This window comes from Pseudomonas entomophila (assembly GCF_023277925.1).
GTDB classification, from domain to species: domain Bacteria; phylum Pseudomonadota; class Gammaproteobacteria; order Pseudomonadales; family Pseudomonadaceae; genus Aquipseudomonas; species Aquipseudomonas entomophila_D.
The window spans coordinates 2,079,574-2,192,126 of record NZ_CP063832.1; the positions used below are offsets into that span (position 1 = coordinate 2,079,574).

A 112,553-nucleotide genomic window follows, 5' to 3' on the forward strand; every position below is an offset into this window, starting at 1 on the left:
CGGGCGCGGCAGCTCGCCCTGCCAGGCGAAACCGCTGCGCAGGATGGCGTGGGCGTCCACCGCCTGCTGCCAGGCCTGGCGCAGGCGTTGCGGTTGCAGGCCGTCGACGTCGACACGCATCTGGTTGATGTAGTCGCCACCGGCGGTTTCGTAGAGCCCGTGGAACAGCATGCCCTGCTGCATCGGCGACAGCGGGTAGAGGTCTTCCAGCTGGGTGACCGGCAGCGGCAACCCGGCCAGGCCTGCGCTGTCGAGGCCGGCCAGCGGGAAGTCCGAGGCACTGGCCTGGCCCGGCGCCTGGGCGCAGCAGTGCGCCACCAGGGCGCGCAGTTCGGCGCTGAAATCGTCGGCCAGGGCCTGGATACGCGCCGGCGCGAACATCTCGCAGCTGAAGCCCCAGCGCAGGGCCAGCTCGCCGCCGTACACCTGCCCTTCCACCGTCAGCCAGTTGGCCAGCGGCGCCCGTGGGTCCTGGGCCTGGCCGCCACTGGCGGTGGCGGGCCGCAACAGCGCCTGCTCGTCGAACTGGCGGTCGAACTGGCCCAGGTAGTTGAAGGTGACCCGAGGCTGCGGCAGTGCGGCCAGGGCCTGGCGCGTCGCGGCATCGCCCAGGTGGCGCAGCAGGCCGTGGCCGAGGCCCTTGTCCGGCACCGCGCGCAACTGCTCCTTGACCGCGATGATCGCCGCGCCCGGCTCATCACCCGGCACCAGCAGCAAGGGGTGCAGGCTGGTGAACCAGCCGATGCTGCGCGACAGGTCGAGGCCGTCGAACAGCTCCTCGCGGCCATGCCCCTCCAGCTCGATCAGCGCGCCGGGTGCTGCTGTCCAACGGCACAGCACGCGGGCCAGGGCGGTCAGCAGCAGGTCATTGACTTGAGTCCGGTAGGCCGCCGGGGCCACCTGCAGCAGTTCACGGGTGAGCTGCGCGTCAAAGCGGCTTTCGATCTTCTGTTCGTGGCGGTTTTCCAAGGCGCCGGCGCGGTTGTCGCAAGGCAGCTCGGCCACTGGCGCCGCCTGCAACTGTGCCTGCCACCACGGCAGTTGGCCGCTGAAGCGGGGCACTGCCTCGTGCAACTGGCGGGCCCAGGCCTGGTAGCTGCTGCCGCGCAGCGGCAGGTGCGCCGGCTGGCCGGCCAGCAACTGGCGGTACAGCTGCTGCAAGTCATCGAGCAGCACGCGCCAGGACACGCCATCGACCACCAGGTGGTGCAGCACCAGCAGCAATTGCTGGCGGCCCTCGGGCAGGGTCAGCAACATCACCCGCAACAGCGGGCCGGCAGCCAGATCGAGGCTGCGCTGGGCCGCTTCGCAGTGGGCCAGGGCTTCGGCGTCATGCTGTGCCTGGCGCAGCCAGAGCACCTCGCCGGCCTGTTCGGCGTAGTGCTGGCGCCAGCCTTGCGCGCCTTCGACGAAGCGCAGGCGCAGGCTGTCATGGTGCGCCAGCAGGTGCGCCAGCGCCGTGGCCAGCAGGCCGGCGTCCAGCGGCGCCTGGGCGTCGAGCAGCAGCGACTGGTTCCAGTGCCCACGGGCCGGAATCGCCTGGTCGAAGAACCAGTGCTGGATCGGCGTCAACGGCACCTCGCCGCTGGCCGGCCCCTGCGCCACCAGTGTGTGCGCCTGCCCGGCGACCTGGGCCAGGCCACGGATGGTCTGGAACTGGAAGATATCCTTGGGGGTCAGCGCCAGGCCCGCCTCGCGGGCGCGGCTGACCACCTGCATGGAGACGATCGAATCGCCCCCCAGCTCGAAGAAATTGTCCAGCGCCCCCACCTGCTCCAGCCCCAGCAGCGCCTGCCAGATCTGCGCCAGGGCCTGCTCACGCGCACCACTGGGCGGCACGTGCTCACGCTGCGCCTGCACCGCGTCCGGCGCCGGCAGGGCCTTGCGGTCGAGCTTGCCGTTGGGGGTCAGCGGCAGGCGCGCGAGGAACAGCATCGCGGCCGGCACCATGTAGTCGGGCAAGTGCTCGCCCAGGGCGGCGCGCAGGGTGCCACGCAGGGTGTCCTGCGCGGCGGCATTCTCGACCAGCTGGGCGTCGACCGGCACCACATAGGCCACCAACTGGCGACCACTGGGCCCGTCCGGGGCCAGCACCGCCACTTCATGAACACTGGCCTGCGCCTGCAAGCGCGCCTCGATCTCGCCCAGCTCGATACGGAAACCGCGCACCTTGACCTGGTGGTCGATGCGGCCGATGTACTCCAGCTCGCCGCCTTCGCGGTAGCGCACCAGGTCGCCGGTGCGGTACAGGCGGCCACCGTCGCCGGCGAAGGGGTCGGGCACGAAGCGCTCGGCGGTCAGCGCCGGGCGCCCCAGGTAGCCCCGGGTGATGCCGGCGCCGGCCAGGTACAGCTCGGCGCCGCAACCCTGGGGCAGCGGCTGCAGCTGGCTGTCCAGCAGGTAGGCGGCGGTGTGCGGCAGTGGCCGGCCGATACTGGCGCGGCCACCGGCCTGGCGGCGGGTCCAGGTCGAATAGGTGGTGTCCTCGGAGGGGCCGTACAGGTCGTAGACATGTTCGAGCCCCGGCAGTGCGTACAGCTCATCGACCAGGCGCTGCTTGAGCGGCTCGCCGGCCAGGTTGACGATGCGCACGCCGGCAGGCAGTTGCCCGCCGCGCAGCAGCGCGGCGATCGCCGACGGCACGCTGTTGACCAGGCGCACCAGGTCGCGCGCCGGCAGCTCGGGCAGCTCCAGGGCGTTGCGCGCCAGAACGATGTAGCCACCGGCCGCCAAGGTGACGAACAGCTCCCACACCGACAGGTCGAAGCAGATCGAGGTGGAGGCCAACACCCCTTGGATATCCTCGTCGCGGTAGACCTGGCGCGACCAGTGCAGCAGGGCCAGGACGTTGCGGTGGGTGATAGCCACGCCTTTCGGGCGGCCGGTGGAGCCGGAGGTGTAGATCACGTAGGCCAGGTTCTGCGCCGAGGCGCGGTTGGCCGGTGGCTCGGCCGGCCAGGCCGCCAGGGCCTGCTCGTCGGCGTCCACCACCAGCACCTCGCAACCGTCGTGCAACCCCAGGCGCTCGGCGACCTCGCCGTCGCTGAGCAGCAGGCGCGCAGCACTGTCTTCAAGCATGTAGGCCACCCGCTCGGCCGGGTAGTCCGGGTCCAGCGGCACATAGGCGCCACCGGCCTTGAACACCGCCAGCAGCGCCACCACCAGTTGCGGCGTGCGCGGCAGCGCCACCCCGACCCGCACCTCCGGCCCCACGCCCGCGGCGACCAGGCGCTGGGCCAGGCGGTTGGCCCAGCGGTCGAGCTCGGCATGACTGTAGCGGCGCTCGCCGTGCACCAGCGCCAAGGCCTCGGGCCGTACCTCGGCCTGCCGGGTGATGCACTGGTCGATGCGCGACAGGCTGTCGTAGCCGCCACCTGCCGGGTTCCACGCATGCAACTGACGCTCAAGCTCCACCTCGCCCAGCATCGGCAGCCGCGCAACGGCCTGGCTCGGGTCGGCGACCATCGCCCGCAGCAGGTTGAGCCAGTGCTCGGCCATGCGCGCGATGGTCTCGGGGGTGAACAGTTCGTCGGCGTAAGTCAACGCCGCGTGCAGCCGGCCGCCCTTCTCCCAGGTGTCCAGGCTCAGGTCGAACTGGGTGGTGCGCCCTTCCCACTCGATCACCCCGAAACGAATGCCGGATTCGGTCTGCAGGGCCGTCAGGTCGGTGACCAGCGGCTGGTGGTTGTACATCACCTGGAACAGCGGGTTGTGCGCCAGGCTGCGCTCAAGCTTCAGCGCCTCGACCAGGCGTTCGAACGGCAGCTCCTGATGCGCCTGGGCGCCCAGGGCGGTGTCACGCACCTGGGCGATCAGTTGCGCGACGCTGGTCTCCGCGTCCACCTGGCAGCGCAGCACCTGGGTATTGACGAAGAAACCAATCAGCCCTTCGACCTCGGCGCGGTTGCGGTTGGCGATGGGCACGCCGACGCGCAGGTCGGCCTGGCCGCTGTAGCGATAGAGCAAGGCGTTGAACGCCGCCAGCAGGACCATGAACAGGCTGGCCTGGTGCTGCTGGGCGAAGCTGCGCAGCTGCTCGGCCAGCGCCGCGTCGATGGCGAAGCCATGGCGCGTGCCACGATGGCTGGGTGTGGCCGGGCGCGGGAAATCGATAGGCAGCTCCAGCACCGGGTGCTCGTCACCCAGGGCGGCCTGCCAGTAGTCAAGCTGGCGCGCCTGCTCGCCGGCCTCGAGCCAGGCACGCTGCCACAACGCGTAGTCGGCGTACTGCAACGGCAAGGGCGCCAGTGGCATGGCCTGGCCACGGGCGAAGGCGTCGTAGCAGCGAATGAACTCGTCGATCAGCACATTCATCGACCAGCCATCGGAGACGATGTGGTGCAGGGTCAGCAGCAGCACGTGGCGCTGCGCCTCCAGTTGCAGCAGGCGCACCCGCCACAGCGGCCCCTGCCGCAGGTCGAACGGCTCGCGCGCCTGGGCCTGGGCCCGCTCGCGCACGGTGGCCTCGCGGGCTGCCGGGTCGAGCGCGCGCAAGTCCTCGAACACCACCTGCATTGGCTGCGCCGCCGGCACCTGCTGCAACCCGCGCTCGCCATCCAGATGGAACGCGCTAGACAGCGTCTGGTGGCGCTCGCCCAGGCACGCCAGGGCCTGTTCCATGGCCGCGCGGTCCAACGGCCCGTCCAGCGCCACCGCGCCGGGCAGGTTGTAGGCCGCGCCCTCGGGCTCCAACTGCCAGAGGAACCACATGCGCTGCTGGGCATAGGACGGCAGGCCGCGCTCGGGCGCCTGCACATCGGCGACAAGGGGGAACTGGGCGAAATCGACCTGCTCCCGGGCCAATGCCTGCAAGAAGATCCTGCGCTTTTGCGGCGGCAATTCAAGGAATCGGCGGGCAAGGTTGCGGGCGTCTTGTGCATTCATCGGCGGTCATCCGTAAAGAGGGGCAACGAGCGGGACAGCTCGGTCGTCCATGGGAAACGGATGGCAAAGGGGGAAAATTAACCCGCGCCGGCACGGCCCGCCGGTCGCCTTGAAACATTTTCTTTCATTTAAACAGACGGGTTTCTCATTCTCATCCGTCCTATCTAATGCAGCCCTCCAGGTTGAGCCGTGACTCGACCCCAATATTTCCAGTAGAACGACCGATGGCCCGACAACCGAAAAAATCCAAGTCCAAACTGTGGTTCCTGGTGCACAGCTGGCTTGCCCTGCCGATCTGGTTCTTCGTCCTGATCGTCTGCTTCACCGGCATGCTCGCGGTGGTCAGCCAGGAGATCGTCTGGCTCGCCAACCCCGACGTGCGCGCCAGCAAGCCCGACGACACCGCCGAACGCCTGAGCTTCCAGCAGGTACTCGACGCCCTGCACCAGGCCGAGCCGGACATGGCCGTGCGCTTTCTCAACCAGCCCGACGGCTCGCACTTCGCCCTCAACGCCGGGGTAACCTTCCCCGACGGCAGCTCGCCGACCCTGTACGTCAACCCCTACACCGGCGCCATCCAGGGCAAGAGCCCGGACTTCAACTTCGAGGCTTTCACCCGCGCCCTGCACGGCTGGTGGCTGGTGCCCTTCACCAACGGCTACAGCTGGGGCTGGTACCTGGTCTCGCTGCTGGGCCTGCCGATGCTGGCCTCGCTGGTGACCGGGCTGGTGGTGTACAAGAAGTTCTGGAAGGGCTTCTTCAAGCTGCCCCGGCGCAACCATGGCCCGCGCATTTTCTGGGGCGACCTGCACCGCCTGGTGGGCGTGTGGTCGATCTGGTTCGTCGCCACCATCTCGATCACCGGCACCTGGTTCCTGATCCAGGCGGTGCTGGGTGACAACCACATCAGCATTACCACCGAGCCCGTGGTGCCGGTCATCGTCCGCGAACAGGTGCCGCTCACCGCGGACGGCTCGCCGGCCCCGCGTATCGACCTGGACGAGGCCACGCGCATTGCCCAGGCCAGCATCCCGGGCCTGGACGTGAGCTTCATCTCGGTACCCGCCACCGCCTACAGCCATGTCAGCCTGGGTGGGCGCAGCTGGTACCCGCTGATGATCCAGACCGCCGCGGTCAACCCCTACACCCGCGCCGTCGACAGCCAGTTCCTGCTCGGCGACCGCTCGCCCCTGGAGTTCGTCACCGAGTCCATGCGCCCGCTGCACACCGGCGACTTCGGTGGCCTGCCGATCAAGCTGATCTGGGCGTTCTTCGGTTTGCTGCTGTCGCTGATGGTGTTCAGCGGCCTGCTGATCTGGACCAAGCGTACCGCCCAGGCCACCGCGGCGGCGCTCAAGCGTGAGGAGCGCCCGCGCAAGGCGCATGCGGCCAGCGTATTGGAGGCCAAGCCATGAACCAGGCCCAGGCATTACCGCACGGCCCGCTCAAGCGCTTGTGGCTGAAATGGCGCTTCCACCTGAACATCCTGCTGCTGCTCATCCCGCTGGGGTTCATGCCCAAGTACTTCGCCGACGCCAGGCTGATCCGCGGCGACAGCGGCCTGGGCGCGAACCCGATCAGCGCCATCCAGGTCGGCCCCTACAGCCTGGACCTGGCCGAGCTGCGCGACGAGGCCCCGCGCGCCGATGGCCCGGCCGGTTACTTCAAGGTGTTCAACGCGGCCTTGTGCAAGGCCTGCATCGGCCCGGTCAAGGCCGTCTACCTGCGCATCGGCAAGCCGCGCAGCCTGCGCGCCGCCGGCACGCTGTTCTTCGGCGCGCCGTATCGCATGGGCACCTCGCTGCCGATTCCGCCGCGCACCCCCGCCGACGCGCAGATCTGGATCACCATCGAAGGCTGGGACGGCAGCATGCACCAAGGCTCGGTGGCCTTGGCCAAGGCATCGCCGGCCACCGCGGCCTGGCTCGCGAAACAAGGAGGCAAACCATGAAACACCTGATGCGCAGGCTCGCCCTGCCGCTGCTGCTGGGCAGCGCCCTGCCAGCCCTGGCGCACAACCCGATGTGCGAGTGCACCGAAACCGGCGAGCAGATCACCTGCAAAGGCGGTTTCTCCGACGGCAGCGGCGCGCCCGGGGTGACCCTGGACGTGATCGGCTACGACGAGCAGGTGCTGGTGGCCAGCAAGCTCGGTGACGACTCCACCCTGACCTTCAAGCGCCCCGACGGTGAGTTCTACGTGCTGTTCGACGCCGGCCCCGGCCACGTGGTGGAAGTCGACCATGCCGATATCGGTGCGCCATGAGCCGCGCCCAGGTGGTGCGCCCGGCCGGCGCCGGGCATGAAACCCTGTATGTGCTGCTGGCCGCCGTGCTGATCCTGATGGTCGCCGCGACGGTGGTGAGCCTGCGTGGCGCGCGCGAGGACGAAGTGACCATCGCCGCCCACCAGCTCGACGCCCGGCGCGACCTCAACGCCGCCGAGCAAGGTATCCACACCGACCTGTGGGTGGCCGTCGAAGAGATCCGCCTGTTAAGCGAGGAAACCGGCGCCGCGCCCGCCGTCGAGGCCCTGGCCGAGGAAGGCCTGCCGCCCTTCGTTATCGATGCCAGCCAGCAAAGCCGTGGCCAGCACCAGTGGTCGAAGCTCGCCAGCGGCGCCTACCTCGGCCGCAGCCAGGACGCCCAGGTGGCCGGCAGCTTCCTGCTGATCCCGCCCCAGGCCGAAGGCGCGCAGCCCGATATCTGGCTACGCCGCGACAGCAGCGCCCTGGCCCCCGACGACCTGGGCCGCGACGCGCTGATCGCCGCCGGCTGGCAACAGGTGGTCACCCACTACGACGCCGGGGTCACCCGCCAACACCGTCACTGAACCGAAGGACTCGCCCATGCTCCGCTTCGCCCACCGCGCCCTGGCGCTGCTGCTGGCCTGCACCCTGCCGGCCCTGGCCCTTGCCGACAACGGCAAGCCCCTGCGCATCGGCATCACCCTGCACCCCTACTACAGCTACGTGAGCAATATCGTCGGCGACAAGGCCGAGGTGGTGCCGCTGATCCCGGCCGGCTTCAACCCCCACGCCTACGAGCCGCGCGCCGAAGACATCAAGCGCATCGGCAGCCTGGATGTGATCGTACTCAACGGCGTCGGCCACGACGACTTCGCCGACCGCATGATCGCCGCCAGCGAAAAACCCGACATCAAGACCATCGAGTCCAACGCCAACGTGCCGCTGCTGGCCGCCACCGGCATCGCCGCGCGCGGTGCTGGCAAGGTGGTCAACCCGCACACCTTCCTGTCGATCAGCGCCACCATCGCCCAGGTCAACAACATCGCCCGCGAGCTGGGCAAGCTCGACCCGGACAACGCCAAGTTCTACACCCAGAACGCCCGGGCCTACGCCAAGCGCCTGCGTGCCCTGCGCGCCGAGGCCCTGGCCAAGGTCACCCAGGCGCCGGACACGACCTTGCGCGTCGCCACCATCCACGCCGCCTACGACTACCTGGTGCGCGACTTCGGCCTAGAGGTCACGGCGGTGGTGGAGCCGGCCCACGGTATCGAACCCAGCCCGGCGCAGTTGAAGAAGACCATCGACCAGCTCAAGGCCCTGGACGTAAAAGTGATCTTCTCGGAGATGGACTTCCCGTCCGCCTACGTCGACACCATCCACCGTGAGTCCGGCGTGCGCATCTACCCGCTCACGCACATCTCCTACGGCGAATACACCCAGGAGAAGTACGAGGTGGAGATGAAGCGCAACCTCGACACCGTGGTCCAGGCCATCCAGGAGAACCGCGCGTGACCGCCGCCGCCAACCTCACTGCCGCCAGCGGGCCGCGCATCGACTTCGACGGCATCGACCTCACCCTCGGCCGCACGCGCATTCTCGAACAGGTGCGTTTCAGCGTCGCCCCCGGTAGCGTGCACGCCATCGTCGGCCCCAACGGCGGCGGCAAGAGTTCGTTGATCAAGACCCTGCTCGGGCAGATGCCGCACCAGGGCCAGCTGACCCTGCACTGGCCAGGCGAGCGCGAGGTGATCGGCTACGTGCCCCAGGCCCTGGAGTTCGACCGTGGCCTGCCGATGACCGTCGATGACTTCATGGCCGCCATGTGCCAGCGGCGCCCGGCGTTCCTCGGCCTGGCCCGGCGCGCGCGGCCGGCCATCGACGCGGCGCTGGCGCGGGTGGGCATGCTCGACAAGCGCAAGCGGCGCATGGGCGCCCTGTCCGGCGGCGAGCGCCAGCGGGTGCTGCTGGCCCAGGGGCTGATCCCCGAGCCGCAACTGCTGGTGCTCGACGAGCCGATGTCGGCCCTCGACGAGGCCGGCATCCAGGTGTTCGAGCACCTGCTGCACGGCTGGCGCCAGGCCGGCACCACCGTGCTGTGGATCGAGCACGACCTGGAAGCGGTGCTGCGCCTGGCCGACCGGGTCACCGGGCTGAACCGCCAGGTGCTGTTCGACGCCCCACCGGCCCAGGCCCTGACGCCCGAGCGCCTGCTCGGGCTGTTCTCCGTCCACCCGCGCAGCGAGGGCCTTGCCCAATGAGTTTCGACACCTTCCGCGAAACGGTCCAGGCATGGGCCAGCGCAGGCTACCTGCCGGAGGCGCTGGCCTATGGCTTCGTGGTCAACGCCCTGCTCGCCGGCCTGATGATCGGCCCGGTGCTGGGCGGGCTGGGCACCCTGGTGGTGGTCAAGCGCTTCGCCTTCTTCTCCGAAGCGGTGGGCCATGCCGCGCTCACCGGCGTGGCCATCGGCATCCTGCTCGGTGAGCCCTACACCGGCCCCTATGGCAGCCTGTTCGGCTACTGCCTGTTGTTCGGCATCCTGCTCAACTTCCTGCGCAACCGCACTGGGCTGTCACCAGACACGCTGATCGGCGTGTTCCTCTCGGTGTCCCTGGCGCTGGGCGCGAGCCTGCTGCTTATGCTGGCTGGCAAGATCAACGTGCACATCCTCGAGAACGTGCTGTTCGGCTCGGTGCTCACCGTCAGCGGCCACGACCTGCTGGTGCTGGGCATCGTCGCGGTGCTGGTGCTGGCCCTGGCCCTGCCGCTGTACAACCGCATCATGCTGGCCAGCTTCAACCCGCAGCTGGCGGCGGTGCGCGGGGTGGCGGTGAAGACCCTGGACTACCTGTTCGTGGTGCTGGTGACCCTGGTGACCGTGGCCTCGGTGAAGGTCATCGGGGCGATCCTGGTGGGTGCCCTGCTGGTGATCCCGGCCGCCGCGGCGCGGTTGGTGAGCCAGTCGCTGAAGGGGTTCTTCTTCATCTCGGTGCTGATCGCCACCCTGAGCACCCTGTTGGGGATCCTGCTGCCGATCGTGTTTGACCTGCCAGTGCCTTCAGGTGCGGCGATCATCCTGGTGGCCGGTATCTGCTTCGCCCTCGCCGCCCTGGCCCGCGCCCTCGTCCCCCGCCTGCAAGGAAACCCGGCATGACCCTCAAGCACCTGACCCTGGCCGCGCTCCTGGCCGGCCTGCCCACCCTGTCCAGCGCCACCCAGGTGCTGACCACCCTGCCGGTGACCCACAGCCTGGCGCTCGGCCTGCTCGACGGCACTGCCGTCAAGCTCGAGCGCGCGGCGCCGGCCAACCTGCCCGCCAGCCGCCAACCGTCGTACTTCAGCGGCCGTGGCGGCGCCAGCCTGCACAAGGCCGCGCAGCAGGCCGACGCAGTGATCGGCGTGCGCTCGATCTGGCGCGACGACCCGCTCTACCCCATGGCCCGACGCAGCAATATCCGCATCGTCGAGATCGACGCGGCGCGGCCGGTGGATGGCGCGCTGCCCGGAATCGCGGTCAAGGGCGAGGAAGCGTTCGGCGCCTACCCCTGGCTCAACCCGACCAACCTCGGGCGCATGGCCGACGTGGTGGCCAACGACCTGGAGCGCCTGGCGCCCACTGAAAAGGCGAAGATCCAGGCCAACCTGGCCGGCCTCAAGCGGCAGATGCTGGAACTGACCGCCAGCAGCCAGGCGCGCCTGGCCGAGGTGGACAACCTCAGCGTGGTCAGCCTGTCCGAACGGCTGGGCTACCTGGCCAGTGGGTTGAACCTCGATGTGGTCGAGCAGCCGTTGCCAGCCGATGACCGCTGGGATGATGCGGCGCTCAAGGCGTTGCGTGACAATCTGAAGGCCCAGGATGTGGCGCTGGTGCTGCACCATCGCCAGCCGGACGCCAAGGTGGCCGAGGCGATCCAGGCGGCCGGGGTGAAGCTGGTGGTGGTCGAAAGCGATCCGGAGGATACCGTGGCGGGGCTCAAGGCCAGTGTCGAGCAGGTGATCCAGGCGCTGGTGCAGGGTTGATTGCACCGCCCATTCGCCGGCAAGGCCGGCTCCTACCGCGATCCAGGTAGGAGCCGGCTTGCCGGCGAACCGACCTACCGCCGACTAAAGGCCAGGCGCACCGCAAACAACACGAACACCACCCCAGTCACCCGATCCATCCACTTCACCACCCGCCCCTGACGCAGCACTGCGGCCAGCGGTTGGGTCGCGGCGATCAGCGCCACCGCCCAGAGCAACCCGAGCAGCACATGGATGCCGACCAGGCCGAAGGTCCACGGCACCAGCGCCTGCCCCTGGGGGATGAACTGCGGCAGGAACGACACGTAGAAGATCCCCACCTTGGGGTTGAGCAGGTTGCCCAGCAGGCCCTTGACGAACCAGTTGGCTCCCGGCTTGCCCTGGGCGTCGGCGCTGGCCACCGACTGGCGTGGGCGCAGCAGCATGTTCAGGCCCAGGTATGCCAGGTAGGCAGCGCCGCAGTACTTGAGTACGTCATAGGCCAGCGTCGACACCGCGATCAGCGCCCCCAGCCCGAAGGCCACCGCCGCGCCCCATAGCAGGCAGCCGGCGTTGATGCCCAACGCCGCGCGCATGGCTTGTCGGCGGTTCTCCACCGCGGCGGTGCGCAGGATCAGCGCGGTGTCCAGGCCTGGGGTGATAGTGAGCAGGGTCGCGGCCAAGGTGAAGGCGATCAGGTTGTCGGCGAAGGGCATGGCGGGGTGGCCTCGGCAGGGGAATGACGAACGTTAGCAGGGCGGCGGCCTTTCCCTCAACGCGTCTGATGGGGGCAACGGGCAATCAGCTCACGCAACCAGCGGTGCCCCGGATCACGATGCACCCGCTCCGGCCAAAGCATCAGCATCTCGAACCCGGCGACCGCCAGCCAGCACCGAAGCCAGCAGCATGAAGTGCGGCACCGACAGCACCACCTTGCGCGCCAGCCCCTGCTCGGCCAGCGCCGCATCGGTCGGCCCAGCGAAACCCCCGCCATCGGGCGAGACGATCACCTGTTCCAGTGCGCAGAACTGCGCCAGGCTCGGCCGGCGCTTCAAGCGCGGGTGGTCGACACGCCCGACCAACACATAACGCTCATGGAACAGCGAACGCTGGCGCAACCCGGCCGGCGCCTGCTCGGCGATATGGAAGGCCAGGTCGATCTCGCCCTGCTCGGCCTGGCGCGACAACGTGCCGGGCACCAGGTCGAGCACCGCCAGGCGCGTGCCCGGCGCCTCGCTGCGCAAGGTGGCCAGCGCCGGTTGCAGCAAGGTCGAGGCGGTGCTCGACGCCGCCGACAACACCGCCATGCCGCCGCCTGCGCGGCACTGGAGCAGCGCCTGGACGGTTTGTGGCACGACGCCCCGATCCCCTTCCGCCGGCAGAATGGCGGCGATTACCTGATCCCGGCGCTGACCCTGCGCGAAGACCTCGCCCCCGGCGAGCAAGGGCTCGGTATCCACCTGCAAAGCTGATAGCCTTGGGCGGTCCCTGCCGCTTCGGACCGCCCATGGCCAACCACAAGATCGAGATCCGCCGCCGCAACATCGAGAAGATCCTGCTCGCCGCCGAGCAGGTATTCGCCGAGAAAGGCTACGGCGGCACATCGATGGGCGATATCGCCGAACTGGCGCAACTGCCGCGCTCCAACCTGCACTACTACTTCAGCACCAAGGATGAGCTGTACCGCGCGGTGCTGCAGGACCTGCTGGATGTCTGGAAACAGGACGCGCTGTGCTTCGAGCGCTTCGACGACCCTCGCGTGGTGCTGACCAGCTATATCCGCGCCAAGATGGGCCACTCGCGCTCGCGGCCACTGGGCTCGAAGATCTGGGCCGAGGAGATGCTGCACGGCGCGCCGCTGCTGGGAGCAAGCCTGGATGAGTCGCTGGTGCCCTGGGCCAAGCTCAAGGAATCGAAGATCCGTGCCTGGGTTGAAGACCAGCGCATCCTGCCGATCGAGCCTTCGGCGTTGCTCTACATGATCTGGGCCTCGACCCAGCACTATGCCGACTTCGGCTACCAGGTGACGTTGCTCAACGGCGGCGAAGCGCTGTCGGATGCGGCGTTCGAAAGCGCGGTGCAGACAGTGACCGGTGTCATCCTGCGCGGGATCGGGCTGGAGCCCTGAACCGCACGCTCAGCGGCCCAGGTGCTCGCAGAGAAAATCGATGAACACCCGCGTGCGCTGCGGCACATGGCTGCCGTTCGGGTACACCACGCTGATCGGCTGCTTCGGCAGGCTGTAGTCGGGCAGCACCCGCTGCAAGCTGCCATTGGCCAGGTCCTGCTCGATCAACCAGGCCGGCAGCACGGCGACACCCAGGGAGGCCAAGGCCATTGCCCGGACTCCCTGCGCGGCGTTGGACTGGTAGGCCGCAACGCCCCCCACACTCACGTTTTCGCCGCCGGCCGACAGCAGCGTCCAGCGCGTCGGGCTGTGCAGGTTGCTGTTGGCAATCCAGGGCACACCCGCCAGGTCATCGGGTTTGCCGAGCGCGTGCCTGCCGAGAAAGTCCGGCGAGGCGACCAGCACGATGGCGTATTCATCCAGCGTGCGACTGCGCAGGTTCGAGTCCGGCAGCGTGCCGAGGCGCACTACCAGGTCGAGGCGTTCGGCGATCAGGTCGCTGAGGGAAGAGTCGGTTTCATAGCTGAGCGACAGCGCCGGGTAGCGCGCGGCGAATGCCGGCAGCAGCGGCAGGATGAAGCGCTCGCCATATTCGGCCGTGGTGCTGATGCGCAGGCGCCCCGCCACGCCGTTGTGCCGTTGCATGACATTGTCGAAGGCGCTTTCGACATCGCTGACGATCACCTTGAAGTCGTCGTAGAACGCCTGGCCGGCTTCGGTCAGGGCGATGGCGCGGGTGCTGCGCAGCAGCAGGGTCACCGCCAGCGCTTCTTCCAATGCCTTGATGTGCTGGCTGACCATGGCCTTGCTGATGCCCAGGGTGTCGGCGGCCTTGGTGAACGAGCCGGCATCGACCACGGCGAGGAAGGTCTGCACCCGGTTGAGCTGGGTGTGAAGGGCCGTGCGCGGCATTGTTCAGTTCCATCAAACAGAGTTTCAAGGGTAGCGACATCGACACGGAGCGTCCATGCCACCTAGGCTGCGCGCCGAACAAGGAGTGCCGATGACCTACCGATACCGCGTGGCGACTGTTTTCCTGATGGGGTTCTTCATCGACTGCATCAATATCTTCATGCCGGCTGTGGCCCTGCCACGGATCACGGCTGAATTCGCCATCGCCAGTGCCAGCAGTGCCTGGGTGGGCAACGCCTACATCCTCGGGCTGACACTGGTGATGCCGGTCAGCACCTGGCTGGCGGGGCGTTGCGGCACGAGATGGCTGTTGGCGCTGTCGATGCTGGCGTTCGCCGTGGCCGCCTGGGGCTGTGGCCAGGCCGATTCGTTCTCGGCGTTGGTCGCCTGGCGCTTCGTCCAGGGCCTGGCGGGCGGCCTGCTGATCCCCGTGGGCCAGGCGCTGACCTTCAACCTGTTCCAGGGCCCGCAGCGTGCCCGTGTCTCGACGCTGGTGATGGCCGTGGCGCTGATCGCCCCGGCGCTGTCGCCTACCTTGGGTGGGCTGATCGTCGATGGCGGCAACTGGCCCTGGGTGTTCCAGGCGAATATCCCCCTCGCGTTGCTGACGGCCGGGTTGGCCTGGTGGTGGATTCGCGAGGCGCCCGGCACGGCAGTACCCCCCGGACTTCAAAGGGCTGCTGCTGGTCAGCGGCACCCTCGCCTGCCTGCTGCTGGGCCTGTCGCTTTACGGCGCCGGTCACCCGGCCTGGTTGGCACTGGCGTGCCTGGCAATGGGTTTGACATGCGCGCTGCTGTATCAGCGTCACTACCCGCGTTCGCGGCACGGCATCGTCGAGCTGAAGCTGCTGGCCAACCCACGGTTGCAGGTGTCGATGCTGGTCTACCACGCGATCCCGGGCGTGTTCACCGGGGTGAACCTGCTGAACATCTTCTATTTGCAGGAAGTGTTGAGCCTGAGTGCCCGGGCCACCGGGATGTTCATGATCGTCTATGCCGTTGGCGCCTTCGCCGCCATGCTGCTGGTCGGTCGGGTCTACAACCAGGTCGGGGCGCGGCGCTTGTTGCTGCTTGGGATGCTCCTGCACAGCTTGGGTATCGCCCTGCTGGTGCTGGTCGACAGCGCCACCGATACCGCCCTGCTGATCGCCGCCTATGGCCTGATGGGCATCGGTGGTGGCCTTGGCGCCAACACCGCGCAGGCCACCGCGCTGATCGATTTCGCCGGCGAGCAGACCCACCAGGCCAGTGTGCTGTGGAACCTCAACCGGCAGATGGCGTTCAGCTTCGGCGCGGCGCTGTTGCTGATGATCTGCGACCTGCTGCCGCCTGCAAATGCCTATCACCTGACCTTCGCCCTGGCGGCACTGCTCGGGCTGCTACCCCTCACACAACTACGCACACTGCCCCAGGAGAACCGCCACGATGCTCGATAACACCCAAGCCCACGCAGCACACAGCATCCATCACGTCCATGTATTGATCCAGAAGGTCTTCACCCGCCCAGCCGCCGAGACCCAGGCAACGCTCGTGGAATTGATGGCGGTGTTCGCCGACGACTTCAGCATGGTTGGCACGGCCGGCAGCGTATTCGATCGTCAGCAGGTAGAGCAGTTGTTCCACCGCGCGGCCGGAGCCCGGCCGGGGCTCGAGATCGTCGTCAGCGATGTGCGGGTGGTCTGGCAGGCGGGGGAAAATGTGGCCGTGCGCTACAAGGAGACACATTGGTTGCAGGAGGTGGAGCAGGCCCGCTGGTCATTGGCGATCATCGAGTGCAGCGACCAGGCCGTGACATGGCACTGCCTGCATGAAACAGCAATACCACAGTGACCTGGCTCCTCCTGTAGGAGCCGGCTTTGCCGGCGAACACCGGCAAGGCCGGTGCCACCCACCGCGCAGCCTTCGCCCTGAAGGTCAGTCTCGAACCAGGTCGGCCAGGCGAAGGTACAACCACATTGCAGCGTCTTTGGGCGTTCCCTTCAGCGCCCCCCAACCGCGCCTCTTGATGTCGTCCTCATAGCTACAACTGACGGCCAGGGCCTCGGCCTTATCGTGGTCGCCGCACGTCGCCTGCTGATGAAGCGTCCAAAGCAATACCCGAACTTCCAACGGTGGGCTGGTGCGAAGCTGCTTCAGCCTGCGCTCGGTCTCCAGGAATCTTGCCTCCAGATCGTCGCGCATCATGACGCTCCTCACCTATCGCCGATTGCCGAAGGAGCGCGTCACCTGCGAGGTAGCTGAGATCGGAGCCACCAGATCCGCGGATATGAAAAGACGACGCCCCAATGCAAGCAGACTGCTTGCATTCCCATGGAGCGTCTACTGACAGAATTGCCAGGTAGCGATCACCACCGTGCCCTACTCAACCCACCTCACGATAGGGATTGCGCGGATCCTGGGTCCAGTTCAGGTACGGCTTGCCGGTGTCCTGCGCGACCATCTCGATACAGCTTTCCACCGGGCAGGTGATCTGGCACAGGTTGCAGCCCACGCACGCCTCCTCGATCACGCTGTAGGTGTGGGTGCCGTCGGCCTTGAGGGTGCTGGCGATGGCCTGGTGCGAGGTGTCCTCGCAGGCGATGTGGCAACGCCCGCAACCGATGCACGCGGCCTGGTCGATCTGCGCCACCGACTTGTAGTTGATGTCCAGGTACTTCCAGTCGGTGGTATGGCCCACGGCCAGGCCACGGAACGCGTCGAGGTTGGCGTGCCCATGCTGGTCCATCCAGCGTGCCAGGCCGTCCTTCATGTCGTCGACGATGCGAAAACCATGCAACATCGCCGCCGTGCACACCTGCACCGCGCCACTGCCCAGGGCGACGAACTCCGCCGCGTCGCGCCAGGTGCCGATGCCGCCGATGCCGCAGATGGGCAGGCCGAGGGTCTCGGGGTCGCGGGCAATCTCGGCGACCATGTTCAGGGCAATGGGCTTGACCGCCGACCCGCAGTAGCCGCCGTGGGTGCTCTGGTCGCCGACGATGGGGTGGGCAACCATGCGGTCCAGGTCGACGCTGGTGATCGAGTTGATGGTGTTGATCAGCGACACCGCGTCGGCCCCGCCGCGATAGGCGGCGCGCGCCGACTGGCGGATATCGGTGATGTTGGGGGTGAGCTTGACGATCACCGGCAGCGAACAGTGGGTCTTGCACCAGCGGGTGACCCGCTCCACGTACTCCGGTACCTGGCCGACCGCGGCGCCCATGCCGCGCTCGGGCATGCCGTGGGGGCAGCCGAAGTTGAGCTCGATGCCGTCGGCGCCGGTGGCCTCCACCAGCGGCAGGATGAACTTCCATGCGTCTTCCACGCACGGCACCATCAGCGACACGACCAGCGCGCGGTCGGGCCAGTCCTTCTTCACCTGGGTGATTTCGCGCAGGTTGATCTCCAGCGAACGGTCGGTGATCAGCTCGATGTTGTTGATGCCCTGCACCTGGCGGTTTATGCCGTAGTGCGCCGAGTAGCGCGACGACACGTTGACCGCCGCCGGGTCCTCCCCCAGGGTCTTCCACACCACCCCGCCCCACCCGGCCTCGAAGGCGCGGACCACGTTGTAGGCCTTGTCGGTGGGCGGCGCGGAGGCCAGCCAGAACGGATTGGGCGCCTTGATGCCGGCGAACACGATGGACAGGTCGGCCATTTACGCAGCCTCCACGTTGAGCATGAGTTGGGCATGGATGGCTTCGGCGGCCAGCTTGCCATGTTGCACGGCCTGAACGGTGAGGTCCTGGCCCAGGGCGGTGCAGTCGCCACCGGCGTAGATGCCCGGCAGGTTGGTGCGCATCTGTTCATCGACGCGGATGCGCTCGCCGTCGCGGGCCAGTTGCGCGGCCAGCGGGTCGCCGAGGCTTGCGTCGTCGAAACGTTGGCCGATGGCCTTGAAGATCGCGTCGGCGGCCAGTTCGAAGGTTTCGCCGGTATCGTTCAGGCGACCATCGACCCGTTGCGTGCGCGCGAAGCGCATGCCGCGCACGCGGCCCAAGTCATCGAGCAGCACGGCATCGGGCCGCGCCCAGGTGTGCAGGCGCACCTGGTTCTGCTTGGCGATTGCCTGTTCGTGGCCGGTGGCGCCCATGTCGGCCTCGCCACGGCGGTACACCAGGTTGACGTCGCGGGCGCCCAGGCGGCTCATCTGCACGGCCATGTCGATGGCGGTGTTGCCGGCGCCGATCACCAGGCAACGGTCGGCCAATGGCAGCTGGCTCAGGTCGTCAGCCTGGCGCAGTTCACGGATGTAGTCGGTGGCGGCCAGCAGGCCGGGCGCCTCCTCATCCGGCAAGCTCAATTGCCGCACGGCGTTCAGGCCCAAGCCGAGGAACACCGCGTCGTACTGGCTGTGCAGCTCGCCCAGCGCGAGGTTGCCACCCAGGCGCTGGCCGTGACGGATCTCGATGCCGCCGATGCCCAGCAGGAACGCCACTTCGCGCTGGGCGTAGTCGTCCACCAGCTTGTAGCGGGCAATGCCGTATTCGTTGAGGCCACCGGCCTTGTCCCGCGCCTCGAACACCACCACGTCGTGGCCGTGCATGGCCAGGCGGTGGGCGCAGGACAGCCCTGCCGGCCCCGCGCCGACCACGGCGATGCGCTTGCCGGTGGCAGGCGCGCGCTTGAACGGGTGTTCGCTGAACTGCGCGTTGTCCAGGGCGTAGCGTTGCAGCTGGCCGATCAGCACCGGCGCGCACTCCTGGGCATTGTTGCGCACGCAGGCCTGCTGGCAGAGGATCTCGGTCGGGCACACCCGGGCGCAACTGCCACCGAGGATGTTGGCCGAAAGAATGCGCTCGGCGGCGCCTTGCAGGTTCTCGTCGCTGATGCGGTGGATGAACGAGGGGATGTCGATGTCGCTGGGGCAGGCATTGACGCAGGGCGCGTCGTAGCAGTACAGGCAGCGCGCGCTCTCGAGGGCGGCCTGGCGGGCGGTGAGCGGGGGCGCAAGGTCGGTGAAGCTCTCGGCCAGCTGGTCGGCGCCGGCCCGGGGGCGCGGCAAGTGGTTCAGGGCGTCGATCACGGTGGGTAGCCTCTCTGTTTTTTTATGGGCTCAGGTGGCGGTCATGGGCCTGGCCTTTCGGGCGCTGTTCGCCGGCAAGCCTGCCCCTACACGTGCGAGGTAGGGGCAGGCTTGCCGGCGAACCCGATTCAGCGCTGGACCGGCGTCGGCCGCTGGTGCTCGGCCCGGCGCTCCAGCACCTCGTACACCGAGGGATACGCCGGCCGCTCCACATAGCGCCCCGCCCCCGGCTCGGCGCGCAGGTCGCCGTCGGCCCAGAGCACCTTGCCCTGGCTGATGGTGTGGCTGGGGATACCGCGCACGGTGCGGCCTTCGAAGATGTTGAAGTCGACCTGCTGATGGTGGGTTCGCGCCGAGATGGTCCGCGTGCCCTGCGGGTCCCACAGCACCAGGTCGGCGTCGGCGCCGACACGGATGGCGCCCTTGCGCGGGAACAGGTTGAAGATCTTCGCGGTGTTGGTGGAGGTCAGCGCGACGAATTCGTGCATCGACAGGCGCCCGCTGTTCACCCCGGCGTCCCACAGCACCGCCATGCGGTCCTCGATGCCGGCGGTGCCGTTGGGGATGCGGCTGAAGTCATCGCGGCCCATGGCTTTCTGCTCGGCGCAGAAGCAGCAGTGGTCGGTGGCGGTGGTGTGCAGGTTGCCCGACTGCAAGCCGCGCCACAGCGCCTCCTGGTGCTCGCGCGGGCGGAATGGCGGGCTCATCACGTAGCCGGCGGCAGTGGCCCAGTCCGGGTCGCGGTAGACGCTGTCGTCGAGCAGCAGGTGGCCGGGCAGCACCTCGCCGTAGACCGGCTGGCCCTTGGCCCGGGCATAGCTGATCTCGTCCAGCGCCTCGCGGCTGGACACATGCACCAGGTACAGCGGCGTGCCCAGCGTCTCGGCGATACGGATGGCGCGGCTGGCGGCCTCGCCTTCGACCTGCGAGGGCCGCGACAGCGGGTGCGCCTCCGGCCCGGTCAGCCCCTGGGCCAGCAGCTTGCGCTGAAGGTGATAGACCAGCTCGCCGTTCTCGGCGTGCACGGTGGGCACCGCGCCCAGTTGCAGGCAGCGCTCGAAACTGGCGACCAGGGTGTCGTCGGCGGCCATGATCGCGTTCTTGTAGGCCATGAAGTGCTTGAAGCTGTTCACCCCATGCTTGGCCACCAGCTCACCCATCTCTTCGGCTACCTGCTCGCTCCACCAGGTGATGGCAACGTGAAAGCCATAGTCGCTGGCGCTCTTCTGTGCCCAGCCGCGCCAGGTGTGGAAGGCGTCGAGCAGCGATTGCTGCGGGTTGGGGATGACGAAGTCGATGATCGAGGTGGTGCCCCCGGCCAGGCCGGCGGCGGTGCCGCTGAAGAAGTCTTCGCTGGCCACGGTGCCCATGAACGGCAGCTGCATGTGGGTGTGCGGGTCGATGCCGCCGGGCATCAGGTAGCGGCCGCTGCCGTCGAGGATCTCGCAACCGGTGGGGGCTTCGAGGTTTTTACCGATGGCGCGGATCAGGCCATCGGCACACAGGACATCGGCGGGGTAATGCTCTTCGTGGGTGACCACGGTGGCGCCACGGATCAACAGGGACATGCCGTTTACCTCGCAGGCTGACCGGTCTTCTGGCCGGTTCTTGGAATTTTTTGGGCCAGTGCCTGCGGGCTTGGGTCAATCCTGTCAGGCCTGACAAGAATCGAGGCTAGTTGCGGTTCGAATATTCATCAAGAAAAAATATGCAAATACTTAAAATTTTAACTTATTGATTTATATGCATTTATTTGACGTTTCACCAAAAGGGAGCAGCCTTTCACCATTTTGACGCACTTGACAGGATGCAAATCTGGTCAAGATTTTCTACGCAAATTCAGCTGTTTGAAACGGCTGGAAAGGCGCAGGCAGCACAGCGGATCTGCCGGGCCGCACCGCTTTGAATCACGGTGCGGGGCTTGTGTCGGCGCTGCGATTGATCGCACGCCCCGGCAGCTGTCAGGAATGCTTTTGCAAGTCAGTAGGTTACCTGCGGTCACCGGCGATCACCGGGAGCGAACCGACTCGACCCGGCACGGTTGTTGTAACCCCGGCCACTACCGCCATGGCCGGACCGCAGGTGCAGTACTGGTGGTGTGTGTACTCCGGCCATCGCATTAGCCCGATGAGCGAACAACAAGAAGAATCCCTGGAGAAGGCCCCATGCAACAGAGCAGATCGCAAGTGGTCGAGCAGCACGGCCTGTACGAGCTCGACGCCGGCAGCGACGTCCTCGACAGCCCTCGCTACAACCATGACATCGCCCCCACCAAGGTGCACCAGCGCACCTGGAACAAGTGGCACATCACCGCGCTGTGGGTGGGCATGTCCATCTGCGTGCCCACCTACACCCTGGGCGGCGTACTCACCGCCTACTTTGGCCTGAGCGTGGGCGAGGCGCTGCTGGCGATCCTGCTGGCCAACCTGATCGTGCTCATTCCGCTGACCCTCAACGCCTTCCCCGGCACAAAGTACGGCATCCCCTTCCCGGTGCTGCTGCGTTCATCGTTCGGCATCTTCGGCTCCAACGTGCCGTGCCTGATCCGCGCCGTGGTGGCGTGCGGCTGGTTCGGTATCCAGACGATGTTCGGCGGCCTGGCCATCCACCTGTTCCTCGGCTCGCTGTTCCCCGAGTGGAAGGCCCTGGGCGGCACCGGCGAGGTGATCGGCTTCATGCTGTTCTGGTCGCTGAACCTGTGGGTGGTGTTGCGCGGGGCGGAGTCGATCAAATGGCTGGAGACGCTGTCGGCGCCGCTGCTGGTGGCGGTCGGGGTCGGCCTGCTGTTCTGGGCGCTGCCGCACATGTCGATGACCGAGCTGCTGGCGCAACCACCGAAACGCCCCGAGGGCGCCAGCGTGGCCAGCTACTTCTGCGCCGGGCTCACGGCCATGGTCGGGTTCTGGGCCACCCTGTCGCTGAACATCCCCGACTTCAGCCGCTACGCGAAAAGCCAGAAAGACCAGATTCTCGGGCAGATTTTCGGCCTGCCGCTGACCATGTTCCTGTTCGCCGCGCTGGGGGTGGTCATGACCGCCGCCTCGGCCTCGCTGGTGGGCCAGACCGTGTCCGACCCGGTGAACCTGATCGGCCATATCCAGAGCCCGGGCTGGGTGGCCCTGGCCATGGCGCTGATCATCATCGCCACCTTGTCGACCAACACCGCGGCGAACATCGTCTCGCCGACCAACGACTTCCAGAACATCGCCCCGCGCCTGATCGGCCGCAGCCGGGCGGTGTGGCTGACCGGGTTCATCGGCTTGGCGCTGATGGGCCATGAGCTGCTCAAGAAGCTGGGCTGGATCGTTTCCGATCTGAGCCTTGAGAGTGTCTATTCCAACTGGCTACTGGGCTACTCCAGCCTGCTCGGGCCGATCGCCGGGATCATGGTGGTGGACTACTTCCTGGTGCGCCGCCAGCAGCTGGACCTGGCCGGGCTGTACCGCGACGACGTGTACCCGGCGTGGAACTGGGCGGGGTTCGCCGCCTTCGCCGTGCCGGTGGCACTGACCGTGATGGCCATCGGCAACAGCAGCTTCAGCTGGTTCTACGACTACGGCTGGTTCACCGGCTCGCTGCTCGGTGGCGGGCTCTACTACGCCCTGGGCGGCCTGGCGCTGCGCGGGCCGGCGCGCCTCGACCAAAACCTGACCCATTGACCTGACACGACGTCCGTAGGAGCGGCTTCAGCCGCGATCACCCGCGCAGTGGGTGCCAGCCACCACGGTGCCAGCATCGCGGCTGAAGCCGCTCCTACCGAACGACAAAGCCCTGAGGAGACACCCATGACCACCCTCGCCAAGGAAGTCCTGCAATCCACCGAACACCACGTCGACAGCGCCCGCCTCTGGCAATCGCTGATGGACCTCGCCCGCCTCGGCGCCACCCAGAAAGGCGGCGTCTGCCGCCTGGCCCTGACCGACCTCGACCGCCAGGCCCGCGACCTGTTCGTGCAATGGACCCAGGCCGCCGGTTGCAGCGTCAGCATCGACGCGGTCGGCAATATCTTCGCCCGCCGCCCAGGGCGCAACGACAACCTGCCACCGGTAATGACCGGCAGCCATATCGACACCCAACCCACCGGCGGCAAATTCGACGGCTGCTTCGGGGTCATGGCCGGCCTGGAAGTGCTCCGCACCCTCAACGACCTGGGCTTGGAAACCGAAGCGCCGCTGGAAGTGGTGGTGTGGACCAACGAGGAAGGCTCGCGCTTCGCCCCGTGCATGATGGGTTCGGGGGTGTTCGCCGGCAAGTTCACCCTCGAAGAGACCCTGGCCAAGCGCGACGCCCAGGGCGTGAGCGTCGGCGAGGCGCTGAACGCCATCGGCTACGCCGGCCCGCGCGCGGTGCTCGGCCACCCGGTGGGCGCCTACTTCGAGGCGCATATCGAGCAAGGCCCGATCCTCGAGGACCAGCGCAAGACCATCGGCGTGGTGCTCGGAGCCCTGGGCCAGAAGTGGTTCGACCTCACCCTGCGCGGCGTCGAGGCCCACGCCGGCCCCACCCCCATGCACCTGCGCAAGGACGCCCTGGTCGGCGCCGCCGCCGTGGTCGAGGCGGTCAACCGCGCCGCCCTCGCCCACCAGCCCCATGCCTGCGGCACGGTCGGCTGCCTGCAAGCCTACCCAGGCTCGCGCAACGTGATCCCTGGCGAAGTGCGCATGACCCTGGATTTCCGTCACCTGGAAGGCGAGCAGTTGCATGCGATGATCCAAGAGGTACGCGCGGTGATCGACGCCACCTGCGCCAAGCACGGCCTGAGTTTCGAGCTGACCCCGACCGCCGACTTCCCGGCGCTGTACTTCGACCGTGGCTGCGTCGATGCCGTGCGCGATTCGGCGCGCACCCTGGGTTTGCCGCACATGGATATCGTCAGCGGTGCCGGGCATGACGCGATCTTCCTCGCCGAGCTGGGGCCGGCGGGGATGATCTTCGTACCGTGTGAAGGTGGGATCAGCCACAACGAGATCGAAAATGCCACACCGCAGGACCTGGCGGCCGGCTGCGCGGTGTTGCTGCGGGCGATGCTGGCGGCGTCGGAGGCTATTGCCAGTGGGCGGTTGGCGGCTTGAGACGTAGGGCTTTGGAGGTGTTCGACGGGGGGCCTGCGGCGTTTATGCAATAGAGCGCCGCTCGCGCGGCGCATCGCGGATGAATCCGCTCCTACAAGCAAATTCGGGTATGGCCTGTCAGGCAGGGTCACGGTGCAACGAAGGTAGGAGCGGATTCATCCGCGAGCGGTGCTCGATCTCGAGAGCACCGCAAGACCATCGCCCTTGACCACCCCAGGCAACCCCTCGACAAAAGCCGCCACCTCCCGCGCACTCCCGAGGTGCACCACCGGCACCTGCGCCCCTATCGCCAGCCGCATCGCCTCGATCCCCAACCGGCTGACCCGGTCGAAATGCCAGACGAACTTGAGAAATTCGAGAAAATCCTTGTTCGGCTTCTCATTGCACCCCTGCGGCAGGTCAGGCCGCGCAGGCTTGAGCAACGAGCGCTGGATGACCCGCCTCAGGCAGGTAAGCCGCGGCGTGTCCAGCCAGATCACCAGGTCGGCGTGGGGCAGGCGCAGGTCGAAGGTGCGCCGCGAATAATTGCCATCGGTCACCCAACTGCCACCCGCAAGCGCCTGCACCACCCGCTCGCGAAACACCTCGTCGTCCGCCTCCTCCCAGCCGGGCTCCCAGAACAACCGGTCCAGGTGAACCACCGGCAGCCCCAGCCGTGCGCCAATCGCCCTGGCCAGGGTCGACTTGCCACTGCCCGCGTTGCCCAGAATCACGATCCGTTGCATGAGCGCCCCTTCGCTGCGGCGTATCCAGCGTGTTCGAACCAGGACGAACGCCCTCCACGAGGCGCTCGGCGCTATACTCGGCGCCCTTCGTACCTGGATCGGGAAAAATCAATGCGGCAAGTACTGCTCATCGTAGACGTGCAATCCACCTTCAGCCCGTCCGAGCGACTGGTGGACGGCATTCGCCGGCTGTCGGCGACCATCCCCACCGTTGCCTCCATCGAACTGCACGACGAGCAGGCCACCCCGTTCCAGCGCCAGCTCGGCTGGCACCCGGCCGCCGAGGACGTGGCCCTGGTCGAGGCCGACAAGGTGTTCGTCAAGCACGGCTACGGGCAGACCGCCGAAACCCTCGCCTACATCAAGGGCCTGAACGTCGAGCGCGTGCTGGTGTGCGGCCTGCAGACCGAAACCTGCGTGCTGGCGGCGGGGTTTGCCCTGTTCGACGCCGGGCTCAACCCGACCCTGGTGACCGACCTCACCTCGGGCTCCTCGCTGGACCGCTCAGGGCAACTGGGCATCGACCTGTGGAAGCACCACTTCGGCCAGGTGACCACCGCCGCGCAAGTGCTGGCCGACCTCTGAGTACAGGCGCCGCCCGTGAGGGCGGCGCCGGCACAGGGTCACACTTCCTTGAACGTGGCGGCTGCGCCACCCACGCCGCCACCCAAGGTGAGGCACTCGACGGAAATCTGCGGGCGATTGCCGTCTCGCAAGGTGTAGCGGTCGCCGACGACGAGCGTCTGCCCAGCCGCATTCACACAGTTGGGTACCGCATAGTTCTGGTTACCCCCTGTGTAGGCATTACCGGTTGCAACCACTTTGTTCAGCGCGGCGCTATAAACATCAGTCATGTTGGTTTCCTTCCCTGTCTCATTGATGGATGCAGGTGACGGTGCTGGATGTACCGCTACCCACGCCCTGACAGTACTTCGCCCACCCCACCTGAGTAAGTATCGATACCGTAACCCCGGCCACTCAGGATTGCGGGGGGTAGTTCCCCGCCACGAAAGCATTGATCGACACATCGAAATAGACGCTTTGCGGGCTCGATGCGCTCAAGGTCACCACCGTGTAACGGCCAATCTGCAACGTCGCGTTGGCCGACAGCTGCGCCGACTTGCTCATCGTCTGGGGCGCCACCGGCCGCAGCATGCTCACGGGCAGTACCGTGCCCGACGGGACATTGCTGGCCACGAACACCCAGACCGTCGGCGCGAGGACCTGGGTGTAACGTGTCTGGAAAGGGTTGAGGCTGTTGTAATTGACGGGTGAAGGGCTATCGGGCTTCTCGTCACCGTTCTGGTAGATGAAACTCGCCGCGCCCGTGACCACGGGCTGGGCATTCGGCGGCGCGTCGTAATACATGCCGATGTACCCCGCCAAGCCAGTGCCATCGCCGTTCACCTGCACGCCATCGAAGCTGTAGGTATTACCTGCCAGCGCCTCGGACCAGGGCCCCAGCGTCAGTGTGCCTGGGTACGCCACCGCGCCATGGGACACATAGGCCACGCGGGTGGTGTCGAACAACAGCGTGGTCTGGTCGGCAATCGGTTGCAGGGTGTAGGCCGCCACGACATTGCCGCCCTCGGAGGCAGGGTCAGGCAGCACCACGACGATGTACTGGTTGTTGTCGACCAGGAACTTCCTGGCGTCGTAGTCGACATTCAGGTTCAACTGCAGCGTCCCTGCGCGGCATGGCGGCGGCGCAAGCATACCCAGCAGCCAGGCGAAGGTCAGACACATCAATCCGGATCGATTCATTGGTTTCTCCCAAGAAAAACACCCGTATCCACCAAGGGCGGATACGGGTGTCATGGCATCAAGCGATGTGCTTTCAGCTGCCTGAGTTGACGATGGTGCCGATCGTCGAACCGGAGCTCACCGGCTGTACTGCTGGGGTATTGGGCAGGTTGGTGATCGCGAAGGTACTGGCCAGAACCTGCAGATCGTATTCGATGGTGCTGGCGTTGAAGGAGAACGTGCAGCCAGGCGCCGAAACGCTGGCCTGGACGTTACCCGACTGCAGGCTCTGTTGCGCCGCCACCATCAGGATGGTGTCCAGTGGCTTCATCATGATCGAACCTTGTGGGTTCAGGGTGAAGGCGCAGAACGGCAGGTACTGGCTACCGTTCGGTGTGTTGACCAGGCCAGCAAGGCCTACGGTCAAGGGTGGGGTCCCGGACGGCCGGTTGTTGAACAACCCCAGGCTGTCGGCAGGCACGCCCGACACGCCGCCCGACACGAAGCTGCCGTCGGGGTTGAAGGTCTGCGCGCTGCCCAGCGACAACTCAGCGGAAATGGACTGCATCTGGATCGTGGTGTTGGCCGCGATGTTGCCTTGCGTGGTGACGTAGATCTTGTATTGCGGGGTGTACTCGATGTCGACCAGCCCGAACATCGAGCCGAACGGCACGGAGAACCAAGTAGGCACACCGGCGGTGAGCTGGTTTGGCCCTACCGCGCCCTTGTAGGCCATCAGGCTGTAGCCTTGGTTTTGCAATGCGCTGAGCACCGCCTTCTGGTCGGCCGAAGTAAAATCAAAATCCATGGAGAACGTGGTCATGGTGTCACCTGTCATTCCTTAACGCCTTGATGTATGTCAGCCGTTTATGTTCCCGGCTAACGACCTGAGTCACCGAAGAGCAACTTTCTATCCTTGGCTTTCCTTGTGACTCAGGGTGGAGCGTAAATATAATCTGGCCATTCAATAAGTAGCGTTACCGTAACTAAAAGCCCCCCTTAGTTACATGTTCAAGCACATCCGCTCCTGCTGCGAAGCACCGAGAAATGCCTGTAGCGCCTGGCAGATGGAGGACGCCAAGGCTTCCTGGTGGGTGATTTCCAGGTAAGCCTCGCCGTTGAACTGCTCCGACCAGGTCACGCAACCGGTGGCCGTTTCGATCAAACGGACGCTGGTGCGGATGCGTTGCGCATCGACATGCACGCTGCCCTCCAGGCGATGCCCGCCGGCCATGGGTTGCGGTGCCATACCAACAGGCTCGACGATGATGCGCCGGCCCAGGTTCTTGTACAGCAGGTGCGTCAGCTCCTCATGCAGCCCCAAGGCGAAACACTCCCACTCGGCGGCTTGCGCCACGCATTTGAAAGGGCAGATGGAAAAGGCACTGCCTTGCTCAAAACCACAGGTAACCGGGCGCAGGCGCCGAAACACAGGCATGTAGCAACCCAGCGGCACGACGATCTCGAGCGCGGCGGTGTTGTTCCCCACGGCGTAGTAGTGCTTGAGCTTGGCCCGCAACCGCCCCACCTGGACACGGACCACCGGATCCTCTCCCGGGCTGTAGTTCTGGGGGTCGCGGTCGAACACCCCGATACCAATGGCGTACTCGCTGGTGTCGCGGGCGCATTCCTTGAGTGCCTGCTCCACCAGGTAATCCAACAGCCGGCTCATGCGTGGCGACTTTCTGAAAGTCGCGCTCGCCAACAGCGCGTCCTTCGCGGACCTGACTTCATCTACCGCCACAAGGTCCCGACCTTCTTGTTTGCCCTGCACTTCAGCCATGGCATGAATTTCCTTTGCGTCCTTACATGGAAAAGTTGCCTGTATGCCGAGTGGCTTTGTTCGATACATCCCTGGGCAGCACTGCACTCGCCACACAGCATTATTTAGAAACATCGGCTCCGTTTTTATATTCGAGAAGTTCCGACAACCGCGGAAGCCGCACAACTTCCAGCGGTGCCTGACAGGCTAACGGTGCGCGCAGTAACCTATAAGTATCGTTACCGTAGCGCGGAAGTTGCCTGGCCTGGCGCCCGCGGCGGGTGGCGCATTTTTATCCAGGCCGCTGTGGTGGCCCGGGCACCACCCTGTGTATGCTGTCCCCCGCGCGGCGAACGGAATCCCGGGCTGGCCTGCAGGAGCGCTCAAGCCACCCCACGCGATCGGGCCATGATCGAGCACTTTGTGACGGACGCCCCGCCCTATGCCCGTTGACTTGCAAGCGCTCTACCCCAAGCTGATCCACCTGATGCTGGATACCGTGTTCGTGGTCGACCGGCACGACACCATCGTGTTCGTCAGCAATGCCTGCGAGGCGCTGCTCGGCTACCAGGCCGACGAGCTGACCGGTACCCCGATTACCCGCTACATGCACCCCGACGACCTGGAGGCCACCCGCGCCTCGATCGTCAAGGTCATGGGCGGCACGCCCCACTTCGATTTTCGCAACCGCTATGTGCGCAAGGATGGCGGCATCGTGCATATCCTCTGGGCGGCGTTCTGGTCCGAAGAGGTGGGCGCGCGCATTGGCGTCGCGCGCAACATCACCGCCCTCGCCCAGGCCGAGCACGAACTGCGCTTCCTCGCCCACCACGACCCGCTGACCCAACTGACCAACCGCTCGCTGTTCAATGACCGGCTGGCCTCGGCCCTGCGCGTGGCACATCGCCACCAGCGCAGATTGGCGCTGCTGTTCCTGGATATCAATGACTTCAAAGGCATAAATGATGGCCATGGACACGCGGCGGGCGATCGCGTGCTCTGCATGATCGCCCACCGCTTGCAGGCCTGTGTGCGCGAGGCGGACACGGTGGCGCGGATGGGTGGGGACGAGTTCATCGTGTTGTTGACGGATATCCCGTCAGATGCCGCCGTGCACGAGAAAGTGGAGCAGATTGCCTCGGCCATGGCCGAGCCGCTGGGTACTGAGTTCGGTGAGGTCAGAATGCCGTCCTGCAGTATCGGCTTGGCCTTCTACCCCGAGGATGGCGAGGACGCTGACACCTTGCTCAGCCATGCGGACAGCGACATGTACCGCAAGAAACGACACCGCGCCCGGGTGGGTTGAAGCGCCCGGCTCACCAGCGCAACAGGCGCGGCCCCAACGCAGCGCCGAGCAGCGTGGGCACCAGCATGCCCAGCAGGTACCACAGGCCCCAGAACGGCACGCCCATCTCCGGGCAATGCAGGCAGTACGCCAATGCCGCGGTGGCGCCGGCGAGCAACCCGCCCGCGGCGCCGGCCTGGCGCAGACGGGTCGGGGCGAGGCCACGCAACGCCCAGAACACGGCGATGAACACGGGTGTCGAAAGCAAGCTGATGTTCAGCGCGCAGGTACGCCAGGTGCGGCCAAAGATCAGGTCAGCCCGTGCCTCAGGTGGGGCGCCCTGCAAGCTGATGGCGGCGCCCAACCAGACCAGCAGCAGCGGCACCCCCAGCAGCCCCCAGAGTGCGCCCCCTCTGACACCCGGCCGGGCCAATCGCTGCGTCAACCCCAGCCCCAGCAGCGCCAGGCTGGTGGGCAAGGCCACCTTGGCCCAGAACAATGGCGTGCGCGCCACCTCGGCCAGGTCGCTACGTACCCCGTAGAGCGCCACGGTCAGCAACAGCGCGCCCAGCATGCCGGCGAGCAGCGCCAACCCCAAGCCCCGCGCCAGTGCATGGCGGTCTACCGGCCCCTGCGCGGTGGCCAGCAGGCTGATCAGTTCATTGGTCTTCATCTTTGCCTTTACCTCGAATCAACCTGCCCAAAGCCTTGAGGCCCCGGTGGATGCCCACCTTCACCGCCGAACTGGAAAGCCCGGTGATCCGTGCGGCCTCCTCCACCGACAGGCCCTCCAGCTTGACGTGCACGATGGGCAAGCGCTGACGATCCGGCAGTTGCCCGAGCAGTTTGCCCAGGTCCCGGCTGGCCTGGGCGGGTTCTTCGTCACTGACGGCGAACAGTTCGCTGTCATCCTCCAGCGCATCGTGCCGCGCCTCATGGCGGGCGTGGCTGCGCAGGTGGTCGGCCAGCTTGTAGCGGGCGATCGCCTGCACCCAGGCGGTGAGCGGCTGCTGCGCCTGGTAGGTGTGGCGCGCATTGTGCACCGCCAGCAGCACCTCCTGCAGCAAGTCCTCGACCTCGGCCGGGTGCTGAGGCAGGCGCCGCCGCAAGAAACCGCGCACATGGGCTGCCAATGCCGTAAGGAACTGGCGATAGGCAAGCGCATCGCCGGCCAGCCCTTGCAGCAGCAGAGCCTGCAAGTGCGATTCGCGAGTGCTGAGCACGTCCTGTGAATTAGTTCGTTGCATCGTCCGCCTGGGTTACAGCGTCGGTAGGATTCTTTTCATCCAAGCATCGCCACCGTACCGGGCGCAAGTGCCGGATGAACGGTGAAGCCGTCCAGATGCCCGCCTCAGGTTATGTGCGGGTACGCAGATCGCGCGCCGCGCGGGGCGCGCTCGACCTGATGGGCGCAGAAGATTTCAAGGCAATCGACCAAGAACAAAAAAATTTCCTGGCCCTGTAACCCGACCCGCCTCCACCACGAACTACTCCATGAGCCGCCGGTAAACCGCCTCGGCCACTTCCCCTGGAGCGCACTCTCATGAAAACCCTCGCCCTCGCCTCTGCCGCCCTCGCCCTCGCCGCCCTTGCAGGCACCGTCATGGCCGACGACACCAAACCCGCCGGCACCGGCGCCACCATGGAGAAATGCTACGGCGTCGCCATGGCTGGCAAGAACGATTGCAAGGCCGGTGCCGGCACCACCTGCGCCGGCAGCGCCAAGAAAGACTACGACGGCATGCACTGGAAAAACGTCCCGACCGGCACCTGCACGTCGATCCAGACCCCCAACGGCATGGGCTCGCTCACCCCGATCAAGTCCTGAACAGAGGCCACCGACCATGAACGGGATCCCGACGATGGGTGCCGGGCTCGGGCTCAAGCCAGAGCACTATGCCCAGGCCTGGGCCTGCTGCGCCGACGGGCTGTGGTTCGAGGTGCATCCGGAAAACTACATGGTCGGCGGCCCACGCCTTGCCTGGCTGCGGCGGATGGCCGAGCGCCATCCGCTGTCGCTGCACGGTGTCGCGCTGTCACTGGCGGCGGACGCCGAACCGGATATAGAGCACCTGCGCCGCCTGCGTCTGCTGGTCGAACAGGTGCGCCCGGCACTGGTGTCGGAACACCTGGCCTGGTCGACCTGGGGTGACCAGTATCACCCCGACCTGCTGCCCTTTCCCCGCAGTCACGAAGCGCTGGCCCGGATCAGCGCGAACATCCAGCGCACCCAGGAGGCATTGGGGCGCCCCATTTCCATCGAGAACCCCAGCCACTATCTACACCTGGACGGCCACGACTGGGACGAGATCGACTTTCTCGGCGAACTGGTTCACCGCACCGGTTGCGGCCTGCTGCTGGACGTCAACAACGTGCACGTCAGTGCCCACAACCTCGGTTTCAGCGCGCCGGACTACCTCGCACGCTTTCCCGCCCAGGCCATCACCGAGGTACACCTGGCCGGCCACAGCCATGACGACCAGGCCGCTCTGCTGATCGACTCCCACGACGCCCGCATCGCCGAGCCGGTGTGGGCGTTGTACCGGCAACTGATCCAGCGGATCGGCCCTCGGCCGACCCTGATCGAACGCGACGGCAACATTCCCGCCTTCAACGAATTGCTGGCCGAGCGCGCCATCGCCCAGGCGACCCTCGACCGCGCCGGAGACCTGCCATGAACCTCAGCCTTGGCCAGTTCCAGGCCGCGTTCGTCGACGCCCTGTACCTGCGCCCTGCCCCACAACTGGCCGCACTCACCGGGCAAGCGGCGTTCACGGTATACCGCAACACCGTGCTGGCCGGCTGCGTCGACGCATTGCGGGCCAACTTCCCCAGCGTCGAGACCCTGGTGGGGCCTGAATGGATGCACGCCGCCGCCACGGCCTACGCCCAGCAGTCGCCGCCCTGTGATCCTCGCCTGATCCGCTATGGCGCGGCGTTCCCGGCCTTTCTCGATGACCATCTGGCCCATCATGGCCTGGTTTACCTGGCAGATGTCGCGCGCCTGGACGTTGCCTGGACTGAAGCCTTCAGTGCGCCCGACGATCCTTGCCTGCAACTGGCCGAGCTGTCGGGCATGACTGCCAGTGACCTTGTTCTCAGCCACCTGCGCCCGCGGGCCAGCGTGCGCTGGCAGTGGTTCGATACGCACCCGGCCTACAGCCTCTGGCGCCACAGCCGCGAACACCTGCCCTGGCCAGCGGATCACCCCTGGGCCGCCGAAGGCGCTCTGTTCAGCGGTGATTGCGAGGGCGTCACCCACCAGGCGCTCAGCCTCGGCGGTTGCGCCTTCCTCGATGCCTGTGCCGCCGGGCAGCCGCTGGAGCAGGCTTCGCTGCACGCCGAACAGACCCAACCCAATCTGGACTTCAACGACCTGCTCGGGCGGTTGTTGCAAGCCCGGGTCTTTCGCCCACTCACCTTCGCTTGAGGGAGCCGTCATGGACATCACCCACGCCAGCGCGTCGCCCCGTGGCTTGCGCCAACACTGGAACCGCCTCGCCGACCGCCTGCAAGGGTTGTTGAGCGATAGCCTGTTGTGCCTGGTCGCTCGCCTGGGCATCGCCTCGATCTTCTTTCTGTCCGGGCGCACCAAGGTCGAAGGGCTGCTGACCATCACCCCCGGCACCTACGAGCTGTTCCAGAGTGACTACGCCCTGCCGCTGGTGTCGCCCTGGCTCGCAGCGCACCTGGCGACCTATGCCGAGCACCTGTTCCCGCTGCTGCTGGTGCTGGGCCTGTTCACCCGCCTGTCGGCGCTGGCCTTGCTGGGCATGACCACGGTGATCGAGGTCTTCGTCTACCCCGATGCCTGGCCTACCCACCTGTCGTGGGCCGGCCTGCTCCTTCTGCTGATTGCCCGGGGCGGTGGGGCGTTGTCGCTGGATCGAGTGTTGCGGTTGCGCTGAAGGGCCTGATCAGCTTTGTGGGCAGGGGGGCTGCCACGCAATCTTCATCGTCCGTGAGATCGAGCGCCGCCCGTGCGGCGTATCGCGGATGAATCCGCTCCTACCAAGGCGATCCCCGGTACCTTCCCAGACATGGCTGGCCGGAAACAAACGTGTAGGAGCGGATTCATCCGCGATGCGCCGCGCGGGCGGCGCTGGATGTGTACACCACCACAAGACCTGAGACGAACACCGGGCAGCCGTCAGTCGCCAATCTGACACAATTATTTTCACTATGTTGATTTATGAAATTATTCATGTCATTTTCTGACTCGCCTGATCCATCACCCGCAACGGGCCATGGCAGGCACCGCCCTACCCACCGGAGTCAAGAATATGAACAAGACCGGACTTCTCGGCGCATTGACACTCTGTGCCTGCAGCGCACTCACACAAGCCGACGAAGGCAGCCTGCGCATCGGTATCGAAGCCGCCTACCCGCCGTTCTCCTACCGCACCCCCGCAGGTGAGCTGGCCGGGTTCGACTACGACATCGGCAACGCCCTGTGCGCGCAGATGCAGGTGAAATGCCAGTGGGTCATCCAGGAATTCGACGGGATGATTCCGTCATTGAAGGTGCGCAAGATCGACGCTGTGCTGTCGTCCATGTCGATCACCGAGGACCGCCTGAAATCGGTCGATTTCACCGACAAGTACTACCACACCCCCGGCAAGTTCGCGATGAAGGCCGGCAGCACCCTCAACGACCCGGCCGCCGACCTCAAGGGCCGCAAGCTCGGCGTGCAACGCGCCTCCACCTACGACCGCTATGCCACCGAGCAACTGGAGCCCGCCGGCGTCGAAGTGGTGCGCTACGCCTCGCAGAATGAAGCTTTCCTGGACCTGGTGGCCGGCCGCCTGGACGCCACCCTCGCCGATATCGTCAACACCGAGGAAAGCTTCATCAAGACCCCGGCGGGCCAAGGCTTCGCCCTGGTCGGCCCGGATATCAGCGACCCGCAGTACTTCGGCCGTGGCGCCGGCATCGCCGTGCGCAAGGGCGATAGCGCCAACCTGGCCCGGCTCAACGCCGCCATCGCCGCCATCCGCGCCAACGGCACCTACCAGCAGGTGCAGAGCAAGTACTTCCCGTTCGACATCTACGGCCAGTAACCCCGGCCGACGAGGACTCTCATCATGCTTTACGGCTACGGCTCGAGCATTCTCGAGGGCGCCTGGCTGAGCGTCAGCCTGGCCCTGCTGGCGATGGCCCTGGCCATCACCCTGGGCCTGATTGGCGCGGCCTGCCGCCTGTCACCGCTGAGATGGCTGGCGACCCTGGGTGATGTCTACACCACGGTGGTGCGCGGCATTCCCGACCTGGTGCTGATCCTGCTGGTGTTCTACGGCGGCCAAGACCTGGTCAACCGGCTGGCGATGGCGCTGGGTTACGAGCAGTACATCGACATCAACCCGTTCATCGCCGGGGTCTGCACCATGGGTTTCATTTTCGGCGCCTACCTGTCGGAAACCTTTCGCGGCGCCTTCCTGGCCATCCCTCGCGGGCAGGCCGAAGCGGGCGCGGCCTACGGCATGAGCGGCCTGCAGGTGTTCTGGCGGATCAGCGTGCCGCAAATGGTGCGCCTGGCCCTGCCGGGCTTCACCAACAACTGGCTGGTGCTGACCAAGTCCACCGCGCTGATTTCGGTGATCGGCCTGCAAGACATGATGTTCAAGGCCAAGAACGCCGCCGACGCCACCCACCAACCCTTCACCTTCTTCCTCGCCGTGGCCGGGCTGTACCTGCTGCTGACCAGCGTGTCACTGGTGCTGTTGCGCGGTGTGGAGAAGCGCTATTCGGTCGGTTTCAAAGCCGCCGAGCTGTGAGAGGACGCCTTCGATGATGCTCGACTATCAATTGATCTGGCAGAACCTGCCGCTGTATCTGGGCGGCATCGCGCTGACCCTGAAAGTGCTGCTGATGTCCCTGGCCTGCGGCCTGGCGCTGGCGATCCCACTGGCGCTGATGCGGGTCTCGCGCGCCTGCCTGCTGCGCGTGCCGGCCTGGCTCTACACCTATGTGATCCGCGGCACGCCGATGCTGGTGCAACTGTTCCTGATCTACTACGGCCTGGCGCAGTTCGAGGCGGTGCGCCAAAGCCCGCTGTGGCCGTACCTGTCCAGCGCCACCTTCTGCACCTGCCTGGCGTTCGCCATCAACACCAGCGCCTACAGCGCCGAGCTGCTGGCCGGCAGCCTCAGGGCCACGCCCCGGGGCGAGCTGGAGGCCGCCCGCGCCATGGGCATGTCGCGCCTGACCCTGTACCGCCGCATCCTGCTGCCGTCGGCCCTGCGCCGGGCGCTGCCGCAGTACAGCAACGAGGTGCTGATGATGCTGCAGACCACCAGCCTGGCCTCGATCGTCACCCTGGTCGACATCACCGGCGCGGCCAAGACCTTCAACGCCCGCTACTACCTGCCCTTCGAGGCGTACATCACCGCCGGGCTGATCTACCTGGCCCTGACCTTCATGCTGGTGCGCCTGTTCAAGCTGGCCGAACGCCGCTGGCTGGCCTACCTGGCCCCGCGCAAGCACTAAGGAGCTTCCCATGCAGCACATTGACCACACTCTGCCCTGGAGCACCTGCGGCACCCAGCGCAGCCTGCGCGTGTTGCGCTTCGGCAACGGCCCGCGCAAGGCCTATATCCAGGCCTCGCTGCATGCCGATGAACTGCCGGGCATGCGCGTGGCGGTCGAGCTCAAACGCCGGCTGCTCGAGCTCGAAGCCCAGGGCCGGCTCAGCGGGGTGATCGAACTGGTGCCGCTGGCCAACCCGATCGGCATCGGCCAGATGTTCCAGGCCACCCACCAGGGCCGTTTCGAGTTCGACAGCGGCAAGAACTTCAACCGCGATTTCCCGGCGTTGACCGAAGCACTGGCGGCGCACCTGCAGGGCCGGCTGGGTGGCGATGGCGACGCCAACGTGGCGACCATCCGCCAGGCCATGCTCGACCTGCTCGCCGACCTGCCGCCGGCCAGGTCCGAGCTCGACGGCCTGCGCCGCCTGCTGCTGCAACACGCCTGCGACGCCGACCTGGTGCTGGATCTGCACTGCGATTTCGAGTCGGTGATGCTGCTCTACGCCATGCCCCAGCACTGGCCGCGATTGCACTCGCTGGCCGCGCGCCTGGGCGCCGAAACGGCGCTGCTGGCCGAAGGCGCCGGTGGCGATGCGTTCGATGAAGCCTGCGCGGCGCCCTGGCTGCACCTGCGCGAGTACTTCCCCGAAGCCGAGATCCCCCTGGCCTGCGTGGCCACCACCATCGAGTTGCGCGGCATGGCCGACACCGGCCGCGAACAATGCCAGGCCAGCGCCGAGCAGATTCTCGGCTACCTCGCCGACCAGGGCCTGATCGACGGCCCGTGGCCCGCCGCGCCCGATCACCACTGCCCGGCCACGCCGTTCGCCGGTGCCCAGTACGCCTACGCCGAACACCCAGGCGTGGTCAGTTTCCTGCAACCGCTGGGGGCCAAGGTGAGGGTCGGTGATCCGCTGTTCGAAGTGATTGACCCACTCAGCGACCGCCACAGCGTGGTCCACGCCAGCACCGACGGCATCCTCTATGCCCGCGAACGCCTGCGTTTCGCCCAGCCCGGCCTGTGGCTGGCCAAGGTCGCCGGCAGCACACCCATCCGCCAGGGTCGCTTGCTCAGCGACTGACACCACGGGGAATCGACACATGAACAAACTGGACATCCAGCAACTGCACAAAAGCTACGGCGACCACCAGGTGCTGCGCGGCGTCTCGCTGCAGGCCAACGCCGGCGATGTGATCAGCATCATCGGCTCCAGCGGCTCGGGCAAGAGCACGTTCCTGCGCTGCATCAACCTGCTCGAACAGCCCAACGCCGGGCAGATCCTGGTCAACGGCGAGCAGCTGAAACTGCGCAATTGCCCGCGTGGCGGGCTGCGCGCCGCCGACCCGCGCCAGCTGCAACGGCTGCGCGCACGGTTGAGCATGGTCTTCCAGCATTTCAACCTGTGGTCGCACATGAGCGCACTGGAGAACGTCATGGAGGCCCCGGTGCAGGTGCTGGGCATGGGCCGCAAGGAAGCGCGTGAAAAAGCCGAGCACTACCTGCACAAGGTCGGCGTCAGCCACCGGCGCGACGCCTACCCGGCGCACATGTCCGGCGGCGAGCAGCAACGGGTGGCCATCGCCCGGGCGCTGGCCATGGAGCCTGAGGTGATGCTGTTCGACGAGCCCACCTCGGCGCTCGACCCGGAGCTGGTGGGCGAGGTGTTGAAGGTCATGCAGGACCTGGCCCAGGAAGGCCGGACCATGGTCGTGGTCACCCATGAGATGGGCTTCGCCCGCGAGGTGTCCAACCAGCTGCTGTTCCTGCACAAGGGCCTGGCCGAAGAATGTGGCGACCCACGCGAGGTGCTGGCCCGGCCACGGTCCGAGCGCCTGCGCCAGTTCCTCGCCGGCAGCCTCAAGTAACCCCCTGACGCTTCCCGGCGCCGCGCCGGGAAGTGCCTTGGGATACACTACGGCCACGCTTACAGGAGCCTCGCCGCGGATGACCAGCCACTCGAAGAACACCACCGTCTACGCCTCGCCGGTCATGCGCAAGCTGTCGCAGGGCCTGGCCGAACTGCCGCCCTCGCTGCGCAAGGTCGCCGACTACATCCTGCGCCATCCGCTGAAGGCCGCGACCCTGACCATCGAGGAAATGGCCCAGGCCACCGCGACCTCGCCAGCGGCGGTCAATCGCCTGGCCAAGGCCCTCGACCTCGGCGGCTACAGCGGCATGAAGACCGAACTGGTGGCGACCTTGCAACAGATGGTCTCGCCGGTGGACAAGCTGCGCAACGAACTGGCCCAGCGCCCAGGCGGCGACTTTGGCCTGCATGAGCAGATCCAGAGCGCCACCAGCAACCTGGCGACCACCGCCAGCAACAACCAGGCCGAAGCGTTCGAAGCCTTCATCAGCAGCCTGGTCGGCGCGCGCAAGGTGTACGTGCTCGGTTTCGGCAATAGCGTGTACCTGGCGGGGCTGGCAGCTTCGACCCTGGTGCCGTTCTGCAAGGATGCCTGCGCCATCAGCATGGAAGGCGGCAACGAGAACGCCGCCTACCGCCTGGCCGCGATCACCGAGCAGGACGTGCTGCTGGCGATCGCCCTGCCCCGCTATTCCCAGGACACCCTGCAGCTGTCGCGCTTCGCCCATGAGCGCAACGCCACGGTGTTGGCGATCACCGATTCGCCCGCTTCGCCCCTGGCACCGATCGCCCGCCATGTGCTGTACGCCCCCGCCGACCACCCGGTGCTGACCAGCTCCAACATTGCCGTGCTGGCGCTGATCGAAGGGTTGGTGGCCGGGGTCATGGCGCGTAACAAGGAAGCGGTGAAGCTGGCGACCGAGTTGACCGAGAGTGTGATGTCGTACCTGCATGTGCCCGGCGGCAAAGCGACCAGGAAATAGTGGCGAATCCTTCGCGGATCACCACCGCACCTGTAGCAGCCCGCCTTGCTGGCGAACAGCCCCCGCACGGATCCAAGGCCAGCGTTGAACCCGGTTCGCCAGCAAGGCTGGCTCCTACAGGGGGTCTATGCTGTTTCCGGCGACCTGCCATCCTCAAGGAGCTGCACATGCCTCTGGTACGCATCGACATCCGCCGCCACCCCGACCGCATGCACCTGCAGAAGCTCGGGCAGGTGGTGTTCGCGGCCATGAAACGCACCATCAATGTGCCGGAGCACGACAACTTCCAGGTGCTGACCGAGCACGACGACGACCGCTTGGTGAACGACCGCGAGTACCTGGGCATCCCGCGCACGGACCGCCAGGTGTTCATCCAGCTCACCATCAGCGAGGGGCGTACGGTCGAGCAGAAGAAAGCGCTCTTCCAGGCCATCGCCGAGGGGTTGGAAGCAGAGGCGGACGTGCGCCCGGAGGATGTGTTCATCAACCTGGTCGAAGTGCGCAAGGAGAACTGGTCGTTCGGCCACGGCATTGCCCAGTACGCGACCTAGGTGATGGTTTTTCTACTGGCATGGGTTCCTTTACCCAGGCATCGAGGCTAGTCTCGGCACACACGTTCCCGCCCATAGAACAGCCATCGCCATGCCCGCCGGTTTCCCCGCTTTGCCATCGCTCAATGCCCTTCGCATGTTCGAAGTCGTGGCCCGTCACCTGAACTTCCGCCTGGCCGCCGAGGAACTGGGGCTGACCCAGGCGGCGGTGGCCCAGCAGATTCGTGGGCTGGAGGCCAGCCTCGGGATCCGCCTGTTCGAGCGCCTGCCACGGGGCCTGGGGCTGACCGACGCGGGGCTGGCCTACAGTGCCAGCGTGCGCGACGCCCTGGCGATGATCGATGAGGCTACCCGCCTGCTCAGGCCAGCGCCGACACACCTGACGGTCAGTGTCACCCCCACCTTCGCCTCGAAATGGCTGATTCCCCGGCTGGGGGCGTTCGCCGAGGATAACCCGCAGATCGACCTGCGCCTGCTGGCCACCGACCGGCTGTCGCACTTCCACACCGACGGGGTGGACCTTGCCGTGCGCCAAGGCCAGCCGCCGTTCGGCGCCGGGCTGAACGCCGAACCGCTCCTTGAGCAGCGCATCGTCGCCGTGGCGAGCCCACGGTTGATTGCCGACAAGGGCCTGCCAGACAGCTTCGAGGCCCTGCAGGGCTTCGTCTGGCTGCACGACGCCCACGGCTTCTGGCCCCAGTTCACCGCCACGCTGTACCCCGGGCACGCGCCGGCCAGCGCCAGGCACATGCGCTTCAACCAGACCGCCCTGGCCATCGAGGCCGCCGTCAACGGCCAGGGCATCTGCCTGGCCAGCCATGCCTTCGTCGCGGCCGACCTCGTCGCGGGCAGGTTGGTCCAGGTGTTCGCCGAGCAACTGCGCCTGGACAAGGCGTTCTACCTGGTGTGGCCACGCAAGCCCCGGCAGCCGGCGACCTTGCAGCGGGTCAAGGCCTGGCTGCTGCAACAGGTAGCCGATAGCTGAGCTACTGGCTTGACAAAGCCAGACTGCCTCCCTCACCGCGCACCGTACTGCTAGGGTTACACCCTCAGTCAAGGCATTTACCTGGAGGCAGCATGTCAGTCGAAAAAGTAGCGATCATCACCGCCGGTGGCAGTGGCATGGGCGCGGCCGCAGCGCGGCGGCTGGCCGCCGACGGCTACAAGGTCGGGGTCCTGTCGTCGTCGGGCAAGGGCGAGGCCCTGGCCGAGGAACTGGGTGGCGTGGGCATCACCGGCAGCAACCAGTCGGTAGATGACTTGCAACGCCTGGTCGATACGGTCATGGCCAAGTGGGGGCGCATCGACGTGCTGGTCAACAGCGCCGGCCACGGCCCGCGCGCGCCGATCCTCGAGATCAGCGACGAAGACTGGCACAAGGGCATGGACACCTACCTGCTCAATGTCATCCGCCCGGCCCGCCTGGTAACACCGATCATGCAGCGGCAGAAGGCTGGGGTGATCATCAACATCTCCACCGCCTGGGCCTTCGAACCCAGCGCCCTGTTCCCCACTTCCGCCGTGTTCCGTTCGGGGCTGGCCGCATTCACCAAGATCTTCGCCGACGAGTTCGCCGGCGACAACGTGCGCATCAACAATGTGCTGCCCGGCTGGATCGACAGCCTGCCGGCCACCGAGCAGCGCCGCGACAGCGTACCGCTCAAGCGCTACGGCACCAGCGACGAGATTGCCGCCACCATCGCCTTCCTGGCCAGCGACGGCGCCGCCTACATCACCGGGCAGAACATCAAGGTCGATGGCGGGCTGACACGCAGCGTGTGAGGCGGCTCAGCCCTTGTCACTGTCCTCGCCGGGGGCCCGGGCAGGTGCCGAGAACCACTGGTCCCGTGGCACCCACTTCTCTTGCGCCGGGTCGCCCAGGTAATGCGGCGACATGATCTGCACGCCGTACTCGTTGAATACATCCTGGATGTTGGCGTGCAGCAGGCTCAGCAGCTCCGCGCGTGGCCTCGGCTCGCTGGGGATCGCCTGGGCCACCAGGCGGTACTCGGGGTAGAAATCCGAAAGCCCGGTCTGGAACACTTGCGGCCTGGGCGTGGTGACGATCCCCTCGGTGCGCGTCGCGGCCTCGATCAGCATGGCCTCGACCTGGCGCCAGGGTGTGTCGTAGCCGATGGTCACCACGGTGTCGACGATGTAGCCCTGGCCCTGGACCACCCGCGAATAGTTGCGCGTCACGGAGCCGGTGATCATCGAGTTGGGCAAGGTCAGCACCTCGCCAAGCCCAGTGCGGATCGTGGTGTTGAACATGCCCACTTCGGTCACCGTGCCCTCGTTGTCGCCCACGCGCACGTACTCCCCGGCCTTTAGCGTGCGTGAGTAGGTGAGAATGAGCCCGGCCGCCGCCTGCCCCACCACGCTGGAAGCGCCCAGGGAAATCATCAGGCCCAGCAGCACCGACAACCCCTTGAAGGCATCGGTCCCCGAACCCGGCAGGTAGGGGTAGGCCATCACCAGGGCGAACAGCCAGATCGCCAGCGACGTCAGGCGCGTGGTCGGTTGCAGTGTCTCCTCGGTCAACCAGTTGAGCGTGCCAGGGCGCGCCATGCGCTCGAGCAGACGACGGCTGAACGCACTGATGCCACGGGCGATGAAGAAAATCAGCACGGCCACGGCGATACCAGGGATCGCTTGCAATATGCCGTCGAGCAGGTAGCGCAGCAGGTCGAGCAGGTGCACGTTGAGGCTTTCGCCCCAGGGCCGGGTATAGGGGAACTGCGACAGCACGAAGCTCAGCCACTGGTAGCTCAGCAGCAGCACCACGCCCCAGTACAGCAGGCGCAGCAGGCGGTCGATCAACCAGTACACATACTGCATGTCGAACAAAGGCAACTGCCCGACCCGCAATTGGTAGGCGCGCTGGCGCATCAGTTGCGGCAGGCTGCCGCGCAACTTGCTCCGGGCCAGGTTGGCGGCCTTGATCAGCGCCAGGTAGATCAGCGTGGCCAGCGCCGAATAGCCCAGCGCCTTGAGCAGGAAATGCAGGTTGCGCGCCTCGCCTGTCTCCTGGACCACCTGGCGCAGGACCGCCGCGGCCTGTTCGGCGGCCGCCCGGGTATCGCCACCGACCTCGAGGTCATGGGGCGACACGATGAACGCTCGCCGTCCGCCCAGCAGGACCAGGTGGCTGTGCTGGATGGGGTCGATGCTGACCGTGAGCTCGTCGGTGCTGCGCAAGGCGTCATCGATCACCAGCGTGGCACGCTGCGCCCGCGCGGCGGGTGTCTCACCCAGCAAGGTGGCATGAAAGGTGAAGATGTCGCGGTTGGCGATACGCAGCTCGGCAGGTTTGCCGGCCACACCGTCGGTGGCGCTGTCTGCCGCTTCGTTGGCCTTCCCCACGACGGGGAGCAAGGTGAACAACATAATCAACACGTAGATCAGGCGATTCATCACAAGCTCCCAGGCCTCCATGTGCAACCTTGTAGTGATAGCACAGCCTCGGCGATTGCCTTGCAGCGTTCTCAAAAATGAAAAAGGGCCGCAAAGCGGCCCTCTTCACATCCCCGATCAGCTCAAGGGCATACGCAGGTGGATGGCCCGAACACCGGCCCCGCGCAAGGATCCTCGGACGGCCCGAACACCGGGCAGGACGCCTGGGCGGTCAGCGCGACGCCCCAGGTCAACAGCACAGCCAGCAACGCTTTTTTCATGGGTAACTTCCTTGTCATCAGAAAAAGGGTATCAACGCTCGCACACGCAAACCGTTGGCCCAAGCACCGCGCCCGCGCACGGGTCTTCCCACGGGCCCAGCACCGCGCAGTCCGCCTGTGCATTCAGCGAGAACATCCACAGCAGCGCCGACGCTGCCAGCAGTTTTCTTTTCACCTTGACCTCCTTGGTCGAAACATCGACAACGATCCGTGTTACGCACGGTGACGTGGGCGTCAGCATGTGACTTTAGGGTCGGTCTGGCAAGCGTGGCGCAGTGTCGCGCTCATTTGGATGGTTTTGATCGCGTGATGGCGAACAGCGGCCTTGCAGTGCTCTGGTGATCGAGCGCCGCCTGCGCGGCGCATCGCGGATAAATCCGCTCCTACACCAGCCGGGAAACCTTGTCCCGCCCAGGCATGATTGGCCTTGTAGGTGCGGATTTTATCCGCGATGCGCCGCGGGGGCGGCGCTCGATCTCAAAGGCGCTGCAGCACTACCGCCGAACACCTTGAAACAACCAACTCCCTCAAACCAACCCCGCCGCGCGAGCCCGCGCCGCGTGCAGCTTCTTGTAGCTCTCGACCAGCCGCAGGTGCCGGTCCAACCCTTCCAGCTTCATGCTGGTCGGCGTCAACCCATGGAAGCGCACACTGCCATCCACCGAGCCCAGCACCGCGTCCATCCGCTCGTTGCCGAACATGCGGCGGAAGTTGGGCTCGTAGTCGGCCATTTCCAGCTCATCGTCCAGCACCACCTCCAGCACCACGTTGAGCGCCTGGTAGAACAGCCCGCGTTCGACGGTGTTGTCGTTGAACTGCAGGAACATCTCGACCAGTTCCTTGGCATCCTCGAAACGCTGCAGCACCAGGTGGACCAGCAGCTTCAGCTCGAGGATGGTGAGCTGGCCCCACACCGTGTTGTCATCGAACTCGACGCCGATCAGCGTGGTGATGGTGGTGTAATCGTCCACCTCGGCATTGTCCAGGCGCTTGAGCAGCAGCTTCAGCGAGCGGTTGTCGAGTTGGTGCAGGTTGAGGATGTCGGAACGGAAACCCAGCGCTCGGTTGGTGTTGTCCCAGATCAGGTCCTCGACCGGGTAGATCTCCGAGTAACCCGGCACCAGGATGCGGCAGGCGGTAGCGCCGAGGTCGTCGTACACGGCCATGTACACCTCCTTGCCCAGGCCCTCGAGGATGCCGAACAGGGTCTGCGCCTCTTGCACGTTGGAGTCTTCGCCATGGCCGCTGAAGTCCCACTCGACGAACTCGAAGTCGGCCTTGGCGCTGAAGAAGCGCCACGACACCACGCCGCTGGAGTCGATGAAGTGCTCGACGAAGTTGTTCGGTTCGGTCAGCGCGTGGCTTTCGAAGGTGGGTTGCGGCAGGTCGTTCAGGCCCTCGAAGCTGCGGCCCTGCAGCAGTTCGGTAAGGCTGCGCTCCAGCGCCACCTCGAAGCTTGGGTGGGCGCCGAACGAGGCGAACACGCCACCGGTGCGCGGGTTCATCAGGGTCACGCACATCACCGGGAACTCACCACCGAGCGATGCGTCCTTGACCAGCACCGGGAAGCCCTGCTCCTCCAGGCCCTGGATGCCGGCGACGATACCCGGGTACTTGGTCAGCACCGCTTGCGGCACGTCCGGCAGGCACAGCTCGCCTTCGAGGATTTCGCGCTTGACCGCCCGCTCGAAAATTTCCGACAGGCACTGCACCTGCGCCTCGGCGAGGGTATTGCCGGCGCTCATGCCGTTGCTCAGGTACAGGTTCTCGATCAGGTTGGATGGGAAGTACACCGTCTCACCGTCCGATTGGCGCACGAATGGCAGCGAGCAGATGCCGCGCTCCTTGTTGCCCGAGTTGGTGTCGTACAGGTGCGAGCCGCGCAGTTCGCCGTCCGGGTTGAAGACTTCCAGGCAGTACTCATCGAGGATCTCGGCCGGCAGCGCGTCCTTGGGCCCGGGCTTGAACCACTGCTCGTTGGGGTAGTGCACGAACGGCGCGTTGGCGATGTCCTCGCCCCAGAACTGGTCGTTGTAGAAGAAGTTGCAGTTCAGCCGCTCGATGAACTCGCCCAGCGCCGAGGCCAGCGCGGCTTCCTTGGTGGCGCCCTTGCCGTTGGTGAAGCACATCGGCGACTGCGCGTCACGCACATGCAGCGACCAGACATTGGGCACGATGTTGCGCCACGAGGCGATCTCGATCTTCATCCCCAGCCCCGCCAGGATCGCCGACATGTTGGCGATGGTCTGCTCCAGCGGCAGGTCCTTGCCCGGAATGTAGGTGGTGCTGTCCGATACCGGCATCAGCAGCGCCTGGGCGTCGGCGTCGAGGTTGTCGACTTCTTCGATGATGAACTCGGGGCCGGTCTGCACCACCTTTTTCACGGTGCAGCGGTCGATGGAGCGCAGGATGCCCTGGCGGTCCTTCTCGGAGATATCCTCGGGCAACTCGACTTGGATCTTGAAGATCTGGTTGTAGCGGTTCTCGGGGTCGACGATGTTGTTCTGCGACAGGCGGATGTTCTCCGTCGGGATGTCGCGGGTCTGGCAGTACAGCTTGACGAAGTACGCCGCGCACAGGGCCGACGACGCCAGGAAGTAGTCGAACGGCCCCGGGGCCGAACCGTCGCCCTTGTAGCGGATCGGCTGGTCGGCGATCACCGTGAAGTCGTCGAACTTGGCTTCGAGACGGAGGTTGTCGAGAAAATTGACCTTGATTTCCATGCGCGGGGGTACCAGAAAGCGGGCGGGAACAAATGAATGGCGGGCATTATCCGGGATTTTTGCCGGGAAGTGTTGGCTACGCGCGGCCATCCGACAGCGGTCAGTGATTCACTTGTAGGGGCCAGCCTTGCTGGCGGTGCCCGGCAAGGCCGGGCCAATACGCTTCCACGACCACCCACCCTGGTCCATGGTTTCCTTCGATCACTACGCCGCCGGCCCTGCGGCGGCAACCTGCAAGCACGACGTACCGGTCAAGCTGGTGTTCATGCCCAAGACGCCGCCAAACGTGAACCGCTTATTTCCGAGACAGGACACTAGGCCGCGCGGAAGCTCCAGACAATCTCCACCACCCGCGAGGCCAGGATCAGGTACAGCAGGCACAGCAGCACCTGCAGCAAGGTGTGGTAGGGCAGCTTGGCCAAGCGGTGCAAGGTGTCGCTGACGTTGAGCAGCAACAGCAACGCCGACACCAGGATCAGCCCCCAGCCGCTGGTGCTCGACACCCACAGCCCCAGCAGGATCTGGTGGTCGCCATGAATGGCTTCGGTGCCCGCGGCGAACAGCAAGGCGCACACCAGCAGGTTCTTGAAGTTGTCGAAGACCTTGGTGCTCAGGTCCGCTTCCAGCAGGTCGAGGTACTTTCGCCACAGTCTGCGCATGCGCCGCTCCCCCAGTGGGTTTCCGTCATCAGCGCAAGTCTAGAAGCGATTGGTGTTTCCTGGCTTCACTCGCAAAAGCACGCTCCAGTCACTACCATTGCCCGGCACACGGATGACAAGGATTTCCAAGCACGATGAACGAACGCGAACGGCTGCACCGAGACGGCTATGCCCTGCTTCGCGGAGCGATTCCAGCTGCCTGGCTGGAAGGTTTGCGCGCCGTGTTCGATGCCGGGGTGAAACCCTCGGCGCAATGGCCAGTGCCACGTGGCCAGGACTGGCGTCATTCGCAGTTGGACTGCGACCCGCTGATCCAGGCGGTGTGCCGGCTACCGTGCGTGCTGGCGACGGCTGGCGAGCTGATCGGAGAGCGTTTCTTCCTCGCCCAGGTGGAGGGGCGCGAACCCCTCGTTGGCGGCGGTCATCAGCAACTGCACCGCGACCTGAGCGCGCAACGCCCGGGCGATATGGTGGGTGCCCTGGTTTACCTGGATGATTATGGCCCCGCCAACGGCGCGACCCGCATCGTCCCGGGCAGCCATCGCCCGGTGCCGGGCGCGCCGCCCTTCGACTTCGGCGACGAGTCCCGCGCCGTGCATGTGTCCGGCCTGGCCGGTGACATCCTGGTGTTCGATGTCGACCTGGTGCACGCGGCCAGCCTCAACACCAGTGGCGCACGCCGCCGCTCACTGCTGGTCAACTACAGCGCGCAGGGCCTGTACGCGTCCCATCTGCAAACACTGAAGCTGCGTGATATTCGCATGGCCACCCATGACAGGTTCGAGCCGTCCGGCTTCCCCCTCAGTGCGCCGTGACCTGCCCGGCCTGGCGCTTGGCATTTTTCTTGACGATGGCCTTCATCCGCGTGGCGGCCCGCTGCACGGTCGCCATCTTCTCCGGGCGCTTCATGCCCCGCCACTTGCGGATCTCGTCCCGAGTCCGGCCGCAGCTCACGCACAGCTCACTGTTGAGCTGGCACAGCGAGACGCAGGGGTTGTCGATGTCTTTGGCCATGGGGTTGTTCCGTTGAGGGGCGCGCATCTTACCGGCAACACCCGTGGGAACCAACAGCACGCGCTTCAGGCAACGGGCTCGGCCGCCTCCACACGCCGCTTTGCGCGCCCCTTGCCCAAGCGTGTCATCACCCAACGTACCAGGCTGTTCCAGCAATACCCCACCACCACGCCCCCCACCAGGCAGAGCACCAAGGCAAACACCGGCTGGTCGAAAATACGTTGCGCGACGGACTTGAATTGATAGTGGGTCAGGTAAATGAACAGGGTCGACGAGGCGATCAGCGTCCCGACCCGCGCCAACAGCGCCGGCACCGGCACGGCGCGTACCCAGATCAGCGCGAGCACCGCCGGCAGGGCGATATCGATGGGCATCCTGACCATCGCGGCCGCCCACCCGTAGCCGGACAGGGTGAACAGATCGAGCTCACCGATCACCAGCACCGCCAGGGCACTGGCCACCCACTTGCGCGCCGTCGAATCGGCGTAGTGCACCGCCATGCCCAGCACGGTGATGGCCAGGTAATGCTGCGGCACCCGGTTGTACAACGGGCTGGCGTCGTAGACGAACAGCGTGATCAACACATCGGCCACCAGCAACGCACAGGCCGCCAGCGCCAGGCTACGGAACGGGTCGGCCAGGAGCGCCCTGCGCACCCGCCCGATCGACAGCACCAGGCCGATGAGCAGGATCATCTGCACCAGCACTTCGATGTACCAATAGTTGAAAAGACCGACCTGTTCAGGGGCAAACCAGTTGGACACCAGCAGCAGCGACTGCCAGTGCAGGCGGTCGAACACGCATTGGATCAGCACGGTGTACAGCACGGTTGGTACCGCGATGGCGGCGACCGACCGGAGCAAGGCGCGAGCATCGCCCCGTTCCTCGATGGCCTGGAGCTGAAACCGCGCCAGGCCAAGGCCGGAAATCAGGAACAGTGTCGCCGTGTCGCCGGTCACCATCCAGCCGCCGAACAGCCCGAAATGCCCGGCGACGATCAGGAGGATCGCCAGCATGCGCAACAGGACCGGTACTTCCATGGCCCGCGTTGCCCGGCGCGCAACCCCGGGCGCAACCGCCTGCGTCGCCAGCTCCCGCACCGGGATCAGTTCCCAGCGCTCCGGCAACTGGCCGATCAGCTTCTGCAGGGTCATCGAGGCCTGGACGAAGGTCAGCGAATCACCGCCCAGCTCGACGAAGGTGAGATTGCTGTCGATGCTCGGTACCTGAAGTATGCGTGCCCAGGCTTCGCTCAATTGCTGTGCCAGGGGTGTCAACGGTTGGGTGGGCGCTGCTCCCGCAGTGTCGACGAGCCTGGTCAGCGCGCGCCGGTCGACCTTACCATTGGGCGTGAGCGGCACCGACTCCAAGAACAACCACTGCGCCGGCACCATGTAGTCCGGCAATTGGCCGCCCAGCGCATCGCGCAACTCAGCGCTCGACACTGCCTGGCGCGCCACGCAACAAGCCACCAGCTTTGTCGCGCCATGTTCATTCAAGGCCAACACCACGCACTGGCAAATCCGCGGGTGCCGCGCGATGGTGTTCTCGATCTCGGCCAGCTCGACGCGGTGACCGCGGATCTTCACCTGGCTGTCGGCACGTCCGAGATAATCGACACTACCATCGGGCAGGTAGGTGCCCAGATCGCCGGTGCAATAGCAAATATCCTTGGCATCACCGGTAAACGGGTTGACCACGAACTTTTCGCCGGTCAGCGCCGCGTCCCCCCAGTAGCCCAGCGACAGGTAGGGGCTGCGGATCAGGATCTCCCCCACTTCGCCCTCGCCCGCCAACTGCCCGGCCTCGTTGAGCACCAGCAACTGTGCGCCATCGATGCCTTTGCCTAACGGTATCCGTCCCGTGACGGCCTGCGCATCAACGGGGTGGAAGGCCATGGCCTGCGGGGTCTCGGTGGTCCCGTAGAAATTGACGCAGCCAGCCTGGGGGGCGACGGCTCGTATCCGCTGGTGCAGCGCGGGGCTGAGCGCATCACCGCCCCAGAACAGATAGCGCAGGCGCTCGAACACCACCCCCGTGAGCGTGGCGCCGGCCTCGATCAACCTGCCGAGCGGCGGCGTGAGGTGCATGACCGTGATCCCTTCGCGGTGTATCCAGGTCGCCAGGGCCTGGGGGTCGGTCAGGGTTGCCTGGACTGGGCAGACGATCCGCGCGCCAATCGACAAAGGGGTAAACACATCGCGGTATACCGGATCATGGCCCAGCCCCGATACCATGGAAAAATGCTCATCGCAGGTAAAACCGTGGCGTTCGACATGCCATTCGACAAAGTGCACCAACGGCGCATGGTGGGTGACGATCCCTTTGGGTACACCGGTGCTGCCAGAGGTGAAGGTGATATAGGCCGAGCGTGCCGGGTCGACCGGGGACAGGTCGTCCCCCTCGACGCTCGCGAATCGCGCCAGTGCTGCCTTCGGGTCTTCCGGAACCCTGACCACCCGTGGGCCTGGCGGAACCAGCGCACTATCCACGTCACCACACAGCAGCACGAAAGCGGGCCCGAGCAGGCCAATGATCTGATCGATACGGCCACGAGGATAGGCGGCGTCGGCCACGGTGAAGGTCAGCCCGGCGCGCGAGGCACCCAACATCGCATAGACCAGCCCTGCGCAACGACTTGAGACGATCACGACCCGGTCGGCTATGCCGCCCCCCTGGGCCAACAGGTATTCAGCGATGCCGTGGCTGACGCGTTCGAGCTGCCGGTAGCTGCAGGTTACCTCGTGGCCACAGATGGCCGTAGCCTCGGGGCAGTCCCGCGCTTGCCCCATGAAGGCATGGAAAATCGGGGTGTCGGCCTGATACGCCAGGCGACTCGTCGGGTCAGGCAGTGACTTTGGCATGACGGGTGTTGACCCTCGCGGCGACGGTGGGTGACTGACATCCCTGGCCGGCAGCCCAGCGCGGTAGTGGCCGAAGGCTATAACCCTGAACGCTAGTGCACGCCTCGCCGGCTCGCCAGCAACCGAGGGGGTACTCCCGCTCGCCAGAAGACATTCCCGACCAACTGTCGATGCCGACCCGCCGACCTGTACGGCAGCGAGCATCATTCGCACATACCGAACCGACGATCACTCAACCGTTATAACAACTTTTGAATAGTACGAAGTTCCATCCCTGAACCTTACGAGTGGTCCCATGCCATCCATTTGAACGTCTACGCTGTGCTCCTGCTTGTGCACAGAGCATGAGCAGACTGCCACTACCCAACTAAAAATAGGGACATCATCATGGAACACGTCGACCTGCCGACGGGACTCGTCAAATTTTCCAGCAATCACCATCTGCAATTGCTGCGCGACACCGCCGACCTCAGTGAATCAGTGCTTCCGGGCGTAGAGGCCATTGGCTTGGGATACAACCCATTCCTCGGCTACGCCGGTGTGGGAAGCGGCACCGTCCAGCTTTTCGACTGGAACAACGCAAAAAAGAAAAAAGTGTCATTCAAACCCGAGTTCGTCGTGCCGGAGATCGTCGACGTCCAGCAGAATGACAGCGCCAGCTACACCAACATCAGTGGCAACACCGTCACCGAGTATCAACGCAGCCTGGCCGTCAGCGTGGCCATCGAAGGCAAATACAACTTCTTCAGTGGTTCGCTTTCAACCGACTACGACGAAAACTCGCTGCGTAATGCCGAGAACGAGTTCACCCGTATCCAGCAATCGATCAACCTCTGGTCGCTGCGCCTGCCTTCGGTCAAATCACTGCGCGACCTGATGCTGCCGCACATGCGTGAGCAACTGGATGAGCTGGACGTGAAAAACCCGAGTGCCATCAGCCGGTTCTTCGACCGGGTGGGCAGCCACTTCCTCACCGGCATCGTGATGGGCGGCCGAGCCATACTCGCCGCCTCGACCAACAAACTGAAGGTCAAGCGCGACTACTCCGTGTCGGTCATCGCCAAGGCGAGCTACGAAGGCTTGACCGGCCAGCTGAGCGCCGAGGCCAGGACCAAGTACGGCGAATCCATGAGCAGTTTCACCCAGTACTCCAGCACCCACCAGGAAGTCCGTGGCGGCGATGGCACCAAGGCCCATGGTGTGTTCGAGGGCAAGGCCGGGTTCCAGGCCTGGGTCGACAGCGTGGGGACCTCGCCCGATTTCGTCGACTTCGTGCCCACCATCCCGATGCTGGAGATCTGGAGCCTGTGCAAGACCGATTCACAGGCTGAAGCCATGAAGCGCCATTTCGACACGGTCTGGGCCCGCGAACAATCGGACAAGTACCGGATAAAGGCGAACTACATCGATCAGCTGGTGGTAATCACCGGTGACAGTTCGACCATCGAACCTCCGGCTGGCTATACCAAGATTCCCTACGACCTCAATGCCGGGGCCAAGGGCGACTTCATCTATTTGTGCTACCACGAACAAGCGTGGTATCCCGACAACACCAAACCTGCCGTCACCGCGATCAAGATCATCTACGACCGGGAACCGGTACCCACCGGGTATATCAAGCTGCCGCAAGACCTCAACAAAGGCGCAGGTGGCGCGGACATCTACCTTTGCTACAAGCTCGAGAGCTACAACACCGATACCGCGATCAACAAGATCACCGTGATCAGCGGGAACAACCCCGACATTAACGCCCCCTATGGCTATGAGAAAGTGCCGGGCGACCTGAACAAGGGCGCAAAAGGCAACTTCATCTATGCCTGCACTTTCGTCGGCAAGTAACCGGCGACCCTGGCTTCCCCGCCCCGGCGGGGAAGCACTCACCACGGGGCGCCCACGTCCCTGGCATTCCTGGCGACAGCGCGCAACGCGTTGAGTTCGCTCACTATTTTTGTAGCAATCCGCTCGAACTTTTTCCGCTTTGCAGGTCTATGTGGGTAAGCCCGATACCGCAGGTGCCGTGCTCCCAGATGGCCACGTTCCCTTGTCATTCAGAGGTTGTCTTCCCCCATGAAACTACACGCCCCACGGATGCTGCTCATCGGCTTGTTCGCGCTCGCGGCGGCGGGCTCGGCGGCGGCCGCGCAGATGAAGGCCCCAGCCCCTGTTTTCATATCCGAAGTCGCGGCCGCTCGAGCACCGGGCCACATCAATGACAACCCGTGGCAGGCCACGGCCAACTTCGCCGGTACGCAAAACGAACCGTTGCTGGCCCATGACGACCGGGGCTGGCGCGACGGGCGTGGCTATGACCGCCGCGACGACTGGCGCAGGGAGCAGTGGCGCCGTGACCAGTGGCGCCGGGAGCAGTACCGCCGGGAAATGGAACGCCAACGCTACTGGGAACGCCATCACGATCGCGCCATGCGCCATCGCTACGAGGACGACCATCGCTATTACCGCCGCTGAAGGTCGTTGACAGACTTCGCGAAACCCGCAGAATCGCCGTCCTTTTAATTTCGCGACAGGACGTCTTCCATGCAACGGATCGTGATTCTGGGCAATTCTGGCAGCGGCAAATCCACGTTGGCCCGTGACCTGGGCGCCCGACTCGGCCTGCCGGTGGTGCATCTGGACACACTGTTCTGGGAGCCCGGCTGGGTCGAACCCGACGCCGGGCAATTCCGTGACCGGGTGCGCGAAGCCATCGCCCCTCAGGCCTGGGTCTGCGAGGGCAACTATGCCCGCCGCACATTCGATTTGCGCCTGCCCCGCGCAGACCTGGTCATCTGGCTCGATACTCCCCGCCTGACGTGCCTGGGCCGGGTGATCCTGCGCAGCCTGATGAACCGTCCCCGGCCCGACCTGCCCTCCGGTTGCAGCGAGAAACTCGACAAGGCATTCCTGGGCTTTCTCAAGTTCGTCTGGCAATTCGACCATGGCTACCGCCAAGGTATCGAGGATGTACGTCTGAAAACGGCCCCGCAGGTGCCCATCGTGCACCTGCGCGGTGAACGGCAGGTCGAAGCCTTTCTCGCCAGGTTGCCCAACGCCCACCCATGCGCGCCACCACACTTGTAAGCGGCTTTAGCCGCGATGCAGGCAGCACGGTTCATGGCATCCGCTTTGCGGATGATCGCGGCTGAAGCCGCTCCTACAGGGGGCGTGCCTGAGCAATGGGGCAGCTAGCCAAACACATCGCGACAGCCCCTTGCACAATAAATATGGAAATCCGTATATTCGAATTTCCATATCAAGAATCACCACCATGCTCACGCCGCCTGATGTCTTCAAGTGCCTCGCCGACGAAACCCGCGTCCGCGCCACCCTGCTCATCGCCCAACTCGGTGAGCTGTGCGTGTGCGAGCTGATGTGCGCCCTCGACGACAGCCAACCCAAGGTCAGCCGTCACCTCGCCCAACTGCGCAATTGTGGCCTGCTCAAGGACCGCCGCCAGGGCCAGTGGGTCTATTACCACCTCGACCCGCAGCTCCCCGGCTGGGTGCACGACCTGCTGCAACTGACCCTCCAGGCCAACCAGGCCTGGCTGCACGAAAATACCACCCGCCTGCAGCACATGGACGGCCGCCCGGTGCGTGCCGCCAGTTGCTGCTGACCCACCTGGAACGTCTTTCATGCTGATCGCAATCGCGGTATTCGTTTTCACCCTGGTGCTGGTGATCTGGCAGCCAAAGGGCCTGGGCGTGGGCTGGAGCGCAGCCCTTGGCGCACTGATCGCCCTGGCCGTCGGCGCAGTGTCCCTGCAAGATATCCCGACCGTCTGGGCCATCGTCTGGAACGCCACGGCCACCTTCATCGCGGTGATCATCATCAGCCTGCTGCTGGACGAAGCCGGTTTCTTCGAATGGGCGGCCCTGCATGTGGCGCGCTGGGCCAATGGCAGTGGCTACCGTCTGTTCGCCTTCTGTGTGCTGCTGGGCGCGGCGGTGTCGGCGCTGTTCGCCAACGACGGCGCCGCGCTGATCCTCACCCCCATCGTCATGTCGATGCTGCTGGCCCTGCGCTTCTCCCCCGCCGCCACCCTGGCCTTCGTCATGGCTGCCGGCTTCATCGCCGACACCGCCAGCCTGCCGCTGGTGGTCTCCAACCTGGTGAACATCGTCTCGGCGGACTATTTCGGCCTGGGCTTTGCCGAGTACGCCTCGGTGATGGTGCCGGTGAACCTGGCCAGCGTCGCGGCCACCCTGGTGGTGCTGTTTCTGTTCTTCCGCCGCGACCTACCCCGGCACTACGCGCTCGATGCATTGAAGGCCCCCGAAGCGGCGATCCATGATCGCGCCACCTTCGTGGTGGGCGGCTGGAGCCTGCTGGTGCTGCTGGTCGGGCTGTTCGCCCTGGAGCCACTGGGCATCCCGGTGAGCGCGGTGGCGGCGGTGTGCGCGGCAATGCTGTTCGCGGTCGCCGCCCGCGGCCATCGCATTTCCACCCGGCGCGTGCTGCGCGGAGCACCGTGGCAGGTGGTGATCTTCTCGCTGGGCATGTATCTGGTGGTCTACGGCTTGAAGAATGCCGGCCTCACCGACCTGCTGACCCAACTGCTCGACCGCCTGGCCGAACACGGCCTGTGGAGCGCCACCCTGGGTACCGGCCTGCTCGCGGCGCTGCTGTCATCGGTGATGAACAACATGCCCAGCGTGCTGGTCGGGGCCCTGTCGATCCAGGCCAGCGCCGCCGAGGGTGTGGTGCGCGAGGCGATGATCTACGCCAACGTCATCGGCTGCGACCTCGGCCCCAAGATCACCCCCATCGGCAGCCTTGCCACCCTGCTCTGGCTGCATGTGCTGGAGCGCAAGGGCATGCGCATCACCTGGGGTTACTACTTCAAGGTCGGCCTGCTGCTGACCCTGCCGGTGCTGTTGCTCACCCTTTCGGCCCTGGCCCTGCGCCTGAGCCTCTGACGAGGAGTTCCCATGCGAGTCTTGTTCATGTGCACGGCCAACAGTTGCCGCAGCATCCTGTCCGAAGCGCTGTTCAACCACATTGCCCCGCCCGGTTTCGAAGCGGTGAGCGCCGGCAGCTTTCCCAAGGGGCAGGTGTTGCCGCGCAGCCTGAGCACGTTGCAGCAAGCCGGTATCGCCACCGATGGATTGCATAGCAAAGGCAATGAAGCGTTCGAGCAAGACCCACCGGACATCGTCATCACCGTATGCGACAAAGCGGCCGGCGAAACCTGCCCGGTGTACTTCGGCCCGGCGCTCAAAGCCCATTGGGGCTTGGAAGACCCTTCCGAGGTGGTGGGCGACGAGCAGGCCCTGAGCACTGCGTTCGACGCAACCCTGGCACACATCGAGAAGCGTTGCCGGGCGTTCTTCGCCTTGCCCTTCGCCAGCCTCGACCGTGACCAGCTCAAGCGTGAACTGGATCAGATCGGTACAGGCTGAGCCTATCGATGGGCGCGTTGTCGCGGGATGCAAAGCCGAAATCATAGCGCCACTGTTCATGTTCAAGGCAAGCGACACCTAGCAACGCCAATGCCCAAGGCAGCCCCTCTCCCATAGAGACCGACAAGCCGGGCATCAGGCCAATGAACGGATGATTTCAGCCAAGGCGCACGATATCCACCGAGATCTCAACCGCCTCCTCCGTGCCGCGATTTTCGAGCCAGTGCAGGGTGGCGTGGTCCTCTGGCCAACCCACCCCCGGCCCGTAGTCGGTGGCGACGCCATCGCGGTGGTCGGTGATGATGCCGCGCAGGATGTACACGGTGCCGGGGCGGTCGACATGGTCGTGCAAGGGCCCGAACACAGCGCCTGGTGCGAGGGTGACCTTGCGCATGCGTAACTGGCGCCCGGCCATGCCCTCGATCTCCGGCCCCAGGTCGACCGTTGCCAACAGTTCCACCGTGACGCCTTGGGTTGGAGGTGCCGCTTGCTCGTTCATTGCCGTGTCGACCTTGCTCGTCGATGAAAAAAACCTGGACCGCTTTACAAAGTGAAGCGCCGCACGCGCGTGCCAGCGAACGCGCAATCGTTTGGGCGCAGGGCAGGCGACGAAAGGTCGGGGGTGGGATTCATACCATTTGTCTGGGAAATAACGCCAAGCCCCGCTCTAGCGCAAGGCTGCCGCCCCGGTATGACACGGACTTGAAGCCTTGGCCCCACTGGCAGCCCCGAAGGCATGGCGGAATGCTGCTACGCTTCTGACAACATGAAAAAGTTTTCATTTGACAGGAGCGGCGCCAGGTAAGACGGCAAAGGCGCACTTCGCACGGAGGCTTCATCCGCACCGAAAGGAAGGAGCGTCACATGGCACTGGCCGAAGATCTGGCGCTGCTGGTCCGCCAGGAAGAGGTGCTTCAGTTCGAGCACTTCGACGAAGACGTGGCATGGCAACTGGGTTCGCTCCTGCAACGGCGAGCCGAGGCTGAAGGCTGGCTGGTGGTGATCGACATCCGCCGCTTCGAGCGCCCGTTGTTCCTCGCCGCCAGGCCTGGGGTGACGCCCCACAATCATGACTGGATACGGCGCAAGTGCAATACGGTGCAGCGCTTTCTGTGCAGTTCCTACCGGATCGGTCACCAACTGGCCATCGACCAGAAGGACATCGCCCAACGCTATAACCTGTCGCCGGTGGACTATGCCAGTGCAGGTGGCGGTTTCCCAATCACAGTCAAAGGCGCCGGGGTGATCGGCAGCGTGGCGGTTTCCGGCCTGCCGGAGCGTCAGGACCACCAGGCCATCATCGATGCGCTGTGCGCGCTGCTCGGGCATGACCGCGCGGCCTTGTCGCTGGCACCGGCCGGCACGTTCGCCAACACCAAAGGCAAGATGGTCGCCGTCAGCAGTTGAAGGGTAGGAGCGGCTTCAGCCGCGATGCAGGCAACGCTATTTCTGGCACCCGCTTCGCGAGTGATCGCGGCTGAAGCCGCTCCTCCAAAGGTCGTATCTGGTCCAAGGCCAATGGATCGAAACCACGATCCTTCATCCTTTCACCCCCCACCTTTGAGCTACCCTGTGTCGCCGTCGCGGCGGCGTTCGTCCGACTGGCAAGCGATCCGCATTCCACCCACGCCAGGCCCCCATGCACGCATTACTGCAAGAGATCCTCGACCACGTCCGCCCCCTGCTCGCCCAAGGCCAGGTGGCGCAATACATCCCCGCCCTCGCCCAGGTCCCCCCCAACCAGCTGGGTATCGCCGTGCAGAGCCTGGACGGCCAGTTGCACTATGCGGGAGACGCGCACACGCCGTTCTCGATCCAGAGCATCTCCAAGGTGTTCAGCCTGGTGCAGGCGATCAACCACAGTGGCGAGGACATCTGGTCACGGCTGGGCTACGAGCCATCCGGGCAGGCCTTCAACTCGCTGGTGCAGCTGGAGGTGGAAAAGGGCCGGCCACGCAATCCGTTCATCAACGCCGGCGCCCTGGTGATCTGCGACATCAACCAGTCGCGCTACGCCACCCCGACCCTGTCGATGCGCGACTTCGTCCGCCGCTTGTCCGCCAACCCCCGCATCGTCAGCGACGCGGTGGTGGCCGAGTCCGAGTACCAGCACCGTGCGCGCAATGCCGCCATGGCCTACCTGATGCAGGCCTTCGGCAACTTCCACAACGATGTCGACGCGGTACTGCGCAGCTACTTCCACCATTGCGCATTGTCGATGAGCTGCGTCGACGTGGCCCGTGGCTTCGCCTTCCTGGCCAACGGCGGCCTCTGCCCGCACAGCGGCGAGCAAGTCTTGAGCCGACGCCAGGCGCAGCAGGTGAACGCGATCATGGCCACCAGCGGGTTGTACGACGAAGCCGGCAACTTCGCCTACCGTGTGGGCCTGCCGGGCAAGAGCGGTGTGGGCGGGGGCATCGTCGCGGTGGTGCCAGGGCGCTACAGCATCTGCGTGTGGTCGCCGGCACTGAATACCTCGGGCAACTCGCTGGCCGGGTTGCGGGCGCTGGAGCTGCTGAGCGAGCGGATGACCGGCTCGGTATTCTCCGCCGTCTCCTGACGCAGCCCATCGTGTAGGAACCGGCTTGCCGGCGAACAAGGGCAAAGCCCTTGCCAGGCAGCGCGGTGCCCCCTTCGCCGGCAAGCCAGCACCTCAGCGACGCGCTCGGCCGCGCCTACCAAGCCGCGTACCCTCGAAGCGAGCGTGGACTGCAGGTTCTTCCCCCTCGCTACCCAGGATAGCCAGGCTCGATAGTCACTATCGAGCCTGGCAATTTCTCTTCGCCGGGCGCGCCCCATACCCTTGTTCCATCGATTCGGCACTGCGAATCCCGGAACATGGAACCACCCGATGAACACTCTCTCCCGCCCTCTCTGCACCGCCCTGTTCGTGCTTGGCCTGGCCATGCTCGGCGGTTGTGCCAACCACCCGGAACTGCGCCCCTACACCGCCGAGCAAACCCGGCAATTGCAACTGGAAGCGCTGCAACGCCAGGGCCTTTCCCAAACCGAATACGAACAGCGTCGGCTGGCCATCCTGCGGGCCTACCAGGCAGAGCGCGTCAGCCAGACTGGCGCAGCGCATCCGTCGATGCGCGGCTGATACTCAGCGGCTCGGCTGCTCGCGCAACAACCGCCTGGGCAGGACAGCCGGTGCCAGGTGGATGAGCGTCATCCGCAGCACATGATTGAGCATCACGAACGCCGGATCGAGCTTCAGCAGCAGCGCCGCCGCCAGGGCCACCAGCACGGTACAACAGAGCGTCAGGGGGGGACCACAAGGCCAGCGCACACGTGACGCAGCAACATCGCACAAGGTGATGTCCTGCAGGCGGATGCCGCTCAGGTAGCCAGCCCAGGTGCCGAGTGCTGCGATGGGGAGGGGTATCAGGCATTGCAACAGTGCAATCACGATCGCTGCATCCCCTTGTCGAGGTAAGGCCCATTCACTACGGCTTCAGCCGCGATCACCTGCGAAGCGGGCGGCCAGGCACCGCGTTGCCTGCTTCGCGGCTGAAGCCGCTCCTACAGGCGAACAGGGACCTCACCGAGCTCATCGCTCCACGCCAGACCAATCGCAGTGCTGGTCAAACCAGTGCTCGACCTGCTCCAGCCTGGCCCGCAGGGTGCTGTCGTCCGGCCCGCTGACAGTGGCACTGAACACTTCGCCCTCCCTTTCGCAGATCATTCGCCGAGCCGAAACACGGCAGGCCAGCACCCCCTCCAGCGGACACTCGCCCGGCACATCTGGCAGCAGGCCCACACGCGGCGCGATACTCAGATGCCCGACCCGCAAGCGTGGCTCGGGCACAGGTGGCGGGCGATAAGCCACATCACGCAGCGCACGCAGGTACGTCATGCGCAGGTCCAGGCCCCAGGCCCGTTCCAGTTCAAGGTGGGTGAACGCATCGCCCTGGTGCATCGCGATCTGGCACAGGGCGATTTCACCGTCCTCGGTCACCCGCACCTCCAGCTGGAACAGCAGGGTTGGTTCAGAGGGCAGCACCTCCTCGACCAGCGCCCGCGCATAGCGCAGCAACTCATCGCGCACCGGGTTGCCGGCATCGAGCATGTACAGGCTGCGCGGCTTGCCGGCGCGACAGTCCAGCGAGGTGGCGATCACCCGGGCGGGTGACAGCAGGATCGGCCGCCCCTCGATGTACAGGCCATCGACCAGATAGTGATCACCACGTACATGGCTCTCGATCATCAGGTTGTGAAAGGTGCTGGCGGTTCGCTGCGCCAACCACTGGCGCAGCCCGGCCATGTCCTCGATCACCTCGACGCCGCTCCAGCCTCGACCGTGGCGTGGCTTGATCACCACCGGAAAACCGAACTGCTCGCAAAACCGCAGCGCTTCGGTGGCATTGGCCAGCGGCGCCATGTCGGCGATGGCCAGCCCGCAGTTCCTGGCGCGCTGCTTCATGAAGAACGTGTCGCGGTAGAACATGGCACGCCCCTCGGCGCCCATGCTGACACCGAGGCGGTCATTGATCCGCGCCACGCGCAGCACATCGGCCTCGTCCAGGGCCACGCACAACGGGGCTTCGAGCTCCCACACCAACGCGCAGACGTCAACCTCGACCAACGGGTTGTCCTGGTAATGCTCGAACAACCGGTACTCGACCTTGCCACCCAGGTGCGCAGCAATTTCCTCGGCCTGGGTGTTGCTGCTCACCAGCATGCCACCTGGGCCAATGGCGCTGGCCCAGTTCGCTGCGCTGTGCTGGAAGATGACGTGGGGTGGGCAGAAAACGATGAGTTGCATGCGCTGTTCCTTGCACGCTCGAGTGTCGGACAGGCCCCTGCCATGCCCGGGGGGGCATGACAGGCGGCAACAGCGGGGTCAGCCCAGGCTCGCCGCGCAATCGCGCATGACCTCGGCCTTGCGTTGCAGGTACTGGGCGAAGATCGCCTGGGCGGCGGCCTGGTCGACCTCGATACCCATGGCCTTGACGAAGCCTTCCACAGCCTCGACCGCATGGGCGAAGTGGTTGCTCTCGGTGCCGCCGGTGTGCACGGTGACCCAGGCGACGGTCTTGCGCACGCTTTCCGCCGGCACTCCCATGTCACGCTCGAACCACTGTTTGAACAGCGGGTGGATGAACTCCACCTCACCGTGGGTGTACACCTCGTGCACCAGGGTGGTCAGCAAGCCCTGCATCAGGTCGCGGTCGCGCAGGCGACGGGCATCGGTCCAATCCTTGAAAGCCTGCGCCGATGGCAGGCAGTTCTCCTTGAGCAGCCACTGGTCGTCGCCGCAGATGGGCGTGGCCATGTTGTAGAACAGGTCGCTGTGCAGGGTGTTGCCCAGGGCGCCCAGGTCTTCGTCGGTGATGCGCTGCAGGCTGCCGCAGACCTGGTAGATCTGCTGCGCCGCCGCGCTGCCCTGTTCCGAGCGAGCCAGCAGGGTCAGGCGGTTGGCCAGGCCCGAAACACTGGCGGCCGAGTTGTTGGTCTTCGACCAGCTGGCGAAGAACCGACGCAGCTGCGCTGCGCCATGGCGGCGGGCGGTCAGGGTGCGGAACGCCTGCTCGATCTCCACCAGCGCCGCTTCCTGGTTGCCGAACTCGGCCAGCAACGCCCGCTTCAGCACGCTCGGTGCCATCTGCTGCAGCACCGGTTCAATCACACTCAGCAACTGGCTGTGCGTCGTCGGCAAGTTACTTACGGTCATCTCGCTGTTTTCCTTGTTGGATGATGAATCGAGCGCTAGGGAAAGAAGGCTCATTGCAATTGCCGGTGGGGACGGCCGGGGGCCGGGGCGTATCGCCAGCTACCCCGGGCAATCAGCAACGGCATCAGTTGGAACATCACGATCAATGCGATACAGCCCGGCCAGCCCCACTGCTCCCACAGCGCGCCCGGGACGAAGGCACCAAAGCTGCCGCCCAGGTAGTAGCAAGCCAGGTACAACCCCACCGCGGCGGCCTTGTGCTGCCTGGCATTGGCGGTGATGAAAGCATTGGCGGCCGCCTGGGCCAGAAACACCCCGGTCGAGCTGAGTGCCAGGCCAACCACGATCAGCCACAGCGAGGGCGACAGGGCCAGGGCCGAGCCGGTGATACCCAGGCAGCCCGCGACCCGTATCAAGTCGCCTTGCGGCCGCGCCTTGGTCAGCCGCCCGGCCACCGGCACCACCACCAGCGCCAGCAGGAACACCGCATAGATCGAGCCGAGCGCCGCAGTGCCCAGGTTGAACGGCGCCTGCCCCAGGTGCAGGCCAACGTAGGTGAAGGTCGCGACCTGGGCGAACAGCACGCAGAAACCCACCGCATAGGCGCCCAGCAGCGGCTTGCCGAACAGCTCGCCAGGCGGGACTCGCTGTTGATGCAGCGCAGTGGGGGCAGCGCGCGGCAACAGCACAGCGATAGCCACGCCGATGGCCAGGCTCAGGCCACCCAGCACGGTCAGGGCCATGCGCCAATCGTAGAGTTCGGTAACCAGCCCGGTCAGGAAACGCCCACAGAAACCACCGAGCACCGTGCCTGCCACGTAGACACTGGTCACTTCGGGCACCGCACTGCCCTCCCAGTGCACCCCGATATAGGCAACGCTGGTGGCGAACACCACGGGAATGAACAGGCCCTGAACGCCACGCCAGAGCAGGAACTCGCCAAAACTGCCCGCCCAGGCCGCCAGCACGGCGGGCAGCGCGAGCAGCAGCGCGGCCCCGGCAATCACCCGGTGTTGCGCGCGGCGAGCGGTCAGCCAACCGACGAAGGGCGCGGTGATGGCCACGGCGAGGATGGTGGCAGTGATGCTCCAGCTGGCCTGATGCAGCGTGATCGGGAAAGTGCCCGACAACTCGCCCAGCAGCCCTTGGGTGGCATAGAGGTTGAGAAACGCGGCGCACCCTGCAAGAAACAGCGCGATTCGAGGAAATTTCGCAGGAAAACGCATGACAGCACTCGTGAAAATTTGCAGGTTTTATAAGATAGGGCGCTGTTTGGATCCAATACCGAATTCCGACCGATTGATACTCAAGGACGAAGATGATCGACCTCCGCCGCCTGCGCTATTTCCTGGCTGTCGCCGACGAGCTGCACTTTGGCCGCGCCGCTTCGCGCCTGCACATCGCCCAACCCCCGCTGACCCGGCAGATCTCGGCGCTGGAAGCGGAGCTGGGTTTCCGCCTGTTCGACCGCAGTACCCGCAATGTCACCCTCACCTCCGAAGGCCTGCATTTCTTGCCGTATGCGCGAGCCGTGCTGGAGCAGGTCGACCTGACAGCCGCCATCACCGGCAAGCTGGCGGCGGGCTCGGCGGGCCACCTGGCGGTCGGCTATGCCAGCTCGATCGCCCTGTCGGATGTGTTCAGCCACACCATCCAGGCGTTCTGCTCGGCTTATCCGGATGTGCAACTGACGGTCGAGGAAGGCGCGTCGAGCACCCAGTGGTCGCAGATCGTCGAGGGCCGCCTGGACATTGGCATGAGCCGCATGCAACCGCCGGGCGACGATTCGCAGGTGCAGGCCATCTGTCTGGACAACGAGCCGCTGGTGGCGGCGATTGCCAGCGACAGCCCCCTCGCCCGCCAGGCGCAGGTGACCCTGGCCGAGCTGAGCGCCTATCCGCTGATCGCGTTTCCGAGCGATTATGGGTCGGGGCTGAACGAGATCATCCAGACCCTTTACCGGCGCAACGGGTTGACGCCCCGGCCGGCACCAACCGGCAAGCAGATCACCTCGATCATCGCCTTGGTGGCCGCAGGCCGGGGTGTGGCGGTGGTGCCGCAGTGCACGCGCACGCTGGTGCGCAGTGGCGTGACTTACCTGCCGTTGGACGAGCCCGGCGCCACGGTGCCGTTGCTGGTGCTGACCCGCAGGCATGAGCGTAGCCCGCTGGTGCGGGCATTCGTGGAAGTCATCGAACGGACGTTGCGGGAAAAGTGAACGGGGCTTGCGGCGCCCATAAGGACAAGCGCCGCCTGCGCGGCGCTCGTTCTCAAGAACACTGCAAGGCTACCGCCTGGCGCCTGGCCGCCAACACGCGACCAAAACGCGAACACCTCAGCGCTGCATGCAGCGCTGGTAACGTGCATCGACCCGCCCGGCAAACCACGCGGTGGTCAACTTGCGGGTGATCTTTGGGCTCTTCAACTCGATACCCGGCAACACCGCCCTTGGCAGTGCCCTGCCGGCCTTCGCCTCGGCCAGGGCGAACACCTGGCGATAGAGCTCGGTATCCTCGAACCCCAGGCTGTTTTCCCGCTCCAACTGAGCGCGGATCTGCGGATTGCGCAGCCCCAGCTTCCGCCCCAGCTTGCGGGCCGCCCGCTCGGTGGTGCCCGGCATGATCGCCCCCGGTGCGACCAGGTCGCCATCCAGCGCCAACGGCACCCCGCTGACTCGGCTCAACGCGGCCTGGAACGCGGCGTTACGGCTGGCGTACCACCCCGCGTTGAAATCGGCGAAGCGGTACAGGGCCCGGTCGTAATGGGTCGGATACCCCAGCAGGTGGGCGATACCGAAGTACATCCCGCCCCGACGGCTGAACACCTCCTGACGAATAGTGCCTTTGTAGGTATAGGGGTAGCCCTTGGCATGCTGCTCGGCGAAGTCGATGCTGACCTGCATCGGCCCGCCAGTGTGCACCGGGTTCAACCCATCCAGCAGGGTGCGCCCCAGCGGCAGGCGGTCGATGACTTCGTCATACAGGGCGCTGAGCTGTTTCTCGCTGCGCACGCTTTGCAGGCGCTGCTGGTAGGTCTGGCCGTTGGCCGAAGGCGTGCGCAACGCACCTTCGATCAGCACGCCTGGAATGTGCAGGCGCGCCGCGCGCCTATCGATCTCCGCGCGAGCGATACGCCCCAGGTTCGGCACTTGCGGGTCGGCGTTGAAGGTCGACTCCTGTTCGGTCACTGCCAACACCGCGCACAGGTTGCCCTTGCTCGGGGCGATGCCCTGGTTCTGCAGGGCTACCTGGATATCCTCGGCCCAGCCCTGGCGGTCCTTGACCTGGGCCGGCAGCAGGCGCACGAGCTGTGCACGCACCTTGGCCGGGGCGCTTTCAGGCGCCTCCTCACGGCGCCCTGCGCACCCTTGCAGCAGCGCCAGGCACAACAGCCCGGCCGCCAGCAGACGCCCGTTCAGGGCTGTTCACCGACCAGGTAGGTCTTGCTGATATGGCGGAACAACGGATGGCTGGCGCTGCCCAGCAGTTCGAACAACACCATCTCACGGGTGACGATCTGCGCCCCCGCATCGCGCATGCGCGCCAGCCCCGCCGCCTTGCTGGCGGGCGTGCGGCTGTCGCAGGCATCCTCGACGACAAACACCTGCTTGCCCCGTGCAAGCAGGCCCAGTACCGTCTGCAGCACGCACACGTGGGTTTCCATGCCGCAGACGATCACCTGGTCGCGGGCCAGCAGGCTGGCCGGCAGGCATTCAGCGGCGACGCAGGAAAAATGCAGTTTTTCGACAACCTCGGCGGCAGGTGACGCGGCCTTGAGTTCGGCCAGGGTATGGCCCAGCCCCTTGGGGTACTGCTCGGAAATCACCGTGGGCAATTCCAGCTCCGCGGTGGCCGCCAGCAACCAGCGCGCCCGGGCGCGTGTGCCTTCGGGGTCGCTCATGGCGCCGATGAGTTTTTCCTGGATGTCGACCACCAGCAATGTGGCCTGAGAAGCGTCGATCAGCATGGTCCGTTCCTGCCTGGGAAAGGCCCAAGCCTCACCCAGACCGGAAGCGACGTCAATCAACCGCCGAGGACGAAGGGGCCCAAGGGGCTTCAGTTGCAGGTGAGTTGTGACAATGGCTGACTGATCGGTTGCAAGGTGCCCGTCATCTGTTTCAGCACGGCGTCTTCGTGTTCGTGGATGAAGAAATGCCCGCCGGGAAATAGCGCCAGGGAGAAATCGCCCGTCGCTTCTCGGCGCCAAGCCAGCAACTGCTCTTCACAGGCTCGATCGTCCTTGCCACCCAGCACATGCAGCGGGCAGCTCAACGGTGCACGCTGGCGATAGGCATAGCGCCCGCAGAGCAGAAAGTCGGCGCGCAATACCGGCAGGGTCAACCCCATCAACTCTTCGTTGGCCAGCACCTCTTCGGGCGTGCCCCCCAACTTGCGTAGCTCGGCAATCAGCTCGGCGTCGCTCTTGGGCTCACGCCAGTTGGCGCCGTCGTAGTCCTCCCGACGTGTCGGCGCGGCCGTGCCGCAAGCGAACAGCGCCACCGGTGGCGGGCAGCCCAACGCTTGCAGCTCATGGGCCAGCTCGAACGCCACCAGCGCGCCCAGGCTGTGCCCGAGCAGCGCGTAGGGGGTGCTGGCGATTGCGCGCTGCTCGTGGGCCAACTGCCGCGCCAGCGCCTGCAGGTCGGTGTGCAACGGCTCACCCAGGCGCGCACCACGCCCCGGCAACTCCACCGGCCGCACCTGCAGCCAGGCCGGCAGCTTGCGCCGCCAGCGGCTGTAGACCATGGCGCTGGCGCCCGAGTACGGCAGGCACAGCAGGTTCAGTGTCGACAGGCTCACTGCGCCGCGGCTTCGGCCATCTGCTGGCGCAGGCTCAACGGGCGCATGTCGGTCCACACCTCGTCGATGTAGGCCAGGCAGTCCTTCTTCAGGCCGCTCTTGCCGACCGCGCGCCAGCCATTGGGGATCGCCTTGTAGTCAGGCCAGATGGAATACTGCTCTTCGTGGTTGACCACCACCTGGAATTGAATGTCGTCGCGGTCGAAAACGGAAGTCATTGCCTGTCTCCTTGAATGATGAGGGCCGAACGCGCCAGGCGCAGGGCGGCTTTCCTGAATACGAAGAGCAAAGGAAGAAAATTACCTGCGAACACCTCGAAGCGGCTTTGCAAGCACCGCGGATGGTGGCATGAATCCAGCGCCCTCGACCAGGAGACCTCCCCATGCTCGGCGTGACCGACTACGGCGCTTCCGTGGTTCGGCATCAAGCTGGCGGCGATGCGTTGGGGCTTTCAGGCATCGCGTAGCAGGTCGTGGGCATCGAGCAGGCGGAACGCCACCTGCGGGTTGCGCTCCAGCCCACGGCGGATCGCCGCCGGGATCGACTGGCGGGTCTTGCGGCACAGGCCGACCTGCGCCTGCAGCTCGATGACGATCCCGCGCATGCTGCGCACCTCGTTGAAGCCCGGGGCAATGTGCACGCGGATACCGAGGTTCTCGTACAACCTCGCTTGCAGGCGCCGGAGGTCGTCCAAGTCCTTCAGGTTCTCCAGGCGCTCGAGCAGGCGCTTTTCCTCCTCCCGCGTGAGCAGCAGGATGCGCAGGTCCCGGGCCGGGGCGTCGGCCAGGCGCTCGCGGCCGCAGTCGCAGGCGCCCGGTGGGCAGGGGTGGCGTTGGGGAGGCTGGGTGGTCATGGGGCAAGAATAGTCCCATCCTCGCCGCCGAAACCAGCCGGCCCATGCGCGCCACTCAGAGCCGGCGCCGCCCGCCCAGCCCGGGGATGGTGGTCTTGGGGATGAGCACCTGGGTGTCTTCCCGACGCGTATGCGCCGCCAACCCCGCCAACGTCGGCTGGCTGAACAGCATGCGTGCATCGGTGTGCAGCCCGGCCTGACGCATGCGCGCCACCAGGTTCACCGCCAGCAGCGAATGCCCGCCCAGCTCGAAGAAGTTGTCGTCGCGCCCCACTTGCTCGATCTTCAGCACCTCGGTCCAGATCTGCGCCAGGGCCTGCTCCAGATCGTCGCGCGGCGCCTGGTAGGTGCGGCTGATCACCGCCTCCGGCCCCGGTGTCGGCAGCGCCTGGCGATCGATCTTGCCGTTGGGGCTCAGCGGCAACTGTTCGAGGATGACATAGGCCGAAGGCACCATGTAGGCCGGCAAGCGCGCCAGCAGGTAGCTGCGAAGGGCCTCCAGCGCCGGCGCCGCATGGCCCTCCCGACAGGCGGCATAGGCCACCAGGCGTTCATCGCGGACCAGTGCCACCGCCTGGCCGAGGGCCGGGTGGGCGGCCAGCAGCGCTTCGATCTCGCCCAGCTCGATCCGCAAGCCATTGAGCTTGACCTGGAAGTCGTTGCGCCCGAGGAACTCCAGGTCACCGTTGGCTCGATAGCGCACCAGGTCGCCCGTGCGATACAGCCGGTCGCCTGCGACGAACGGGCTGGCAATGAAGCGCGCCGCTTGCAGCTCAGGCAAGCCCAGGTATCCCCTCGCAACACCGATACCACCGATATGCAACTCGCCGATGCACCCCAACGGTACCGGCCGGTCATGGGGGTCGAGCACGTACAACCGGGTGTTGCCGATCGGCCTGCCGATTGGCGGTGCCTGCTCCGGCAGTGGCTGGTGCGGCTCCAGCGTCCAGGCGGTACTGTCGACGGTGGCCTCGGTCGGGCCATAGACATTGTGCAGGCGTGCCTGGGGCAAGCGTTCGCGCAAGCGACGGACCAGGGCCAGGGTCAGCTCGCCGCCGCCGCAGAAGACATCGGTGAGGCTGGTGCAGCCCTCGACGTGCGGCGCTTCGAGGAACGCATGCAACAACGCAGGGACGAACTTCACCGTGGTCACCCGGCGCGCCTGGATCAGTTGCACAAGGTAGGCCGGATCACGGTGCCCGTCCGGGCGCGCCAGGACCAGGCGCAGCCCGGCGCAGAGAGGCCAGAACAGCTCCCAGACCGAGCCGTCGAAGCTGAACGGTGCCCGTTGCAACAAGGCGCCATCGGCCTGTGGCGGGCACAGTGTCGACCCCCAGTGCATCAGGTTGCACAGGCCTCGGTGCTCGACCATCACGCCTTTGGGCGTGCCGGTGGAGCCGGAGGTGTACATGACATAGGCCAGGTGCTCACCGCTCAGTTGCCCGACACCCGGGGCCTGCTCCGAATGAGCCTGCCAGTTGTCCTGGTCGAGGTCGACCAAGGTGGGCGAAGGCTCGAACAGGCCCCGGGTCGCACCGTGCACCAGCACCGCCAATGGCGCGCTATCCGCCAGCATGTAGCGCAGGCGTTCGTCGGGGTAGCCTGGGTCCAGCGGCACGTAGGCGCCGCCGGCCTTGAGCACGCCCAGCAGGGCGACGATCAGGTGCACGCCGCGCTCGATGCATACGGCCACCCGGCTGTCAGGCTTCACGCCCAGGCCAATCAGGTGATGCGCCAGACGGTTGGCCTGGGCGTCGAGCTCGCGGTAGCTTAACTGCGCCTCTTCGCTTTGCAGCGCCACGGCGTGCGGGGTTCGCCGCACCTGGGCGGCGAACAGGGCCGGCCAATGCACGTGCGCCGGATCAAGGGGCGTGGCGGTGGCGTTGAGCGTCGACAACAGCTGCTGGCGCTCATCCTCCGGCAACGTCGACAACGACGCCAGTGCCCGCCCAGGGTCGCTTTGCAGCGCCTCGGCCAACTGCCGCAAGGCACAGGCCACATGCCCGAGCACACGCTGCGCCCCTAACTCATGGGGCGCTCGCACATTGAGCTGGATGTCATCGCCCGCGTCGTCCACGGTGAGCACCAGGGCATGGCTGTGGACTTCACTGGCGTCCACCAGTGTCACCCCTGGCAGCTTGCGCGCATCCGGCGCCGGGCCGTGGCGGTAGTTGAGCAGGCAGTCGAACAACGCCACGCCAGCCGGCAGGCCGCTGCAACGCTGGGCCAGTACACGAGGCGCATCTTCATGGCCGAGCAAGGCGGCCAACTGCGCGTGGGTTGCCTGCAACGCGCCCCCAACGTCAAGCCCCTTCATCATCACCCGCACCGGCAGGCTGTTGACGAACATACCCAATGCCCGGTCAGCACCCTCGCCGGCCATCGTGCGGCCCAGCAGCACACTGCCGAACACCACCTCGTCACGCCCCCCCAGTGCCCCCAGCACCAAGGCCCAAGCCAGGTGGAAAAGGCTGCCCAACCCGACGTCGTGGGCGCGCCCCAAGCGCCGCAACGCCTTGGCCAGTGGTTCAGGCACGGCCATCGCGGCGCTTTCCAGTACCTGCGTGTCCAGCGCCTCACCCATCCCCGCCAGTTTCGCCGGTGCCTCCACACCCGCCAACAGCGCTTTGAAGAACCGCTCGTGCCCCGCCTGGCGCTCAGGGGCGCGGCTGACGGCCACATAGTTGCGATAGGCGACCGGCGCCCCCAGGGCATGGCCCTGGCCCGTCATCAAGGCTTCCAGTTCCGCCAGCAACACCTGCACCGACACCGCGTCGTTGACCAGGTGATGGAAGTGCAGCATGCCCAGCCAGCGCCCGTTGGCGCGATCCTCGACAGCGGCCAGGGCCAGCATCGGCGCCTGGCGTAGGTCCAGCGTGGTTTCACGCCCACGCAACAACGCGACGGCATCACCCTGGCCCGGCTCAAGCACCGTCAACGGCAACCGCGCCTGGCGCCACACCACTTGCTGTGGCTGCTCGAGCCCATCCCAGGCCAGGCTGGTGCGCAGGATGTCGTGACGCGCGATGACCTGTTCCAGCGCCTGGCTGAACGCCAGCAGCTCGGCGTGGCCGGTGAAGGCGAACAACGCGTGCTGCTGGTAGGGGTCGCGGGCGTCGGTGAAGTGGTGATAGAGCAGGCCTTCCTGCAAGGGCGCCAACGGGTAGATCTCCTGCACATTGGCAGCGCCCCCGGGGATCGCCGCGACAATGCGCTCGATATCGGCCTGACCAAGCTCGGCCAAGGCCAGCATGCCGGGCGTGATCCGCGCACAGTCCGTCGGCACGCGATTGCCCGGCACCGCCGCCACCGGCATGCCACTGACCGAGGCGGCCAGGCTGGCCAGGGTCGGCTGGCCGAACAGCACCTGCACATCGGCGTGCATCCCCGCCTGGCGCATGCGCTCGATCAACTGGACGGCCACCAGCGAATGGCCGCCCAGCTCGAAAAAGTGGTCCTGTCGCCCGACCTGTTCGACATGCAGCAGTTCGGCCCACAGGGCCGCCAGGCGTTGCTCGACATCGCCTTGCGGCGGTTCGTGGGCGCGGCGCAGCGCGGCGTGCACGTCCGGTGCCGGCAAGGCACGACGGTCAAGCTTGCCATTGGCGGTCAGGGGCCACACCGGCACCGCCATGTAGGCCGTCGGCAGCAGCGCGGTCGGCAGGCGACCACGCAAGTGCTCATGCAACTGAAGAGGCGCCACGTCCCGCTCGGCGATGTACCAGGCGACCAACTGGCCGTCACGCAGCAGCACCACACCTTCGCGCACCGCCTCGTGGGTCGCCAGTGCCGCCTCGATCTCGCCCAGTTCCACCCGCACGCCACGGATCTTCACCTGGTCATCGTTGCGCCCCAGGTACTCGAGGGTGCCATCGGCCAGCCAGCGCACCAGGTCGCCCGTGCGGTACAGCCGGGCGCCGGGGCGTTGGTCGAAGGGGTCGTCGATGAAGCGTTCGGCAGTCATTTCGGGGCGGTTCAGGTAGCCCCGGGCAACGCCCAGGCCACCGATGTACAGCTCGCCGGCAGCCCCGACAGGCAGCGGGCGGCGCCGCTCATCGAGCACATGCAACTGCGTGTTGGCGATCGGTCTGCCGATATGCAGCGCCCCGCCCGCCTGAACCTCGCCGGAAGTCGCCACCACGGTGGCCTCGGTGGGGCCATAGTTGTTGATCACCTGGTAGCCGCGCTCGCGGGCCAGCCGGCGCAGGCGATCACCACCGACCAGCAAGGTGCGCAGTGTCGGATGGGCCTGCCCCTGGGCGAAGGCATGCTCGGCCACCGGCGTGGGCAGGAAGCTCACCTGCAGCGGTTGCTCGCGCCACCAGCGCAGCAAGGCGTCGATGTCCTCGCCGCCTTCGCGCACGGGGGCCAAGTGCAGCGTCGCGCCGGCGCACAGGGCCGGCCAGACCTCCCAGGCCATGGCGTCGAATCCGAAACCCGCCAGGCTGGAGGCGTGGCTGCCGGCGTGCAGGTCGAAGGTGGCGCAATGCCAGTCGACCAGGTTGGCCAGCATGCGGTGCTCGACCATCACCCCCTTCGGTTGGCCGGTGGAGCCTGAGGTGTAGATCACGTACACCAGGTTATCCGCGGCCAGCCCCTGCACCTGGGGATTGGTGGCCGGCTCGGGCTCGCTGCCTGGAAGGTCGAGTTCGATGATCGGCAGCGTGTGCCCGGCAAAGCGCTCGCGCAGGCTGGGTTGGGTCAGCAGCACCTGGGGGGCGCAGTCCTGCAGCAGGTAGTCCAGCCGCTCGCGGGGGTGCGTCGGGTCGATGGGCACATAAGCCGCGCCGGCCTTGAGCACCGCCAACAAGCCCACCACGGTGTCCAGGCCACGACGCGCCGCCACCGCCACCCGCTGTTCCGGCTTGACGCCCAGCTCGATCAAGCGCCGCGTCAACGCATTGGCGCGCTGGTTCAACTGCCCGTAGCTCAGGCCATGGCCTTCCTGCAGGAGCGCCGTGGCGTGCGGGCGCAAGGCCGCCTGCGCCTCGATGCGCCGGTGGATCAATGGCTCGCCCTGGCCAGCGGTAGCGGTGGCATTCCATTTGCCTAGTTGCTCGCGCTCGCGGTCAATCAGCAGTTCAAACGCGTCGACCCGAAGTCGCGGCGTCTCCAGCCCCTGGTCCAACACCTTTAGCACCCGACCGGTCAGCGCCTCGACCTCGTCGGGCGCCAGCCAGCCCAGGTTGTGCACCAGGTGCAGCCAGGCCTTGCCATTGTGGCGGTTGCTGCGCAGGTAGATGGACAGCGGCGTTGGCTCGTGGCCGTTGCTGACCTTGACGGTATGGGTGGGCAAGGCACCGTAGAACAGGTCATTGCCCTCCTCCTCGTATGACACCGTCACCTCGAACAACTGCGCGCGCGCCTCGCGCGACAGGCCCAGGCCGCGATTAAGCTCGGTCATCGGCAAGCGCTGGTGGCGCAGGTCGCGCTTGAGGGTGCCGGCGATGGCCTGCACCAGGTCGGCAAACGCAAGCGTGCGGCCGAAGTCCATGCGCAACGCGCTGACCTGGGCGAACAACCCCAGCGTCGCCTTGTGCAAGGCAGTGCCCCGATTGCGCACGGGCAGGCCGACCACCCACTCGTCACGCTGGCCGCCGCAGCAGAAGCACACGTGCAACGCCGCCAGCAACACATGCAGGGGCGATGCCTGCAGCCGCGCGGCCAACTGCTGCATGCGCGCCAGCAGGTCAGGGTCGAAGCTGCGCTGCAGTGCCTGGCTGGGCGTAGCCGCCCGCACCGGGCCACGCTCGCGCGGGCGCAACAGCACATCCGGCAACTGCCGATACCGGTCGAGCCAGTAGTCGCCATCGCGCTGATGTCGCGGCGAAGCCTGGTAGGCCTGGTCTTGCTCGATGAATGCCACGTAGGACGGCGCCGTAGGTGGCAACGGCGCGCCTTGCTCCAGCAAGCCGTAGAATTGCCCCAGCTGATGGAAGAACTGCTCGAACCCCCAGCCGTCGAGGATCAGGTGATGGGCCTGGGCCGCAAGCAGGTGTCGTCGCCCGCCCAGGCTAATCAAGGCGACACGCAGCAGCGGGCCATCGCCCAGGCTGAATGGCTGCTGCAATTGTTGCTGGATCAGGGCATGGGCCGCGCCAGTTGGATCGGGCTGGCCGGTCAGGTCGTGCTCGGCCAGCGCGACGTGCAGGCCCGTCACGAAGCGCTGGCGTGGCAAGCCGTCATCGCTTGGCGTGGACACCAGCACGGTGCGTAGCGCGTCATGCACGGCCACCAGGTGAGTCAGGGCCCGCTGCAAGCGCTCGCGGTCGACCGCGCCATCCAGTTCGACATAACCACCGATGTTATAGAGCGGCGAGTCACCGTGGCCGAGCTGGTCCAGCCAGATGTCGCGCTGCGCGCAGGTCAAGGGGAAAGTGTCGGCGGCGAACATGGGCTTGGATCGTCCTTGGAACAGAGTGATTGCGCGGATTCAAACACCCCCCTATCCCCCTGTATGGCCCCCGAAACCCGGACATCGACGGCGGAAAAACGCTCAGCCGGAGTGCGCTGAATTTCCTGTAGGACATTGACTACACCCCTATAACGCCCCTGACCTACTCGTCACTCCTGCTGCCGCGAACGGAAGCAAAATGGCTGCTTTCTGATGCCAATCACCTGACAAGCTGACACGCCAGACAAAAACCGCCTCTCCCAAGGCCCAGTATTTCAGTCGGGTTAGCTGGCATTTTCTGTCCCCGGTTTCCACTACAGACGCGCATTCGGCGGCTGCGATTCAATAGCCCCCACTCCCGAAACACAGAGAGGACTCGGTCGCAAGACCCGCCCGCCGCGACACCCGATCAAGGAAGACAACACCATGAAGCTGACTGACAGCCTCGAACACCGTCATGACCCGCACCTGTACCTGCAACTGGGTGAACTGATTGCCAGCACCGGCGATGAGCATTTCGCCGAACAGATGCTCCTGCTGGTCAGCAACCAGGTGCCAATCCATCGGCTCGACCTCAGCGAATGGACCCTCGAGAACGACCCGGCCAGCATCAGCCGGATCAAGGTGCTGGGCAGCGCCGGCCTGCACCATGACCTGCCTATCCAGGAACACCTGCGTCATCCACTGCTGCAGAGCATCCTGTGCATGCAGGACCCGCTGCTGATCCAGATCAACGCCCAGGCCAGTGCCCGGCACCCCCGGCGCAACGCCCACCAGTGCAACTTGGTGTCCTGCAATGGCGACCGCCGCTGGGTCATCTGCTTCCAGCGCCTGCCGAGCCAGCGCGGCTTTTCCCTGAGCGAACTGTCGTTGCTCAAGAGCCTGTCGGACACCTTGCTGCCACTGGTCGAGCACCACGCGCACCTGCTCCAGCAAGCCTGCCTGCGTCGGCCCAGTGTGGAGGCGCCGGATGAAGCCAGCTCTTTGCGTCATGTATTCGGCGAGCGCCTGAACCAGGAGGCGGTCCGCCTGTCCACGCGCGAGCAGGAAGTCTGCATCGGCCTGCTGACCGGTGGCACCGTGCCGCAGATGGCCCAGCGCCTGAATGTGAAGAACAGTTCCGTGGAAACCTACCTCAAGCGCGCCACGGCCAAACTGGGGGTCAGCGGCCGCCACGGCCTGGCCCGCTGGATGGCAGGTGCCTGACCCCAGGAAGCCCTGCATGCCCCGATTGCTCCTGCCCCTGCTGGCCACCGTGTTGGCCGGCTGCACCCTCACCCCGGACTACCAGCGCCCAAGCTCGCCCAGCGCCGACCACTACCCCAGTGGTGTCGCCTACCGCGGGGGGCCGCCAGCCTCGACGCTGCCGCGGGAATGGCAGGCCGTGTTCCATGACCCGGTACTGCGCCAATTGCTCGACACCGCCATGGCCAACAACCGCGACCTGCGGGTGGCCACACTCAACGTCGAAGGCTACCGCGCCCAGTACCGCATCCAGCGCGCCGAGCTACTGCCCAAGGTCGCCGCCAACGCCCAAGGCCAGCGCCAATACCTACCTCGCAGCAGGACCGGGAGCCAAGGCATGATCAGCAGCCAGCAGTCGGCGACGCTGGGCATCAGCGCCTACGAGCTGGACCTGTTCGGCCGCTTGCGCAGCCTCAGCGCCCAAGCGCTGCTGACCTACCTGGCCAGCGACGAGGGCCGGCGCAGCGCCGAGCTCAGCCTGGTCACCAGCGTGGCCAGCGCCTACCTGAGCTGGCGCGCCGACCAGGAGCTGCTGGCGCTGTCCACCCAGACGCTGCAAGCCGACGAACAGAGCCTGCGCCTCACTCAACGCCAACGCCGCACCGGCACCCTCTCGGCCCTCGACGCGATCCAGGCCACCACCCGCGTCGACAGCTCCCGCGCCGCCGTGGCCCGCTACACCCGCCTGGCCGCCCAGGACCTGAACCAGCTCAACCGCCTGGTCGGTGCCGAGGTCAGCGCCAGCCTGCCGGCGCTGCCCCTGGCAGACGATCAGATCGCCCGGGTACCGGCAGGGCTGCCGGCAGACCTGCTGCAACGTCGCCCGGACATCCGTGAGGCGGAGTACCAGTTGCGGGCTGCCAACGCCAATATCGGCGCGGCGCGCGCGGCGTTCTTCCCCAGCATCACTCTCACCGCCAACGCCGGCACCAGCAGCCGCCAGCTGGCCGACCTGTTCGACGCCGGCTCCGGCACCTGGCTGTTCCAGCCGCAGATCAACCTGCCGTTGTTCAATGCCGGCAGCCTGCGCGCCAGCCTCGACTACGCCAAGGTGCAGAAGAACATCCAGGTGGCGCGCTATGAAAAGTCGATCCAGAGCGCCTTCCAGGAGGTCGCCGATGGCCTGGCCGCCCGCGCCACCTTTCAACGCCAACTGCAGGCCCAGCGCGACCTGGTGGCGGCCAGCCAGCGCTACCACGACCTGGCCGAGCATCGCTACCGCACCGGCATCGACAGCAGCCTGACCTTCCTCGACGCCCAGCGTTCGCTGTTCAACGCCCAGGAGGGCCTGATCAACGATCGCCTGGCGCAGTTGCTGGCAGAGGTGAAGCTGTTCGCCGCCCTGGGTGGCGGCTGGGAGCAAACGCCTGGGCTGGCCTACCAGCGCTCGCCGGCCCGGCCGAAGTAGACCGAGGGCGACACCCCCAGCGTGCGGCGGAACATGGCGCTGAACGCGCTGGGGCTGTCGTAGCCCAGGTCCAGCGCCACCGCCAGCACCGAACGCCCGGCCGCCAGGGCATCGAGGCTGGCCAGCAGGCGCATGCGCCGCAGCCACTGCACCAGGCTCAGCCCCGTTTCGCGCTGGAACGCGCGGGTCAGGGTGCGTGGGTTGAGCCCGCAGTGGGCGGCGGCACGGGCCAGGCTCCAGTCCTCTTCCGGTGCCTGGCGCAGGGCCTCGCTCAGGGCTTGCAACACGGCCGAGCGAGGGCTGGGCACATGCAGGGCGAACACCGGCAACACACGGATCTCGTCGAGGATCAACTGCAGGATCCGCGCGTCACGGCCCTGGGGCGCAGGCTCGGGGGCGATGTCCATGGCGCGGATGATCAGCTCGCGCAACAACGGCGAAATCTCGATCACCTGGCACTGGCCAGGTAGATCCGGGCGCGCACCAGGGTCGATGAACAAGGTGCGCATGCGCACCACACCGGACATCCGCAACTCATGCTCGGTGGCCGCCGGCACCCATACCCCGCGCCCGGGCGGCACCACCCAACTGCCCTCGCGGGCATTGACCGTGACCACGCCGCTGATGGCATGGATCAGCTGCGCACGGTCGTGGCAGTGCGGGGCGATGTGCTCGCCGTGACGGTAGTTCTCGGCGAGGGGCAGGATGAGCGGGCGGGTCACCGGTGCGGTCCACTGGAATCGAACGGGTAATACTGGCGCAGCGCGCCGGCCTGGGCAACGCCCGCCTACACAGCGATACATAAACCCGGTCTGCTCGACACACTGCCGATACCCGCCCCCCACACACTCCCCGCCACTGGAACACGAAGGCTGCCTGCCCTCGCCACACACCGGGGACCCTCTGATGAAAGCCCTGCCCTCTGGCTGGAAGCTGTTCGCCGCCCTCGCGGCCCTGACCCTGCTGCTGACCGCCACGGTGCTGCTCGCCCACCCGCAGGGGGCCGAAGGCCTGCGCAGCGGCATCCGCGCCACCGCCCGCAGCTCGTTCGTGTTGTTCCTGCTGACCTTCCTGGCCTCGTCGCTGGCCGTGCTGCTGCCCGGCGCCGCAAGCCGGCGCCTGCTGCGCGAGCGCCGCTACCTGGGCCTGGCCTTCGCCTTCTCACACACGGTGCACGGGGTGCTGATCTACCTGTACGCCCGGCAGTACCCCGAGCTGTTCTGGGCGGGACGCACGGCATTGGCCAACCTCCCCGGCTCACTGGGCTACCTGTTCATCCTGTTGCTGGCCCTCACCTCGTTCAAGGCCCCCACGCGCCTGCTTGGCCCACGCCTGTGGAAAGGCCTGCATGCCACCGGGTCGTGGGTGCTGGCCGGGATGTTCTGCCTGACGTTCTACACACGAATCCCGATGGGGGGCTGGTACCCACTGGCCTTCGCCCTGATGTTCGCCGCCATCGCCCTCAAGCTGGTCGCCAAGCAGGTGATTCGCCTGCGCCGCGCCACACCGTCACTGTCACTGTCCCATTGATCCCAGGAGCCGCTCATGCCGACCGCTACCCTCATTCGCCCGTTCACCGTCCTCGACCGCTTTGGCAACTGGGGCGCCGATTTGCCGCTGCGACTGTTCCTGGCCTGGGAGTTCTTCGAATCGGGGCTGGAGAAATTCAACGGCACGAACTGGTTCGCCGACCTGCAGGCCAGCTTCCCCTTCCCCTTCAACCTGCTGCCAGCCGAGTTGAACTGGCAGTTGTCGATGTGGGCCGAGCTGATCTGCCCATTGCTGTTGCTGCTGGGGCTTGGCACGCGCCTGGCCGCCACGGTACTGATGGCGGTGACAGTGGTGGCGATCGCCGCTGTGCACTGGCCGGCCGAATGGTCGGGCCTGGCGGAGTTGGCGCAGGGCTATGCAATCACCGACCAGGGGCATGGCAACTACAAGCTGCCGCTGATCTACCTGGTGGCGTTGTTGCCGTTGCTGTTGAAAGGCGCTGGGCGGTTGAGCCTGGACCAGTGGCTGTGGCGGGCTTCAGGTGCCAGAGGGTAGCTTGCAGCGCGCTTGAGATCGAGCGCCGCGCGGGCGGCGCTTGGCCTCACCGGCGCTGCAAGGGTAGCGCCGGGCAGAGGGGGGCCCTGACGTGGTCACGCCCCCTGCGCCCAAAGCCCCTGAAAGGGATGCACCTCAACGCAATTGCCCGACCACCAACCCCAGCGCAATCGCGATCATCACCCCCCCCGACAACCGCCCCACCACCCGCGCCGCCGCCGGCCGGGTGCGCAGCACCGCCTTGGCGCCATACCCGACCATCAGGTAGATCACCAGCGAGCTGCACAGGTGCACCAGCCCCAGCAGCAGGATCTGCGCCGGCACCGGCCAGCTCGACTGCGGGTCGGTGAACTGCGGCAGCAGCGCCAGGAACAACAGGAACACCTTGGGGTTCATCCCGCTCACGCAGAAGCCCTTGAACGCCCAGCGTGACCCGGAGTCGCCCGCCCCATCCTCACCCGCCTGGGGCACCGACGGGCTGAGCAGCAGGTTGCCGCCCAGCCACAGCAAGTAGGTGCAGCCGGCCAGCGTCAGCAGGGTCAACGCCAGCGGGTGCCCGGCGATCAGGCTGCCGACCCCGGCCGCCACCACCAGGGTCGCGAGGAAGTGCCCCGACAACATCCCCACCACCGCCGGCAGCACCCAACGCCCGCGCATGCCGGCAGAGATGGCATAGGCCCAGTCCGCGCCGGGGCTGATCACGAACAGGAACGACACGGCCCAGAACGCCGCCAATACACTCATGGCCACTTGGAATCTTCCTTTCACACAGGTTTCGTTGAAAGAAAGATTACGGATATCGTACGGGAATTTTCTTTCGTATATTCCCCACATCACCCTGAAACCTGGAAGATTCTTCCTCCATGGACCGAACTGATCGAAAAATCCTTGCCGAGCTGCAAAAAGATGGGCGCCTGTCGGTGACCGAACTGGCTGAACGCGTGGGCTTGAGCCTGTCGCCCTGCCATCGTCGGCTCAAAGCGCTGGAAGAGTCCGGCGCGATCCTCGGTTACCACGCGCGCCTGGCCCCCGCCGCCCTGGGCCTAAACTTCGCCGCCCTGGTATTCGTGACCCTGCGCGAAGTCACCCGCCAGCCGGTGGCGGACTTCGAGGCGGCGGTGAGCGAGATCCCGCAGATCGTCGAGGCGCAGCGGCTGTTCGGCGACCCAGACTACCTGCTGCATGTGGTGGCCAAGGACCTGCCAGCGTTCCAGAAGCTCTATGACGAGCAATTGACCAGCATTCCCAATGTGAAGCGGCTGAGCTCGACGCTGGTGATGAAAGAGGTGATCCAGGACCGGTTGTTGCCAATGTAGCGCGCAGTGCCTGGTTCGCCGGCAAGCCGGCTCCTACGGGTACAACGCAAGTCTCGGTAGGCGCCGGCTTGCCGGCGAATGGGCCGGGCCGGGCATGACGTTCTTGTGCCCCAGTAATGCTCACTGCGCCCCCCGCAACCACCTGTCACCGTCCTCGCCGCCATCCCCCGCTCAATCTCCCGCCAGCCTTAGGTTTTTTAAGGCCGATGAGCACAAATTTACTAATTTCCCCTTCCCCGCCCGCCCCCCATCATCGCGCCAACAAGAACGCGTCGCCCTTTGCCGGCACGCCCCCGGGCACCCGCGGTTGCCCCTCCTTGCCTTGGAGTCAGTCATGACCAGTGCAGCCAATTCGGCACCCCTCATCGAGAAACACACGATCGGCTACGTGCCGCCGCAAGACCGCCATGGAAAGGTAAGGGATCTGTTCACACTGTGGTTCGGCGGCAACATCGCGCCGTTGCCCATCGTCACCGGCGCGCTAGGCGTGCAGCTGTTCCACCTGAACCTGGTCTGGGGGGTGATCGCGATCCTGGTCGGGCACCTGCTCGGTGGCGTGCTGATGGCGCTGCACTCGGCCCAGGGCCCGCAGATGGGCATCCCGCAGATGATCCAGAGCCGCGCCCAGTTCGGCTCGCTCGGCGCGCTGCTGGTGGTGGTGATCGCCGGGGTGATGTACATCGGCTTCTTCGCCTCCAACATCGTCCTGGCCGGCAAGTCGCTGCACGGGGTGGTCGACGCCGTGCCGGTGTCGGTGGGCATCGTCGTCGGCGCCCTGGGCTCGGGCATCATCGGCATCATCGGCTACCGCTTCATCCACGTGCTCAACCGCATCGGCACCTGGGTGCTGGGCATCGGTATCGTGGTCGGCTTCGGCTACATCTTCAGCCACGTGCAGAGCGACGACTTCCTCACCCGTGGCGGCTTCAACCTGGCCGGCTGGCTGGCCACCGTATCGCTGGCGGCGCTGTGGCAGATCGCCTTCGCGCCCTATGTGTCAGATTACTCGCGCTACCTGCCGGCCGACGTGAAAGTCTCCTCGACCTTCTGGACCACCTACCTGGGCTCGGCCCTGGGTTCGAGCCTGTCGTTCATCTTCGGTGCCGTCGCGGTGCTGGCGATCCCAGCCGGCGTGGACACCATGGACGCGGTCAAGCTGGCCACCGGCACCCTTGGCCCGGTCATGCTGGTGCTGTTCCTGCTCAGCGTGATCAGCCACAACGCCCTCAACCTGTACGGCGCGGTGCTGTCGATCATCACCCTGGTGCAGACCTTCGCCTACCGCTGGATCCCCACCGCCAAGAGCCGCGCCGTGCTGTCGCTGATCGTCCTGGCCGCGTGTTGCGTGGTGGCGGTATTCGCCTCGGCGGATTTCATCGGCCACTTCGTCGACATGGTGCTGGTGCTGCTGGTGGTGCTGGTGCCGTGGACGGCGATCAACCTGATCGACTTCTATGTCATCCATAAAGGCGACTACGACATCCAGTCGATCTTCAAGGTCGATGGCGGCATCTACGGGCGCTACAACCCACAGGCGCTGATCGCCTACGCGGTGGGCATCGCGGTGCAGATCCCGTTCATGAACACGCCGCTGTATGTCGGGCCGGTATCCGCACATATCAATGGCGCCGACCTGTCGTGGCTGGTGGGGCTGGCGATCACCTCACCGCTGTATTGGTGGCTGGCCAGCCGGGACAGCGCTTATCGCCGTCGGCAGGTGAGCGCCAAGCTGGCGGCTGGGGTCTGATGTCGCCCCGATGACCCGAAACTGAAAGACCCGCTACCACGGGTCTTTCACTGACACATGTTGGGAAATCAAGACTTTGTGACTTTCACGAATGAAGTCAGAAGAAACAGAGCCCCCAAGCCGACAAGTAAGCAGTAACTGCTTAGCTGCATGCTGCGCCGTAAGAAACTCGGAAACTCATCACTATCTTCAAGACTCAACCAGCCGCGACGAAGCCCTAGGGATGGCCATATAAAAGCAAGACTCATGGCGTTCACGATGAGCATGCGCGACCTCAGTCTCGTTGTCCCCCAAAGGAGGATCTCATCTTCAAGGCCGCTACTCCGACCAAATGCACGACACATGACATTGAATTGACGCGAGCATGCAATGTAGGCATTTATGAGGATCCCAACAATCAACAACAGAAAGGGGACGATCAGCAACACTAACCTTAAACCAACAGACCATTCACTTAGATCAATCATATGCAGCCTCACAAACCAGTTAGCACCACCATTCTCCTGATTCAGTCCTCACTCGTTCCATCGAATGATCCTCTCCAACGGGGATATCAAGCACGCCTAAACTCGACTAAAAGTGCAACGAAAGCCATCCAGGCGAGAGCTATAAGCATGCAATACATACCTAACTTCATGCGCTTTCTCAAGTAGGTCGGAAGATCATGAATATCCTGCGGATTCAGCCACCCCTGACGAATACCTAGTCTTGGCCAAACCATCCCCGCCGTCATGGCGCTCACCGTCATCAGTCGAAACTTTAGCGTCAGCGCCCCGCCATTTTTCAGCTCCTCACGAAGACCTTCGCTTCGCTGCAGCGCGTCGCACATCACCTTGAAATGTCGCGAACCTGCGATATTCAGCTCAATTGCAAGCCCGACCAGTCCAACACCGAAAGGAGCGAGTAGTAACACTATTCTTAGTTTCACAGGCCACCAACTCAAGTCAATCATAAGCAGCCTCGCACAACAATTCGCCTGCCCTTCCCCCGAGCTTCACCTCCCCGAAGGAACATGCCCCGATCGCTGCAATCTCACAGTTAAATCCGCACGGCAAGCCTCATGAAACCTATTTTTAAGGTGTCGAAAAATGGTAAGTCCATCAGTCTGATCGTGCGAACGTCAACAACCCAGCAGCAAGCACCAACCACAAAAAACCGACAAGAGACAACCATGCGGAAATCACCATCAGTCGCCGAAGACTCTTAGGAAACCGCTCCCAGGTAAGAACCAGTCACACGCTGGCGCTGTGGCCATCAGACATGCATCATGCACGTTTGAACTCAACAAAAATCACAATAAACGATATCCAGCCCATACCAATAGCCATAAAGCACATGGCGATTTTCATACGCCTTTTTAGATAATCCGGAAGTTCTCGATAGTCCTGCGGATCCAAATCACCTTGTCGTATTGATTGCGCCGGCCACAACAGAGCACCTGTCATCGCACTAACCGTCATCGCTCGGAATTTCAAAGTATAGGCACCCCCTCGCCCAAGTTCCTCACGCAGACATTTACTTCGCCGAAGTGCTGCGCACAACACATCAAAGTGGTGCGAGATAGCAATATGCATATGAATCGCCAAGCCCGAGAACATGATAAAAAATGGAACCAGCATTGAAGCAATTTTTAGATCTATCGGCCAATCACTCAGATCAATCACAAACGCACCCACAGCTTTTATTAGCGAGCCACATCAACAAAAAGCACAATAAATACCGACCAACTCAAGGCAATAAAAATACAATAAGCTGCAACCTTCATACGCTTCTTGAGATAGTCCGGAAACTCACGATAATCCTCCGCATTCAGACTACCTCTTCGAATTGCTAAAGCCGGCCACAACAGCTCACCCGTCATAGCACTAACCGTCATAGATCGAAACTTCAAAGTATAGCCTCCCCCTCTCTTCAGCTCCTCACGTAGACATTGACTCCGCTGAAGTGCCGCGCACATGACATCGAATTGTTTCGAGGAAGCCATATGCGTAATTATCACAACACTGACAAGCAAATTCGCAAACGGAAACAATAGTATCGCAATCCTCAAGCCTGCCGACCAATGGCTCAAGTCAATCATAGACAGCCTCGTAAATTACCTCTCCAACTTTCTCTCCGACTTGTCCAAAAACAGTACTACTCACAAAGGAGCCTGTTCCGACCATCGCGATTCCACAGACGGCTTTCCCCAAGGGGCCCAAAAAGCAAACGTATTTACTTGCCATTTGTCCGCCCCAGGCTCCCACGGCTCCTCCACCAAGGGCTCCTGTAAAGCTGCCAGATTCAGTAAGCCTGACCTTTTTACACTCCTCGGTTTCCCCCGCGCGGCAAGCCTCATAGATCTTCATATACGACGATGTCGCCCCTATCCCCACCGCCACATGCCCCCCATACTTCAAGTACTTCGCCATCTTCGCCACTTCATCCAAATGCGTCGCATACCCCGGTATCGCCCCCGGCGCGCCAGCCTTGGACCAGTGGTGCACCAGGCTTTTCGTGGAGATCCCCAACCCCTTGCGCAGACTTTCATGCCTGCCCAGGTCCAGGTACTTGCCGAGAAACGCGCTGCGCAACTGCGCATTCAACTGTTCATACAACACCTTGCGCTCAGCGAAGAATTGCGGGCTGTTCAAATGCCGGTGCAAGGCGAATTCCCGCTGGTGCAGCCGCTCGATCCCCTTGAGCGTGTCCCCCACCTGCCCTATCCCCCGCGCCAGCATGTCCTTGCCTACGCCCATGGACAGACTGGCGCCGCTGAGCACCCCGGCGACTTCACCGATGTGTTGCATCATGAAGTCGGCCTCTTCCTCGCTGAGGATTGCCAGCGACTCACGGGCGCTGCGCGCCGCAGCCATCAAATCGGCCTCTTCGCGGGTGCAGGCGAAACTGTTGTCGGCGGCACCGAGCACGAAGAGCTCGCCGGCCTTGAAGCCTTGGTCGAAGGTGGGGTTGAGCCGGCGCACCAGCGACATGGGCAGGGTGCCCTGCATCGTGGCCAGTTGTTGCAGCACCTGCTCGCCGGTCATGCTGCGCGGCACGATGTAGAACCCAGGTTGCAGTACGGAGGGCGGCGCAGAAGCGGCGTGGGTGACGGGCATGGGCGGTTCGACAACGCCACGCGGGACAGCCCGGGAATCGCCGGATACCGGCGTCGACGCCCCGCGCGCCAGGCTGGGCATCTCGCCCAGCAGGGCTATCAGGCGATTGCTGCCCAGCGGGCAACCACAGCGCACGCGCGCGCCGTCGACGACGGTGGGCACGCCGTCCTGCAGGAAGCGAGGGTCACCATCGATAAGTGTGCCCACCAGGCCGCAGCGTGGGCAGGGCGTGGTCGAGTCGCCCTCGAGCAACCAGCCGCCCCCGTTCACATTGCCCGCCGCCCGTTTGCCGATGCAGGTGGCGCCCGTGGTGGTACGGTCGCCATCGAGGCCTTGTGCCTTGCCGAAGATAACGATGCGCAGATTCATCGGCGGGCTCCCGATGCGCTGCGCCTGAAGCTATTCCTTGCCATGCGGCGTTTCCTTGTGCGCGGAAAACGCCGAACGCTAGCAGCTCAACGGTGGCGCTGGAGCCAGCGGAAGCAACCAAGGAAACGTCCTACATCAAAGGCGGCGCATTCGCACTTTCACCCCCGATACTGAACAACAAAAAACCCGCCAAAGCGGGTTTTCTGCCAGATCAATGACTGCTACGCAGCATCTCCTTCGGCACGTACTTGCCAATCTCGTACTTGCCGATCGCCGCCCGGTGCACCTCGTCCGGCCCATCGGCCAGGCGCAGGGTGCGCTGCATGGCATACATGTACGCCAAGGGGAAATCACCGCTGACCCCCGCCCCGCCATGCATCTGGATGGCCCGGTCGATCACCTTCAGCGCGACATTCGGCGCCACCACCTTGATCTGGGCGATCTCGCTGCGCGCCACCTTGTTGCCGACGGTGTCCATCATGTACGCGGCCTTGAGGGTCAGCAGCCGGGCCATGTCGATCTCCATACGCGAGTCGGCGATCTTATCGACGTTGCCGCCCAGGCGTGCCAGCGGCCGGCCGAAGGCGGTGCGCTCCACCGAACGCTTGCACATCAACTCCAGGGCGCGCTCGGCCATGCCGATCGAGCGCATGCAGTGGTGGATGCGGCCTGGGCCCAGACGGCCCTGGGCAATCTCGAAGCCACGGCCCTCGCCGAGGATCACGTTCTCATAAGGCACGCGCACGTTCTCGAACAGCACCTCGGCATGGCCATGGGGCGCGTCGTCATAGCCGAACACCGGTAGCGGGCGGACGATCTTCACCCCCGGCGCGTCGGTGGGCACCAGGATCATCGAGTGCTGCTGGTGACGCTGGCCATCCGGGTTGGACAGGCCCATGAAAATCATCACCTTGCAGCGCGGGTCACAGGCGCCGGAGGTCCACCACTTGCGGCCGTTGATCACCCATTCGTCACCGTCGCGCACGGCGGTGGCGGCCATGTTGGTAGCGTCCGACGAGGCCACGTCCGGCTCGGTCATGGCGAACGCCGAGCGGATCTCGCCGCGTAGCAGCGGCTCGAGCCACTGGCACTTCTGCGCCTCGCTGCCGTAGCGCACCAGCACTTCCATGTTGCCCGTGTCCGGCGCCGAGCAGTTGAATGGCTCCGGGCCCAGCAGCGAGCGGCCCATGATCTCGGCCAGCGGCGCGTATTCAAGGTTGGTCAGCCCCGCGCCATACTCCGATTCCGGCAGGAACAGGTTCCACAGCCCCTCGGCGCGTGCCTTGGCCTTGAGCGCCTCCATGATTGCCGTGGGCTGCCAGCGGTCGCCCTCGGCGACCTGGCGCTCGAACACCGGCTCGGCCGGGTAGACGTATGCATCCATGAAAGCGCTGACGCGTTCACGCAGTGCCTGGACCTTGGGCGAATAGGCGAAATCCATCGGGGGCTACCTTCCATCAATGAAGAACATGGGCCTGAGCCTAGAACAGTCGCCCGTCATCCACCTAGTCTATTTTCTACGTGTATAAACATTCATAACCGATATATGATCGGCCGATAACTCCAACAAAGAGCGGCGCCCATGAACCTCAGCAAGGTCGACCTCAACCTGTTCATCGTCTTCGACGCCATCTACACCGAAGCCAACCTGACCCGCGCCGGGCAGATCGTCGGCATCACCCAGCCGGCGGTGTCCAACGCCCTGTCGCGCCTGCGCGAGACCTTCAACGACCCGCTGTTCGTGCGCACCGCCCAGGGCATGGTGCCCACGCCCATGGCGCAGAACATCATCGGCCCGGTGCGCAATGCGCTGACGCTGCTGCGCACCTCGGTGCAGGAAAGCCGCATCTTCACCCCACAGCAGGCCAGCAAGACCTTCCGCATCAGCATGACCGACCTCACCGAGGCGGTGATCCTGCCACCGCTGTTCCAGCGCCTGCGCCGGCTGGCGCCCGCGCTGGTGATCGAGAGCTTTTTATGCAAGCGCCGCGAGACCACCAAGGAGCTGGCCGCCGGGCGCCTGGACTTCGCCGTGGACGCGCCGCTGAACACCGACCCACAGGTGCGCCACGTCAAGCTCATGCAGGACCGCTACGTCTGCGCCATGCGCCCGGGCCATCCGTTGGCCGAGCATAAGCTGACCCTGGACACTTACCTGGGCATGACCCACATCCACATCTCCAGCCGCCGCAACGGCCTGGGCTATGTCGACCTGGCCCTGGGCAAGATGGGCGTGCAGCGCCGCGTTGCCCTGCGCTCGCAGCACTACCTGATGGCCTCGCAGGTGCTGCAGCAGACCGACATGGTGATGACCGTGCCCGAGCGCTTCGCCCGCCGCCACCAACTGCGCCACCAGCCGCTGCCGGTGGAGGTACCGCCGCTGGAAACCCACCTTTACTGGCACGAAAGCACCGACCAGGACCCGGCCAACCGCTGGATGCGCGAGCAGATCATCGAGTTGTGCGAGCGGGTGGTGGTGCAGGACGAGCAAGCAGCACTGGAAAGCGCCTGAACACCTAGTACACCCGTACTATCGGCCAGCGTCCTGCACCGTGCTACCGTCGACGGCGTTCTCCCTCACGTGAAACAAGGCCCGGTGCCCTGGCGCCCGGGCCCTGCAAAGGACCCTGCCGACATGAAGACAACCTTCGCCACCCTCACCCTCGCCGCACTGCTCCTCAGCGGTTGCGCCACCCCCAAGCAGTGGGAAGCCACTGGCGGCAGCAAGAACGATGGCCTGGTGCAGGTCTCCTACGAACAAGGCCAGTTCGAAAGCGGCCAGAGCGACGCGGCCCAGGGCCTGCAGGTCGCCACTGCGCGCTGCAAGACCTGGGGTTACCGAAACGCGGAAATCACCGGCAGCGAAAAGAGCATCTGCCGCACCATGGGCCAGTTCAACTGCCTGCAAACCACGGTCACCCAGGACTACCTCTGCCAGAAATGACCCCTTCCCCATCGCGGGGGCCGGCTGCATGGGCTCCCGCACCTTGCCCCGCTTGCATTGCCATGGCCTTTCGGTAACCCTTGCGCCGCCCTGAAACGGGCTTTTCGGATTCACGGCACAAGGAACGGAACATGGCCCTCAGGATTCTGGTGATCGGCGCCTACGGCAACTTCGGTCGAATCATCAGCCAGCACTTGAACCAGATGCCGCACGTGCAACTGGTCATCGCCGGTCGCAATGCCGCTGCGCTGGAACGGCTCGAACAGGCACTGGCCGGCCCCGGCGTCTCGCTGCGGGATTCCTGGTGCGGTGACGCCATGGCCTCCGGCTTCGCCGATGCCCTGCGCCAGTTGGCGATCGACTGGGTGATCCACACCGGCGGCCCGTTCCAGGGCCAGCCGTACAGCGTTGCCGAAGCCTGCATCGCGGCCGGTGCCAACTACTGCGACCTGGCTGACTGCCGGGCGTTCGTCAATGGCATCGCGCGCCTCGATGCCCAGGCGCGCCAAGCCGGTGTCGCGGTGCTCAGCGGTTGCAGCTCGGTGCCAAGCCTGTCCTCGGCGATTCTCGATGAACAACGCCAACACTTCAGCCGCATCGACGTGATCGAACATGGCATTTCCTCGTCGGCGAAGATGCCTGGGCTGTCCACCATCGAAGGCGTGCTCGCCTATGCCGGGCGGCCGATCCGCCAATGGCGCGATGGCCAACCCTGCAATGTCGATGGCTGGCTGGGGTTGCAGGTGCGTCACCTGCCGGGGCTGGGCTGGCGCCTGCTGAACAACGTCGATGTGCCGGACATGGATATTTTCGCCAGCCGCTACGGAGCCCGCACCCTGGCGTTCAAGGCCGGCTCCGGGCTGGTGCTAGGCGGCCTGGCCAACGCGGCGCTGGCGCTGCTGGTCAAGTACCGGCTGGTACGCGACCCGCTGCCCTGGGCGCGGCGCCTGCACCGGCTGGGTGGGCGCTTCGAGCGCTGGGGCGATGGCAAGAGCGCCATGTACCTGGATGTGCGTGGCGCCGACACCGACGGCCAGCCGCTGCGCATGCGGGCCCAGGTCAGCGCCCTCGACGACAAGGGCCCGCAGATCCCCAGCTGCGCTTCGGTGGCGCTGATGGCCAAGGTGGTCGAGGGTTATGTACCCGCCCCCGGTGCGCGCCCCTGCGTCGGCGAGATCAGTGTCGAAGCATACCTCGCCGCCATCGGCGCGCCGGACCAGGTGCGCTTCAGCGTCGGCTTCCAGCACGGGCGCCACTGACATGGACTACCTGCTGCTCAAGTACCTGCATGTGATCGCCGCCGTATTCCTGTTCGGCTTCGGCATGGGCTCCTACCTGTACCTGATTGCCGCCCACCGCACCGGCGATGCGCGGATCATCGCGGCCGTGGCGCGAATGGTGGTGCGCTTCGATGCCTGGATCACCACGCCGGCCGGGGTCCTGCAATTGCTGACCGGTGTCGGCATGGCCGGGCTGGCGGGCATGGACTGGAGCGCCGCTTGGCTGCGTGCCGCCTTGCTGATCTTCTTCGCAGTCGGGGCGCTGTGGTTGCCGGTGCTGTTGTTGCAAACACGCATGCAGGCACTGGCTGCCGAGGCGGCGGCAACGGGTAGCGCGCTGGGCGGCACCTACCAGCGACTGTACCGTTACTGGATGTGGATGGGGGTTGCCGGCTTTACCGGGATGTTCCTGATGGTGCTGGTGATGGTCTACAAGCAGGCGCCCTGGGAATGGTTCTGATGCCCGGCGAAGCGCAAGGGAAAAAAATCCTACAAAATTGGCAGGATAAGAAAAATTGATCTCCAAATGCGCAGGCAACGATCAAAATGGAAAAACCTTCCTCCAGGGGTGCACGTAGGATTTCCCCCATGGCCGCCGATTGTCGGCGCCCCTGCACGGACACGCCCGATCATGCCCTCCGCCCCGCTGTATTTCGACTACGCCGCCACCACCCCAGTAGATGACCGGGTCATCGAAGCCATGATGGCCTGCCTTGGCCGTGAAGCGAATTTCGGCAACCCGGCGTCCAGTGGCCACGCCCATGGCAAGGCCGCCCGCGAGGCCGTCGAGCAGGCCCGCCGCCAGGTAGCCGAACAGGTAGGTGCGCAACCCGACGAACTGGTGTGGACCTCCGGCGCCACCGAATCCAACAACCTCGCCCTCAAGGGCATCGCCCAGGGTTTTGATCAACCCGGCCACCTGATCACCAGCCAGCTTGAACACAAGGCCGTGCTTGACACCGCCGCCGAACTGGAACGCCTGGGCTGGGCGGTGACCCGCCTGGCGCCGGACGCCCAGGGCCTGATCCAGCCAGCGGCCGTGCAGGCTGCGCTGCGCACGGACACCCGCCTGGTGTCGTTGATGGCGGTGAACAATGAACTGGGCACGGTCACCGATTTCGCCGGCATCGGTATGCAGGTGCGCGAGCACGGCGCGCTGCTGCATGTGGATGCCGCCCAGGCGGTCGGCAAGGTAGTGATCGACCTCGCCCGGCAGCCGGTGGACCTGATGTCGTTCTCGGCGCACAAAGCCTATGGCCCCAAGGGCATCGGCGCCCTCTACGTCGGGCCCCGCGCCCGCCCCGTGCTGCGTGCGCAGATGCACGGCGGCGGCCATGAGCGCGGGCTGCGCTCCGGCACCCTGGCCACCCACCAGATCGTCGGCATGGGCAGCGCCTTTGCCCTGGCCGGCCAGCCGGGTGACAGCGAGCACGCACGTATCGAGCACTTGAGCGCCAGGCTGCGCGATGGTCTGCTGGGCTTGCCAGGCGTGCGCCTCAACGGCTGTCCGGCGCAACGCATCGCCCACACCCTGAACCTGTGCATCGACGCGAAAGGCTTCAACAGCAATGCGCTGGCCGGCGAGCTGGCACTGTCGACCACGTCGGCGTGCAACTCGGCCGCCAACAGCGCCTCCCATGTGCTGCTGGCCCTGGGGCTCAGCGAAGCGCAGGCGCGCAACAGCGTGCGGCTGAGCATCGGGCGCTACACCAGCGAGCAGGACGTGGACAAGGCCGTCGAAGTGTTCAGCCGGGTGATTGCGGCGGGCTCGGTTGCCTTGTGGTAATGAAAACCATCGAACTGATACAAGCGCCGTAGGAGCGGCTTCAGCCGCGATCACCCGCAAGCGGGTGCCATGCACCGCGTTGCCCGCATCGCGGCAAAAGCCGCTCCTACAGGAACACCTCAGAACCGGATGATCGGCCCCTCGATGTCGTTGGGCGGGGGCACCTCGGGGTACCGTGGCAGGTGCGGCGGCGGAACGTCCGGCTTCGGGTATACCGGCGGCATCACCGGCATGATGGTTGCGTCATGGCCGCCGGCTACCCGCTCCAGTTCCTCGTGAGCAAGCACACGCAACATGCGCGAATGGTCAATCGACATGGGTATCGCTCCTTTGCTGAGTCAGTAACCGGCCTGCGAACCGAACAGTTCTTCGGGCCATTCGGGGAACTGCGGCGGCGGGTCGCCCGGGCGCTGGCCGCCTCCGGCAACCGCCTCGATCTGCCCTTCATCCAGTTCCTGCAGTGCTTCTTCAACCTCGATCATCGTGAACGCTCCTTGTTGGGAAAGCGTGTCGATTATCGGCCGGTTGCCATGGCTTGGCCCTAGGGCTGGTGTACTAGATGCACATTGCCATCAGCCTGCGGTCATTGCCCCGACAGAAAACTCACCAACTGCCGCCCATGCGAGCTCAGCGTCTCCCAGCCACGAAAGCAGATGCGCAGCTCAAGGGTCGCCCAGCGCTCCTCCAACGCCACCGGACACACCGCCAGCTCCTGTTGAGCGCGCAGCGCCGCAGTTTCCGGCAGCATGGCGATGCCCGCATGCTGGGCCACCAACTGCGCGATGGCTTCGAAGCTCGGCGCGCGCACCCGCACTTTCAGCGGCATGGCCAGGTTCATCGCCAGCTCTTCGACGAAGCGCTGCATGGCCCGCTCGGGCGGCAGGCAGACGAAGGGATAACCCAGGGCATCACCGAGGCGCAGTTGGCCACGGCCGGCCAAGGGGTGATCGACGGGCACCAGCAACACCAGGCGCTCGGTACGAAACGGCAGCGAGACCACGCCATCGTTGACCAGGTTGCCGTCGTACACGCCGATCTCGCACTCCCCACCCAGCACCACCCGCAACACATCGACGCTCTTGTGCTCGACCAATTGCAGGTCGACCTCCGGATAATCCGCCAGGAACGGCCCCAGCACCGCCGGCAGCAACGTGCTGTTGGTCACGGTCGAGGCGGCCACATGCAGGGTGATGCGCCGAAGGCCGGCCAGTTCGCGCAGGGTGTCCTGCAGTTTCCGCGCCTCGCCCAGCACCCCACGCGCCGCTTCCAGCACCAGCCGACCGGCCGGGGTGAGCTGCATGCCATCGGCCTTGCGGATGAACAGGGTCAGCCCGCTGCGTTCCTCGAACAGGCGCAGGCGGGTGCTGGCTGCCGACACCGCCACCGGGAAGGTTGCCGCTGCCTTGCTCAGGCTGCCGCTGCTGGCAATGGCGGCGATCAGGCGCAAATCCGTCAGGTCGAAGTGCATGAGGGCTTCTCCAAATCAGAACGCCATCTTCAAGAAAAAGCGATTCTAGCGCGACGACCTTCTATCCAGAATAAGCCACAACCTCACCTCTTTCGGATTCGCCATGACCCGCCTGCCCGCCCCGCTCCAACGCGCCCTCGCCAACGGCAGCCTCTATGCCGTGCTCGCGGCCCTGGGTTTCAGCTTCAAGGCTATCTTCGTCAAACTCGCCTACGCCGCCGGGCCCGTGGACGCCATCAGCCTGCTGGCCCTGCGCATGGCCCTGTCGTTGCCAATGTTCGCCTGGCTGGTGTGGTCCAGCCGTGGCCAGGGCGACACGCCGTTGACCCTGGGCGATGGCCTGCGCGTGGCCCTGCTCGGGCTGTTCGGCTATTACCTGGCGAGCCTGTTCGACTTCTATGGGTTGCAGTCCATCAGCGCCGGCCTGGAGCGGCTGATCCTGTTCACCTACCCGACCCTGGTGCTGCTGATCCAGGCTGTCGCCCAACGCGAACGCCCCACCCCGCGCACGCTGGCGGCCATGGGCCTGTGCTACCTGGGGCTGGGTATCGCCTTTACCCACGACATTGGCAGCTCCGGTGCTGGCAGCCAGGTGATCGTCGGTTCGCTGTGGGTGTTTGCCAGTGCGGTGACCTACGCGCTGTACTACTCGGGCACCGGGGCGATGCTCAAGCGCATGGGCTCGATGCGCCTGGCCGGGTTGTGCGGCACGGCGTCGTCGCTGATGGTCCTGGCCCATTACCTGTTGGTCGCGGACGTCGCGCCGCTGTTGCAACTGCCGAGTGCGGTGTGGCTGTACGCGGCATTGATGGCGCTGCTCTCCACGGTGCTGCCAATCTACTGGGTAGCCCTGGCGATCCAACGCCTGGGGCCGACCCACACGGCAGCGGTGGGCAACCTCGGGCCGGTGCTGACGGTGCTGGCGTCGTGGGCGATCCTCAACGAAGAGATTTCGCTGTACCAGGTGGCCGGTCTGGCGTTGGTGCTGTTCGGGGTGTCGCAGTTGAAGCCGGCGAAGCAAGCACAGCCCCCCGAGCCGGCCAAAGGCGCCACCGTCTAGAATTGCCATCGCACGTTTAGCGGTTTAACCCCCGGGGGTAGGCGCTTTCTGTAGGAGCCGGCTTTGCCGGCGAAGAGGCCAGTTCAACCAACACAACAGCATCGCCCCAACAGCGTGAACGTGTTCAACGCAAAACCGACTCGTCCACCAACGGAAAATCAGCGGGTACCGACAATGATGCCCTGCCCGCGCAACGCCTCCAGCAACATCAGGCCTTGGTGCTGCACCTCATCATTACCCAACGCCCGCAGGCGTTCACGCCCTGTGCCCGGCAGCCCGATCAGCAGTTGCCAGGCCATTGGCGCCACCCGGGCGAAGCGCACCTGCAGCTGCGCATCGCGATAGACCAGCAACAAGGTCGGCGCCTCCGGCGGTTCGACCGGCTGGTACTCCGGCCCGATGCGCTCCACCGGCCAGCGATAGGCTAACACCCGCGCCACGCACGACAACAGCGGTTCGCCTTCGAGCAGGTCGCCTGCGGGATCATGGGGTGGATCCTCGGCGTCGCTCAGGTACAGCTGCGCCTCGATCCATTCGTAATGGGCCAGTTCCAACTGCCAGGGGGCACCCCGCTCGATGCTTTGCAGGTAGTCGATGAACGCCGTGGCGACTTCACTGAATAACGGTGTCTGGCTGCGGTAGTGGGCATAGAAGTCCTGCACCCGTGCCTTCCAGTGCGCCTCGCCCAGGGTGCTGCGCAACACAGGGAAACTACCGGCCAGCAAGCCTTCGACGGTGCCGAAGAACAGATCGCGATAGACCGCCAGGCGTCGCGCCTCGATGCCCGGCGGTGGTGGGTTGGCCGCCGGGTCACGCACGTGCCGGGCCAGGGTGAATTGTTGCGCGCGCAAGGTGTCAGCCATGGCGTGGCCCTCCATGACGCTGTTGCAGGAGGCGAATACGGGCGGTTTCGGCCAAAAGCTCGGCCAGCGGCGGGTAGTTGAAATCGCGCTCGAGCACGGTCGGCTGAGCGCCGAAGCGCTGGCAGGCCTGGGCAAACAAAGCCCAGACATCCTCCTTGACCGGCGCGCCATGGGTATCGACCTTGAGGTCGGGCGCTTCGTCGTAATGGCCGGCCACATGCATGCCCACCACCCGCTCGCGGGGAATACCCTCGAGGAAGGCCAGTGCCTCGTAGCGATGGTTGCAGGCATTGACGAAGACATTGTTGACGTCCAGCAGCAGGTCGCAGTCGGCCTCTTCGAGCACCGCGCGGATAAAGTCCAGCTCGCTCATGGCTTGGTACGGAGCGGCGTAGTAGCTGATGTTTTCGACCGCGATGCGCCGCCCCAGCAGGTCCTGGGTCTGGCGGATACGCGCGGCCACATGGTGGACGGCCTCCTCGGTGAAAGGGACCGGTAGCAGGTCGTAGAGATGACCGTCATCACTGCAATAGCTCAGGTGCTCGCTGTACAGGCGCACCTGGTGACGATCAAGGAAACGCCGGGTGAGCACGAGAAACGCCTCATCCAGCGGCGCGGTGCTGCCCAGCGACAAGGACAGGCCGTGGCAGGCAATGGCAAAGCGCTCGGCCAGGCACTCCAGCTGCCGGCCAAAGACACCACCGACACCAATCCAGTTTTCCGGAGCGCACTCCAGGAAGTCCACTTCACCCGGCTGCATCTCGAGCAGCTCGGGTAGCAGGCCTCGGCGCAAGCCGAGCCCGGTATGCAACGGCGTATCGATCATGATGGGAAGTTTCCAGGTAGGCGATGGGCCGACCGTGGAGCCAAGGGGCTCCACGGTCGGGGGTGGGTCAGGAATTACCGGTCAGGTGGCTGAACAGCCCGCCGGGCATCGCCTTGCTATTGGCCTTGTAGATCGACGCCAGGTGGACGGCAGCTTCCTGTTCGCAGATAAAACCATCGTGGCGGGTGTCGGTGCGGGCGAACGACGCATCGCCACACTTGCCTTCACCTCACTTAGCTGCGGTGCCTGCTTTGGCATCGGCACCACACTTGCCCTCGCCGCACTTGCCCTCGGTGCTGGCCTTGGCGCTGGCTTTAGTGCTGGCCTTGGCGCTGGCGCCGCACTTGCCCTCACCGCACTTACCTTCGGTGCCTGCCTTGGCACTGGCACCACACTTGCCTTCGCCGCACTTGCCCTCGGTGCCGGCCTTGGCGCTGGCGCCGCACTTGCCTTCACCGCATTTGCCCTCGCCGGGCGCCTTGGCGGCGGCCAGCTGGTAACCCTGGGACAGCGGTTCGACCGCGAAGGCGGTGTTGCCCATGACCATGCCGCCGATCAGGGTGGCGCCGAGCAGGCCGAGCGTATTACGGGTGGTTTTCATGGTGTAGCTCCACGTGTGGTTGAAAAGTGGAGCCATTTAGCCGACACGGTGTGTCACGGTTGTATCGCGCGGGAGTGGGTTTTGTATGTAAACAGCGCGAGACGAGCGTTAGATACAGTGCGATACAAGGGGATGGACGTCGTGGGAGCGGGCTAGCCCCGCAATAGAGCAAGCCGCTGCAACAAAATGCCTGGTGTGGCGCCATCGCGGGGCAAACCCGCCCCCACGAGGGCCTCAGCCGCCAGCGCGCGATCAGTCGTCGAGCGGCTTGGGCGGCGCTGCGGGCTTGGCCGGTTTGGCCGGTTTGCCGGATTTGCTCTCCTTGGGCGCAGGCTCCGGAACGCTGGCTACCGGCTCCGGCGCGGTGACCGCCTTCTCGCTGGCGGGCAGCTCATCAACCGCCTTGAAGATCACCTGCGGGTCGATCTTTTCGCCGCTGTCATCATCCTTGAGGATGTGCCGCTCGCCATCCTTGCCCACCAGGATCACCTTGGTGCCCTTGCTGGCACCCAGTTTGAGCTCGCGGATCAAAGCCATGGTGGCCTGCTGCTCGAGGTTCTTGTCCTCGCGCTTGCCCATCATGTTGGCGACGCTGTACAGCACCAGGTTGCGCTCGGTGAAGCCAGCCTTGGTGGCCGGGTCTTCCAGGGCCTGGTTCAGGCCACGCAGGGTCGGGTCGGCGGTACTCGGGGCGATGATGACCAGTGGCCTGGCCTTGCCCAGTTCCTTGGCCAGTGGTGCGTCACTGTCCGCGGCCAACAGCGGGCCGGCGGCGGCAATCAGGGTGGCGAAGGTCAATGACCGAACGAGCATGCGCATCTCCTTGTTCTTTCGATAACACCAAAGACTGCGGATCAGGGAGAAAGATCCGACGCGGGAGCCTGAACCACCTGGCCAGGCAGGTGGTCAGGCGAACGGTAACGGCCATTACCGGATCGCCCCTGATCCACGCGGCCTTCCCGTAGCACCGCCGACGGCTGACCTGAGCATAGTCCAATGCCACCCTGCATGAGGAACAGAGCCCAGGGCCGTCACTGCGAGTAGCTACCACATGCCTCTCGTCGGCACGCACCCGCCCGATACTGGCAATTTGACTATTGCCGACTAGGCTCTGGCCTTGCCTCGAAGCCATTCGCCCCGGGGCCCTGGCAGCGCATGCGGATTGATTGCCGGGTCACCGTTTCACCTACAGCTGAATGCTTCACGTCAAGGAGAGATGTGTGCACTTTGGATTGGCACGCCTTTGCCTGCTGCCCGGCAGGACAACGTTCAACCCCCACCCCGCTACCCGCAGATCGCCAGGGACATGCGCCCAGGCGGTGACTGGCGGGTGCCATGGCTCTATGGCGAGTCTTCCGGCCACAAGCGCCCCCTGCTGTCCAGGCTGGTCAACCGCGGCATTGCTACAGCCTGCATGACAGCTTGATTAACAAAACTTAAACAACGTTGTGACATTTTTTTACAGCTTGAAAGCCGAGGCTCTGCACGTCAGCAAAGCCCTGTACGGCATTGGTCATTACCTGCCCAGATTCGCTCATGGAGCTGCTAGATGAAGGTGACGGTTTTCGGTACCGGTTATGTCGGCCTCACCCAGGCGGTGTGCCTGGCCCAGGTAGGGCATTCGGTGATGTGCATGGATGTCGACGCTGAACGGGTCGCCAGCTTGAGCCAGGGGCACTGCCCGATCTTCGAGCCGGGCTTGGCGGCGCTGCTGGAGAAGAACCTCGAATGCGGTCGCCTCACGTTCACCACCGATGCCCGGCGGGCCAGCAACCATGCCAGTTTGTTGTTCATCGCCGTCGGCACCCCACCGCTGGCCGATGGCAGCGCCGACCTGCGCCATGTGTTCGCGGTGGTCGACAGCATCGTGGCGCACGCCGACGGCTCCAGGGTAATCGTCAATAAATCCACCTCACCGGTCGGTACGGTCGACCGCATCAAGGTGCATATCGACCGGCTCATGGCCGAAAACCATGGTTTCCAGGTACTCAGCAACCCGGAGTTTCTCAAGGAAGGTTCGGCCGTCGACGACTTCATGCGCCCCGAGCGCATCATCATCGGCGGCGCAGGGCCGGCCGAAGTGGAACTGTTGCGCGAACTCTACCTGCCGTTCAGCCGCAACCGCGAAAAGCTCATGGTCATGGACGCGCGCAGCGCCGAGCTGACCAAGTACGCCGCCAACTGCATGCTGGCGACGAAGATCTCCTTCATCAACGAGATCGCCAACCTAGCCGAGCATGTGGGTGCCGATATCGAGATGGTGCGCCGTGGCATCGGCTCGGACCCGCGTATCGGCTACGACTTCATCTACCCCGGCTGTGGCTTTGGCGGCTCGTGCTTCCCCAAGGACCTGCAGGCCCTGCGCAAGTGCGCCGAGGCCGAAGGCTTCGAACCGCACCTGCTGCGCGCGGTGGAGTCAGTCAACGAACGGCAGAAGAACCGCCTGTTCGACAAGATCGCCCGGCACTACCCCGAGGGTGTGCAAGGCAAGGTCTTCGCGCTCTGGGGCCTGGCCTTCAAGCCCAACACCAATGACATCCGCGAGGCCTCCAGCCGCGTGCTGATCGAGGCCCTGTGGGCTGCAGGCGCCCGGATCCAGGCCCATGACCCCCAGGCCATGGCGGAAATCCAGCGGCACTACGGCGAGCGCGCCGACCTGCGCCTGGTGCACTGCAAGGACGACGCGCTCGAGGGCGCCGACGCCCTGGTGATCGTGACCGAGTGGCAGGACTACCGGGTGCTCAACCTGGACCAGGTACCGCGATTGCTGGCCGACCGGGTGGTGTTCGACGGTCGCAATCTGTTCGAGCCCGAGCACATGGCCGCCGCTGGCCTCACGTACTACGGCATCGGCCGTGGCCAGGTGCAGCCGCCATGCCCGTACTGATCACCGGTGCCGCCGGTTTTATCGGCTATCACCTGGCCCAGCGCCTGTGCCGCGAGGGGCTGGAGGTGGTGGGTATCGACAACCTCAACCCCTACTACAGCGTCGCGCTCAAGCACGCGCGCCTGAAGCAGCTGGCCGAATGGCCGAACTTTCGTTTCGTGCCCCTCGACATCGCCGACCAGGACGCGCTGCTCCGGCTGTTCGCCGTGCACGATTTCACCGAGGTGATCCACCTGGCCGCCCAGGCTGGCGTGCGCTATTCGCTGGACAACCCCGGCGTATACGGCCAGTCGAACCTGGTGGGGTTTCTCAACATACTGGAGGCCTGCCGCCAGCACCGGCCCCAGCATCTGGTCTACGCCTCCAGCAGTTCGGTCTACGGCGCCAACGCCAAGCTGCCGTTCTGTGTCGAAGACCCGGTGGAGCAGCCAGTCTCGCTGTATGCCGCCAGCAAGCGTGCCAACGAGCTGATGGCCCACAGCTACGCGCACCTCTACCAGATCCCCATGACCGGCCTGCGCTTCTTCACCGTGTATGGCCCGTGGGGCCGCCCCGACATGGCGCTGTTCAAGTTCACCCAGGCCATGCTCGAAGGCCGCCCGATCGACCTCTACAACCACGGCCGGATGGGGCGGGATTTCACCTACATCGACGACATCGTCGAAAGCATCCGACGCCTGCGCCTCAAGCCCCCCCAGGCCGGCGAAGGGCAGCCGCCCTGCCAGCTGTTCAACATCGGCCGCGGCGAACCGGTCGAGCTGCTGAGCTTCGTCGAGTGCCTGGAGGACGCCCTGGGCATCAAGGCACAGCGCAACTACCTGCCGTTCCAGCCGGGTGACGTGCACCAGACCTGGGCCGATGTGTCTTCGCTGGCGCGCTGGATCGATTTTTCCCCGAGCACCTCGCTGGAACAGGGTGTGCGGGCATTCGTCGGCTGGTACCGGGATTTCTACACCGATACCCGCCGCGCAACCACAACAACGACACAGGAAGCCTGAATGACCGAACCCCTTGACCTGTCGGTGCTGATACCGGCCAAGAACGAGGTCGACAACCTGCCCTCGCTGCTGGCGGAAATCCGCACCGCACTGGCAAATGAGCGCTATGAAGTGCTGGTGGTCGACGACGGCAGCAGCGACCAGACCCTGGCCATGCTGCAACAGTTGAAGACCCAGGGTTTCCAGCAGCTGCGCATCCTGCGCCACGAGCGCTCGCTGGGCCAGAGCACCTCGATCTGGCATGCCGCCCAGGCCGCCCGTGGGCGCTGGCTGGCGACCCTGGATGGCGATGGCCAGAACGACCCGGCGGACATCCCCGGCATGCTCGCGCTGGTGCGCGGCAACGAAGACGTCAAGCTGGTGGCCGGACACCGGGTCAACCGCCGTGACACGGCCAGCAAGCGCTGGGCCTCGCGCTTCGCCAACGGCCTGCGCAGCCGCCTGCTCAAGGATGCCACCCCCGACACCGGCTGCGGCCTCAAGCTGATCGAACGCGCAGCCTTCGTCGGGCTGCCCTACTTCGACCACATGCACCGCTTCATCCCGGCGCTGATCCTGCGCCACAACGGCCGCATGCTGGTGCACCCGGTCAACCACCGGCCACGCCACGCCGGCATCTCCAAGTACGGCAACCTGGACCGCGCCCTGGTCGGCATCCTCGATCTGTTCGGGGTCTGGTGGCTGATCCGCCGCACGCGCCTGGACGCCCACCCACAGGAGCTCGAAGGATGACCCGCGAAACCCTCTGGCTGATCGTCGGTTTCGCCGGCCAGGCCGTGTTCACCGGCCGCTTCGTGCTGCAGTGGCTGTACAGCGAGTTCAAGCGCCGCAGCGTGATCCCGGTGGGCTTCTGGTACCTGAGCATGCTCGGTAGCGCGCTGCTGCTGGTCTACGCCATCTACCGCCAGGACCCAGTGTTCATCCTCGGCCAGGCCTTCGGCATTCTGGTCTACCTGCGCAACCTGCAACTGATCGCCCGTTACAAAGAGCAGAAGGAATAGCCCTTGCCACGGTTCAAGACTCTCGGCGCCGAGCGGCTGGCGCTGGTCGCCCTCGCGTTGCTGTTGATCGGCGCCGGTATCGGCTGGCGCCAGCCGATGAACGTCGATGAGGAACGCTTTCTCGGCGTCGCCCTGGAAATGCTGCAGAACGGCAACTGGTTCATCCCGCACCGCGCCGCGGAAATCTACGGCGACAAGCCGCCGCTGTTCATGTGGACCGTGGCCCTGTTCACGGCCCTGACCGGGTTGCCCAAGGTCGCCCTGTACCTGCCCGGGCTGCTGTCGGCGGCGACCATCACCCTGGTCCTGCACGACCTCGGCCGGCGCCTGTGGAACCGGCGGGTCGGGCGGATCGCCGCGCTGCTGTTCCTGGCCACCTACCAGAGCTACAGCATCCTGCGCACCGGGCAGATCGACAGCTTCCTTTGCCTGTGGGTGGCGCTGGGCTTCTACGGCATGCTTCGCCACCTGCTGCTCGGGCCGGCCTGGGGCTGGTTCTACCTGGCCTGCGCGGCCATGGGGCTGGGCATCATCAGCAAAGGCGTGGGCTTCGTCCCGGCGCTGATGCTGCTGCCCTACGCCTGGGCTGTGCACCGGGGCTGGCGCGGGGTCGTGGCCATGCCCGGCCAGGGCTGGCGCTGGAGCCTGGGGTTCATCTGGCTGCTGGTCGGCTGCGCGGTATGGCTGCTGCCATTGCTGGTGTCGATCGCCCAAGGCGGTGGCGCGGCGGAACTGGCCTACCTGAAGGAGATCCTGCTGCGCCAGACGGCCAATCGCTATGCCAATGCCTGGGACCACCGTGAACCGTTCTGGTACTTCTTCGTCAAGGTCATCCCCAAGTACTGGCTGCCCCTGATCCTGGCCCTGCCCTGGCTGGTGCCGGCCTGGCGCAAGCAACTGCAAAAGCGCGACGGGCGTATTCTTTTGCTGCTCGGTTGGGTGGCGCTGGTACTGCTGTTCTTCAGCCTGAGCAGCGGCAAGCGCAAACTCTACATATTCCCGGCGCTGCCGGGCCTGGTGCTGGCCATCGCGCCGCTGGTGCCCTGGCTGTTCAAGCGCTGGTTCCAGCAGCGGCCGGGCTGGCGCAAGGTGTTCGTCACGGTCGCGGTGGTGTGGTTCTGCCTGTGGTTCGCCCGAGGTTTCATAGAACCCGTCAAGGAAGGCCGCAACCCCCACGAAACCCTGATGGCCGATGCCGCGCGGGCCACCGGCGGCGCCGAACTGGTGCTGGTCAACTGGCGCGAGGGGCATTGGTTGTTCGCGCGTCAGCCGATCGTCCACTTCGGCTTCAGCGGCAAGGCCGTGGCGGACTCAGCCGTCTACTGGTTGCGCCAGCACCCCAGGGCCTTTGCCCTGATCCCGGCGGCTGAACTGGGCCGCTGCTTCAGCGCCGACAAGGCGCGCAAGCTTGGCGACACCTCGCGGCATGAGTGGTATGTGGTCGGTGCCGACGCCGACAACGGCCAATGCCAGGCCGCGCCACCCGCCCAGGTCTACCACTTCACCTGGGCCGACACGCCTGGAAACCTGCAAGCAGCCAAGGAGGGCTCAAGGCAATGACCACCCAGACTCTACCGGTCCAGCGCTGGCGCTGGTGGCAACGCGTGAACCGCTGGCTCCTGATTGGCGGTGTGATCGCCCTGGTCGCCCTTAGCCTGATCGGCATCGAAGCCGCACGCTCGTTCTGGCCGCAACAACTCTACGCCCATCTGAGCAACCGTTGGACCGGCGATACGGCACCTGGGCAGAACATCTGGCTGCCGGCCTACCAGGTGGTGATCGACGCCAAGGTGGTCGAGCAAGGCCTGGACAACCTCTCCGGCATCACCTACGACTACGACCGCGACCGGCTGCTGGCGATCACTAATGGCACACCCATGGAAATCCTCGAGCTGAGCAAGCAAGGTGACATCCAGGCCCGCTACCCGCTGGTGGGTTTCCAGGACACCGAAGGGCTGGCGTACCTGGGCAACGGTCGCCTGGCCATCAGCGACGAGATGCTGCAACGGCTGGATGTGATCACCCTGCCTGCAACACCTCGACCGATCGACGCCAGCCAGGCCGGCTGGATCACCCTGGACATCAACCCAAGCCGTCACAACAAAGGCTTCGAGGGCGTAACCTACGACGCCCGCCACGACCGCCTCTATGCCATCAAGGAACGTGGCCCCCGGCAACTGTTCGAAGTCACCGGCATGCTCACCGCGCTGAACGGCGGCCCTGTGCACCTCACGGTCAGCGACCGCCGCGATTGGGTCAAGCGCAGCGTGTTCGCCACCGACCTCTCGGATGGCCACTACGACCCCCGCACCGGCCACCTGCTGGTGCTCAGCGACCAATCGAAGAACATCACCGAGCTGGATGGCGAAGGCCGCTTCGTCAGCATCCGCTCCTTGCGTGCAGGCATTGGCGGGCTGCGCCGCGATGCGCCACAGCCGGAGGGGATGACCATGGACAGCGACGGCAACCTCTATGTGGTGAGCGAGCCGAACCTGTTCTACGTGCTGCGCAAGCCCTGAGCCTGCAAAGCGCGCCGACGGGCCCAGATCCGAAAGTGCGCGGTCAGCTCCGCGAACGCCCCGACACTACCGTGGCGAACAGTCCGACGGGGGACGCGTCGTCGCGACCATCGCCCCCCGGTTTTTGGCCCCCGTCGACGCTAGGCTCACGGTCGAGGTCATTCACGCACGCCGGTGTTTCATTCAGCGTCTACTGTTCGGCGACTTGTCCCACTGGCGGCACCTCCCCCACCAGGTGCCCGGCCTGGCAAGGCTGGAACATGTCCAAGTGCGTTCGGTAAACCGAGGTCTGCACATCCATCAAGCCCAGCACAGAATGGAACAGGTTGTCATGGGACAATACCGCCCCCGTGCGCTGTTCCATGCAGGTCAACGACACCCCACGGCGTGCCGCCAAAGGCTGCGACATCCACAGCACCATGGGCACGTGGGTCTGCTCCTTGGGTGCCATAGCGTAGGGCAGACCGTGCAGGAACACGCCCTTCTCCCCCAGCGACTCACCGTGGTCCGACACGTACAGCATCGCGCTGTCGAAACGCCCAGCGTTGCCTTTGAGCAGGTCGATCACCTGCGCCAGCACATGGTCCGAATACAACACTGAGTTGTCGTAGGCATTGCGGATGCTCTGTTCTTCACACTGGTCGAGCTGGTTGTCACTGCACACCGGGGTGAAGCGTTCGAACGCCGCCGGATAGCGCTTGTAGTAGGCAGGACCATGGCTGCCCTTCATATGCAACACCACGACCGTGTTGCCGCTGCGCTGGTCTAGGTATTCCTGCAGGCCGGACAGCAGCACTTCGTCGAAGCATTCGCCCTTGCTGCACACCTGGGCGATGGCCGCATGAGACAGATCTTCGGACGGCACCCGATCGCAAGCGCCCTTGCAGCCAGAGTTGTTGTCACGCCAAAGCACCGCGACACCTGCACGCTGCAGCACATCCAGCAGCCCTTCACGATGTTCCGCATACGAGTTCTTCCACTGCTGACGGCCCAGGTCCTGGAACATGCAGGGCACCGAAACCGCCGTGGCGGTGCCGCAGGAACTGACGTCACGGAAGCTGAGCACTTGCCGGCGCGCCAGCTCGGGGTTGGTCACCCGCCCGTAGCCATTGAGGGAGAAGTTCATGGCCCTGGCGGTTTCGCCGACCACCAGCACCAGCAGCTTGGGCCGGCCACCCGCGCCCGTCTCGACCCGCTGCTGCGCATCAAGGCCGACCTGCATGAAGGCCTCGGGCTTGTCGAAGGTGTGCTTGACGTAGCTGTGAAGGGCGCCCAACACATTGGAGGGCACCAGGATCAGCCGCACTTCGCGGTTGTTGCGCAGCAACGAGGCGTAGGATTGGTACTGGGTGGCCACGATCACCCCGACCATGGTCAGCACCAGTGCCAGGCTGCCCAGGCGCCAGGCCGCCTGCCGTCGCCAGCGCGGCCGGGCCAGCGGCAGGCGGCAGACCACCAGCGCGGGCAGCACGCCGGTCAGCAGCAACCAGAACAACAGCCCGGGGCTGAGCAAGTCGCGCGCCTCGGCCGGGTCGGTCTGGATGACGTTGGTCAACATCGAGGCGTCGATGACAATGCCGTAGCGCGAGATGAAGTAGCTCGTGGCGGACGCCACCAGGATCAGGGTGACCAGCACCGGGCGCAACAACCGCCCCCAGCACAGCGCCCAGAGAATGACGAAATGCCAGGCCAGCACGAACAGTGGCAGGCAGATCAGAAACAGTGGGTTCCCATTGTCGAAGCCATCGATCGCTCGCCAGACGGTCGACCAGAACACCGAGTTGACGGCCGCGCTCATCCATAGCGCGACCAACAATAGGATAACTATTGGATTAATCCCTTTTTTCGCACCCGCGACAACGCGTGAACATTTAGCGTCCTTGTCCATGTTGCCAAGACTCCCAGTCAAGAATTTCCATCGTTATTCATGATGCGTCGGCGGCCTTCGGTGCCGTGCGAGTCCCTGACACTTGGTCACCAGAACCAAACCCCATGGCACACACAGACCAATACTCGCCAGCGCGAGCAATGACGCATCGCGTTCGACAAAGCGCAGGAACTCCAGTAGCGCGCAGGCCAGCACGAGTAGCAGCCCCGTCACGGCAACAACGTCGGGCTCACCGTGCCGCGCCCTTGTCATGACTTGATGCTGGATATACCCAGTCAGCCATAGAAACACCCACGTCATGACCGAAGCCATGAACAAGGCCAGAAACAACAATCGATGACCAAACAAGCCGGCAGGCATGACGTGCGCCCACTGAAATTGCACAAGTCAGTGTTTTAAATTTTCCGAAGTGAAAACCACGTTAAAAACACCTGTTGAAAAGATTCAGTGTTGTCGCCTCGGCCTGCGGGAAGGGGAAGCGAATGCAAACCAAGTGCTCTTGCCGGCCCCGTAAAGAATGTCATTCGACACATTGAATTCGCCAATCATGAGAAGGCACTCCTTGTCCTGTTCTCGATAGGTAACCTGATTGACTGTAGCCGTTGACTCAAAAATGACCGTCCATTCTGCCGATTTGACCGATTAGAAGTTGAAACTGAGCTGCTTGAGGCTGCGCAGGTCGATGCTGCGCTCGGCGACGAAGGGCAGGATGGCGTCGGCCACCGGCTGCAACTGCCGGGTCAGGTAATGCTCATGGTCGATGGGCGCCTGGCGGTTTTCCAGCGGCTCGGGGCCGGCCGTGGTGATGACGTAGCTGATCCAACCGCCGCGCTGGTACTGCAACGGGCGCCCGAGGCGACGGTTGTACTCATCCGCCAGGCGCGCGGCACGTACATGGGGCGGCACGTTACGCTGGTAGTCGGCCAGCGGACGGCGCAGGCGCTTGCGGTAGATCAGCAGTTCATCCAGCTCGCCGGCCATCGTGCGCTCCACGTAGTCGCGCAGGTAGTCGCCATAGGGCAGCCCGCGGAAGATCCGCCCATAGAGCTCCTGCTGGAACTGGCGGGCCAGGGGCGACCAGTCGGTGCGCACCGACTCCAGCCCCTTGTAGACCATCTCCTCGCTGCCATCGGCGCGGCGCACCAGGCCGGCATAGCGCTTCTTGCTGCCCTCCTCCGCGCCACGGATGGTCGGCATCAGGAAACGCCGGTAATGGGTTTCGTACTGCAACTCCAGGGCACTTTCCAGGCCCATGGTTTCGCCCAGGTGCCGGCGCCACCATTGGTTGACTTCGGCCACCAGCTCGTGGCCGATACGGGCGGCCGCGTCCTCGGCATGGGCGCCCTTGAGCCAGACGAAGGTCGAGTCGGTATCGCCGTAGATCACATCGAAACCTCGCGCTTCGATCAACAGCCGGGTCTGGCGCATGATCTGGTGCCCGCGCATCGTGATCGACGAAGCCAGGCGTGGGTCGAAGAAGCGACAGCCGCTGGAGCCAAGCACCCCGTAGAAGGCATTCATGATGATCTTCAACGCTTGCGACAGCGGCGCGTTAGCGTCGCGCTTGGCCGCCTCGCGCCCCTGCCACACGCGCTCGACGATAGCCGGCAGGCAATGCTGGCGGCGCGAAAAGCGCGCGCCGCGAAAGCCCTCGACCGAATGGGCGTCGTCCGGCTGGCGCAGCCCTTCGACCAGGCCCACTGGGTCGATCAGGAAGGTGCGGATGATCGACGGATACAAGCTCTTGTAGTCCAGCACCAGCACCGAGTCGTACAGGCCCGGCCGCGAGTCCATGACGAAGCCGCCAGGGCTGGCCTCGCCCTCGCGGCTGCCCAGATTCGGCGCGACGTACCCCATGCGATGCATGTGCGGGATGTACAGGTGGCAGAAAGCGGCCACCGAACCGCCGCTGCGGTCCGCCGCCAGGCCGGTGACCGATGCCCGTTCGAGGAGGAAGTCGAGCAGCCGGGTGTGGGCGAAGATCCGCGTGACCAGCTCGCAGTCCTTGAGGTTGTAGCGGGCCAGGGCCGGCTTGTCCTCGGCGAACAGGCGGTTGATCTCGTCCATGCGCTGGTACGGCGTGTCGATGGCCTTGCCCTCGCCCAGCAACTGTTGGGCGACGCTTTCCAGGCTGAACGAAGGGAAGCTCCAGGTTGCCGAACGCAGCGCCTCGATGCCATCGATCAGCAACCGCCCAGGGGCCTCGGCGAAGAAGTGGCTGCGGCTGCCGTGCTCACGCAGGTGCATGGGCGCGCCATCACGGCCCAGGCACAACGGCACGTTGAGGCGCTGGGCATGCTCGTGCAGCAGGCGCAGATCGAACTGCACCAGATTCCAGCCGATGATCGCGTCGGGGTCGTGGCGGGCCAGCCACTGGTTGAGGCTGTCGATCAGCGCGGCGCGGTCGGCGCAATAGTGCAGGGCGAAGTCCACTTCGCTGGCGTCGCCGTTGGCCGGGCCGAGCATGTAGACGTCGCGCTGGCCGCAACCTTCCAGGGCGATGCTGTACAACTCGCCACGTTCGCTGGTCTCGATGTCCAGCGACACCAGGCGCAGCGGTGGCCGGTAGTCCGGGTCGGGCTTGAGCTGCGCGTCGTGCAGCACGCCCTGGTCGTCGAGGCGGCCATCGAAACGCACCGGGGCGGTGATGAAGCGCTCCATCAGGTAGCGCTCGGGTGGGCGGATGTCGGCCTCGTAGACCTCCACGCCGGCGCTGCGCAGGCGCTTGTCGAGGGCGATCAGCTGGCGGTGCTGCTGGCAGTACAGGCCCAGCACCGGGCGCTGGTCGAAGTCACGCAGTTGCAGGGGCTTGAGCACGACGCCCTGCTCACCCGCCAGCAACGCCCTGGCGTGCTCGCCGTGCTCGACGGGGATGAACGCCACCGAGGGCTGCGCGGCCAGGCGCAGGCGCCGCGGGCCCTGGTCGGTGGCCAGCCAGTACTCCACGCAAGTGCCTTCGGGCGTGTCATGCCAATGACGGGTTAGGATAAAACCCTGTTGCAGTTGCACCGCGTGAACCTCTGGTCGTCGTGCTCGATGGGGGATTCTACCGCCTAACCGCGCCCGACGATGCATCGCCTGTAGGCGCCGGCCTTGCCGGCGAACCAGGCGATGCGGTGGTTGGCACCGGCGTCGCCGGTGTTCGCCGGCAAGCGGCTTCTGCCTACCTTGCACCCGCGACAAACCCCGCTCGCCGCCCACTGAAGGCCAGCAACCATGCCACTGCAACCAGCACCAGCACCACCGCGCCAAACGAGCCAACCCCCGCGCCCGTCAGCAACAACCCGCCCACGATCCCACCCAGGGCAATCGCACTGTTCCACACCGTCACCAGCATCGACTGGGCGACATCCCCGCCCTCACCTGCAGCATCGGCGCAGGCCGTCTGCAGCAAGGTCGGCGCGCCGCCATAGGTCAGCCCCCACAAGGCCACGCTGGCATGCACCAGCCAAGCCGAACCCTGCAGATGCCCAAGCGCCAAAGTCGCCAAGGCGAACCCAGCCAGGCTGAACAGCACCAGCCCACGCAGGCGCCGGTCGACGCCCAGCCCGACCAGCACGATCCCCGCCAGCGAGGCCAGGCCGAAGGTCATCAGCACCTGGCCAACCTCGCCCGCCATGCCCGCCGCCGCCAGCAGCGGCACGATGTAGGTGTACAGAATGTTATGCCCGAGGATCCACGCCAGGATCACCAGCAACACCCGCGCCCCCCCCGGCGTGCGCAGCACCTGCGCGGTCGCCGGGCGCCTGCCGGCCACCTGCCCCGGAAAATCCGGCACGGCCCGCAGCACCCAGGCCGCCAGCAGCAACGCGGCCAGGGTCACCACCACGAAGGTGGCGCGCCAGCCCAGCCAGGCCCCCAGCCAGGTGGCAATGGGCAGCCCCAGCGACAAGGCGATGGGTTGCCCGAGCATGGCCACTGCCATCGCCTTGCCCTGCTGCGCCGGCGCCACCATGCGTCGCGCATGCCCGGCGATCAGGACCCAGGCCAGCCCGCCGGCGGCGCCGCTCAGAAAGCGCAGCACCAGTGTCAGGTGGTTGTCGCTGGAGAACGCGGTCAGGCCGTTGAAGAGGATGAAACCGCCAATGGCCAGCAACAACGCTCGACGGCGCCACCAACCCTGGGTCAGGGTCACCAGCGGGATGGCGGTGAGCAACGAACCCAGCGCGTAGGCGGTGACCCACTGCCCGGCCATGGCCTGGCTGATCGCCATGCCATCGGCGATCTGGTCGAGCAGGCCCGCCGGCAACGTTTCACTGAGAATGGCGATGAAACCGGTCAGGGCCAGGGCCAGCAGGCCGCTCAACGGCAGCCTTGCGGCGCTGGCGGCGGGCTCATCGACGTTGGCCGCGGTGGATGTGGAATGCATGGGTGCCTCCTGGGTTCAATCGAGGCAAGCATCTTGCGGCGTTGCGGCATTACGGAAAAAGCCGGGTAGAATTCCGCTCACCCAGGACATCAATGTCCGCAATCGGAGTGCAACATGGACAGCCTCAGCGGCTTCGTGGTCTTCAACCGGGTCGCCGAAACCCGCAGTTTCGTTGCGGCCGGGCAGTCGCTGGGCATCAGCGCCTCGGCGGTGGGCAAGCGCGTGGCGCGCCTGGAAGCCCGGCTGGGCGTGCGCCTGTTCCACCGCAGCACCCGCAGCATCACCCTGACCGCCGAGGGCGCGCTGTTCCTCGAGCGCAGCCGGCGCATCCTGGCCGAGATCGAGGCCACCGAGCAGGCACTCTCGCAAGCCAGCGGCACGCCACGCGGGCGGCTGCGGGTCAGCCTGCCGCAGGTGACCGGGCTGGTGATGCCGGCACTGGCCGACTTCATGGCGCGCTATCCGGATATCGAGCTGGACCTGGATTTCAGCGACCGCATGGTGGACATCGTCGGCGAGGGCTTCGATGTGGTGATGCGCGGCGGCCAACCCCTGGATTCGCGCCTGAACGCCAAGTTCCTCGGGCACTTCCAGCATTGCCTGGTGGCTTCGCCGCAGTACCTGCGCGAGCGCGGCACACCGCAGCATCCGCGTGAACTTGGCGGGCACAGTTGCCTGCATTACCGCTTCCCCAGCAGCGGCAAGCTGGAAACCTGGCCACTGCGCCGGGAACACCCCGAGCAGGGCTACGACATCCCCATCTCGATGGTCTGCAACCACGTCGAGACGCGGATCTGCTTCGCCCTCAACCACCGCGGCATCACTTGCCTGCCGGACTTCAGCGTGCGCAAGGAACTGGCCAGCGGCAACCTGGTGAGCGTGCTCGACAGCTTCATGGAGCGGCGCGGCAGCTTCTACCTGCTGTGGCCCTCGGGCCGGCAGATGCCACCGAAGCTGCGGGTGTTCATCGACTTCATGCTCGAACGGGTGCTTCCCGCGACCCAGGTCAGCCGTACAGGTAGTTGATGTCCCGGTGCGGCAACGGCGGCACCTGGGCCAGCAGGTAGTCACGCAGCTTCTGCATCTGCCGCGCCTTCGGGCTGGATTTTAGCCAGGTCATGTAGTAACCGTCGCCGGTGGCCACCGCATGCGGGAAGGGGGTGATCAAGTTGCCAGCAGCCATATCGGCGCTGGCCAGCACCAGGTCGACCACCGAGATGCCCAGGCCCTGCTGGGCCGCCGAAATCCCCTGGTCGAGGGTGTCGAACACCTGGCCCTGATCGATGCTGATATCCAGCGCATCCATGCGTGCCAGCCAGCGCCGCCAGTCGCGCCGGTCCGGTGAAGGGTGCAGGAATTCACAGTGCCTGAGCGCCGCCAGCTCCGGCGCGGGGCTGTCCAGGTACTCGGGGTGACAGACCGGGATCAACCATTCATCGAACAGTTTCAGGCTCTCCACGTCCGCCGGGAAACGCCCGTTGCCCAGCAGGATGGCGCAGTCGTAGGGCTCGGAGTAGAAATCCACCGCATCGATGTCCATCCACACACTCGACAACTGCACCGAACAGCTGTTATCGACCTTCTTGAAGCCATCCAGGGCCCGCAGCAACCAGCGCACGGTCAACGTCGACGGTGCCTTCAGGCGCAGGCCGTGGCGGTCCTGGCGTAACAGGGCGCAGGCATTCTCGATGATCTTGAAGCCGACCTTGAGCTCCTGGGCCAGCAACTGGCCGTGCTCGGTCAGGCGCAGCTTGGGCCCGCGACGCTCGAACAGGTCGCAGCCGAACATGGCTTCAAGGGTCTTGATGTGGTGGCTGACCGCGCCTTGGGTGAGTGCCAGCTCCTGTGCCGCGCGGGTAAAGGAGCCGTAGCGCGAGGCTACTTCGAAGGCACGCAAGGCGTGCAGGGCTTGAATCCGTTCAGACATCGGCGCCATCCAGAGCATGAGTGAAGCTAATAGTAGGTCATAGATCCAGGCGTTTTACAACGCCGGACCCATCTCGGAAAATGCCGGTAAATAACAATTACATATAGCCAAACCGCTCGATTAATACGGAAAAGTTATTTAACGCTGCATTTGGATATACCTGGGGAAATCATGTTTACGGGTTATGGAAACTGCTACCGCCTGGATGCGCTAGAGCTGGCCGATGAACATGTGCTGAACAGACACCACTGGACGCACAAAACCATAGAACACTTCAAGGAAACCCTCGCCAACCCCGACTTCCCGTGCCTGTTCGGGCGCAAGGCGGTCATCGCGCGCACCTGCCACATCATCTTCGCCCGGGCCCAGCGACTGGCCGACGACATCGCCCGGGGGCTGGCCGACTACGTCCGCACCGTCGAACCGCTCCCGATAAAGCAGCGCATCGGCCACCCGTTGCTGGTGTTCCTCGAGACCGCGCCGGACACCACGCTGAGCGATCAACAGGCCATGGCCTGGGACGTGCTGCGCCAGGTCCATGCCCGCGACCCGCACCCCTGGCCTGAAGCCGTCCCCCAGGACCCGCACGACGCGCACTGGTCGTTCTGCTTCGCCGGCATGCCGCTGTTCATCAACATGAGTTTCCCCGGCCATCAACAGATGAAAAGCCGCAATCTGGGAAAGCATATCGCCTTCGTCATCAACGCCCGCGAGAGCTTCGACGAAGTCGCCAGCGCCCAGACCGAAAGTGGCCAGCGCATCCGCGCGCGTATCCGCGACCGGGTCCGTCACTACAACGATGGCGTGATGCCGGACACCCTCGGTTTCTTCGGCCACGGCGACAACTTCGAATGGAAACAGTACCAACTGCAGGAGCCCGGCTCGCTGAACCCCGCGCGCTGCCCGTTCCATGCACAAGCAACAACTGACTCACTGATCGAGAACTGAACGTGAATACCGCACTGACCGCCACCTACGCCCTCACTGTCCTGCTGCTGATCGCCACTCCAGGCCCGGTGGTGGCCCTGATCGTCAACACCGCCGCTGCCTCCGGCTCGCGCAAGGCACTGTTTACCGCCGTCGGCACCAACTGGGCGTCGCTGGTGCTGATCGGCGCCGCGGCCTGGATCATCATGACCAGCGCGGCCATCGACAAGGCC

General features: G+C 65.4%; 112 protein-coding genes and 3 pseudogenes (2 of these 115 only partly in view). 63 read left to right on the top strand and 52 right to left on the bottom strand.

Features of this window, described 5'->3' with window-relative positions; genetic code table 11:
- Positions 1-4,884 carry the 5' portion of a non-ribosomal peptide synthetase gene (locus IM733_RS08905; RefSeq protein WP_248920523.1) on the bottom strand. The gene continues 4,383 nt to the left of window position 1, outside the view, so 4,884 of the gene's 9,267 nt are visible here — the first part of the coding sequence; it begins with the start codon at positions 4,882-4,884; the stop codon falls past the left edge of the window.
- A gap of 224 nt (positions 4,885-5,108) precedes the next feature.
- Between IM733_RS08905 and IM733_RS08910 the strand changes: the two genes are divergently transcribed.
- The 8 genes from IM733_RS08910 to IM733_RS08945 are packed head-to-tail and all read left to right on the top strand — an operon-like array spanning position 5,109 to position 11,151.
- On the top strand, positions 5,109-6,299 hold the full coding sequence (locus IM733_RS08910) for a PepSY-associated TM helix domain-containing protein (RefSeq protein WP_248920524.1): 1,191 nt from the start codon (positions 5,109-5,111) through the stop codon (positions 6,297-6,299).
- Positions 6,296-6,835 (top strand): thiamine pyrophosphate-binding protein, encoded by a 540-nt coding sequence (locus IM733_RS08915; protein ID WP_248920525.1) that lies wholly within the window; start codon positions 6,296-6,298, stop codon positions 6,833-6,835. Before IM733_RS08910 ends, IM733_RS08915 begins: the two co-directional genes overlap by 4 nt.
- The gene (locus IM733_RS08920) at positions 6,832-7,149 is read left to right on the top strand and encodes a hypothetical protein (protein WP_248920526.1); all 318 of its coding nucleotides are present in this window, start codon (positions 6,832-6,834) and stop codon (positions 7,147-7,149) included. Before IM733_RS08915 ends, IM733_RS08920 begins: the two co-directional genes overlap by 4 nt.
- Positions 7,146-7,715, top strand: coding sequence for a DUF6162 family protein (locus tag IM733_RS08925; protein ID WP_248920527.1), 570 nt, complete (start codon positions 7,146-7,148; stop codon positions 7,713-7,715). Before IM733_RS08920 ends, IM733_RS08925 begins: the two co-directional genes overlap by 4 nt.
- Positions 7,716-7,731: 16 nt before the next feature.
- Complete coding sequence (locus IM733_RS08930; RefSeq protein ID WP_248920528.1) at positions 7,732-8,643, top strand: metal ABC transporter substrate-binding protein; 912 nt, start codon at positions 7,732-7,734, stop codon at positions 8,641-8,643.
- On the top strand, positions 8,640-9,389 hold the full coding sequence (locus IM733_RS08935; protein ID WP_248920529.1) for a metal ABC transporter ATP-binding protein: 750 nt from the start codon (positions 8,640-8,642) through the stop codon (positions 9,387-9,389). The genes IM733_RS08930 and IM733_RS08935 overlap by 4 nt, the downstream gene beginning before the upstream one ends.
- A complete protein-coding gene (locus tag IM733_RS08940) occupies positions 9,386-10,285 on the top strand; it encodes a metal ABC transporter permease (protein ID WP_248920530.1) in 900 nt (299 codons plus the stop codon). The genes IM733_RS08935 and IM733_RS08940 overlap by 4 nt, the downstream gene beginning before the upstream one ends.
- Positions 10,282-11,151, top strand: coding sequence for a metal ABC transporter solute-binding protein, Zn/Mn family (locus tag IM733_RS08945; RefSeq protein ID WP_248920531.1), 870 nt, complete (start codon positions 10,282-10,284; stop codon positions 11,149-11,151). Before IM733_RS08940 ends, IM733_RS08945 begins: the two co-directional genes overlap by 4 nt.
- 74 nt (positions 11,152-11,225) lie before the next feature.
- Here the strand turns inward: IM733_RS08945 and IM733_RS08950 are convergent, their stop codons facing one another.
- Positions 11,226-11,846, bottom strand: a complete 621-nt coding sequence (locus IM733_RS08950) for a LysE family translocator (RefSeq protein ID WP_248920532.1) — start codon at positions 11,844-11,846, stop codon at positions 11,226-11,228.
- A 56-nt stretch (positions 11,847-11,902) separates the two neighbouring features.
- Positions 11,903-12,428, bottom strand: a pseudogene (locus tag IM733_RS08955) (LysR substrate-binding domain-containing protein); the annotation flags it as partial.
- 48 nt (positions 12,429-12,476) lie between these two features.
- On the opposite strand from IM733_RS08955, the gene IM733_RS08960 reads away from it, so the two are divergent.
- Together IM733_RS08960 and IM733_RS08965 are read left to right on the top strand one after the other, a co-directional pair.
- Positions 12,477-12,602 carry a hypothetical protein gene (locus IM733_RS08960; RefSeq protein WP_432760400.1) on the top strand — a complete coding sequence of 42 codons (126 nt, stop codon included), beginning with the start codon at positions 12,477-12,479 and terminating at the stop codon, positions 12,600-12,602.
- A gap of 35 nt (positions 12,603-12,637) precedes the next feature.
- Positions 12,638-13,258, top strand: a complete 621-nt coding sequence (locus IM733_RS08965; protein ID WP_240067043.1) for a TetR/AcrR family transcriptional regulator — start codon at positions 12,638-12,640, stop codon at positions 13,256-13,258.
- 9 nt (positions 13,259-13,267) lie between these two features.
- Here the strand turns inward: IM733_RS08965 and IM733_RS08970 are convergent, their stop codons facing one another.
- Positions 13,268-14,170 (bottom strand): LysR family transcriptional regulator, encoded by a 903-nt coding sequence (locus tag IM733_RS08970; RefSeq protein WP_248920533.1) that lies wholly within the window; start codon positions 14,168-14,170, stop codon positions 13,268-13,270.
- 160 nt (positions 14,171-14,330) lie between these two features.
- On the opposite strand from IM733_RS08970, the pseudogene IM733_RS08975 reads away from it, so the two are divergent.
- From IM733_RS08975 to IM733_RS08985, 3 genes and pseudogenes are all read left to right on the top strand, one after another.
- A pseudogene (locus IM733_RS08975) lies at positions 14,331-14,813 on the top strand (MFS transporter); the annotation flags it as partial.
- A 130-nt stretch (positions 14,814-14,943) separates the two neighbouring features.
- Positions 14,944-15,606, top strand: coding sequence for an MFS transporter (locus IM733_RS08980; RefSeq protein WP_349292551.1), 663 nt, complete (start codon positions 14,944-14,946; stop codon positions 15,604-15,606).
- The gene (locus IM733_RS08985) at positions 15,596-16,000 is read left to right on the top strand and encodes a nuclear transport factor 2 family protein (RefSeq protein ID WP_248920535.1); all 405 of its coding nucleotides are present in this window, start codon (positions 15,596-15,598) and stop codon (positions 15,998-16,000) included. Before IM733_RS08980 ends, IM733_RS08985 begins: the two co-directional genes overlap by 11 nt.
- Before the next feature lie 84 nt (positions 16,001-16,084).
- On the opposite strand, the gene IM733_RS08990 is transcribed toward IM733_RS08985, so the two are convergent.
- The 4 genes from IM733_RS08990 to hydA form a co-directional block, all read right to left on the bottom strand.
- Complete coding sequence (locus tag IM733_RS08990; protein ID WP_248920536.1) at positions 16,085-16,351, bottom strand: acyl-CoA-binding protein; 267 nt, start codon at positions 16,349-16,351, stop codon at positions 16,085-16,087.
- A gap of 181 nt (positions 16,352-16,532) precedes the next feature.
- The gene (preA, locus tag IM733_RS08995; protein ID WP_248920537.1) at positions 16,533-17,807 is read right to left on the bottom strand and encodes an NAD-dependent dihydropyrimidine dehydrogenase subunit PreA; all 1,275 of its coding nucleotides are present in this window, start codon (positions 17,805-17,807) and stop codon (positions 16,533-16,535) included.
- Complete coding sequence (locus IM733_RS09000) at positions 17,808-19,175, bottom strand: NAD(P)-dependent oxidoreductase (protein ID WP_248920538.1); 1,368 nt, start codon at positions 19,173-19,175, stop codon at positions 17,808-17,810. It abuts the gene before it with no gap.
- A gap of 128 nt (positions 19,176-19,303) precedes the next feature.
- Complete coding sequence (gene hydA, locus IM733_RS09005) at positions 19,304-20,743, bottom strand: dihydropyrimidinase (protein WP_248920539.1); 1,440 nt, start codon at positions 20,741-20,743, stop codon at positions 19,304-19,306.
- A 597-nt stretch (positions 20,744-21,340) separates the two neighbouring features.
- On the opposite strand from hydA, the gene IM733_RS09010 reads away from it, so the two are divergent.
- Together IM733_RS09010 and IM733_RS09015 are read left to right on the top strand one after the other, a co-directional pair.
- On the top strand, positions 21,341-22,834 hold the full coding sequence (locus tag IM733_RS09010) for an NCS1 family nucleobase:cation symporter-1 (protein WP_248920540.1): 1,494 nt from the start codon (positions 21,341-21,343) through the stop codon (positions 22,832-22,834).
- Positions 22,835-22,960: 126 nt separating this feature from the next.
- On the top strand, positions 22,961-24,247 hold the full coding sequence (locus tag IM733_RS09015) for a Zn-dependent hydrolase (protein WP_248920541.1): 1,287 nt from the start codon (positions 22,961-22,963) through the stop codon (positions 24,245-24,247).
- 155 nt (positions 24,248-24,402) lie between these two features.
- Here IM733_RS09015 and IM733_RS09020 read toward each other — a convergent pair whose 3' ends face one another.
- Entirely contained in the window at positions 24,403-24,972 is a 570-nt protein-coding gene (locus tag IM733_RS09020) for an AAA family ATPase (protein ID WP_248920542.1), read from the bottom strand.
- Between the two features lie 111 nt (positions 24,973-25,083).
- Between IM733_RS09020 and IM733_RS09025 the strand changes: the two genes are divergently transcribed.
- Positions 25,084-25,557: an isochorismatase family protein gene (locus IM733_RS09025; RefSeq protein ID WP_248920543.1), complete on the top strand. Its 474-nt coding sequence runs from the start codon at positions 25,084-25,086 to the stop codon at positions 25,555-25,557.
- Positions 25,558-25,595: 38 nt separating this feature from the next.
- Here IM733_RS09025 and IM733_RS09030 read toward each other — a convergent pair whose 3' ends face one another.
- The 4 genes from IM733_RS09030 to IM733_RS09045 all read right to left on the bottom strand — a co-directional run bounded on the left by IM733_RS09030 (position 25,596) and on the right by IM733_RS09045 (position 28,387).
- On the bottom strand, positions 25,596-25,826 hold the full coding sequence (locus tag IM733_RS09030) for a hypothetical protein (protein ID WP_248920544.1): 231 nt from the start codon (positions 25,824-25,826) through the stop codon (positions 25,596-25,598).
- A gap of 124 nt (positions 25,827-25,950) precedes the next feature.
- Complete coding sequence (locus IM733_RS09035; protein ID WP_248920545.1) at positions 25,951-26,736, bottom strand: hypothetical protein; 786 nt, start codon at positions 26,734-26,736, stop codon at positions 25,951-25,953.
- A 73-nt stretch (positions 26,737-26,809) separates the two neighbouring features.
- Positions 26,810-27,538: a hypothetical protein gene (locus tag IM733_RS09040; protein WP_248920546.1), complete on the bottom strand. Its 729-nt coding sequence runs from the start codon at positions 27,536-27,538 to the stop codon at positions 26,810-26,812.
- 180 nt (positions 27,539-27,718) lie between these two features.
- Positions 27,719-28,387, bottom strand: a complete 669-nt coding sequence (locus IM733_RS09045) for a hypothetical protein (RefSeq protein ID WP_248920547.1) — start codon at positions 28,385-28,387, stop codon at positions 27,719-27,721.
- A gap of 532 nt (positions 28,388-28,919) precedes the next feature.
- On the opposite strand from IM733_RS09045, the gene IM733_RS09050 reads away from it, so the two are divergent.
- Positions 28,920-29,783 (top strand): sensor domain-containing diguanylate cyclase, encoded by an 864-nt coding sequence (locus IM733_RS09050; protein ID WP_248920548.1) that lies wholly within the window; start codon positions 28,920-28,922, stop codon positions 29,781-29,783.
- Positions 29,784-29,793: 10 nt separating this feature from the next.
- On the opposite strand, the gene IM733_RS09055 is transcribed toward IM733_RS09050, so the two are convergent.
- Complete coding sequence (locus IM733_RS09055) at positions 29,794-30,435, bottom strand: DUF1109 domain-containing protein (RefSeq protein WP_248920549.1); 642 nt, start codon at positions 30,433-30,435, stop codon at positions 29,794-29,796.
- Positions 30,422-31,009, bottom strand: coding sequence for a sigma-70 family RNA polymerase sigma factor (locus tag IM733_RS09060; protein ID WP_248920550.1), 588 nt, complete (start codon positions 31,007-31,009; stop codon positions 30,422-30,424). The genes IM733_RS09055 and IM733_RS09060 overlap by 14 nt, the downstream gene beginning before the upstream one ends.
- 74 nt (positions 31,010-31,083) lie before the next feature.
- Between IM733_RS09060 and IM733_RS09065 the strand changes: the two genes are divergently transcribed.
- The 14 genes from IM733_RS09065 to IM733_RS09130 all read left to right on the top strand — a co-directional run bounded on the left by IM733_RS09065 (position 31,084) and on the right by IM733_RS09130 (position 41,473).
- Positions 31,084-31,227, top strand: a complete 144-nt coding sequence (locus tag IM733_RS09065) for a hypothetical protein (RefSeq protein WP_248920551.1) — start codon at positions 31,084-31,086, stop codon at positions 31,225-31,227.
- A 78-nt stretch (positions 31,228-31,305) separates the two neighbouring features.
- A complete protein-coding gene (locus IM733_RS09070) occupies positions 31,306-31,590 on the top strand; it encodes a BufA1 family periplasmic bufferin-type metallophore (protein WP_240064497.1) in 285 nt (94 codons plus the stop codon).
- A 16-nt stretch (positions 31,591-31,606) separates the two neighbouring features.
- A complete protein-coding gene (gene bufB / locus IM733_RS09075) occupies positions 31,607-32,440 on the top strand; it encodes an MNIO family bufferin maturase (RefSeq protein ID WP_432760401.1) in 834 nt (277 codons plus the stop codon).
- On the top strand, positions 32,437-33,192 hold the full coding sequence (locus tag IM733_RS09080) for an HvfC/BufC N-terminal domain-containing protein (RefSeq protein WP_248920552.1): 756 nt from the start codon (positions 32,437-32,439) through the stop codon (positions 33,190-33,192). Before bufB ends, IM733_RS09080 begins: the two co-directional genes overlap by 4 nt.
- A gap of 10 nt (positions 33,193-33,202) precedes the next feature.
- Positions 33,203-33,670, top strand: a complete 468-nt coding sequence (locus IM733_RS09085; protein ID WP_248920553.1) for a DoxX family protein — start codon at positions 33,203-33,205, stop codon at positions 33,668-33,670.
- Positions 33,671-34,045: 375 nt separating this feature from the next.
- Positions 34,046-34,822: an ABC transporter substrate-binding protein gene (locus IM733_RS09090; protein WP_248920554.1), complete on the top strand. Its 777-nt coding sequence runs from the start codon at positions 34,046-34,048 to the stop codon at positions 34,820-34,822.
- A gap of 24 nt (positions 34,823-34,846) precedes the next feature.
- Positions 34,847-35,536 carry an ABC transporter permease gene (locus IM733_RS09095; RefSeq protein ID WP_248920555.1) on the top strand — a complete coding sequence of 230 codons (690 nt, stop codon included), beginning with the start codon at positions 34,847-34,849 and terminating at the stop codon, positions 35,534-35,536.
- A gap of 13 nt (positions 35,537-35,549) precedes the next feature.
- Positions 35,550-36,248, top strand: coding sequence for an ABC transporter permease (locus tag IM733_RS09100; RefSeq protein WP_248920556.1), 699 nt, complete (start codon positions 35,550-35,552; stop codon positions 36,246-36,248).
- Between the two features lie 10 nt (positions 36,249-36,258).
- Positions 36,259-37,371, top strand: coding sequence for a succinylglutamate desuccinylase/aspartoacylase family protein (locus IM733_RS09105; protein ID WP_248920557.1), 1,113 nt, complete (start codon positions 36,259-36,261; stop codon positions 37,369-37,371).
- A 19-nt stretch (positions 37,372-37,390) separates the two neighbouring features.
- Positions 37,391-38,155: an ABC transporter ATP-binding protein gene (locus IM733_RS09110; protein WP_248920558.1), complete on the top strand. Its 765-nt coding sequence runs from the start codon at positions 37,391-37,393 to the stop codon at positions 38,153-38,155.
- A 79-nt stretch (positions 38,156-38,234) separates the two neighbouring features.
- On the top strand, positions 38,235-39,140 hold the full coding sequence (locus IM733_RS09115) for a MurR/RpiR family transcriptional regulator (RefSeq protein ID WP_248920559.1): 906 nt from the start codon (positions 38,235-38,237) through the stop codon (positions 39,138-39,140).
- A 167-nt stretch (positions 39,141-39,307) separates the two neighbouring features.
- A complete protein-coding gene (locus IM733_RS09120; RefSeq protein ID WP_248920560.1) occupies positions 39,308-39,691 on the top strand; it encodes a tautomerase family protein in 384 nt (127 codons plus the stop codon).
- Positions 39,692-39,782: 91 nt separating this feature from the next.
- The gene (locus tag IM733_RS09125) at positions 39,783-40,676 is read left to right on the top strand and encodes a LysR substrate-binding domain-containing protein (RefSeq protein ID WP_248920561.1); all 894 of its coding nucleotides are present in this window, start codon (positions 39,783-39,785) and stop codon (positions 40,674-40,676) included.
- A 92-nt stretch (positions 40,677-40,768) separates the two neighbouring features.
- Complete coding sequence (locus IM733_RS09130) at positions 40,769-41,473, top strand: SDR family oxidoreductase (protein WP_248920562.1); 705 nt, start codon at positions 40,769-40,771, stop codon at positions 41,471-41,473.
- Between the two features lie 6 nt (positions 41,474-41,479).
- Here IM733_RS09130 and IM733_RS09135 read toward each other — a convergent pair whose 3' ends face one another.
- From IM733_RS09135 to IM733_RS09155, 5 genes are all read right to left on the bottom strand, one after another.
- Positions 41,480-43,105 (bottom strand): mechanosensitive ion channel family protein, encoded by a 1,626-nt coding sequence (locus IM733_RS09135; RefSeq protein WP_248920563.1) that lies wholly within the window; start codon positions 43,103-43,105, stop codon positions 41,480-41,482.
- 122 nt (positions 43,106-43,227) lie between these two features.
- Positions 43,228-43,365, bottom strand: a complete 138-nt coding sequence (locus IM733_RS09140; protein ID WP_248920564.1) for a PA0050 family protein — start codon at positions 43,363-43,365, stop codon at positions 43,228-43,230.
- Between the two features lie 31 nt (positions 43,366-43,396).
- On the bottom strand, positions 43,397-43,540 hold the full coding sequence (locus tag IM733_RS09145) for a PA0050 family protein (protein WP_248920565.1): 144 nt from the start codon (positions 43,538-43,540) through the stop codon (positions 43,397-43,399).
- 352 nt (positions 43,541-43,892) lie between these two features.
- Positions 43,893-46,088 carry an OsmC domain/YcaO domain-containing protein gene (locus IM733_RS09150; RefSeq protein ID WP_248920566.1) on the bottom strand — a complete coding sequence of 732 codons (2,196 nt, stop codon included), beginning with the start codon at positions 46,086-46,088 and terminating at the stop codon, positions 43,893-43,895.
- A 314-nt stretch (positions 46,089-46,402) separates the two neighbouring features.
- Complete coding sequence (locus tag IM733_RS09155) at positions 46,403-46,747, bottom strand: hypothetical protein (RefSeq protein ID WP_011534438.1); 345 nt, start codon at positions 46,745-46,747, stop codon at positions 46,403-46,405.
- 134 nt (positions 46,748-46,881) lie between these two features.
- On the opposite strand from IM733_RS09155, the gene IM733_RS09160 reads away from it, so the two are divergent.
- Complete coding sequence (locus IM733_RS09160) at positions 46,882-47,562, top strand: phytanoyl-CoA dioxygenase family protein (RefSeq protein ID WP_248920567.1); 681 nt, start codon at positions 46,882-46,884, stop codon at positions 47,560-47,562.
- Here IM733_RS09160 and IM733_RS09165 read toward each other — a convergent pair.
- Together IM733_RS09165 and IM733_RS09170 are read right to left on the bottom strand one after the other, a co-directional pair.
- Positions 47,549-47,761, bottom strand: a complete 213-nt coding sequence (locus tag IM733_RS09165) for a DUF1289 domain-containing protein (RefSeq protein WP_248920568.1) — start codon at positions 47,759-47,761, stop codon at positions 47,549-47,551. The genes IM733_RS09160 and IM733_RS09165 overlap by 14 nt on opposite strands.
- 65 nt (positions 47,762-47,826) lie before the next feature.
- The gene (locus IM733_RS09170) at positions 47,827-50,625 is read right to left on the bottom strand and encodes an amino acid adenylation domain-containing protein (protein ID WP_248920569.1); all 2,799 of its coding nucleotides are present in this window, start codon (positions 50,623-50,625) and stop codon (positions 47,827-47,829) included.
- A 387-nt stretch (positions 50,626-51,012) separates the two neighbouring features.
- Between IM733_RS09170 and IM733_RS09175 the strand changes: the two genes are divergently transcribed.
- The 6 genes from IM733_RS09175 (at position 51,013) to IM733_RS09200 (ending at position 56,024) form a co-directional block, all read left to right on the top strand.
- The gene (locus tag IM733_RS09175) at positions 51,013-52,464 is read left to right on the top strand and encodes an MAC/perforin domain-containing protein (RefSeq protein WP_248920570.1); all 1,452 of its coding nucleotides are present in this window, start codon (positions 51,013-51,015) and stop codon (positions 52,462-52,464) included.
- Between the two features lie 228 nt (positions 52,465-52,692).
- The gene (locus IM733_RS09180) at positions 52,693-53,091 is read left to right on the top strand and encodes a hypothetical protein (protein ID WP_248920571.1); all 399 of its coding nucleotides are present in this window, start codon (positions 52,693-52,695) and stop codon (positions 53,089-53,091) included.
- Positions 53,092-53,160: 69 nt separating this feature from the next.
- On the top strand, positions 53,161-53,703 hold the full coding sequence (locus IM733_RS09185; protein WP_248920572.1) for an AAA family ATPase: 543 nt from the start codon (positions 53,161-53,163) through the stop codon (positions 53,701-53,703).
- A gap of 187 nt (positions 53,704-53,890) precedes the next feature.
- Positions 53,891-54,238: a metalloregulator ArsR/SmtB family transcription factor gene (locus IM733_RS09190; RefSeq protein WP_248920573.1), complete on the top strand. Its 348-nt coding sequence runs from the start codon at positions 53,891-53,893 to the stop codon at positions 54,236-54,238.
- Between the two features lie 19 nt (positions 54,239-54,257).
- Positions 54,258-55,541, top strand: coding sequence for an arsenic transporter (locus IM733_RS09195; RefSeq protein WP_248920574.1), 1,284 nt, complete (start codon positions 54,258-54,260; stop codon positions 55,539-55,541).
- Positions 55,542-55,553: 12 nt separating this feature from the next.
- A complete protein-coding gene (locus tag IM733_RS09200; RefSeq protein WP_248920575.1) occupies positions 55,554-56,024 on the top strand; it encodes an arsenate reductase ArsC in 471 nt (156 codons plus the stop codon).
- Between the two features lie 157 nt (positions 56,025-56,181).
- On the opposite strand, the gene IM733_RS09205 is transcribed toward IM733_RS09200, so the two are convergent.
- Positions 56,182-56,523 carry a cupin domain-containing protein gene (locus IM733_RS09205; RefSeq protein ID WP_248920576.1) on the bottom strand — a complete coding sequence of 114 codons (342 nt, stop codon included), beginning with the start codon at positions 56,521-56,523 and terminating at the stop codon, positions 56,182-56,184.
- A gap of 365 nt (positions 56,524-56,888) precedes the next feature.
- Here IM733_RS09205 and IM733_RS09210 point away from each other — a divergent pair, with 365 nt between their 5' ends.
- From IM733_RS09210 to IM733_RS09220, 3 genes are all read left to right on the top strand, one after another.
- The gene (locus IM733_RS09210; RefSeq protein ID WP_248920577.1) at positions 56,889-57,431 is read left to right on the top strand and encodes a heme-degrading domain-containing protein; all 543 of its coding nucleotides are present in this window, start codon (positions 56,889-56,891) and stop codon (positions 57,429-57,431) included.
- 232 nt (positions 57,432-57,663) lie between these two features.
- The gene (gene glsB, locus IM733_RS09215; protein WP_248920578.1) at positions 57,664-58,584 is read left to right on the top strand and encodes a glutaminase B; all 921 of its coding nucleotides are present in this window, start codon (positions 57,664-57,666) and stop codon (positions 58,582-58,584) included.
- Between the two features lie 291 nt (positions 58,585-58,875).
- Entirely contained in the window at positions 58,876-59,127 is a 252-nt protein-coding gene (locus IM733_RS09220; RefSeq protein WP_248920579.1) for a hypothetical protein, read from the top strand.
- A 3-nt stretch (positions 59,128-59,130) separates the two neighbouring features.
- Here the strand turns inward: IM733_RS09220 and IM733_RS09225 are convergent, their stop codons facing one another.
- From IM733_RS09225 to IM733_RS09240, 4 genes are all read right to left on the bottom strand, one after another.
- Positions 59,131-59,436 (bottom strand): hypothetical protein, encoded by a 306-nt coding sequence (locus IM733_RS09225; RefSeq protein WP_248920580.1) that lies wholly within the window; start codon positions 59,434-59,436, stop codon positions 59,131-59,133.
- A 141-nt stretch (positions 59,437-59,577) separates the two neighbouring features.
- On the bottom strand, positions 59,578-60,792 hold the full coding sequence (locus IM733_RS09230) for an ATP-grasp domain-containing protein (protein ID WP_248920581.1): 1,215 nt from the start codon (positions 60,790-60,792) through the stop codon (positions 59,578-59,580).
- 78 nt (positions 60,793-60,870) lie between these two features.
- Positions 60,871-61,701: a hypothetical protein gene (locus IM733_RS09235; protein ID WP_248920582.1), complete on the bottom strand. Its 831-nt coding sequence runs from the start codon at positions 61,699-61,701 to the stop codon at positions 60,871-60,873.
- Positions 61,702-61,751: 50 nt separating this feature from the next.
- Entirely contained in the window at positions 61,752-62,927 is a 1,176-nt protein-coding gene (locus IM733_RS09240) for an MFS transporter (RefSeq protein ID WP_248920583.1), read from the bottom strand.
- A 92-nt stretch (positions 62,928-63,019) separates the two neighbouring features.
- Here IM733_RS09240 and IM733_RS09245 point away from each other — a divergent pair, with 92 nt between their 5' ends.
- Positions 63,020-63,919: a LysR family transcriptional regulator gene (locus tag IM733_RS09245; protein WP_248920584.1), complete on the top strand. Its 900-nt coding sequence runs from the start codon at positions 63,020-63,022 to the stop codon at positions 63,917-63,919.
- 117 nt (positions 63,920-64,036) lie between these two features.
- On the opposite strand, the gene IM733_RS09250 is transcribed toward IM733_RS09245, so the two are convergent.
- The 6 genes from IM733_RS09250 to IM733_RS09275 form a co-directional block, all read right to left on the bottom strand.
- On the bottom strand, positions 64,037-65,119 hold the full coding sequence (locus IM733_RS09250) for a DUF1615 domain-containing protein (protein ID WP_283107535.1): 1,083 nt from the start codon (positions 65,117-65,119) through the stop codon (positions 64,037-64,039).
- A complete protein-coding gene (locus IM733_RS09255; RefSeq protein ID WP_248920586.1) occupies positions 65,116-65,667 on the bottom strand; it encodes a hydrolase in 552 nt (183 codons plus the stop codon). The genes IM733_RS09250 and IM733_RS09255 overlap by 4 nt, the downstream gene beginning before the upstream one ends.
- A gap of 89 nt (positions 65,668-65,756) precedes the next feature.
- Positions 65,757-66,494 carry a thioesterase II family protein gene (locus IM733_RS09260; protein WP_248921147.1) on the bottom strand — a complete coding sequence of 246 codons (738 nt, stop codon included), beginning with the start codon at positions 66,492-66,494 and terminating at the stop codon, positions 65,757-65,759.
- Positions 66,495-66,496: 2 nt separating this feature from the next.
- Positions 66,497-66,718 carry an MbtH family protein gene (locus IM733_RS09265; protein WP_011534470.1) on the bottom strand — a complete coding sequence of 74 codons (222 nt, stop codon included), beginning with the start codon at positions 66,716-66,718 and terminating at the stop codon, positions 66,497-66,499.
- A 233-nt stretch (positions 66,719-66,951) separates the two neighbouring features.
- Positions 66,952-67,353, bottom strand: coding sequence for a hypothetical protein (locus IM733_RS09270; RefSeq protein WP_248920587.1), 402 nt, complete (start codon positions 67,351-67,353; stop codon positions 66,952-66,954).
- Between the two features lie 55 nt (positions 67,354-67,408).
- Positions 67,409-73,747 (bottom strand): non-ribosomal peptide synthetase, encoded by a 6,339-nt coding sequence (locus IM733_RS09275; protein WP_248920588.1) that lies wholly within the window; start codon positions 73,745-73,747, stop codon positions 67,409-67,411.
- 426 nt (positions 73,748-74,173) lie between these two features.
- Between IM733_RS09275 and IM733_RS09280 the strand changes: the two genes are divergently transcribed.
- Positions 74,174-74,953, top strand: coding sequence for a helix-turn-helix transcriptional regulator (locus IM733_RS09280; RefSeq protein ID WP_248920589.1), 780 nt, complete (start codon positions 74,174-74,176; stop codon positions 74,951-74,953).
- 16 nt (positions 74,954-74,969) lie between these two features.
- A complete protein-coding gene (locus tag IM733_RS09285) occupies positions 74,970-76,400 on the top strand; it encodes an efflux transporter outer membrane subunit (RefSeq protein ID WP_248920590.1) in 1,431 nt (476 codons plus the stop codon).
- On the opposite strand, the gene IM733_RS09290 is transcribed toward IM733_RS09285, so the two are convergent.
- Positions 76,370-77,122 (bottom strand): AraC family transcriptional regulator, encoded by a 753-nt coding sequence (locus tag IM733_RS09290; protein ID WP_248920591.1) that lies wholly within the window; start codon positions 77,120-77,122, stop codon positions 76,370-76,372. The two genes, IM733_RS09285 and IM733_RS09290, sit on opposite strands and share 31 nt — an antisense overlap.
- Positions 77,123-77,306: 184 nt before the next feature.
- Here IM733_RS09290 and IM733_RS09295 point away from each other — a divergent pair, with 184 nt between their 5' ends.
- Both IM733_RS09295 and IM733_RS09300 read left to right on the top strand, forming a co-directional pair.
- The gene (locus IM733_RS09295; RefSeq protein WP_248920592.1) at positions 77,307-77,930 is read left to right on the top strand and encodes a ferric reductase-like transmembrane domain-containing protein; all 624 of its coding nucleotides are present in this window, start codon (positions 77,307-77,309) and stop codon (positions 77,928-77,930) included.
- A gap of 15 nt (positions 77,931-77,945) precedes the next feature.
- Positions 77,946-78,446 (top strand): HvfX family Cu-binding RiPP maturation protein, encoded by a 501-nt coding sequence (locus tag IM733_RS09300; protein WP_248920593.1) that lies wholly within the window; start codon positions 77,946-77,948, stop codon positions 78,444-78,446.
- Positions 78,447-78,581: 135 nt separating this feature from the next.
- On the opposite strand, the gene IM733_RS09305 is transcribed toward IM733_RS09300, so the two are convergent.
- Complete coding sequence (locus IM733_RS09305; RefSeq protein ID WP_248920594.1) at positions 78,582-79,196, bottom strand: LysE family translocator; 615 nt, start codon at positions 79,194-79,196, stop codon at positions 78,582-78,584.
- Positions 79,197-79,309: 113 nt separating this feature from the next.
- On the opposite strand from IM733_RS09305, the gene IM733_RS09310 reads away from it, so the two are divergent.
- On the top strand, positions 79,310-79,762 hold the full coding sequence (locus tag IM733_RS09310; RefSeq protein WP_011534480.1) for an Lrp/AsnC family transcriptional regulator: 453 nt from the start codon (positions 79,310-79,312) through the stop codon (positions 79,760-79,762).
- A gap of 334 nt (positions 79,763-80,096) precedes the next feature.
- Positions 80,097-81,509 carry a purine-cytosine permease family protein gene (locus IM733_RS09315; protein WP_248920595.1) on the top strand — a complete coding sequence of 471 codons (1,413 nt, stop codon included), beginning with the start codon at positions 80,097-80,099 and terminating at the stop codon, positions 81,507-81,509.
- A gap of 553 nt (positions 81,510-82,062) precedes the next feature.
- Here the strand turns inward: IM733_RS09315 and IM733_RS09320 are convergent.
- The 4 genes from IM733_RS09320 to IM733_RS09335 all read right to left on the bottom strand — a co-directional run bounded on the left by IM733_RS09320 (position 82,063) and on the right by IM733_RS09335 (position 86,417).
- On the bottom strand, positions 82,063-82,461 hold the full coding sequence (locus IM733_RS09320; RefSeq protein WP_248920596.1) for a hypothetical protein: 399 nt from the start codon (positions 82,459-82,461) through the stop codon (positions 82,063-82,065).
- 313 nt (positions 82,462-82,774) lie between these two features.
- Complete coding sequence (locus tag IM733_RS09325; protein ID WP_248920597.1) at positions 82,775-83,173, bottom strand: hypothetical protein; 399 nt, start codon at positions 83,171-83,173, stop codon at positions 82,775-82,777.
- 408 nt (positions 83,174-83,581) lie between these two features.
- Positions 83,582-84,976: a PAAR domain-containing protein gene (locus IM733_RS09330; RefSeq protein ID WP_349292552.1), complete on the bottom strand. Its 1,395-nt coding sequence runs from the start codon at positions 84,974-84,976 to the stop codon at positions 83,582-83,584.
- A 211-nt stretch (positions 84,977-85,187) separates the two neighbouring features.
- Positions 85,188-86,417, bottom strand: a complete 1,230-nt coding sequence (locus tag IM733_RS09335) for an acyl-CoA dehydrogenase (protein WP_248920598.1) — start codon at positions 86,415-86,417, stop codon at positions 85,188-85,190.
- A gap of 141 nt (positions 86,418-86,558) precedes the next feature.
- Between IM733_RS09335 and IM733_RS09340 the strand changes: the two genes are divergently transcribed.
- The 5 genes from IM733_RS09340 to IM733_RS09360 all read left to right on the top strand — a co-directional run bounded on the left by IM733_RS09340 (position 86,559) and on the right by IM733_RS09360 (position 90,986).
- Positions 86,559-87,488 (top strand): LysR family transcriptional regulator, encoded by a 930-nt coding sequence (locus IM733_RS09340; protein WP_248920599.1) that lies wholly within the window; start codon positions 86,559-86,561, stop codon positions 87,486-87,488.
- Positions 87,489-87,611: 123 nt separating this feature from the next.
- Entirely contained in the window at positions 87,612-87,920 is a 309-nt protein-coding gene (gene yecR / locus IM733_RS09345; protein ID WP_248920600.1) for a YecR family lipoprotein, read from the top strand.
- Between the two features lie 131 nt (positions 87,921-88,051).
- Positions 88,052-89,179, top strand: a complete 1,128-nt coding sequence (locus tag IM733_RS09350; RefSeq protein WP_248920601.1) for a saccharopine dehydrogenase family protein — start codon at positions 88,052-88,054, stop codon at positions 89,177-89,179.
- A gap of 1 nt (position 89,180) precedes the next feature.
- Complete coding sequence (locus IM733_RS09355; protein WP_248920602.1) at positions 89,181-89,660, top strand: DUF2269 family protein; 480 nt, start codon at positions 89,181-89,183, stop codon at positions 89,658-89,660.
- 171 nt (positions 89,661-89,831) lie between these two features.
- Positions 89,832-90,986 (top strand): cysteine desulfurase family protein, encoded by a 1,155-nt coding sequence (locus IM733_RS09360; protein ID WP_248920603.1) that lies wholly within the window; start codon positions 89,832-89,834, stop codon positions 90,984-90,986.
- Positions 90,987-91,105: 119 nt separating this feature from the next.
- On the opposite strand, the gene IM733_RS09365 is transcribed toward IM733_RS09360, so the two are convergent.
- From IM733_RS09365 to IM733_RS09375, 3 genes are all read right to left on the bottom strand, one after another.
- Entirely contained in the window at positions 91,106-91,303 is a 198-nt protein-coding gene (locus IM733_RS09365) for a hypothetical protein (protein WP_248920604.1), read from the bottom strand.
- A gap of 21 nt (positions 91,304-91,324) precedes the next feature.
- Entirely contained in the window at positions 91,325-91,468 is a 144-nt protein-coding gene (locus tag IM733_RS09370) for a hypothetical protein (RefSeq protein ID WP_248920605.1), read from the bottom strand.
- A gap of 101 nt (positions 91,469-91,569) precedes the next feature.
- Complete coding sequence (locus IM733_RS09375; RefSeq protein ID WP_248920606.1) at positions 91,570-92,454, bottom strand: LysR substrate-binding domain-containing protein; 885 nt, start codon at positions 92,452-92,454, stop codon at positions 91,570-91,572.
- Between the two features lie 103 nt (positions 92,455-92,557).
- On the opposite strand from IM733_RS09375, the gene IM733_RS09380 reads away from it, so the two are divergent.
- Positions 92,558-93,514, top strand: a complete 957-nt coding sequence (locus tag IM733_RS09380; protein WP_248920607.1) for a DMT family transporter — start codon at positions 92,558-92,560, stop codon at positions 93,512-93,514.
- A 158-nt stretch (positions 93,515-93,672) separates the two neighbouring features.
- Here the strand turns inward: IM733_RS09380 and IM733_RS09385 are convergent, their stop codons facing one another.
- The 5 genes and pseudogenes from IM733_RS09385 to IM733_RS09400 all read right to left on the bottom strand — a co-directional run bounded on the left by IM733_RS09385 (position 93,673) and on the right by IM733_RS09400 (position 96,617).
- Complete coding sequence (locus IM733_RS09385) at positions 93,673-94,377, bottom strand: HvfC family RiPP maturation protein (protein ID WP_248920608.1); 705 nt, start codon at positions 94,375-94,377, stop codon at positions 93,673-93,675.
- A complete protein-coding gene (locus tag IM733_RS09390) occupies positions 94,370-95,203 on the bottom strand; it encodes an HvfB family MNIO-type RiPP peptide maturase (RefSeq protein ID WP_248920609.1) in 834 nt (277 codons plus the stop codon). The genes IM733_RS09385 and IM733_RS09390 overlap by 8 nt, the downstream gene beginning before the upstream one ends.
- Positions 95,204-95,270: 67 nt before the next feature.
- Positions 95,271-95,393, bottom strand: a pseudogene (locus IM733_RS25705) (EF-hand domain-containing protein); the annotation flags it as partial.
- A 39-nt stretch (positions 95,394-95,432) separates the two neighbouring features.
- On the bottom strand, positions 95,433-95,804 hold the full coding sequence (locus IM733_RS09395; protein WP_432760402.1) for an HvfA family oxazolone/thioamide-modified RiPP metallophore: 372 nt from the start codon (positions 95,802-95,804) through the stop codon (positions 95,433-95,435).
- Between the two features lie 252 nt (positions 95,805-96,056).
- A complete protein-coding gene (locus IM733_RS09400; protein ID WP_248920610.1) occupies positions 96,057-96,617 on the bottom strand; it encodes a DUF4174 domain-containing protein in 561 nt (186 codons plus the stop codon).
- A 736-nt stretch (positions 96,618-97,353) separates the two neighbouring features.
- On the opposite strand from IM733_RS09400, the gene IM733_RS09405 reads away from it, so the two are divergent.
- From IM733_RS09405 to IM733_RS09430, 6 genes are read left to right on the top strand one after another with little or no spacing between them, the layout of a single operon-like run.
- Positions 97,354-98,691 (top strand): UDP-glucose dehydrogenase family protein, encoded by a 1,338-nt coding sequence (locus IM733_RS09405; RefSeq protein ID WP_248920611.1) that lies wholly within the window; start codon positions 97,354-97,356, stop codon positions 98,689-98,691.
- A complete protein-coding gene (locus IM733_RS09410; RefSeq protein ID WP_248920612.1) occupies positions 98,679-99,689 on the top strand; it encodes an NAD-dependent epimerase in 1,011 nt (336 codons plus the stop codon). Before IM733_RS09405 ends, IM733_RS09410 begins: the two co-directional genes overlap by 13 nt.
- Entirely contained in the window at positions 99,690-100,421 is a 732-nt protein-coding gene (locus IM733_RS09415; RefSeq protein ID WP_248920613.1) for a glycosyltransferase family 2 protein, read from the top strand.
- Entirely contained in the window at positions 100,418-100,690 is a 273-nt protein-coding gene (locus IM733_RS09420) for a lipid-A-disaccharide synthase N-terminal domain-containing protein (RefSeq protein WP_248920614.1), read from the top strand. The genes IM733_RS09415 and IM733_RS09420 overlap by 4 nt, the downstream gene beginning before the upstream one ends.
- A 3-nt stretch (positions 100,691-100,693) precedes the next feature.
- Positions 100,694-102,250, top strand: coding sequence for an ArnT family glycosyltransferase (locus tag IM733_RS09425; protein ID WP_248920615.1), 1,557 nt, complete (start codon positions 100,694-100,696; stop codon positions 102,248-102,250).
- Positions 102,247-103,209, top strand: coding sequence for an SdiA-regulated domain-containing protein (locus IM733_RS09430; protein ID WP_248920616.1), 963 nt, complete (start codon positions 102,247-102,249; stop codon positions 103,207-103,209). Before IM733_RS09425 ends, IM733_RS09430 begins: the two co-directional genes overlap by 4 nt.
- A gap of 190 nt (positions 103,210-103,399) precedes the next feature.
- On the opposite strand, the gene IM733_RS09435 is transcribed toward IM733_RS09430, so the two are convergent.
- From IM733_RS09435 to IM733_RS09450, 4 genes are all read right to left on the bottom strand, one after another.
- Positions 103,400-105,097, bottom strand: coding sequence for a phosphoethanolamine transferase (locus IM733_RS09435; RefSeq protein WP_283107525.1), 1,698 nt, complete (start codon positions 105,095-105,097; stop codon positions 103,400-103,402).
- 33 nt (positions 105,098-105,130) lie between these two features.
- Positions 105,131-105,457 (bottom strand): hypothetical protein, encoded by a 327-nt coding sequence (locus IM733_RS09440; RefSeq protein WP_248920618.1) that lies wholly within the window; start codon positions 105,455-105,457, stop codon positions 105,131-105,133.
- Positions 105,458-105,739: 282 nt separating this feature from the next.
- A complete protein-coding gene (locus IM733_RS09445; protein ID WP_248920619.1) occupies positions 105,740-108,106 on the bottom strand; it encodes a DNA polymerase II in 2,367 nt (788 codons plus the stop codon).
- A gap of 154 nt (positions 108,107-108,260) precedes the next feature.
- Positions 108,261-109,466 carry an MFS transporter gene (locus IM733_RS09450; RefSeq protein WP_248920620.1) on the bottom strand — a complete coding sequence of 402 codons (1,206 nt, stop codon included), beginning with the start codon at positions 109,464-109,466 and terminating at the stop codon, positions 108,261-108,263.
- Positions 109,467-109,580: 114 nt separating this feature from the next.
- Between IM733_RS09450 and IM733_RS09455 the strand changes: the two genes are divergently transcribed.
- Positions 109,581-110,492 carry a LysR family transcriptional regulator gene (locus IM733_RS09455; protein ID WP_248920621.1) on the top strand — a complete coding sequence of 304 codons (912 nt, stop codon included), beginning with the start codon at positions 109,581-109,583 and terminating at the stop codon, positions 110,490-110,492.
- On the opposite strand, the gene IM733_RS09460 is transcribed toward IM733_RS09455, so the two are convergent.
- Entirely contained in the window at positions 110,473-111,393 is a 921-nt protein-coding gene (locus IM733_RS09460) for a LysR substrate-binding domain-containing protein (RefSeq protein WP_248920622.1), read from the bottom strand. The two genes, IM733_RS09455 and IM733_RS09460, sit on opposite strands and share 20 nt — an antisense overlap.
- A 171-nt stretch (positions 111,394-111,564) precedes the next feature.
- Between IM733_RS09460 and IM733_RS09465 the strand changes: the two genes are divergently transcribed.
- Together IM733_RS09465 and IM733_RS09470 are read left to right on the top strand one after the other, a co-directional pair.
- Entirely contained in the window at positions 111,565-112,341 is a 777-nt protein-coding gene (locus IM733_RS09465; protein ID WP_248920623.1) for a YqcI/YcgG family protein, read from the top strand.
- 2 nt (positions 112,342-112,343) lie between these two features.
- Positions 112,344-112,553 carry the beginning of a LysE family translocator gene (locus IM733_RS09470; RefSeq protein WP_248920624.1) on the top strand. 414 nt of this gene lie beyond the right edge of the window, so 210 of the gene's 624 nt are visible here — the first part of the coding sequence; its start codon is at positions 112,344-112,346; its stop codon lies off the right edge, out of view.

Coding starts and splice junctions, on each gene's coding strand:
- IM733_RS09240 (WP_248920583.1), bottom strand. CDS start 62,927: ATGCGTTTTCCTGCGAAATTTCCTCGAATCGCGCTGTTTCTTGCAGGG.
- IM733_RS09415 (WP_248920613.1), top strand. CDS start 99,690: ATGACCGAACCCCTTGACCTGTCGGTGCTGATACCGGCCAAGAACGAG.
- IM733_RS09055 (WP_248920549.1), bottom strand. CDS start 30,435: ATGAAGACCAATGAACTGATCAGCCTGCTGGCCACCGCGCAGGGGCCG.
- IM733_RS09035 (WP_248920545.1), bottom strand. CDS start 26,736: ATGAATCGATCCGGATTGATGTGTCTGACCTTCGCCTGGCTGCTGGGT.
- IM733_RS09220 (WP_248920579.1), top strand. CDS start 58,876: ATGAACACTCTCTCCCGCCCTCTCTGCACCGCCCTGTTCGTGCTTGGC.
- bufB (WP_432760401.1), top strand. CDS start 31,607: ATGAACGGGATCCCGACGATGGGTGCCGGGCTCGGGCTCAAGCCAGAG.
- IM733_RS09265 (WP_011534470.1), bottom strand. CDS start 66,718: ATGACTTCCGTTTTCGACCGCGACGACATTCAATTCCAGGTGGTGGTC.
- IM733_RS08950 (WP_248920532.1), bottom strand. CDS start 11,846: ATGCCCTTCGCCGACAACCTGATCGCCTTCACCTTGGCCGCGACCCTG.
- IM733_RS09440 (WP_248920618.1), bottom strand. CDS start 105,457: ATGCCTGCCGGCTTGTTTGGTCATCGATTGTTGTTTCTGGCCTTGTTC.
- IM733_RS09400 (WP_248920610.1), bottom strand. CDS start 96,617: ATGCTCGTTCGGTCATTGACCTTCGCCACCCTGATTGCCGCCGCCGGC.
- IM733_RS09205 (WP_248920576.1), bottom strand. CDS start 56,523: ATGAACGAGCAAGCGGCACCTCCAACCCAAGGCGTCACGGTGGAACTG.
- IM733_RS09370 (WP_248920605.1), bottom strand. CDS start 91,468: ATGATCGAGGTTGAAGAAGCACTGCAGGAACTGGATGAAGGGCAGATC.
- IM733_RS09185 (WP_248920572.1), top strand. CDS start 53,161: ATGCAACGGATCGTGATTCTGGGCAATTCTGGCAGCGGCAAATCCACG.
- IM733_RS09080 (WP_248920552.1), top strand. CDS start 32,437: ATGAACCTCAGCCTTGGCCAGTTCCAGGCCGCGTTCGTCGACGCCCTG.
- IM733_RS09025 (WP_248920543.1), top strand. CDS start 25,084: ATGCGGCAAGTACTGCTCATCGTAGACGTGCAATCCACCTTCAGCCCG.
- IM733_RS09315 (WP_248920595.1), top strand. CDS start 80,097: ATGACCAGTGCAGCCAATTCGGCACCCCTCATCGAGAAACACACGATC.
- IM733_RS09115 (WP_248920559.1), top strand. CDS start 38,235: ATGACCAGCCACTCGAAGAACACCACCGTCTACGCCTCGCCGGTCATG.
- IM733_RS09270 (WP_248920587.1), bottom strand. CDS start 67,353: ATGACCACCCAGCCTCCCCAACGCCACCCCTGCCCACCGGGCGCCTGC.
- IM733_RS09335 (WP_248920598.1), bottom strand. CDS start 86,417: ATGGATTTCGCCTATTCGCCCAAGGTCCAGGCACTGCGTGAACGCGTC.
- IM733_RS08990 (WP_248920536.1), bottom strand. CDS start 16,351: ATGCGCGACGATCTGGAGGCAAGATTCCTGGAGACCGAGCGCAGGCTG.
- IM733_RS09300 (WP_248920593.1), top strand. CDS start 77,946: ATGCCGACCGCTACCCTCATTCGCCCGTTCACCGTCCTCGACCGCTTT.
- IM733_RS09410 (WP_248920612.1), top strand. CDS start 98,679: ATGCCCGTACTGATCACCGGTGCCGCCGGTTTTATCGGCTATCACCTG.
- IM733_RS09140 (WP_248920564.1), bottom strand. CDS start 43,365: ATGAAAAAAGCGTTGCTGGCTGTGCTGTTGACCTGGGGCGTCGCGCTG.
- IM733_RS09050 (WP_248920548.1), top strand. CDS start 28,920: ATGCCCGTTGACTTGCAAGCGCTCTACCCCAAGCTGATCCACCTGATG.
- IM733_RS09360 (WP_248920603.1), top strand. CDS start 89,832: ATGCCCTCCGCCCCGCTGTATTTCGACTACGCCGCCACCACCCCAGTA.
- IM733_RS09165 (WP_248920568.1), bottom strand. CDS start 47,761: ATGGCCAAAGACATCGACAACCCCTGCGTCTCGCTGTGCCAGCTCAAC.
- IM733_RS09125 (WP_248920561.1), top strand. CDS start 39,783: ATGCCCGCCGGTTTCCCCGCTTTGCCATCGCTCAATGCCCTTCGCATG.
- IM733_RS08930 (WP_248920528.1), top strand. CDS start 7,732: ATGCTCCGCTTCGCCCACCGCGCCCTGGCGCTGCTGCTGGCCTGCACC.
- IM733_RS09465 (WP_248920623.1), top strand. CDS start 111,565: ATGTTTACGGGTTATGGAAACTGCTACCGCCTGGATGCGCTAGAGCTG.
- IM733_RS09365 (WP_248920604.1), bottom strand. CDS start 91,303: ATGTCGATTGACCATTCGCGCATGTTGCGTGTGCTTGCTCACGAGGAA.
- IM733_RS09435 (WP_283107525.1), bottom strand. CDS start 105,097: ATGGACAAGGACGCTAAATGTTCACGCGTTGTCGCGGGTGCGAAAAAA.
- IM733_RS09275 (WP_248920588.1), bottom strand. CDS start 73,747: ATGTTCGCCGCCGACACTTTCCCCTTGACCTGCGCGCAGCGCGACATC.
- IM733_RS09135 (WP_248920563.1), bottom strand. CDS start 43,105: ATGAATCGCCTGATCTACGTGTTGATTATGTTGTTCACCTTGCTCCCC.
- IM733_RS09040 (WP_248920546.1), bottom strand. CDS start 27,538: ATGACCACGTTCTCCATGGATTTTGATTTTACTTCGGCCGACCAGAAG.
- IM733_RS09280 (WP_248920589.1), top strand. CDS start 74,174: ATGAAGCTGACTGACAGCCTCGAACACCGTCATGACCCGCACCTGTAC.
- IM733_RS08940 (WP_248920530.1), top strand. CDS start 9,386: ATGAGTTTCGACACCTTCCGCGAAACGGTCCAGGCATGGGCCAGCGCA.
- IM733_RS09245 (WP_248920584.1), top strand. CDS start 63,020: ATGATCGACCTCCGCCGCCTGCGCTATTTCCTGGCTGTCGCCGACGAG.
- IM733_RS09045 (WP_248920547.1), bottom strand. CDS start 28,387: ATGAGCCGGCTGTTGGATTACCTGGTGGAGCAGGCACTCAAGGAATGC.
- hydA (WP_248920539.1), bottom strand. CDS start 20,743: ATGTCCCTGTTGATCCGTGGCGCCACCGTGGTCACCCACGAAGAGCAT.
- IM733_RS09070 (WP_240064497.1), top strand. CDS start 31,306: ATGAAAACCCTCGCCCTCGCCTCTGCCGCCCTCGCCCTCGCCGCCCTT.
- glsB (WP_248920578.1), top strand. CDS start 57,664: ATGCACGCATTACTGCAAGAGATCCTCGACCACGTCCGCCCCCTGCTC.
- preA (WP_248920537.1), bottom strand. CDS start 17,807: ATGGCCGACCTGTCCATCGTGTTCGCCGGCATCAAGGCGCCCAATCCG.
- IM733_RS09450 (WP_248920620.1), bottom strand. CDS start 109,466: ATGCATTCCACATCCACCGCGGCCAACGTCGATGAGCCCGCCGCCAGC.
- IM733_RS08970 (WP_248920533.1), bottom strand. CDS start 14,170: ATGCCGCGCACGGCCCTTCACACCCAGCTCAACCGGGTGCAGACCTTC.
- IM733_RS09340 (WP_248920599.1), top strand. CDS start 86,559: ATGAACCTCAGCAAGGTCGACCTCAACCTGTTCATCGTCTTCGACGCC.
- IM733_RS09180 (WP_248920571.1), top strand. CDS start 52,693: ATGAAACTACACGCCCCACGGATGCTGCTCATCGGCTTGTTCGCGCTC.
- IM733_RS08910 (WP_248920524.1), top strand. CDS start 5,109: ATGGCCCGACAACCGAAAAAATCCAAGTCCAAACTGTGGTTCCTGGTG.
- IM733_RS09210 (WP_248920577.1), top strand. CDS start 56,889: ATGGCACTGGCCGAAGATCTGGCGCTGCTGGTCCGCCAGGAAGAGGTG.
- IM733_RS09385 (WP_248920608.1), bottom strand. CDS start 94,377: ATGGCTGACACCTTGCGCGCGCAACAATTCACCCTGGCCCGGCACGTG.
- IM733_RS09065 (WP_248920551.1), top strand. CDS start 31,084: ATGAACGGTGAAGCCGTCCAGATGCCCGCCTCAGGTTATGTGCGGGTA.
- IM733_RS09090 (WP_248920554.1), top strand. CDS start 34,046: ATGAACAAGACCGGACTTCTCGGCGCATTGACACTCTGTGCCTGCAGC.
- IM733_RS09170 (WP_248920569.1), bottom strand. CDS start 50,625: ATGCCAAAGTCACTGCCTGACCCGACGAGTCGCCTGGCGTATCAGGCC.
- IM733_RS09095 (WP_248920555.1), top strand. CDS start 34,847: ATGCTTTACGGCTACGGCTCGAGCATTCTCGAGGGCGCCTGGCTGAGC.
- IM733_RS09255 (WP_248920586.1), bottom strand. CDS start 65,667: ATGCTGATCGACGCTTCTCAGGCCACATTGCTGGTGGTCGACATCCAG.
- IM733_RS09285 (WP_248920590.1), top strand. CDS start 74,970: ATGCCCCGATTGCTCCTGCCCCTGCTGGCCACCGTGTTGGCCGGCTGC.
- IM733_RS09320 (WP_248920596.1), bottom strand. CDS start 82,461: ATGATTGACTTGAGTTGGTGGCCTGTGAAACTAAGAATAGTGTTACTA.
- IM733_RS08920 (WP_248920526.1), top strand. CDS start 6,832: ATGAAACACCTGATGCGCAGGCTCGCCCTGCCGCTGCTGCTGGGCAGC.
- IM733_RS09030 (WP_248920544.1), bottom strand. CDS start 25,826: ATGACTGATGTTTATAGCGCCGCGCTGAACAAAGTGGTTGCAACCGGT.
- IM733_RS09190 (WP_248920573.1), top strand. CDS start 53,891: ATGCTCACGCCGCCTGATGTCTTCAAGTGCCTCGCCGACGAAACCCGC.
- IM733_RS09230 (WP_248920581.1), bottom strand. CDS start 60,792: ATGCAACTCATCGTTTTCTGCCCACCCCACGTCATCTTCCAGCACAGC.
- IM733_RS09355 (WP_248920602.1), top strand. CDS start 89,181: ATGGACTACCTGCTGCTCAAGTACCTGCATGTGATCGCCGCCGTATTC.
- IM733_RS09020 (WP_248920542.1), bottom strand. CDS start 24,972: ATGCAACGGATCGTGATTCTGGGCAACGCGGGCAGTGGCAAGTCGACC.
- IM733_RS09155 (WP_011534438.1), bottom strand. CDS start 46,747: ATGCGCAGACTGTGGCGAAAGTACCTCGACCTGCTGGAAGCGGACCTG.
- IM733_RS09105 (WP_248920557.1), top strand. CDS start 36,259: ATGCAGCACATTGACCACACTCTGCCCTGGAGCACCTGCGGCACCCAG.
- IM733_RS08925 (WP_248920527.1), top strand. CDS start 7,146: ATGAGCCGCGCCCAGGTGGTGCGCCCGGCCGGCGCCGGGCATGAAACC.
- IM733_RS09430 (WP_248920616.1), top strand. CDS start 102,247: ATGACCACCCAGACTCTACCGGTCCAGCGCTGGCGCTGGTGGCAACGC.
- IM733_RS09390 (WP_248920609.1), bottom strand. CDS start 95,203: ATGATCGATACGCCGTTGCATACCGGGCTCGGCTTGCGCCGAGGCCTG.
- IM733_RS09330 (WP_349292552.1), bottom strand. CDS start 84,976: ATGAATCTGCGCATCGTTATCTTCGGCAAGGCACAAGGCCTCGATGGC.
- IM733_RS09460 (WP_248920622.1), bottom strand. CDS start 111,393: ATGTCTGAACGGATTCAAGCCCTGCACGCCTTGCGTGCCTTCGAAGTA.
- IM733_RS08945 (WP_248920531.1), top strand. CDS start 10,282: ATGACCCTCAAGCACCTGACCCTGGCCGCGCTCCTGGCCGGCCTGCCC.
- IM733_RS08915 (WP_248920525.1), top strand. CDS start 6,296: ATGAACCAGGCCCAGGCATTACCGCACGGCCCGCTCAAGCGCTTGTGG.
- IM733_RS09405 (WP_248920611.1), top strand. CDS start 97,354: ATGAAGGTGACGGTTTTCGGTACCGGTTATGTCGGCCTCACCCAGGCG.
- IM733_RS09310 (WP_011534480.1), top strand. CDS start 79,310: ATGGACCGAACTGATCGAAAAATCCTTGCCGAGCTGCAAAAAGATGGG.
- IM733_RS09195 (WP_248920574.1), top strand. CDS start 54,258: ATGCTGATCGCAATCGCGGTATTCGTTTTCACCCTGGTGCTGGTGATC.
- IM733_RS09350 (WP_248920601.1), top strand. CDS start 88,052: ATGGCCCTCAGGATTCTGGTGATCGGCGCCTACGGCAACTTCGGTCGA.
- IM733_RS09200 (WP_248920575.1), top strand. CDS start 55,554: ATGCGAGTCTTGTTCATGTGCACGGCCAACAGTTGCCGCAGCATCCTG.
- IM733_RS09150 (WP_248920566.1), bottom strand. CDS start 46,088: ATGGAAATCAAGGTCAATTTTCTCGACAACCTCCGTCTCGAAGCCAAG.
- IM733_RS09110 (WP_248920558.1), top strand. CDS start 37,391: ATGAACAAACTGGACATCCAGCAACTGCACAAAAGCTACGGCGACCAC.
- IM733_RS08985 (WP_248920535.1), top strand. CDS start 15,596: ATGCTCGATAACACCCAAGCCCACGCAGCACACAGCATCCATCACGTC.
- IM733_RS09455 (WP_248920621.1), top strand. CDS start 109,581: ATGGACAGCCTCAGCGGCTTCGTGGTCTTCAACCGGGTCGCCGAAACC.
- IM733_RS09100 (WP_248920556.1), top strand. CDS start 35,550: ATGATGCTCGACTATCAATTGATCTGGCAGAACCTGCCGCTGTATCTG.
- IM733_RS09120 (WP_248920560.1), top strand. CDS start 39,308: ATGCCTCTGGTACGCATCGACATCCGCCGCCACCCCGACCGCATGCAC.
- IM733_RS09295 (WP_248920592.1), top strand. CDS start 77,307: ATGAAAGCCCTGCCCTCTGGCTGGAAGCTGTTCGCCGCCCTCGCGGCC.
- IM733_RS09130 (WP_248920562.1), top strand. CDS start 40,769: ATGTCAGTCGAAAAAGTAGCGATCATCACCGCCGGTGGCAGTGGCATG.
- IM733_RS09420 (WP_248920614.1), top strand. CDS start 100,418: ATGACCCGCGAAACCCTCTGGCTGATCGTCGGTTTCGCCGGCCAGGCC.
- IM733_RS09160 (WP_248920567.1), top strand. CDS start 46,882: ATGAACGAACGCGAACGGCTGCACCGAGACGGCTATGCCCTGCTTCGC.
- IM733_RS09060 (WP_248920550.1), bottom strand. CDS start 31,009: ATGCAACGAACTAATTCACAGGACGTGCTCAGCACTCGCGAATCGCAC.
- IM733_RS09375 (WP_248920606.1), bottom strand. CDS start 92,454: ATGCACTTCGACCTGACGGATTTGCGCCTGATCGCCGCCATTGCCAGC.
- IM733_RS08980 (WP_349292551.1), top strand. CDS start 14,944: ATGGGTTTGACATGCGCGCTGCTGTATCAGCGTCACTACCCGCGTTCG.
- IM733_RS09395 (WP_432760402.1), bottom strand. CDS start 95,804: ATGAAAACCACCCGTAATACGCTCGGCCTGCTCGGCGCCACCCTGATC.
- yecR (WP_248920600.1), top strand. CDS start 87,612: ATGAAGACAACCTTCGCCACCCTCACCCTCGCCGCACTGCTCCTCAGC.
- IM733_RS09010 (WP_248920540.1), top strand. CDS start 21,341: ATGCAACAGAGCAGATCGCAAGTGGTCGAGCAGCACGGCCTGTACGAG.
- IM733_RS09085 (WP_248920553.1), top strand. CDS start 33,203: ATGGACATCACCCACGCCAGCGCGTCGCCCCGTGGCTTGCGCCAACAC.
- IM733_RS08965 (WP_240067043.1), top strand. CDS start 12,638: ATGGCCAACCACAAGATCGAGATCCGCCGCCGCAACATCGAGAAGATC.
- IM733_RS09015 (WP_248920541.1), top strand. CDS start 22,961: ATGACCACCCTCGCCAAGGAAGTCCTGCAATCCACCGAACACCACGTC.
- IM733_RS09175 (WP_248920570.1), top strand. CDS start 51,013: ATGGAACACGTCGACCTGCCGACGGGACTCGTCAAATTTTCCAGCAAT.
- IM733_RS09380 (WP_248920607.1), top strand. CDS start 92,558: ATGACCCGCCTGCCCGCCCCGCTCCAACGCGCCCTCGCCAACGGCAGC.
- IM733_RS09235 (WP_248920582.1), bottom strand. CDS start 61,701: ATGACCGTAAGTAACTTGCCGACGACGCACAGCCAGTTGCTGAGTGTG.